This is a genomic window from Pseudomonas palmensis (assembly GCF_049942755.1).
GTDB classification, from domain to species: Bacteria; Pseudomonadota; Gammaproteobacteria; order Pseudomonadales; family Pseudomonadaceae; genus Aquipseudomonas; species Aquipseudomonas palmensis.
Window position 1 is genome coordinate 284,693 of record NZ_CP187958.1, and the last position, 115,343, is coordinate 400,035.

At 65.8% G+C, this 115,343-nt stretch carries 77 protein-coding genes and 1 other RNA gene (2 of these 78 running past the window's edge); 51 read left to right on the forward strand and 27 right to left on the reverse strand.

Annotated features, from left to right (window positions below):
* The 3 genes in view from ACPRTJ_RS01345 to ACPRTJ_RS01355 are tightly spaced (at most 14 nt apart) and all read right to left on the reverse strand, a layout consistent with a single transcriptional unit that may run on beyond the window.
* A protein-coding gene (locus ACPRTJ_RS01345) for a non-ribosomal peptide synthetase (RefSeq protein WP_426427854.1) crosses the window boundary here: on the reverse strand, positions 1-87 show its beginning. It extends 3,069 nt beyond the left edge of the window; 87 of the gene's 3,156 nt are visible here — the first part of the coding sequence; its start codon is at positions 85-87; its stop codon lies beyond the left edge, outside the window.
* Positions 84-10,385: an amino acid adenylation domain-containing protein gene (locus ACPRTJ_RS01350; protein WP_426427856.1), complete on the reverse strand. Its 10,302-nt coding sequence runs from the start codon at positions 10,383-10,385 to the stop codon at positions 84-86. The genes ACPRTJ_RS01345 and ACPRTJ_RS01350 overlap by 4 nt, the downstream gene beginning before the upstream one ends.
* Positions 10,386-10,399: 14 nt before the next feature.
* On the reverse strand, positions 10,400-20,206 hold the full coding sequence (locus ACPRTJ_RS01355; protein WP_426427858.1) for an amino acid adenylation domain-containing protein: 9,807 nt from the start codon (positions 20,204-20,206) through the stop codon (positions 10,400-10,402).
* A gap of 172 nt (positions 20,207-20,378) precedes the next feature.
* On the opposite strand from ACPRTJ_RS01355, the gene ACPRTJ_RS01360 reads away from it, so the two are divergent.
* From ACPRTJ_RS01360 to ACPRTJ_RS01400, 9 genes are all read left to right on the forward strand, one after another.
* Entirely contained in the window at positions 20,379-21,341 is a 963-nt protein-coding gene (locus ACPRTJ_RS01360; protein WP_104572903.1) for a siderophore-interacting protein, read from the forward strand.
* 198 nt (positions 21,342-21,539) lie between these two features.
* Positions 21,540-22,739, forward strand: coding sequence for a PepSY-associated TM helix domain-containing protein (locus ACPRTJ_RS01365; protein ID WP_078480228.1), 1,200 nt, complete (start codon positions 21,540-21,542; stop codon positions 22,737-22,739).
* On the forward strand, positions 22,736-23,275 hold the full coding sequence (locus ACPRTJ_RS01370; RefSeq protein WP_078480229.1) for a thiamine pyrophosphate-binding protein: 540 nt from the start codon (positions 22,736-22,738) through the stop codon (positions 23,273-23,275). Before ACPRTJ_RS01365 ends, ACPRTJ_RS01370 begins: the two co-directional genes overlap by 4 nt.
* Entirely contained in the window at positions 23,275-23,613 is a 339-nt protein-coding gene (locus ACPRTJ_RS01375) for a hypothetical protein (protein ID WP_043862411.1), read from the forward strand. The genes ACPRTJ_RS01370 and ACPRTJ_RS01375 overlap by 1 nt, the downstream gene beginning before the upstream one ends.
* Positions 23,610-24,188 (forward strand): DUF6162 family protein, encoded by a 579-nt coding sequence (locus ACPRTJ_RS01380; RefSeq protein WP_054915566.1) that lies wholly within the window; start codon positions 23,610-23,612, stop codon positions 24,186-24,188. Before ACPRTJ_RS01375 ends, ACPRTJ_RS01380 begins: the two co-directional genes overlap by 4 nt.
* A 35-nt stretch (positions 24,189-24,223) precedes the next feature.
* The gene (locus ACPRTJ_RS01385) at positions 24,224-25,150 is read left to right on the forward strand and encodes a metal ABC transporter substrate-binding protein (protein ID WP_078480231.1); all 927 of its coding nucleotides are present in this window, start codon (positions 24,224-24,226) and stop codon (positions 25,148-25,150) included.
* Entirely contained in the window at positions 25,147-25,908 is a 762-nt protein-coding gene (locus ACPRTJ_RS01390) for a metal ABC transporter ATP-binding protein (RefSeq protein ID WP_426427861.1), read from the forward strand. Before ACPRTJ_RS01385 ends, ACPRTJ_RS01390 begins: the two co-directional genes overlap by 4 nt.
* A complete protein-coding gene (locus tag ACPRTJ_RS01395) occupies positions 25,908-26,807 on the forward strand; it encodes a metal ABC transporter permease (protein WP_043862407.1) in 900 nt (299 codons plus the stop codon). Before ACPRTJ_RS01390 ends, ACPRTJ_RS01395 begins: the two co-directional genes overlap by 1 nt.
* The gene (locus tag ACPRTJ_RS01400) at positions 26,804-27,712 is read left to right on the forward strand and encodes a metal ABC transporter substrate-binding protein (protein ID WP_426427863.1); all 909 of its coding nucleotides are present in this window, start codon (positions 26,804-26,806) and stop codon (positions 27,710-27,712) included. Before ACPRTJ_RS01395 ends, ACPRTJ_RS01400 begins: the two co-directional genes overlap by 4 nt.
* A gap of 75 nt (positions 27,713-27,787) precedes the next feature.
* On the opposite strand, the gene ACPRTJ_RS01405 is transcribed toward ACPRTJ_RS01400, so the two are convergent.
* The gene (locus ACPRTJ_RS01405) at positions 27,788-29,314 is read right to left on the reverse strand and encodes an MFS transporter (protein ID WP_054915568.1); all 1,527 of its coding nucleotides are present in this window, start codon (positions 29,312-29,314) and stop codon (positions 27,788-27,790) included.
* 214 nt (positions 29,315-29,528) lie between these two features.
* Here ACPRTJ_RS01405 and ACPRTJ_RS01410 point away from each other — a divergent pair, with 214 nt between their 5' ends.
* Positions 29,529-30,401 carry a LysR family transcriptional regulator gene (locus ACPRTJ_RS01410; RefSeq protein WP_043862404.1) on the forward strand — a complete coding sequence of 291 codons (873 nt, stop codon included), beginning with the start codon at positions 29,529-29,531 and terminating at the stop codon, positions 30,399-30,401.
* 15 nt (positions 30,402-30,416) lie between these two features.
* On the opposite strand, the gene ACPRTJ_RS01415 is transcribed toward ACPRTJ_RS01410, so the two are convergent.
* The 4 genes from ACPRTJ_RS01415 to ACPRTJ_RS01430 all read right to left on the reverse strand — a co-directional run bounded on the left by ACPRTJ_RS01415 (position 30,417) and on the right by ACPRTJ_RS01430 (position 34,508).
* Positions 30,417-31,829 (reverse strand): aspartate aminotransferase family protein, encoded by a 1,413-nt coding sequence (locus tag ACPRTJ_RS01415; RefSeq protein ID WP_100634396.1) that lies wholly within the window; start codon positions 31,827-31,829, stop codon positions 30,417-30,419.
* A 125-nt stretch (positions 31,830-31,954) separates the two neighbouring features.
* Entirely contained in the window at positions 31,955-32,428 is a 474-nt protein-coding gene (locus tag ACPRTJ_RS01420) for a GNAT family N-acetyltransferase (RefSeq protein WP_043862402.1), read from the reverse strand.
* 68 nt (positions 32,429-32,496) lie between these two features.
* Positions 32,497-33,828 carry an ATP-binding protein gene (locus tag ACPRTJ_RS01425; RefSeq protein WP_104572908.1) on the reverse strand — a complete coding sequence of 444 codons (1,332 nt, stop codon included), beginning with the start codon at positions 33,826-33,828 and terminating at the stop codon, positions 32,497-32,499.
* Positions 33,825-34,508, reverse strand: a complete 684-nt coding sequence (locus ACPRTJ_RS01430) for a response regulator (protein ID WP_043862400.1) — start codon at positions 34,506-34,508, stop codon at positions 33,825-33,827. The genes ACPRTJ_RS01425 and ACPRTJ_RS01430 overlap by 4 nt, the downstream gene beginning before the upstream one ends.
* 175 nt (positions 34,509-34,683) lie before the next feature.
* Between ACPRTJ_RS01430 and dsbD the strand changes: the two genes are divergently transcribed.
* From dsbD to dsbG, 3 genes are read left to right on the forward strand one after another with little or no spacing between them, the layout of a single operon-like run.
* The gene (dsbD, locus tag ACPRTJ_RS01435) at positions 34,684-36,402 is read left to right on the forward strand and encodes a protein-disulfide reductase DsbD (protein ID WP_043862399.1); all 1,719 of its coding nucleotides are present in this window, start codon (positions 34,684-34,686) and stop codon (positions 36,400-36,402) included.
* A complete protein-coding gene (locus ACPRTJ_RS01440; RefSeq protein WP_043862398.1) occupies positions 36,402-37,247 on the forward strand; it encodes a TlpA family protein disulfide reductase in 846 nt (281 codons plus the stop codon). The genes dsbD and ACPRTJ_RS01440 overlap by 1 nt, the downstream gene beginning before the upstream one ends.
* Positions 37,244-37,999: a thiol:disulfide interchange protein DsbG gene (gene dsbG, locus ACPRTJ_RS01445; protein WP_043862397.1), complete on the forward strand. Its 756-nt coding sequence runs from the start codon at positions 37,244-37,246 to the stop codon at positions 37,997-37,999. The genes ACPRTJ_RS01440 and dsbG overlap by 4 nt, the downstream gene beginning before the upstream one ends.
* Before the next feature lie 152 nt (positions 38,000-38,151).
* Here dsbG and ACPRTJ_RS01450 read toward each other — a convergent pair whose 3' ends face one another.
* The gene (locus ACPRTJ_RS01450) at positions 38,152-39,525 is read right to left on the reverse strand and encodes a sodium:proton antiporter (RefSeq protein WP_229590412.1); all 1,374 of its coding nucleotides are present in this window, start codon (positions 39,523-39,525) and stop codon (positions 38,152-38,154) included.
* 160 nt (positions 39,526-39,685) lie between these two features.
* On the reverse strand, positions 39,686-52,633 hold the full coding sequence (locus ACPRTJ_RS01455) for a non-ribosomal peptide synthetase (protein WP_426427868.1): 12,948 nt from the start codon (positions 52,631-52,633) through the stop codon (positions 39,686-39,688).
* Between the two features lie 329 nt (positions 52,634-52,962).
* On the opposite strand from ACPRTJ_RS01455, the gene ACPRTJ_RS01460 reads away from it, so the two are divergent.
* Complete coding sequence (locus ACPRTJ_RS01460) at positions 52,963-53,502, forward strand: RNA polymerase factor sigma-70 (protein WP_043862395.1); 540 nt, start codon at positions 52,963-52,965, stop codon at positions 53,500-53,502.
* 145 nt (positions 53,503-53,647) lie between these two features.
* On the opposite strand, the gene ACPRTJ_RS01465 is transcribed toward ACPRTJ_RS01460, so the two are convergent.
* Positions 53,648-54,661: a GNAT family N-acetyltransferase gene (locus ACPRTJ_RS01465; protein ID WP_274097162.1), complete on the reverse strand. Its 1,014-nt coding sequence runs from the start codon at positions 54,659-54,661 to the stop codon at positions 53,648-53,650.
* A 122-nt stretch (positions 54,662-54,783) separates the two neighbouring features.
* Positions 54,784-55,482 carry a substrate-binding periplasmic protein gene (locus tag ACPRTJ_RS01470; protein ID WP_426429051.1) on the reverse strand — a complete coding sequence of 233 codons (699 nt, stop codon included), beginning with the start codon at positions 55,480-55,482 and terminating at the stop codon, positions 54,784-54,786.
* A 189-nt stretch (positions 55,483-55,671) separates the two neighbouring features.
* Here ACPRTJ_RS01470 and ACPRTJ_RS01475 point away from each other — a divergent pair, with 189 nt between their 5' ends.
* Together ACPRTJ_RS01475 and ACPRTJ_RS01480 are read left to right on the forward strand one after the other, a co-directional pair.
* A complete protein-coding gene (locus tag ACPRTJ_RS01475) occupies positions 55,672-56,223 on the forward strand; it encodes an exonuclease domain-containing protein (protein ID WP_258662436.1) in 552 nt (183 codons plus the stop codon).
* 70 nt (positions 56,224-56,293) lie between these two features.
* Positions 56,294-56,578 carry a pyrimidine/purine nucleoside phosphorylase gene (locus ACPRTJ_RS01480; protein WP_043862392.1) on the forward strand — a complete coding sequence of 95 codons (285 nt, stop codon included), beginning with the start codon at positions 56,294-56,296 and terminating at the stop codon, positions 56,576-56,578.
* An 81-nt stretch (positions 56,579-56,659) separates the two neighbouring features.
* Here the strand turns inward: ACPRTJ_RS01480 and ACPRTJ_RS01485 are convergent, their stop codons facing one another.
* Positions 56,660-57,349 carry an alpha/beta fold hydrolase gene (locus tag ACPRTJ_RS01485; protein ID WP_043862391.1) on the reverse strand — a complete coding sequence of 230 codons (690 nt, stop codon included), beginning with the start codon at positions 57,347-57,349 and terminating at the stop codon, positions 56,660-56,662.
* Between the two features lie 49 nt (positions 57,350-57,398).
* Here ACPRTJ_RS01485 and ccoN (ACPRTJ_RS01490) point away from each other — a divergent pair, with 49 nt between their 5' ends.
* From ccoN (ACPRTJ_RS01490) to hemN, 14 genes are all read left to right on the forward strand, one after another.
* Positions 57,399-58,823 (forward strand): cytochrome-c oxidase, cbb3-type subunit I, encoded by a 1,425-nt coding sequence (gene ccoN / locus ACPRTJ_RS01490; protein ID WP_043862390.1) that lies wholly within the window; start codon positions 57,399-57,401, stop codon positions 58,821-58,823.
* A gap of 10 nt (positions 58,824-58,833) precedes the next feature.
* Positions 58,834-59,442: a cytochrome-c oxidase, cbb3-type subunit II gene (gene ccoO, locus ACPRTJ_RS01495; protein WP_043862389.1), complete on the forward strand. Its 609-nt coding sequence runs from the start codon at positions 58,834-58,836 to the stop codon at positions 59,440-59,442.
* 5 nt (positions 59,443-59,447) lie between these two features.
* Positions 59,448-59,645, forward strand: coding sequence for a cbb3-type cytochrome oxidase subunit 3 (locus tag ACPRTJ_RS01500; RefSeq protein ID WP_043862388.1), 198 nt, complete (start codon positions 59,448-59,450; stop codon positions 59,643-59,645).
* Complete coding sequence (gene ccoP / locus ACPRTJ_RS01505; RefSeq protein ID WP_229590415.1) at positions 59,642-60,577, forward strand: cytochrome-c oxidase, cbb3-type subunit III; 936 nt, start codon at positions 59,642-59,644, stop codon at positions 60,575-60,577. The genes ACPRTJ_RS01500 and ccoP (ACPRTJ_RS01505) overlap by 4 nt, the downstream gene beginning before the upstream one ends.
* Before the next feature lie 489 nt (positions 60,578-61,066).
* The gene (ccoN, locus tag ACPRTJ_RS01510; protein WP_043862386.1) at positions 61,067-62,509 is read left to right on the forward strand and encodes a cytochrome-c oxidase, cbb3-type subunit I; all 1,443 of its coding nucleotides are present in this window, start codon (positions 61,067-61,069) and stop codon (positions 62,507-62,509) included.
* The gene (ccoO, locus tag ACPRTJ_RS01515; protein ID WP_043862385.1) at positions 62,509-63,117 is read left to right on the forward strand and encodes a cytochrome-c oxidase, cbb3-type subunit II; all 609 of its coding nucleotides are present in this window, start codon (positions 62,509-62,511) and stop codon (positions 63,115-63,117) included. The genes ccoN (ACPRTJ_RS01510) and ccoO (ACPRTJ_RS01515) overlap by 1 nt, the downstream gene beginning before the upstream one ends.
* A 5-nt stretch (positions 63,118-63,122) precedes the next feature.
* Positions 63,123-63,320 carry a CcoQ/FixQ family Cbb3-type cytochrome c oxidase assembly chaperone gene (locus ACPRTJ_RS01520; protein WP_043862418.1) on the forward strand — a complete coding sequence of 66 codons (198 nt, stop codon included), beginning with the start codon at positions 63,123-63,125 and terminating at the stop codon, positions 63,318-63,320.
* Positions 63,317-64,297, forward strand: coding sequence for a cytochrome-c oxidase, cbb3-type subunit III (ccoP, locus tag ACPRTJ_RS01525; protein WP_043862384.1), 981 nt, complete (start codon positions 63,317-63,319; stop codon positions 64,295-64,297). The genes ACPRTJ_RS01520 and ccoP (ACPRTJ_RS01525) overlap by 4 nt, the downstream gene beginning before the upstream one ends.
* A gap of 293 nt (positions 64,298-64,590) precedes the next feature.
* Positions 64,591-66,006 (forward strand): cytochrome c oxidase accessory protein CcoG, encoded by a 1,416-nt coding sequence (ccoG, locus tag ACPRTJ_RS01530; RefSeq protein WP_058542067.1) that lies wholly within the window; start codon positions 64,591-64,593, stop codon positions 66,004-66,006.
* A 12-nt stretch (positions 66,007-66,018) separates the two neighbouring features.
* Positions 66,019-66,555 (forward strand): FixH family protein, encoded by a 537-nt coding sequence (locus ACPRTJ_RS01535; RefSeq protein WP_043862382.1) that lies wholly within the window; start codon positions 66,019-66,021, stop codon positions 66,553-66,555.
* A 112-nt stretch (positions 66,556-66,667) separates the two neighbouring features.
* Complete coding sequence (locus tag ACPRTJ_RS01540) at positions 66,668-69,121, forward strand: heavy metal translocating P-type ATPase (protein ID WP_054915578.1); 2,454 nt, start codon at positions 66,668-66,670, stop codon at positions 69,119-69,121.
* Positions 69,122-69,133: 12 nt separating this feature from the next.
* Positions 69,134-69,349: a cbb3-type cytochrome oxidase assembly protein CcoS gene (gene ccoS, locus ACPRTJ_RS01545; RefSeq protein ID WP_054915579.1), complete on the forward strand. Its 216-nt coding sequence runs from the start codon at positions 69,134-69,136 to the stop codon at positions 69,347-69,349.
* Positions 69,342-70,025 carry a sulfite exporter TauE/SafE family protein gene (locus ACPRTJ_RS01550; RefSeq protein ID WP_043862379.1) on the forward strand — a complete coding sequence of 228 codons (684 nt, stop codon included), beginning with the start codon at positions 69,342-69,344 and terminating at the stop codon, positions 70,023-70,025. The genes ccoS and ACPRTJ_RS01550 overlap by 8 nt, the downstream gene beginning before the upstream one ends.
* Positions 70,026-70,107: 82 nt before the next feature.
* Positions 70,108-71,490 carry an oxygen-independent coproporphyrinogen III oxidase gene (gene hemN / locus ACPRTJ_RS01555; protein ID WP_058542025.1) on the forward strand — a complete coding sequence of 461 codons (1,383 nt, stop codon included), beginning with the start codon at positions 70,108-70,110 and terminating at the stop codon, positions 71,488-71,490.
* Position 71,491: 1 nt separating this feature from the next.
* Here hemN and ACPRTJ_RS01560 read toward each other — a convergent pair whose 3' ends face one another.
* Positions 71,492-71,956, reverse strand: a complete 465-nt coding sequence (locus ACPRTJ_RS01560) for a hypothetical protein (RefSeq protein WP_426427876.1) — start codon at positions 71,954-71,956, stop codon at positions 71,492-71,494.
* A gap of 159 nt (positions 71,957-72,115) precedes the next feature.
* On the opposite strand from ACPRTJ_RS01560, the gene fnrA reads away from it, so the two are divergent.
* Together fnrA and ACPRTJ_RS01570 are read left to right on the forward strand one after the other, a co-directional pair.
* On the forward strand, positions 72,116-72,850 hold the full coding sequence (fnrA, locus tag ACPRTJ_RS01565; RefSeq protein ID WP_426427878.1) for a Crp/Fnr family transcriptional regulator FnrA: 735 nt from the start codon (positions 72,116-72,118) through the stop codon (positions 72,848-72,850).
* A 54-nt stretch (positions 72,851-72,904) separates the two neighbouring features.
* Positions 72,905-73,453, forward strand: coding sequence for an adenine phosphoribosyltransferase (locus tag ACPRTJ_RS01570; protein WP_054915581.1), 549 nt, complete (start codon positions 72,905-72,907; stop codon positions 73,451-73,453).
* A gap of 94 nt (positions 73,454-73,547) precedes the next feature.
* Here the strand turns inward: ACPRTJ_RS01570 and recR are convergent, their stop codons facing one another.
* The 3 genes from recR to dnaX all read right to left on the reverse strand — a co-directional run bounded on the left by recR (position 73,548) and on the right by dnaX (position 76,704).
* On the reverse strand, positions 73,548-74,150 hold the full coding sequence (gene recR, locus ACPRTJ_RS01575; protein ID WP_078480240.1) for a recombination mediator RecR: 603 nt from the start codon (positions 74,148-74,150) through the stop codon (positions 73,548-73,550).
* 98 nt (positions 74,151-74,248) lie between these two features.
* Positions 74,249-74,575 carry a YbaB/EbfC family nucleoid-associated protein gene (locus ACPRTJ_RS01580; protein WP_010226011.1) on the reverse strand — a complete coding sequence of 109 codons (327 nt, stop codon included), beginning with the start codon at positions 74,573-74,575 and terminating at the stop codon, positions 74,249-74,251.
* A gap of 65 nt (positions 74,576-74,640) precedes the next feature.
* Positions 74,641-76,704, reverse strand: coding sequence for a DNA polymerase III subunit gamma/tau (dnaX, locus tag ACPRTJ_RS01585; protein ID WP_327781577.1), 2,064 nt, complete (start codon positions 76,702-76,704; stop codon positions 74,641-74,643).
* A 493-nt stretch (positions 76,705-77,197) separates the two neighbouring features.
* Here dnaX and bcsQ point away from each other — a divergent pair, with 493 nt between their 5' ends.
* Genes bcsQ through ACPRTJ_RS01630 form a run of 9 tightly spaced genes read left to right on the forward strand, consistent with a single transcriptional unit; the run spans position 77,198 to position 92,106 of the window.
* The gene (gene bcsQ, locus ACPRTJ_RS01590; protein WP_104572237.1) at positions 77,198-78,412 is read left to right on the forward strand and encodes a cellulose biosynthesis protein BcsQ; all 1,215 of its coding nucleotides are present in this window, start codon (positions 77,198-77,200) and stop codon (positions 78,410-78,412) included.
* The gene (gene bcsA, locus ACPRTJ_RS01595; RefSeq protein WP_043862371.1) at positions 78,409-80,637 is read left to right on the forward strand and encodes a UDP-forming cellulose synthase catalytic subunit; all 2,229 of its coding nucleotides are present in this window, start codon (positions 78,409-78,411) and stop codon (positions 80,635-80,637) included. Before bcsQ ends, bcsA begins: the two co-directional genes overlap by 4 nt.
* Complete coding sequence (gene bcsB / locus ACPRTJ_RS01600; protein ID WP_426427882.1) at positions 80,634-82,967, forward strand: cellulose biosynthesis cyclic di-GMP-binding regulatory protein BcsB; 2,334 nt, start codon at positions 80,634-80,636, stop codon at positions 82,965-82,967. Before bcsA ends, bcsB begins: the two co-directional genes overlap by 4 nt.
* Before the next feature lie 4 nt (positions 82,968-82,971).
* Positions 82,972-84,210, forward strand: a complete 1,239-nt coding sequence (gene bcsZ, locus ACPRTJ_RS01605; RefSeq protein ID WP_210014529.1) for a cellulose synthase complex periplasmic endoglucanase BcsZ — start codon at positions 82,972-82,974, stop codon at positions 84,208-84,210.
* A complete protein-coding gene (locus ACPRTJ_RS01610) occupies positions 84,186-88,163 on the forward strand; it encodes a cellulose synthase subunit BcsC-related outer membrane protein (RefSeq protein ID WP_426427884.1) in 3,978 nt (1,325 codons plus the stop codon). Before bcsZ ends, ACPRTJ_RS01610 begins: the two co-directional genes overlap by 25 nt.
* A gap of 18 nt (positions 88,164-88,181) precedes the next feature.
* Positions 88,182-88,841 carry an SGNH/GDSL hydrolase family protein gene (locus ACPRTJ_RS01615; RefSeq protein ID WP_426427886.1) on the forward strand — a complete coding sequence of 220 codons (660 nt, stop codon included), beginning with the start codon at positions 88,182-88,184 and terminating at the stop codon, positions 88,839-88,841.
* The gene (locus tag ACPRTJ_RS01620) at positions 88,838-89,509 is read left to right on the forward strand and encodes an alginate O-acetyltransferase AlgF (protein ID WP_278929569.1); all 672 of its coding nucleotides are present in this window, start codon (positions 88,838-88,840) and stop codon (positions 89,507-89,509) included. Before ACPRTJ_RS01615 ends, ACPRTJ_RS01620 begins: the two co-directional genes overlap by 4 nt.
* Before the next feature lie 18 nt (positions 89,510-89,527).
* A complete protein-coding gene (locus ACPRTJ_RS01625; RefSeq protein WP_426427888.1) occupies positions 89,528-90,943 on the forward strand; it encodes an MBOAT family O-acyltransferase in 1,416 nt (471 codons plus the stop codon).
* Complete coding sequence (locus ACPRTJ_RS01630) at positions 90,943-92,106, forward strand: alginate O-acetyltransferase AlgX-related protein (RefSeq protein WP_426427890.1); 1,164 nt, start codon at positions 90,943-90,945, stop codon at positions 92,104-92,106. The genes ACPRTJ_RS01625 and ACPRTJ_RS01630 overlap by 1 nt, the downstream gene beginning before the upstream one ends.
* 53 nt (positions 92,107-92,159) lie before the next feature.
* Here ACPRTJ_RS01630 and ACPRTJ_RS01635 read toward each other — a convergent pair whose 3' ends face one another.
* Positions 92,160-92,492: a hypothetical protein gene (locus tag ACPRTJ_RS01635; RefSeq protein WP_043862365.1), complete on the reverse strand. Its 333-nt coding sequence runs from the start codon at positions 92,490-92,492 to the stop codon at positions 92,160-92,162.
* Positions 92,493-92,854: 362 nt separating this feature from the next.
* Here ACPRTJ_RS01635 and ACPRTJ_RS01640 point away from each other — a divergent pair, with 362 nt between their 5' ends.
* On the forward strand, positions 92,855-93,181 hold the full coding sequence (locus ACPRTJ_RS01640; protein ID WP_043862364.1) for a hypothetical protein: 327 nt from the start codon (positions 92,855-92,857) through the stop codon (positions 93,179-93,181).
* A 156-nt stretch (positions 93,182-93,337) separates the two neighbouring features.
* Here the strand turns inward: ACPRTJ_RS01640 and ffs are convergent.
* The 6 genes from ffs to ACPRTJ_RS01670 all read right to left on the reverse strand — a co-directional run bounded on the left by ffs (position 93,338) and on the right by ACPRTJ_RS01670 (position 102,565).
* Positions 93,338-93,434: signal recognition particle sRNA small type (gene ffs / locus ACPRTJ_RS01645), an RNA gene on the reverse strand.
* Between the two features lie 97 nt (positions 93,435-93,531).
* Positions 93,532-94,689 carry a zinc-binding metallopeptidase family protein gene (locus ACPRTJ_RS01650; RefSeq protein ID WP_213607228.1) on the reverse strand — a complete coding sequence of 386 codons (1,158 nt, stop codon included), beginning with the start codon at positions 94,687-94,689 and terminating at the stop codon, positions 93,532-93,534.
* Between the two features lie 159 nt (positions 94,690-94,848).
* Complete coding sequence (gene ligA, locus ACPRTJ_RS01655; protein ID WP_426427893.1) at positions 94,849-97,203, reverse strand: NAD-dependent DNA ligase LigA; 2,355 nt, start codon at positions 97,201-97,203, stop codon at positions 94,849-94,851.
* Between the two features lie 138 nt (positions 97,204-97,341).
* Positions 97,342-98,211: a cell division protein ZipA gene (gene zipA / locus ACPRTJ_RS01660; protein WP_274097172.1), complete on the reverse strand. Its 870-nt coding sequence runs from the start codon at positions 98,209-98,211 to the stop codon at positions 97,342-97,344.
* 203 nt (positions 98,212-98,414) lie between these two features.
* On the reverse strand, positions 98,415-101,903 hold the full coding sequence (gene smc / locus ACPRTJ_RS01665) for a chromosome segregation protein SMC (RefSeq protein ID WP_426427895.1): 3,489 nt from the start codon (positions 101,901-101,903) through the stop codon (positions 98,415-98,417).
* 2 nt (positions 101,904-101,905) lie between these two features.
* The gene (locus ACPRTJ_RS01670; RefSeq protein ID WP_043862359.1) at positions 101,906-102,565 is read right to left on the reverse strand and encodes a GntR family transcriptional regulator; all 660 of its coding nucleotides are present in this window, start codon (positions 102,563-102,565) and stop codon (positions 101,906-101,908) included.
* Positions 102,566-102,844: 279 nt separating this feature from the next.
* Between ACPRTJ_RS01670 and xdhA the strand changes: the two genes are divergently transcribed.
* From xdhA to guaD, 4 genes are all read left to right on the forward strand, one after another.
* Complete coding sequence (xdhA, locus tag ACPRTJ_RS01675) at positions 102,845-104,299, forward strand: xanthine dehydrogenase small subunit (RefSeq protein WP_286900839.1); 1,455 nt, start codon at positions 102,845-102,847, stop codon at positions 104,297-104,299.
* The gene (gene xdhB / locus ACPRTJ_RS01680; protein ID WP_043862357.1) at positions 104,292-106,691 is read left to right on the forward strand and encodes a xanthine dehydrogenase molybdopterin binding subunit; all 2,400 of its coding nucleotides are present in this window, start codon (positions 104,292-104,294) and stop codon (positions 106,689-106,691) included. Before xdhA ends, xdhB begins: the two co-directional genes overlap by 8 nt.
* A gap of 103 nt (positions 106,692-106,794) precedes the next feature.
* Complete coding sequence (gene xdhC / locus ACPRTJ_RS01685; RefSeq protein ID WP_043862356.1) at positions 106,795-107,640, forward strand: xanthine dehydrogenase accessory protein XdhC; 846 nt, start codon at positions 106,795-106,797, stop codon at positions 107,638-107,640.
* Between the two features lie 10 nt (positions 107,641-107,650).
* Positions 107,651-108,955 carry a guanine deaminase gene (guaD, locus tag ACPRTJ_RS01690; protein ID WP_058542039.1) on the forward strand — a complete coding sequence of 435 codons (1,305 nt, stop codon included), beginning with the start codon at positions 107,651-107,653 and terminating at the stop codon, positions 108,953-108,955.
* Here the strand turns inward: guaD and aqpZ are convergent.
* Both aqpZ and ACPRTJ_RS01700 read right to left on the reverse strand, forming a co-directional pair.
* On the reverse strand, positions 108,952-109,650 hold the full coding sequence (aqpZ, locus tag ACPRTJ_RS01695; protein ID WP_043862354.1) for an aquaporin Z: 699 nt from the start codon (positions 109,648-109,650) through the stop codon (positions 108,952-108,954). The two genes, guaD and aqpZ, sit on opposite strands and share 4 nt — an antisense overlap.
* A 204-nt stretch (positions 109,651-109,854) precedes the next feature.
* On the reverse strand, positions 109,855-110,622 hold the full coding sequence (locus tag ACPRTJ_RS01700; RefSeq protein ID WP_054915597.1) for a GntR family transcriptional regulator: 768 nt from the start codon (positions 110,620-110,622) through the stop codon (positions 109,855-109,857).
* A 353-nt stretch (positions 110,623-110,975) separates the two neighbouring features.
* Here ACPRTJ_RS01700 and ACPRTJ_RS01705 point away from each other — a divergent pair, with 353 nt between their 5' ends.
* On the forward strand, positions 110,976-112,325 hold the full coding sequence (locus ACPRTJ_RS01705; protein WP_054915598.1) for an NCS2 family permease: 1,350 nt from the start codon (positions 110,976-110,978) through the stop codon (positions 112,323-112,325).
* Between the two features lie 161 nt (positions 112,326-112,486).
* Here the strand turns inward: ACPRTJ_RS01705 and uraH are convergent, their stop codons facing one another.
* Complete coding sequence (uraH, locus tag ACPRTJ_RS01710) at positions 112,487-112,840, reverse strand: hydroxyisourate hydrolase (RefSeq protein WP_043862351.1); 354 nt, start codon at positions 112,838-112,840, stop codon at positions 112,487-112,489.
* Between the two features lie 383 nt (positions 112,841-113,223).
* Between uraH and puuE the strand changes: the two genes are divergently transcribed.
* From puuE to ACPRTJ_RS01730, 4 genes are all read left to right on the forward strand, one after another.
* A complete protein-coding gene (gene puuE, locus ACPRTJ_RS01715) occupies positions 113,224-114,153 on the forward strand; it encodes an allantoinase PuuE (protein ID WP_043862350.1) in 930 nt (309 codons plus the stop codon).
* On the forward strand, positions 114,150-114,665 hold the full coding sequence (gene uraD, locus ACPRTJ_RS01720) for a 2-oxo-4-hydroxy-4-carboxy-5-ureidoimidazoline decarboxylase (protein WP_043862349.1): 516 nt from the start codon (positions 114,150-114,152) through the stop codon (positions 114,663-114,665). Before puuE ends, uraD begins: the two co-directional genes overlap by 4 nt.
* Positions 114,666-114,740: 75 nt before the next feature.
* The gene (locus tag ACPRTJ_RS01725; RefSeq protein WP_043862348.1) at positions 114,741-115,244 is read left to right on the forward strand and encodes an ureidoglycolate lyase; all 504 of its coding nucleotides are present in this window, start codon (positions 114,741-114,743) and stop codon (positions 115,242-115,244) included.
* Positions 115,245-115,291: 47 nt separating this feature from the next.
* Positions 115,292-115,343 carry the 5' portion of a urate hydroxylase PuuD gene (locus tag ACPRTJ_RS01730; RefSeq protein ID WP_426427900.1) on the forward strand. Its footprint extends 1,274 nt past the window's final position, so the window shows 52 of its 1,326 coding nt (coding positions 1-52); its start codon is at positions 115,292-115,294; its stop codon lies beyond the right edge, outside the window.

The following is a 115,343-nucleotide window of genomic DNA, read 5'->3' on the forward strand; positions in this document are numbered from 1 at the left end:
ACCGGCATTCAATGCCGCGACCCAGGTTTCCTGCTCGGGAAGCAGGGCCAGGCCTGTGTCCTGTGTTTCCAGCTGTGCCGTGCTCATGCGCCCGCCTCGTCCTTTGCCATCGTCCGCTGTTGTGTGTCAGGCAGCGCCTCCAGGGCACTGCGTTCGATCATCTCGCCCATCGCCACGACAATCTTGCGCGGCCCCTCGAAGGGGTCGCGAGCATGGGCGGCAAGCATGTTGTCGAGCAGAATCACATCACCCTTGCGCCACTCGAAACGCACCGCGCATTCCTCGTACAGGTCGCCGATCTGCTGCATGACCTCGTCCTCGATCGGCGAACCGTCGCCGTAGTAAACGTGACGGGGCATGCGCTGCTCGCCGAACAGTGCCAGCAGGTCTTCGCGCACATCCGGGTCCAGGCAGTAGATGTGGTGCAACTGCACCTGGTTGAAGAAGCTCTTCTCGCCCGTGACCGGGTGGCTGATGATCGCCGGGCACGGCGTGCGGATCTGCAGTTCGTCGTTGTCCAGCCAGGTCCACTGGATGCCCGCCGCACTGCAGCGCGCCTCGACCTCGGCACGCACCTCGGTCTTGAAGAAGTGCTGCCACGACACATCGAGCTTGTCGGCAAAGGTGCGCACGTATAGCAGGCCCTTGCCCTCGAAGCGCTCACGCAGCTCGGTCGGCAGCTTCTGGTACATCAGACGGCAGTCCACCACCGGGGTGGCGCCCCCCACGGGTGAAGGCTGCTCACAGAAGAACAGCTGCTTGCGCGGCCAGCGATCCTGATGCGCGCTTTCGTTGTGGAAAAGAATCATCTTCTTCTCCGGATACGGCGTCGAACGGTAGGTGTTCTTGCCGCCTTCCTTCTTCGGCAGGTCACCGTACTGGCCATACAGGCCAGGCTGCACCGCTTCGGCAAAGGCTTCGAAGGCGTGGATATCGCGCAGGGCGAAACCACGGAACAGGATGCCGGCATGCTGGGCAAGCTTGTGCTCCACCAGTGGGCGGTTGTGCTCGATCCACTGGATCAGGTCCAGCCCCGGGTCGGTCGGTTCCCACAGCAGCGGGAACGCCTGGCCCGGCACCATCAGGCTCTCGCGCATGGCGGCTACCGCAGGGCGCGCTGCCGGCCCCTGGGCCTTCTTCAGAAACTTGCCCAGTTTGTCGGCCTTGCTCGGTGCAGCGGGTGTTGCAGGCGCAGCCACAGGGGCCGCGGTATGGGTAGGCATGTTGATTTCCCCTAGACGTTTATCTGGATCACGCACCATCTGTTCGAGAATGGTCATCCAGCCTTTCACGCAGAGCTCGATACGTTCTTGTTGGAATAAGTCGCTGGCGTACTGCCAGGTGCCATGCAACTGGTCGGCCTCCTGGTCGATGAACAGGGCCATGTCGAACTTGGAGTAGCCACCGCCCATCGGCAGTGCCTCGACCCGCACCGCGTCCATCGCCGCCTGGCGCACCGGCAGGTTGTTCATCACGAACAGCACCTGCACCAGCGGGTTGGCGCCCTTGTGCCGAGGCGTCGCGGCAGCCTCGACGATCTGGTCGAATGGCAACTCCTGGTGTTCGAACGCACTCAGTGCGGTGTCCTGGACCTGGGCCAGGTACTCGCGCACCGACAGCTGCTCCTGCCAGCGTGAACGCAGCGGCAGCACGTTGATGAAAAAGCCGATCAGGCCTTCCAGTTCAGGCTGCGAGCGCCCCGCCACGTCCGCCCCGACCAGCACGTCGTGGCTGCCACTGAGCCGGTGCAACATCACCTGGAATGCCGCCAGCAAGGTGCTGTAAAGGGTGACCCCGGCGGTACGTGACAGGCCCTTGAGCTGCTCGTGCAGGGCCGTCGGCAGGCTGAAGTGCAGGTCGCGACCGGCATGGCTGGCCTGGGGCTTGCGCGGGTGGTCGGCCGGCAACACCAGCAGCCCGTCGTGACCGGCCAGGGTGCGCTGCCAGAAGGCAGCCTGTTCGCGCATCACTCCCGCCTGCTCCAGGGCCTGCTGCCACTGGGCATAATCGGAATACTGCAAGGGCAAGGGCGGCAACGGCGTCTGGATCCCGGCCTTGAGGCGGGCGTAAGCCTCGACCACTTCGTTGCTCAGCAGCGCCAGCGACCAGCCATCGGAGATGATGTGGTGCATGCAGAACAGCAGCACGTGGCGCTCCTGACCCAGGCGTATCACCTGGCCACGCAACAGCGGTGCCTGCACCAGGCTGATGGGCTGGCGGGCATTGTGCTCGATCGCCTCGGCCACCCTCGCCTCCTGCTCCCCTGCTGGCAGCATCGACAGATCCAGCAGCGGCAGAGGCAGCGGCACGTCTGTGCTGACCACCGCCAGTGGATCACCGTCGTCATCGGCCACATACGCGGTACGCAGTACTTCATGGCGCCTGATCAACTGCGCCAGGCTGGCTTCGAGCAGCGGCACCGACAGTTCGCCTTCCAGGCGCAGCGCCAGGGGCATGCCATAAGCGCCGCTGGGCGCGGCGAACTGCTCGACCACCCACAGCCGACGCTGGGCCAGCGACAGCGGCGCCGTGGCACGCTCGCCGTAAGCCTGCAGGCTCGGCAGCGCCGCGCGCGACCGGCCATCGCGCTGAGCCAGCAAGGCGGCGAAGGCACCGAGGGTCGGCGTGCCGAACAGGTCACGCAAACCCACCTCGACACTCAGCACCTGACGCAGCCGCGCCACCACCTGGGTAGCCAGCAACGAGTGGCCACCCAGCTCGAAGAAGTTGTCGTCGCGACCAATCCGCGACAGCTCCAGCACCTGCTGCCAGACCTGGGCAATCCTCTGCTCCAGATCACCTTGCGGCGCCACGTACTCGACCTGCAGCAAGCTCGCATCCGGCGCCGGCAAGGCGCGGCGGTCGAGCTTGCCGTTGGCCGTCAGTGGCCATTGCTCCAGGAACAGCAGGTGCGTGGGCACCATGTAGTCCGGCAGTTCGGCCTTGAGCCCGGCCTTGAGTTGATCACGCAATTGGGTGTGCTCGGCACTGGCGTCCTGCGGCACGACGTAGCCCACCAACTGCTGGCCGCTCGGCCCGTCCACCGCCAGCACCAGCGCCTCGCGCACCACAGCCTGTTGCGCCAGACGTGCCTCGATTTCACCCAGCTCGATGCGGAAACCGCGAATCTTGACCTGATGGTCGATGCGGCCGACGTATTCGACGATGCCATCCTGGCGATAACGCGCCAGGTCGCCCGTGCGGTACAGGCGCTCGCCGCGGGACGAGAACGGGTCGGGCACGAAGCGCGTGGCGGTGAGATCGGCACGCTTGAGATAACCACGCGCCAGGCCGGCCTGGCCCACATACAGCTCCCCGATGGCGCCTTTTGGCACCGGGTTCAGGTCGGCATCGAGCAGGTACCACGACAGGTCCGGGATCGGCTCGCCGATGGGGCTTGCCGCATCGCCGGCCAGATCGGCCAGCGACACAGGACGGTAAGTGACGTGCACCGTGGTCTCGGTGATGCCGTACATGTTGATCAGTTGCGGCTGCTGATCGCCAAAGCGCTCGAACCAAGGGCGCAGGCTGTGCACGTCGAGAGCTTCGCCACCGAACACCACGTAACGCAGGGCGGGTTTGGCTGCTGCATTGACGGGGGCACAGGCCACCTGCATCAGCTGTTTGAACGCCGATGGCGTCTGGTTGAGCACGGTGACCCCCTGCTCGCACAGCAACTGGAAGAACTCTTCCGGTGCCCGGCTGGTGGCCTGCGGCACGATGACCAGCCTGCCGCCATACAGCAGCGCACCAAAGATCTCCCACACCGAGAAGTCGAAGGCATAGGAGTGGAACAGGCTCCACACGTCACTCGGCCCGAAGTTGAACCAGTGTTCGGTGGCGGCAAACAGGCGTAGCACGTTGTGGTGCGCGAGCAATGCGCCCTTGGGCTTGCCGGTGGAGCCGGAGGTGTAGATCACGTAGGCCAGGTTGGCAGGGTCAAGAGAGAGTGCCGGGTTGTGCGTGGCGAAGGCGCCGAAGTCATCGTCCAGAAGCAACGTGCGCACGCCTTGCGGAACTGGCAGTTGCAGGTGCGACTGGGCCAGCACCACGCTCAGGCCGCTGTCTTCCATCATGTAGGCCAGGCGGTCCTCGGGGTACGCCGGGTCCAGTGGCACATAGGCGCCGCCAGCCTTGAGGATCGCCAGCAGACCGACCACCATCTCCAGGCTGCGCTCGCAGGCCAGGCCCACCAGCACCTCAGGCCCGATGCCCTGGGCAATCAACGCATGGGCCATCTGGTTGGCGCGTTCGTTGAGTTCGCGGTAGCTGAGCTGGGTGTCACCCAGGGTCAGCGCGATGGAGCCCGGCGCACGCGCAGCCTGGGCTTCGATCAGTTCATGGAGGCAGCGCTGGCTGGCGAACTGCGCAGGCGCCGGGTTCCATTCGGCCAGCACCTCGCGCTGCTCGGCCTGCTCCATCAGCGCCAATGTGCCCAGGGGCCGATCAGCCGCCGAGGGCATGGCCAGCAGCAGGTGGCCCAGCTGCGCGGCGATCTGCTCGATCGTGGCCGGTGCGAAGTGCGCCAGGTCGTAGCTCATGTGCAACGACAGTTCGTCGCCAAGCCCCACGGCCAGGGTCAACGGGTAGTTGGTCTGTTCGTGCTGCTCCATCGCGCCGAAGCGCAGGCCCTCTGGCGCCGCCTGCTCCAGCACCTCGGCCACCGGGTAGTTCTCGAACACCAGGATATTGTCGAACAGCGCCTCACCGCCCTTGCCTGCCCAGCGCTGCACTTCGAACAGCGGTGTGTGCTCATGCTCGCGCAGGCTCAGGTTCTGTGCCTGGACCTGCTGCAGCCACTGGCCGACCGTCAGCTCCGGGCGCGGGCTGGCGACCACCGGCAAGGTGTTGATGAACAGCCCGATATGCTGCTCGACCCCCTTGAGCTCGGCTGGGCGCCCCGCCACCGTGGCGCCGAAGGCCACGCATGCTTGCCCGGTATAGCGTTGCAACAGCAACAGCCAGGCCGCCTGCAGCAGGGTATTGACGGTGACTTTCTGTTCACGGGCAAAGCGTTGCAGGCGCCCGGTGTCGACGGCCTGCAGGGTCAGGTAGTGATTGGCATAGCCATCGCCGGCAGGCGTCGATACCCGGGCCAGGCGTGTCGGCTCCTGCAAGTCGCGCAACTGCTCGCCCCAGAAGGCTTCGCTGCGCTGACGGTCCTGGCGCTGCAACCAGGCGATGTAGTCGCTGTAGTTGCCAACGGCGACCTGCGGTGCCTGCCCGCAATAGCGTTGCAGCACCTCGCCCAGCAACTGCGAATTGCTCCAGCCATCCATCAGGATGTGGTGGTGGGTATAGATCAGGTGGTAGCGCTGCGCCCCGCTCTGCACCAGGTGCAGGCGCAACAGCGGCGCGTGGCCCAGCTCGAAGCCGCGGCGACGCTCGTTGCCAGCCAGCGCGGCCACCGCCTGTGCCAGGTCGTCGCGCTCACGCCAGTCGTGCACCTCGAAACTCAGCGTGGCCTGGCGCAGCACCGCCTGCAACGGCTGCAGCAGCGGCGGCTGCCAGAGAAATGCGGTACGCAGGATGTCGTGCGCGTCCACCGCATCCTGCCAGGCGCGGGCAAAGCGCACGGGGTCGAGCCCGTCGATCTCCAGGCTCATCTGCGTGATGTAGTCGGCACTGTCCTGCTGGTACAGGCTGTGGAACAGCATGCCTTGCTGCATCGGCGACAACGGGTAGAGGTCCTTGAGGGTAGGCGCGGCAATCGGCAAGGCATCCAGCTGGGCCTGCTCGAGTCCCGCCAGCGGGAAGTCCGACGGCGTCACGCCACCGGCCTCGGGGCTGCAGCAATGCGCGATCAGCAGGCCCAGTTCGTGGCCATAAGCATCGGCCAGGCGCTGCACGCTGGCGGTATCGAACATGGCGCGGCTGAAGGTCCAGTTCAGTTCCAGCTCGCCCTTGTAGACCTGGCCATTGATGCTCAGCCAGTTGTCCAGCGGCGCCTCGGCGCTTTGCGGGTTGCCGGCCGCATCGCCGCAGGGCGTGAACAACGCGGTGGCGTCGGCGAAGCTGGCATCGAACTGGCCCAGGTAGTTGAAGGTGATGCGCGGCGTCGGCAGCTCGCCCAGCGCACGGCGCGCCGCCTCGTCGCCCAGGTAGCGCAGGGCGCCGAAGCCGATGCCCTTGTCGGGGATGGCGCGCAGCTGCTGCTTGATTGCCTTGATCGAGTCACTCAGGCCTGCGGCCGGGGTCAGCTTGAGCGGGAACACGCTGGTGAACCAGCCGACGGTGCGGGTCAGGTCCTGGTCCTCGAACAGCTCCTCGCGGCCATGCCCTTCCAGTTGCAGCGCCACTGCCGGGGCCTGCGTCCAGCGGGTCAGCACCCGGGCCAGCGCGGTCAGCAGCAGGTCGTTGACCTGGGTGCGGTAGGCGGCGGGCGCTTGCTGCAGCAACTGACGGGTCTGCGCCAGGTCCAGGCGCGTACTGACACTGGCAGCCTGGCGGTTGCTCAGGTCGCCTTGCGGGTGCTCGCACGGTAACGCCAGCGCCACCCCCTGCAACTGGTGCTGCCAGTAATCCAGCTGGGCCTGCACCGCTTCACTGCGCGCATGCTGCTGGAGCCACTGCGCCCAGCGTCTGATCGATGTGGTCCTGGGCGGCAGCTGCACGGCCTGCCCGTCACGCAAGGCGGCGTAGGCCTGTTGCAGGTCCTCGAACAGCATGCGCCACGATACGCCGTCCACCGCCAGGTGATGGATCACCAGCAGCAGGCGCTGCTCGCCCTGCGCCAGGTCGACCAGCAGGCCGCGCAACAGCGGGCCATGCTGCAGGTCCAGGCTGGCCTGCGCGGCCTCGCCCAAACTGTCGAGCTCGTGCAGCGACGCCGCCTCGCGATGCCACAGCAGCGCCATGCCCGGCTCGGCGACGGCGTGGGCGTGCCAGCCGTCGGCCCGCTGCTCGAAGCGCAGGCGCAGCGCATCGTGATGCGCGACCACCGCCTGCAAGGCACGCTCGAGCAGCGACGCGTCGAGTGCCTGCGACGGCTTGAGCAGCACCGATTGGTTCCAGTGGTGACGATGCACCTGCACACTGTCGAAGAACAGCTGCTGCATCGGCAGCAGCGGTGTCGGGCCGACCAGTGCTACCTGTTCCGGCGCGGTGCCGGCGGTGCCGACCTGCGCCACCGTGGCCAGGCTTTGCACGGTCTGGTGCTGGAACAGATCCTTGGGGCTGATACGGATGCCCGCCTGACGTGCACGGCTGACCACCTGGATCGAGATGATCGAATCCCCACCAAGCTCGAAGAAGTTATCGGTCAGGCCTACCTGCTCGAGCTTGAGCACGTCCTGCCAGATGCTCGCCAGGCGCTGTTCCAGATCGCTCTGCGGGGCCACGTAGACGCTCTGCAGCAAGCTGGCATCGGGTTGCGGCAGGGCCTTGCGATCGAGTTTGCCGTTGCTGGTCAACGGCAACTGCTCGAGGAACAGCAGGTGCGCCGGCACCATGTGCTCGGGCAGGTCCTCGCGCAGCTGCGCCTTCAGCGCCTCGCGCAGTTCGCCCGGGTCGATGCCCGGCGTGCGCGGCACCACGTAGCCGACCAGTTGCGCGCCACTGGCCCCCGCCTGGGCCAGCACCACGGCCTGGCGCACCTGCGACAGTGCCTGCAGCCTGGCCTCGATCTCGCCCAGCTCGATACGGAAGCCACGGATCTTGACCTGATGGTCGATGCGCCCGATGTACTCGATCACCCCGTCGGCGCGATAGCGGGCCAGGTCGCCGGTGCGATACAGGCGCTCGCCCGCAGCGCCGAACGGGTCGGGGACAAAGCGCGTGGCCGTCAGGTCGCCGCGATTGAGGTAACCACGCGCCAGACCCGCCTGGCCGATGTACAACTCACCGATGCAGCCCCTGGCCACCGGGTTGAGCGCGCGGTCGAGCAGGTACCAGGACAGGTCCGGGATCGCCTCGCCGATCGGGCTGCCGGCCTCCCCCGCCAGGTCTGCCAGGCGCAGCGGACGGTAGCTCACATGTACCGTGGTTTCGGTGATGCCGTACATGTTGGTCAATTGCGGCTGCCGATCGCCAAAGCGCTCGAACCACGGGCGCAGGCTCTTCACCTCCAGCGCCTCGCCACCGAACAATACGTGGCGCAAGGCGTTGCGTGCGCCGGCATGCTCGGGCGCACAGGCCACCTGCATCAACTGACTGAAGGCCGAAGGGGTCTGGTTGAGTACCGTGACACCCTCCTTGAGCAGCAAGGCATTAAAGTCCTCCGGCGAGCGGCTGACATCATGTGGCACCACCACCAGGCGCCCGCCATACAGCAACGCGCCGAAGATCTCCCACACCGAGAAGTCGAAGGCGTAGGAATGGAACAGGCTCCACACATCGTCCGGGCCGAACGCGAACCAGTGCTCGGTGGCGGCGAACAGGCGCAGCACGTTGTGATGGGCAAGCAAGGTGCCCTTGGGCTTGCCGGTGGAGCCCGAGGTATAGATCACGTAGGCCAGGTTGGCCGGGGTCAGCACCACCTGTGGATTGTGCGGGCTGTAGCCGCTTGTATCGTCGCTCAGCAACAGGCACTGCACACCGCCGTCAAGCGGCAACTGCGCCAGCAGCGATGGCTGGGTCAGCAGCAGACCGATGCCGCTGTCCTCGATCATGTAGGCCAGGCGCTCGCTCGGGTAGGCCGGGTCCAGCGGCACATAGGCACCGCCGGCCTTGAGGATGGCCAGCAGCCCCACCAGCATCTCCAGGCTGCGCTCGACCGCCAGGCCGACCCGCACATCGGCGCCCACGCCCTGTTCGATCAGGCGGTGGGCCAGACGGTTGGCACGCTCGTTGAGTTCGCCATAGCTGAGCCGGGCCTCGCCGCAGCACAGCGCAATCGCCTGCGGCGTCCGCTCGACCTGGGCCTCGATCATCTGGTGCAGGCACTGTGTGACCGGGAACGCACGGGGCTGGCCATTCCACTGGCGCAGGGTTGCCTGCTGCTCGGCCGGGCCCAGCAGGGGCAACTCGTCGATGCGCCCGGCCGGGTTGGCGAGGATCGCCTGCAACAGGTTCAGCCAGTGCCGGCCCATGCGCGCGGCGGTGCTTGCCTCGAACAGGTCGGTGGCGTAGGTCAGCGCTGCCGCCAGGCCTTCAGGGTTGTCGTAGGTGTTGAGGGTCAGGTCGAACTGCGCGGTGGGGTTGTCCCAGTGCAGCGGCGCCAGGGTCAGGCCCGGCAGTTGCGCCGCCGGGTTGCCCTGGGCCTCGCCCTGGTGGTTGTGCATCACCTGGAACAGCGCGTTATGGCTCAGGTTGCGCTGCGGCTGCAACGCGTCCACCAGCTGCTCGAAGGGCAGGTCCTGGTGGTCCTGCGCAGCCAGCACGCACTGGCGTACCTGCTGCAACAGCGCACGAAACGTCAGGGGCGCATCGAACTGCGCCTTGAGGATCTGCGTATTGACGAAGAACCCGATCAGGCCTTCGGTCTCGACCCGGTTGCGGTTGGCCACCGGCACGCCCACGCGAATGTCGGGCTGGCCGCTGTAGCGGTGCAGCAGGGTCTGGAACGAAGCCAGCAGCAGCATGAACAGGGTCACGCCCTCGGCCTGGGCCAGGCGCTTGAGCCCTGCACCCAGTTCGACGGGCACCTCGATACCCAGTTGCGCGCCCCTGAAGCTCTGCTCGGCCGGGCGTGTGCGGTCCAGGGGAAGCTCCAGCACCGGCTGCTCCCCCCCCAGTTGCGCGGTCCAGTAGGCCAGTTGGCGGTCACGTTCGCCGGCCTCCATCCATTGGCGCTGCCACAGGGCGTAGTCGGCATACTGGATCTTCAGGGCGGGCAGCTCCAGGGTCCGGCCCTGGCTATGGGCGGCATACAGGCGCATCAGTTCGTCGACCATGATCTGCATCGACCAGCCGTCGGAAACGATATGGTGCTGCACGATCACCAGCACATGCTGCGTCGCACTCACCTGCAGCAGCGTGGCACGCACCAGCGGGCCCTGCTGCAGGTCGAACAGGCTGCGCGTCTGCGCCTCGACGAAGGCCTTGATCGCCGCCGCGTCGGCATTGGCCAGGGTCGCCCGGCCAAGGCTGAACGGCACGTGCTCGGCAATCTGCTGCAGGGTCTGCTCGGCGTGCTGGACAAAGGTGGTGCGCAGCGCTTCATGACGCTCCAGCAGCGCTGCAAAGCTGCGCTCCAGGGCCTCGACGTTCAAATCGCCGTCCAGCGACAGCGCGCTGGACAGGTGATAGGCCGCGCTACCGGGGTCCAGCTGCCAGAGGAACCACTGGCGTTCCTGGGCGTACGACAGCAACAGCGGCTCTTCGGGTTTTCGCTTGAATACCGGGGCAATGCCAAAAAGGTTGATGCCCTTCTGTTTGAGCATTATCGCCAAGGCCTTGCGCTCCCTTGGTGACAGCTCGCCCACCGCCCCGATCAATTCTTGCACGCCACTACTCCTGGTTATGAAATCAGCTTCTCGAGCTCTTCAGCTGATAAACGTTTGAGGGCAGCCAAAGATTTAGCCAATTCGTCCTCCACCGGCTGGGTGTCGACCTGCAAGGCTTGCACGCTGGCGCTGAACGCCAGCAGATCCTCGGCAATGAACAGGTCCTTGAGCGGCACCTCCAGTCCCAGCTGCTCGCGCAGGCGCACGATCACCTGGGTGGCCAGCAGCGAGTGCCCCCCGAGCTCGAAGAAGCTGTCGGCCAGGCCGACCTGCGCGCAGCCCAGCACCTGCTGCCAGATGGCAGCGATGCGCTGCTGCAGCTCGGTCTGCGGCGCCAGATACTCACGCTGCAACAGGCTCGCATCCGGGGCCGGCAGGGCGCGGCGGTCGAGCTTGCCGTTGGCCGTCAGTGGCCATTGCTCCAGGAACAACAAGTGCGTGGGCACCATGTAGTCCGGCAGTTCGGCCTTGAGTCGGGTTTTCAGCTCTTCCCGCAGGGCCGTGGGGTCGGCGGCGTTATCGTGGGGCAGTACATAACCCACCAGTTGCTGGCCGCTCGGCCCGTCCACCGCCAGCACCAGCGCCTCGCGCACCGCAGCCTGTTGCGCCAGACGTGCCTCGATCTCACCCAGTTCGATGCGGAAGCCGCGGATCTTGACCTGATGGTCGATGCGGCCGACGTACTCGACGATGCCATCCTGGCGATAACGCGCCAGGTCGCCCGTGCGGTACAGGCGCTCGCCGCGGGACGAGAACGGGTCGGGCACGAAACGTGTGGCGGTGAGATCGGCACGCTTGAGATAACCACGCGCCAGGCCGGCCTGGCCCACATACAGCTCGCCGATGGCGCCTTTGGGCACCGGGTTCAGGTCGGCATCGAGCAGGTACCACGACAGGTCCGGGATCGGCTCGCCGATGGGGCTTGCCGCATCGCCGGCCAGATCGGCCAGCGACACAGGACGGTAAGTGACGTGCACCGTGGTCTCGGTGATGCCGTACATGTTGATCAGTTGCGGCTGCTGATCGCCGAAGCGCTCGAACCAAGGGCGCAGGCTATGCACGTCGAGGGCTTCGCCACCGAACACCACGTAGCGCAGGGCGGGCTTCATCTCGGCTTGCGCCGGAGCACAGGCCACCTGCATCAGCTGTTTGAACGCCGATGGCGTCTGGTTGAGCACGGTGACCCCCTGCTCGCACAGCAACTGGAAGAACTCTTCCGGCGCGCGGCTGGTGGCCTGCGGCACGATGACCAGCCTGCCGCCATACAACAGCGCACCAAAGATCTCCCACACCGAGAAGTCGAAGGCATAGGAGTGGAACAGGCTCCACACGTCACTCGGCCCGAAGTTGAACCAGTGTTCGGTGGCGGCAAACAGGCGTAGCACGTTGTGGTGCGCGAGCAACGCGCCCTTGGGTTTGCCGGTGGAGCCGGAGGTGTAGATCACGTAGGCCAGGTTGGCAGGGTCCAGCGAGAGTGCCGGGTTGTGCGTGGCGAAGGCGCCGAATTCATCGTCCAGAAGCAACGTGCGCACGCCTTGCGGAACTGGCAGTTGCAGGTGCGACTGGGCCAGCACCACGCTCAGCCCGCTGTCTTCCATCATGTAGGCCAGGCGGTCCTCGGGGTACGCCGGGTCCAGTGGCACATAGGCGCCGCCGGCCTTGAGGATCGCCAGCAGACCGACCACCATCTCCAGGCTGCGCTCGCAGGCCAGCCCCACCAGCACCTCCGGCCCGATGCCCTGGGCAATCAACGCATGGGACATCTGGTTGGCGCGTTCGTTGAGTTCGCGGTAGCTGAGCTGGGTGTCACCCAGGGTCAGCGCGATGGAGCCCGGCGCACGCGCAGCCTGGGCTTCGATCAGTTCATGGAGGCAGCGCTGGCTGGCGAACTGCGCAGGCGCCGGGTTCCATTGCTGGAGGTTGGCCTGTTGCTCGCGGGCGTCGAGCAACGGCAGTTCGCCGACGCGCTGTTGCGGACACTCGACGATGGCGCGCAGCAGGTTCTGCCAGTGCCCCAGCATCTGTTCGATGGTGTGGGCCTCGAACACGTCGGTGGCAAAGGTTAGCGAAGCCGCTATGCCCTCCTCACGCTCGAACACCTCCAGCGACAGGTCGAACTGTGCGGTATGGGTATCCCACTGCAACGCCTCCACCTGCAGGTGCGGCAACGGCTGCAGCCCCTGCCCGTTCCGGGTTTGCGCCTGGTAGTTGAACAGCACCTGGAACAACGGGCTGCGCCCCAGGTTGCGGCCCGGCTGCAGCGCCTCCACCAATTGCTCGAACGGCAGGTCCTGGTGCGCATGAGCCTGCAGGGTAGCCTGGCGCACCTGCTCCAGCAGCGCAGTGAACGCCTGTCGCCCGCTCACCTGAGCCTTGAGTACCAGGGTGTTGACGAAGAAGCCGATCAGGCCCTCGGTTTCCAGGCGGTTGCGGTTGGCCACCGGCACTCCGACACGAATATCGTCCTGGCCGCTATAGCGGTGCAGCAGCGCCTGGAACGAGGCCAGCAACAGCATGAACGGGGTAACCCCGCACTCGCGGGCCAGTTGCAGCAGCCCGCGTGTCAGACCGGCGTCCAACGCCACATCGCGCCTGGCGCCGTGGAAACTGCGCTGGGCGGGGTGGGCACGGTCGGTGGGCAACTGCAGCGTCGGCTGCTCGCCCCCCAGTTGCTCCAGCCAGTAGCGCAACTGACGTTCGCGCTCGCCTGCCTCCAGCCACTGACGCTGCCACTGGGCGAAATCGGCGTACTGGATCGGCAGTTCCGGCAGCACCAGTTCCTGAGCGCTGATGCCAGCGCCGTAGCGACGGATCAGTTCGTCGATCATCACCTGCATCGACCAGCCGTCCGAGACGATATGGTGCTGGGTGAGCACCAGTACATGGTCGTCCTCGGCCAGGCGCAGCAGCTTGACCCGCAGCAGCGGCCCCTGGTCCAGGGCAAACAGGCGGCTGCTTTCAGCCGCGACACTAGCCTGGATCTGCGCCGTGCGATCAGCCACATGCGCCAGCACCTCGAAGTCGATAGGCAGCGGCGCCGCTGGGTCTATGACCTGCCTGACATGGGCGTCCACCTGGACGAACCGGGTGCGCAACGGCTCATGCCGCGCAACCAGCGCATCGAAGCTGCGCTGCAACGCCGGCACATCCAGCGGCCCGCGCAGGCGCAGGGCCGCCGGCAGGTGATAGGCACTGCTCTGCGGGTCCAGCTGCCAGAGGAACCACTGGCGCTCCTGGGCGTAGGACAGCGGCAGCGGCACGCCGCGTTCGACCGCAACCAGCGCAGGCTCGTCAATGCGCTTCAATGCATCCAGCGTGGCGACGAAATCCGCCAGGCGACTGTGTTCGAACAGCGTGCGCAAGGCCACGTCGAAGCCCAGCACCTGACGCACCCGCGAGATCACCTGGGTGGCCAGCAGCGAATGCCCGCCCAGCTCGAAGAAATCGTCGGTACGGCCGATACGCTCGCAGCCGAGCATCTGTTGCCAGAGGGCGGCGATCTGTTGTTCAAGTTCGCCCTGCGGCGCCACGTACTCGGCCTGCAACAGGCTCGCATCCGGCGCCGGCAGGGCGCGGCGCTCGAGCTTGCCGTTGGCCGTCAGTGGCCATTGCTCCAGGAACAGCAGGTGCGTGGGCACCATGTAGTCCGGCAGTTCGGCCTTGAGCCCGGCCTTGAGTTGATCACGCAACTGGGTGTGCTCGGCATTGGCGTCCTGCGGCACGACGTAGCCCACCAACTGCTGGCCGCTCGGCCCGTCCACCGCCAGTACCAGCGCTTCGCGCACCGCAGCCTGTTGCGCCAGACGTGCCTCGATCTCACCCAGTTCGATGCGGAAGCCGCGGATCTTGACCTGATGGTCGATGCGGCCGACGTACTCGACGATGCCATCCTGGCGATAACGCGCCAGGTCGCCCGTGCGGTACAGGCGCTCGCCGCGGGACGAGAACGGATCGGGCACGAAACGCGTGGCGGTGAGATCGGCACGCTTGAGATAACCACGCGCCAGACCGGCCTGGCCCACATACAGCTCGCCGATGGCGCCTTTGGGCACCGGGTTCAGGTCGGCATCGAGCAGGTACCACGAAAGGTCCGGGATCGGCTCGCCAATGGGGCTTGCCGCATCGCCGGCCAGATCGGCCAGCGACACCGGACGGTAAGTGACGTGCACCGTGGTCTCGGTGATGCCGTACATGTTGATCAGTTGCGGCTGCTGATCGCCGAAGCGCTCGAACCAAGGGCGCAGGCTGTGCACGTCGAGAGCTTCGCCACCGAACACCACGTAACGCAGGGCGGGTTTGGCTGCTGCATTGACGGGGGCACAGGCCACCTGCATCAGCTGTTTGAACGCCGATGGCGTCTGGTTGAGCACGGTGACCCCCTGCTCGCACAGCAACTGGAAGAACTCTTCCGGTGCCCGGCTGGTGGCCTGCGGCACGATGACCAGCCTGCCGCCATACAGCAGCGCACCAAAGATCTCCCACACCGAGAAGTCGAAGGCATAGGAGTGGAACAGGCTCCACACGTCACTCGGCCCGAAGTTGAACCAGTGTTCGGTGGCGGCAAACAGGCGTAGCACGTTGTGGTGCGCGAGCAATGCGCCCTTGGGCTTGCCGGTGGAGCCGGAGGTGTAGATCACGTAGGCCAGGTTGGCAGGGTCAAGAGAGAGTGCCGGGTTGTGCGTGGCGAAGGCGCCGAAGTCATCGTCCAGCAGCAACGTGCGCACGCCTTGCGGAACTGGCAGTTGCAGGTGCGACTGGGCCAGCACCACGCTCAGGCCGCTGTCTTCCATCATGTAGGCCAGGCGGTCCTCGGGGTACGCCGGGTCCAGTGGCACATACGCACCGCCGGCCTTGAGGATCGCCAGCAGGCCGACCACCATCTCCAGGCTACGCTCGCAGGCCAGGCCCACCAGCACCTCAGGCCCGATGCCCTGGGCAATCAACGCATGGGCCATCTGGTTGGCGCGCTCGTTGAGTTCGCGGTAGCTGAGCTGGGCGTCACCCAGGGTCAGCGCGATGGAGCCCGGCGCACGCGCAGCCTGGGCTTCGATCAGTTCATGGAGGCAGCGCTGGCTGGCGAACTGCGCAGGCGCCGGGTTCCATTGCTGGAGGTTGGCCTGTTGCTCGCGGGCATCGAGCAACGGCAGTTCGCCGACGCGCTGTTGCGGGTCAGCGACAATCGCCTGCAGCAGGTTCTGCCAGTGCCGGGCCAGACGCTCGATGGTCGCGGCGTCGAACAGGTCGGTGGCGTAGACCAGAATCGCCGAAAGGCCATCGGCCGTTTCCGTGGTGTCCAGCGTCAGGTCGAACTGTGCAGTGTGGTTGTCCCAGTCCAGACGCTCCACCTCCAGGCCCGGCAGTCGCTCGATGGCGCGCAGTTCACCGGCATCTTCGCTGTGGTGGTTGAACAGCACCTGGAACAGCGGGCTGTGTGACAGGCTGCGGCCCGGTTCCAGGGCTTCCACCAGTTGCTCGAACGGCAGGTCCTGGTGGGCCTGGGCCTGCAGGGTGGTCTGGCGCACCTGCTGCAGCAGTTCGGCGAACGACAGATCGGCACCAATCCTCGCCTCCAGCACCAGCGTATTGACGAAGAAGCCGATCAGGCGCTCGGTTTCAAGACGGTTGCGGCTGGCCACCGGCACCCCGACCCGCACCTGCGCCTGGCCGCTGTAGCGGTGCAGCAGGGTCTGGAACGAAGCGAGCAACAGCATGAATGGGGTCACTCCTTCGCGCTGGGAAAGCGCGCGCAGGCTACGGGCCAGTGCGGCATCGAGCACGATGTTCAGCTTCGCGCCCTTGAAGCTGCGCGTGGCCGGCCGCGGTCGATCGCTCGGCAGCTCCAGCACCGGCTGCTCGCCGCCCAGTTGCCGGCACCAGTAACCGAGCTGGCGCTCGCGCTCGCCGGCCTCCATCCACTGGCGCTGCCACTGGGCAAAGTCGGCGTACTGGATCGGCAGGGCCGGCAACTGAACTTCGCGCCCCTGGCTGTAGCCCGCATACAAGGCGATCAGCTCGTCGACCATCACCTGCATCGACCAGCCATCGGAAACGATATGGTGCTGAACCAGTACCAACACATGGTCTTGCGCCGCCAGCCGCAGCAGCCTGACCCGCAGCAGCGGCCCCTGGTCCAGGGCAAACAGGCGGCCGTTCTGGGCCTCGATACAAGCCTGGATCTGCGCCGCCGGATCGTCCCCTGCATACAGCACCTGGAGGTCGATATCGACACGGGCCTGCTCGGCAATCAGCTGACGCGGCTCGCCCTGCACCTCGACGAATGTGGTGCGCAGGCTTTCGTGCCGCGCCAGCAGGCTGTCGAAACTGCGCTGCAGCGCCGCAACGTCCAGCGCCCCGCGCAGGCGCAGGGCGGCCGGCAGGTGATAGGCACTGCTCTGCGGGTCCAGCTGCCAGAGGAACCACTGGCGCTCCTGGGCATACGACAGCGGCAATGGCCGGCCGCGCTCGACACAGGTGAACGGGGGCTCGCCGGCGGTCTGCCGCCCCCCCAGCGCTGCCACGAAGTCGCCCAGCCGGCTGCGCTCGAACAGGGTACGCAAGGCAACCTCCAGCCCCAGCACCTGACGCACCCGCGACACCACCTGGGTGGCCAGCAACGAGTGCCCGCCGATCTCGAAGAACGCATCGTCCAGCCCTACCCGCTCCAGCTTGAGCACGTCCTGCCAGATCGCCGCCACCTGTTGTTCCAACGCGCTTTGCGGCGCCACGTAGGTGTGCTGGGCCTGGCTGGCATCGACCGGTGGCAAGGCCTTGCGGTCCAGCTTGCCGTTGGGGCTCAGCGGCAAACGTTCAAGAAACAGCAGGTACGCCGGCACCATGTAGGCGGGCAGCACCGCGCGCAAGTGTGCGCCGATCGCTTCGCGCAACGCCGCCTGGGCCTGCGCCTCCAGTGCCTGGCGGCTGTCGCCGGGCACCACATAGGCAACCAGCTGCAGGCCGTCGGCAGCGGGCTGGGCCAGCACCACCGCCTCGCGAATGCCCGGTTGTTCGAGCAGGCGCGCCTCGACTTCGCCCAACTCGATGCGAAACCCGCGAATCTTGACCTGATGATCGATACGCCCGGCGTACTCGAGCACCCCTTCGGCATTGAAGCGGGCCAGGTCGCCACTGCGGTACAGGCGCCCACCCGGCTGCGCGGCGAACGGGTCGGGGATGAAACGCTCGGCCGTCAGGCCCGGGCGGTTGAAGTAGCCACGGGCGAGCAACTCGCCGCCGATCACCAGCTCCCCCACCACCCCTACCGGCGTCGGTGCGCCGCTTGCATCCAGCACATGGAGGCTGCGCCCGCCGAGCACCCGACCGATCGGCATGCTCAACGGGGTGCTGCGCACACCGCTGACATAATCATCGCATTCGAGGGTGGTGACACAGACCGTGGCCTCGGTGGGGCCATAGGTGTTGAGCAGCGCCACCTGCGACAATCCGGCCTGGCGCCAGGCTGCCACCCCTTCAGGTGGCATTGCCTCGCCGCCGATGTGCACGCGCCTGAGCTTGCCGTAATCGCGTGGGCCAGCGGCGGCAAAGTCCTTGGCCAGCAGGTTCCAGTAGGCGGTGGACAGGTCGGAAACGCTGACCTGCTTGTCGATGACCTCGTGGTAGTAGCGTTCGCTGTCCCAGAGTTCCTGGCCGCGCAGCACCACGGCAGCGCCGCAGATCAGCGCAGGGTAGAACTGCTCGACGAAGGCATCGAAGTTGAAGGTGGCAAACTGCAGGATCCGGTCGTCCGGCCCGAGCCTGGAGAACTCACGCGCGACCTGCGCATGCCCGGCCAGCGCCAGGTGGCTGATGCCCACACCCTTGGGGCGCCCGGTGGAGCCGGAGGTGAACATCACATACGCCAGGTTGTGCGCATGGGCGGTATTGGCCAGGTCGCTGGCGTCGAGCTGGCGCCAGGCCGCATCCTGGTCCAGGCACAGGCTGCGCACCCCGCACGGCAGGCCCAGGCGCGCCAGCAACGGGGTCTGGGTCAGCACCAGCGGCGTGGCGCTGTCCTCGATCATGCACAGCAGGCGGTCCTGCGGGTACTGCGGGTCCAGCGGCACATAGGCGCCACCGGCCTTGAGCACCGCCAGCAACCCGACGATCATGTCGATGCCGCGCTCCACCGCGATGCCGACCGGCACCTCCGGCCCTACCCCGCACGCCACCAGGTGGCGCGCCAGGCGGTTGGCACGCTGGTTGAGCTCGGCATAGCTCAGTTGCGTCGACTCGAAGATCAGCGCCAGGGCCTGCGGGCGCTGCGCCACCTGCGCCTCGAAACGCTGGTGCACGCGCAGGTCGGGACAGGTCAGCGGTGCACGCCCCCATTGCTCGAGCAGACACTCGCGCTCCTCGCTCGAGAGTAACGCCAGTTCGTCGAGGCGACACGTCGGGGTGGCGACCACGGCCTGCAGCAGGGCCACCCAGTGGCGTGCCATGCGCTCGATGGTCGCGGCCTTGAACAGGTCGCTGGCATAGGTCCAGGCCACCTGCAACTGGCCGCCCTGCTCGTAGGTGTCCAGGCTCAGGTCGAACTCGGTGGTACGGCTGCGCCAGTCGAGCATCGACAGTTGCAGGCCCCCGGCCAGCTTGAGCGCGGACACATCGGCCACGTGTGGCTGGTGGTTGAACATCACCTGGAACAACGGCGAATGGCTCAGGCTGCGCTCCAGTTGCAACCCTTCGACCAGGCGCTCGAATGGCAGGTCCTGGTGCGACTGCGCGCCGCTCACCGTGTCGCGGGTAGCCTGCAGCAACTCGAGAAAACTCATGTGCCCTGCCAGCGGGGTGCGCAACACCTGGGTGTTGACGAAGAAGCCGACCAGGCCTTCCAGCTCGCTGCGATTGCGGTTGGCCACGGGGCTGCCGAAGCGCACGTCGGTCTGCCCGGTGTAGCGATAGAGCAGCACGTTGAAGACCGCCAGCAGCACCATGAACAACGACACGTTGTGTTGCCGGGCAAAGCCACGCACCTGCTCGGCCAGCCCTGCGTCCAGCGTCAGGCAATGGCGCTCGCCGTCGAAGCTGGGCGACGAGGGGCGCGGGCAATCGAGCGGCAGTTCCAGCACCGGATGCTCGTCGCCGAGTTTTTCACGCCAGTACGCCAGTTGCCGCGCCTGCTCGCCGGCCTCCAGCCAGCGACGCTGCCACAGGCCGTAGTCGGCGTACTGGATCGGCAGCGCCTCGAACTGCGGCGCAAGGCCTTGGGCACAGGCGTCATAGCTGCGCGCGAACTCGTCGATCAGGATATTCATCGACCAGCCATCGGCGACGATGTGATGCAAGGTCAGCAACAGCACGTGCGCCTGTTCATCCAGCTTGAGCAGGCGCAGGCGCAGCAGCGGGCCCTGTGCCAGATCGAATGCACGCAGCGACTCCTGCTGCGCCTCGTGCTGCACCCGCGCTTCACGCGCAGCGGCCGGCACCGCGCTCAGGTCCAGTTGCTCCAGGCGCACCGCATGCTCCAACGGCACCTGCTGCACGCTGCCATCGGGCCGCGAGCGGAACACCGTGCGCAGCACCTCGTGGCGCGCCACCAGCAGGCTGAACGCACGCTCCAGGGCCGCCACATCCAGCACGCCGTTCAGGCGTACCGCACCCGGCAGGTTGTAGGCGCCGCTGTGCGGGTCCAGCTGCCACAGAAACCACATGCGCTGCTGCGCATAGGACAACGCCTGGCGGTCCGGCACCTGGACCCCGGCAGGAATCGGGAACTGCGAAAAGTCCAGGCCTTCCTTGCTCAGGGCCTGCAGAAACAGGCTGCGCTTTTCCGGCGCCAGCTCGATGAATCGACAGGCCAGTTGGAGGGACTTCTCAGCATTCATCGAATGGTTTCCGTGCAGGGTGGATAGCGGGCAGCGCCCCGGTTATCCCTACGAAACGGATACACCCCAGGAAAAATTAAACACCGCCACGGCCCCCGTTCATTGCTCGCGGCTAAATCAGCCGTGCCGCTAGCCGTCTATCTAGGGAACCCGTAGCAAGAAGGTGCATGCCATGACTTCCGCCTCCTCCCTGACCCGCGCCGTCGGGCGCGGCCTGCGCAAGCTGGCCGGCGCACAGCCCGAGCGCGCCTACCGCCTGTTCGATGTCACCCTCAAGCAACGCATCCAACTGAGCCCGTCGCTGAGCCGCCTGGTGTTCACCGGCCCGGACGTGGCCCGGATGCACACCCTGGCTGCCGATCAACGGGTCAAGCTGTTCTTCCCCGCCGCCGACGGCAGCCCGCCCGAACTGCCCAACGACCTGCACTGGAACGAAGCCCGCCGCGCCCTGGCCGAGGCCAGCCGCCCGCCCATGCGCACCTACACCATCCGTGCCCTGCGCCGCGAACAGGCCGAGGTGGATATCGATTTCGTACTGCACGGGGTCAACGGCCCCGCCTCGGCCTGGGCCACCCACGCCCGCACAGGCGACCGTCTGCAGATCCTGGCACCCAACCTGGCCTTCGCCGGCGACCCCGGGGGCTACGAATGGAACCCGCCCGCCGGGGTACGCAACATTCTGCTGGTGGGCGATGAAACCGCCTTGCCAGCCATTGCCGGCATTCTCGAAACCCTCGCCGGGCAAGATGACCCGCCCCAGGTCGAAGCCTATGTCGAGGTGCCGCTGCAACAGGACTGCCTGGCCCTACGCTGCAATGCCAGCACCACCCTGCACTGGCTGCCACGCGACCAGCAACAGCGTATCCAGGGCCAGGCCATGGTGCATGCCGTGACCCAGCTGGCCACCCTGCCCGCCAGACGCCCGCCCGCCGACACGCGCCTCGAGGAGGTGGACATCGACCAGCAGATCCTCTGGGAACGTGCCAGCGCCAGCCACCAGAGCTTCTACGCCTGGGTGGCCGGGGAATCGGCTGCGGTGATGCAGATCCGGCGCTTTCTGATCAACGAACAGGGCCTGGACCGCAACGCCCTGACCCTGATGGGCTACTGGCGCGCCGGGCGTACGTTCGAGTAGCGCCAGCGGGGTTCAACAGGGCTCCCGGCGGCAGGTCGGGAGCCTTGGAAACATTTGCTTGCATTTTTTAGTGCAGGATTTCTGCTTCTCATTCGTCCTAACAATTACCACTGCACCCTTTCGAGCGAGCCTGAGCCCAGACACCCCGTGCTCCGGAACCTCATGCTCACCACACTCCGAATCGAAGTTGCCTGCCCAATGTCGAAAAAGTCACGTTCAAAACTCTGGTTTCTGGTCCACAGCTGGCTAGCCCTGCCGATCTGGTTCTTCGTGCTGATCGTCTGCTTCACCGGGACGCTGGCCGTGGTCAGCCAGGAAATCGTCTGGCTGGCGCAGCCCGAGGTCCGCGCCTCCAAACCCGACGGCGACCCGCCGATGCTGGGCTTCGACCAGGTGCGCGCCGCCGTCGAGGCCGCGCAGCCGGGGGTGTATGTCAGCACCATCGTGCGCCCGGACGAATCGCATTTCGCCCTGACCGTCAGCGTCACCTACCCCGACTCGCGCTCCACCACGCTCTACGTCAACCCGTACACCGGGGTGGTCCAGGGCGAGGCGGCGCAGTTCAACTTCCAGGCCTTTACCCGCGCCCTGCACGGCTGGTGGCTGGTGCCGTTCACCAATGGCTACAGCTGGGGCTGGTACCTGGTGTCGCTGCTGGGGCTGCCGATGCTGGCCTCGCTGGTCACCGGGCTGGTGGTGTACAAGCGCTTCTGGAAGGGCTTTCTCAAGCCGACCCTGCGCCTGAAGCACGGTGCGCGGATTTTCTGGGGCGACTTCCACCGCCTGAGCGGGATCTGGTCGATCTGGTTCATCGCAGTCATCTCGATCACCGGTACCTGGTTCCTGATCCAGGCGATTCTGTTCGACAACCAGATCTCGATTTCCAGCAACCAGGTGCTGCCGGTGATCGCCCGCGAGAACGTGCCCACCGCGCCCGCCGGCCAGCCGGCCCCGGTGCTGAGCCTGGATGCCATCGAAAAGATCGCCATCGACAAGATTCCGGGGCTGGACGTGAGCTTCATCAGCCTGCCGAGCAACGCCTACAGCCACACCTCGGTGGGGGGGCGCAGCTGGTACCCGCTGATGTTCCAGACCGCATCGGTCAACCCCTACAGTGGCGTGGTCGAGGCCCATGAGCTGCTGTCCGACCGCAGCAAGCTCGAATTCGTCACCGAGTCGATGCGCCCGCTGCATACCGGCGATTTCGGCGGTATCTGGATCAAGCTGATCTGGTTCGTGTTCGGCCTGCTGCTGAGCATGATGGTGCTCAGCGGCCTGCTGATCTGGACCAAGCGCACCGCCATCGCCACGGCCACCGCCCTCAAGCGCAGCGAAAAACCGGCACGCGCCAAGCGCGCCGCCGCTGCCACCCCTACCCCTTCGGAGAGCCAGGCATGAGCAAGGCAATCGCTGCACAACCGCCTTCGCGCCTGCGCCAGTTCTGGCTGAAATGGCGTTTTCACATCAACATACTGCTGTTGTTGGTACCGCTGGGTTTCATGCCCAAGTACTTTGCTGATGCGGCCTTGTTTCGCGGTGACGTGGGCCTGGGCGAACGCGAGATCGGCGAGGTCCAGGTCGGCCCCTGGAGCCTGAAGCTGGCCGAGCTGCGCAACGAGGCGCCGCGCCAGGACGGGCCGGCCGGCTACATGAAGAGCTTCAACGCCAGCCTGTGCGAAGCCTGTATCCCACAGGTCAAGGCCACCTACCTGCGTATCGGCAAGCCGCGCAGCCTGCGCGCCGCCGGCGGAATCTTCTTCGGTTCCCCTTACCGCATGGGCGCCACGGTGCCGGTGCCGCTCAAGACCAGCCCCGACGCCGAACTGTGGGTGACCATGGAAGGCTGGGACGGCAGCATGCACCAGGGTTCGGTCCCGCTCAGCAAGGCCTCGCCAAGCACTGTCGCCTGGCTTCAAAAACAAGGAGGCAAATGATGCCTGTTTCTGACCTGCTGCGTCGCCTGGGTGGCGCGGCACTGCTCACTTCGCTCGCCACCTTCAGCAACCTGGCGCTGGCCCACAACCCGATCTGCGAATGCAAGCAGATCGAAGGCGGCCAGATCCAGTGCACCGGCGGCTTTTCCGACGGAAGCGGCGCCCCCGGCGTAACCCTCGACGTGATCGGCTACGACGAAAGCATCCTGGTGCCCGGCAAGCTGGGCGAAGACTCCAAGCTCACCTTCAAGCGCCCCGATGCCGAGTTCTACGTGCTGTTCGACGCAGGCCCCGGTCATGTGGTGGAAATCGACCAGGCCGACATCGAGGCACCATGAGCACCCCGACCACGACCCAGACCATCCGCCCGGCCGGTGCCGGCCATGAAACGCTGTACGTGCTGCTGTTCTGCGCCCTGGTGCTGCTGGTGGCCGGCGCGGTGGTCAGCTGGCGCGGCGAAACCACCGAAACCAGCGAAGTGGCGGCCCATCAGTTCGATGCGCGCCGCGACCTCACGGCCGGCGAGCAAGGGGTATACGCCGACCTGCGGGTTACCCTGGAGGAGATCCAGCTGCGTCAGCAGGAAGAACAGCGCCTGCCCACCCCGGCCGAGCTGGATGCCGAGGGCTACGCCCCGTTCGCCCGCGACGCCAGCGCCGTGAGCCGTGGCGGCCACACCTGGCAGTTGCTCGAAGGCGGCGCCTACCTGGGGCTCAGCCAGGCCAGCGAAGTGGCCGGCTCGTTCCTGATGCGCCTGGGCGCACAGCCCGACAGCCCGGCCGATATCTGGCTCAACCGCAGCACCGACCTCACCGCCCCCCACGATCTCAGCGACGCCGCCTTGAGCGCTGCGGGCTGGCAACAGGTCGTCGCGCAATTCGATGCCGGGGTCACTCGCCAGCATCGGCACTGAACCCACGGATACACCTGAGAGAAGACCGCCTGCCCATGTCTATTTCATCGTTTCTGGTCAACCGCCGACGCATCCTGGCCGGCATGCTCGCCCTGTGCCTGGCGCCCCTGGCGCACGCCGAAGAGGCCAAGCGCCTGCGTATCGGCATCACCCTGCACCCCTACTACAGCTACGTGGCCAACATCGTCGGCGACAAGGCCGAGGTGGTGCCGCTGATTCCGGCAGGCTTCAACCCGCACGCCTACGAGCCACGCGCCGAGGACATCAAGCGCATCGGCACGCTGGACGTGGTGGTGCTCAACGGCGTGGGGCATGACGATTTTGCCGACCGCATGATCGAGGCCAGCGAAAAGCCTGGCGTGGCCACCATCGAGGCCAACGCCAACGTGCCGCTGCTGGCGGCCACCGGCATCGCCGCACGCGGCGCGGGCAAGGTGGTCAACCCGCACACCTTCCTGTCGATCAGCGCCTCGATCGCCCAGGTCAACAACATCGCCCGCGAGCTGGGCAAGCTCGACCCGGCCAACGCCAAGGCCTACACCGCCAATGCCCGCGCCTATGGCAAGCGCCTGCGCCAGCTGCGTGCCGAGGCCCTGGCCAAGCTCACCAGCGCGCCCAATGCCGACCTGCGCGTGGCCACCGTGCACGCGGCCTACGACTACCTGCTGCGTGAATTCGGCCTGGAAGTCACCGCCGTGGTCGAGCCCGCCCATGGCATCGAACCGAGCCCCAGCCAGTTGAAGAAGACCATCAACCAGCTGCGCGACCTGGACGTGAAGGTGATCTTCTCGGAGCTCGACTTCCCGTCCACCTATGTGGACACCATCCAGCGTGAGTCCGGCGTGCGCCTGTACCCGCTGTCGCACATCTCCTACGGCGACTACAGCGCCGAAAAGTACGAAAAGGAGATGACCAGCAACCTCGATACCGTGGTGCGCGCGATCCAGGAGGCCGGGGCATGAGCGCCATCGAGCCGATCACCCTTGCCAGCCAGGGCCCCGGCGTGGAGTTCGACGCCGTTGGCCTGACCCTGGGCCGCACCACCATCCTCGACCAGGTGAGCTTCAGTGTGCGCCCTGGCAGCGTGCATGCGCTGGTGGGGCCCAACGGCGGCGGCAAGAGTTCGCTGATCAAGACCCTGCTCGGCCAGATGCCCCACCACGGCCGCCTGAACCTGCACTGGGCCGGCGCCCCCGGTTGCATCGGCTACGTGCCGCAGGCCCTGGAATTCGACCGTGGCCTGCCGATGACCGTGGACGACTTCATGGCCGCCATGTGCCAGCGCCGCCCGGCGTTCCTGGGGCTGTCGCGCCACTACGCGGCGAGCATCGGCCAGGCGCTGGAGCGCGTGGGCATGCAGGACAAGCGCAAGCGGCGCATGGGCGCCCTCTCCGGCGGCGAGCGCCAGCGCGTGCTGCTGGCCCAGGGGCTGATTCCGGCGCCGCAACTGCTGGTGCTGGACGAACCGATGTCGGCGCTGGATGAAGCCGGCATCCGCATCTTCGAACAATTGCTGCTGGACTGGCGCGCCAGCGGCACCACCGTGCTGTGGATCGAACACGACCTGGAGGCGGTGAAACGCCTGGCCGATCACGTCACCGGCCTCAACCGGCGCATCCTGTTCGACGCGCCGCCCGAGCAGGCCCTGCGCCCGGAGGCGCTGCTGCAACTGTTTTCCACCCACCCGCGCAGCGCTGCGGTGACCGGGAGCCACGCCTGATGAACTATGAAGAATTTCGCCTGATGATCCAGGGCCTGGCGTCCTCGGGCTACCTGCCCGAAGCCCTGGCCTATGGCTTCGTGGTCAACGCGCTGCTCGCCGGCCTGCTGATCGGGCCGGTGCTGGGCGGGCTGGGCACGCTGGTGGTGGTCAAGCGCTTTGCGTTCTTCTCCGAGGCGGTGGGCCACGCGGCCCTGACCGGGGTGGCCATCGGCATCCTGCTCGGCGAACCCTATACCGGCCCCTACGGCAGCCTGTTCGGCTACTGCCTGCTGTTCGGCGTGCTGCTCAACTACCTGCGCAACCGCACCGGGCTGGCCCCGGACACCCTGATCGGGGTGTTCCTGTCGGTGTCGCTGGCGCTGGGCGCAAGCCTGCTGCTGATACTGGCGGGCAAGATCAACGTGCACATCCTGGAAAACGTGCTGTTCGGCTCGGTGCTGACGGTCAACGGCAACGACCTGCTGGTGCTGGCCATCGTCGGCGCGCTGGTGCTGGGCCTGAGCCTGCCGCTGTACAACCGCATCATGCTGGCCAGCTTCAACCCGCAGCTGGCGGCAGTGCGCGGGGTGGCAGTGAAGACCCTGGACTACCTGTTCGTGGTGCTGGTGACGCTGATCACCGTGGCCGCGGTGAAGGTCATCGGCGCGATCCTGGTGGGCGCACTGCTGGTGATCCCGGCCGCTGCCGCCCGCCTGCTGAGCCAGTCGCTCAAGGGGTTTTTCTGGACCTCGGTGGTGATCGCCACCCTCAGCACCCTGAGCGGCATCCTGCTGCCGATCGTGTTCGACCTGCCGTTGCCTTCGGGCGCCGCGATCATCCTGGTCGCCGGCATGGCCTTCGCCCTGGCCGCCATCGCCCGTGGCACCCTGCCCAGCCTGAAAGGAAACATCGGATGAAGCCGACATTTCGCCAACTGACCCTGGTACTGGCCCTGAGCGGCGCCTTCAGTGTTGCCGCACAGGCCGCCGAAGCCGCGCGCCCGGTGCAGGTACTGGCGTCCCTGCCCATCACCTACGGCCTTGGCCAATTGCTGCTCGACGGCAGCGAGGTGAAGCTGCAACGCGCCGCCGCGGCCAACCTGCCCGGCTCGCGCCAGACCGCCTACTTCAGCGGGCGTGGGGCGCCGGCCCTGCAGAAGCTGGCCGTGAACGCCGATGCGGTGATCGGTCTGCGCTCGGTATGGGCGGACGACCCGCTGTACCCGATGGCGCGGCGCAGCAATATCCGCATCGTCGAAGTGGATGCCGCACGCCCGGTGGATGGCAGCCTGCCCGGCATTGCGGTGCAGCCGGGGGCGCCAAAGGACGGCCTGAACAGCCAGCCGTGGCTGTCGAGCAACAACCTGGGGCGCATGGCCGACGTGACCGCCGCCGACCTGGTGCGCCTGGCGCCGGCCGCCAAGCCGAAAATCGAGGCCAACCTGGCCACGCTCAAGCAGCAGTTGCTCAAGCTCAGTGCCGACAGCGAAGCGCGCCTGGGCGAAGTCGACAACCTCAGCGTGGTAAGCCTGTCGGAGCGCTTCGGTTACCTGATCGGCGGGCTGAACCTGGAGCAGGTGGCCTACAGCGTACCCGCCGAAGACCAGTGGACCCCCGAGGCACTGCAACAGCTGACCGCCCTGCTCAAGGACAACGACGTGGCGCTGGTGCTCGACCACCGCCAGCCGAGCGAGGCGGTAACTGCGGCAATCGCCAAGGCCGGCAGCCACTTGCTGGTGCTGGAGGGCGGCGGCGAAAACCCGGTGAGCGAACTGCAGGGCAGTATCGATGAAGTGATCAAAGCACTCGCCGCGAAGGCCTGAAGACCGGCAAAAACAAAGCCCCAGTGCGCAACGCCTGGGGCTTTTCAGTTGCGCCGAACGCCCGCGTGCGCGCGATCAGCGCGCCGGCAGCGGTTGCGGCACCGGCAGCGGCCTGCCAAGCAGCACACCGACCACCACGGCGAACACCAGCGCCGCCACCCCGGCGCTTTGCAGCACCGTCTCGAAGCCGCCGATGAAGGCGTGCTGCGCCAGCGGCGCGAGGGTTTCGCGCAGTGCCGGGTCGACCATAGCCAGCGCTGCCGGCAGGTCACCGGCGGCAACCCGGGTGGCCATGTCGCCGACCTTGTCCAGTTGCCCAGGCGCCACCCCTGCCACCGCCTCACGCAGCAATTGCCCGCTGCGCGCCGCCAGGATGCCGCCCAGAATGCCGATGGCCAGCACGATGGCACCAAAACGCGTGGTAGTGCTCAGGCCCGAGGCCATGCCGGTGCGCTCGCGTGGCACGCAGGCCATGATGTTCTTCTGCGTGTCACCGTTGAGCAGACCGGCCCCGGCGCCCAGCACGATGCTGGCCAGGGCGAAGCTCAGGTAGCCGCCATAGCTGGCCGCCGCGCCGCACAGCAGGTTGCCCGCGCCCACCAGCAGCAGGCCCAGGGCGAACACCTGGGCGCTGCTCAGCCGCGCCGACAGGCGCATGCCCAGGCGCGGGGTCAGCAGCATCGCCAGGGCAAACGGCAGCATGCCCGCGCCGGCAGCCAAGGCCGACAGTTGCAGGCCGTTCTGCAGGTACAGCGGCAGCAGGGTCATCATCACCTGGGCACAGGCGGCGTAGGCGAACATGCCCAGCAATGCACCGATGAAGCGTGCGCTGCGCATCAGTTGCAGGTCGATCATCGGCCGCGCCTGGTTGCGCTCCACCAGAATGAACAGGCCGAACAGGAACGCTGCGATCACCAGGCGCCCAAGGGTCTGGGCACTGCCCCAGCCGACCTGGTTGGCATCGATCAGCGCCCAGATCAGGTAGCCCAGGCTGCCGGCGAAGGTCAGGCTGCCAAACGGGTCCAGCCGCGCAGCGGCGCTGTCGCGGGACTCCTCGACACTGCGCCGCACCATCACCGCCAGCACCGCCACCAGCGGCAGGTTGATGTAGAAGATCCAGCGCCAGCCCAGGGTGCTGGCGATCAGCCCGCCCAGCAGCGGCGCGAAGGTAATGGTCGCGCCCATGCAGGCGCCCCAGAACGCCCAGGCCCGCATGCGCGCCTCGGGCTCGTGGAAGCGGTGGCCGATGGCAGCCAGTGCCGAGGTCAGCAGCAACGCCGCGCCCACGCCCTTGGCGGCCCGTGCGATGTCGAGGAACACCAGGGTGGGCGCCGCGCCGCAGGCCAGCGAGGCGAGGCCGAACAGGCCCAGGCCCAGTTGCAGCATGCGCCGGCGCCCGAAGCGGTCGGCCAGGCTGCCGGCGGGCAGCAGCAGTGCGGCGAAGGCCAGCAGGTAGGCGCTGACCACCCATTCGATGTCGGCGAACGAGCCGGACAGGTCGCGGGCGATGCTCGGCAGGCTGACGGCGACGATATTGGTGTCGAGAATGATCAGGGCGCACACGGCCGAAGCCGTGAACAGGGTGAAACGGGCGGAGGACATTGCAAGGCTCCCGTGCAAGGCGATCTGGGGCCGGTGTCGCGGTGTCCGAGCAGGCTGCCGCGACAGGGCCGGTGTAGCCACCGGATGCTCATCGGCGCAGCGGCTTTGCCGCCACGTCACGCATCTTGTAGTGTTACTACACATTACCGCCGCAACGGCCTGGCCTTGTTAGCCAGGATCGCCTGCGTCATTAGCCTGCAGCTAACGAGACCCCATGGAAATCCGCCATTTCCGCTATTTTCTCAGCGTCGCCCGCCTCGGCCACTTCACCCGCGCCGCCGAGCAACTGGGCATCGCCCCGCCGACCCTGAGCCGGCAGATCCAGGACATGGAAAGGCAGCTGGGTGTGCGCCTGTTCGAGCGCAGCCAGCGCGAGGTGTGCCTGACCGCCGCCGGCGAGGCGCTGCTGCCCGAGGCCGAACAGGCGGTGCGCCAGTTCGATGCCGCGCAGCTGGGCGCACAACGGGCCGGGCGCGGTGACGTGGGGCGTATCGAGTTGGGGTATGTGGCCTCGGCGGCCTTTTCGGGGCTGCTCCAGCAGCAGGTGACGCGCTTCAGCCAGTCGCACCCGGGGGTGGTGCTGAACATCCGCGAGCAACCCATGGCCGAGTCCCCCGCGCTGGTGCGTGACGGTGTGCTGGATATCGCCTACGTGCGCACGCCGATGGACCTGCCCGACGAACTGGTCGCGATGGACCTGCACGAAGAAGGCTTTGTCCTGGCCCTGCCGGCCAGCTCGCGGTTGAACGAGCTGCCGCAGATCATGGCCGCACGCCTGGCCACCGAAACCTTCATCTTGCCCGAGCAGATCTCCGGCACCCTGGCCGTCGCCGCCCAGGGTGGCTTCGTGCCGCGCCTGGGGCCGCAGCCGGGTAGCCTGGTGGCGGTCATCACCCTGGTTTCGCTGGGCCAGGGCGTGGCGCTGGTGCCCGAGTCGGTGCTGCAACACATCACCCTGCCGCAGGTCAGCTACCGGCGCATCGCCGACAGCCAACCCACCTCGTGCCTCACCGTGCTGCATCGGCGTTTCGAGAAGGCGCCCGCGGTGATGCGCTACATCGAGGCCCTGCGCAGCGGCCAGGGCTGATCGCACCCGCGCGCCTTACAGACGCTGCAGGGCCGCCGGCAAGGCGCGGGCGAAGCGCTCGGCCACGTCGTCCACCTGCGCGGCGGTAATGATCAGCGGCGGCAGAAAGCGCACCACGCAACCGTTGCGCCCACCCAGTTCGATGATCAGCCCGCGCTTGAGGCATTCGTTCTGGATCAGCGAGGCCAGCTTGCCGAACCCCGGCGCATGCCCCAGCGCATCGGCGGCCCCTTGCGGGTCCACCACCTCGACGCCGAGCATCAGCCCGCGACCGCGAATGTCGCCCAGTTGCGGGAAGTCGCGCTGCAGCACCGCCAGGTGCTCGCACAGCCGTGCGCCCATGGCCTCGGCGTGGGCAGCCACGTCGTGTTCCTTGAGATAACGCATCACCGCCGAGCCTGCAGCCATGGCCATCTGGTTGCCACGGAAGGTGCCGGCGTGGGCACCCGGCAGCCAGGTGTCGAGCCAGTCGCGGTACACCACCACTGCCAGCGGCAGGCTGCCGCCGATGGCCTTGGACAGCACCACCACGTCCGGCACGATGCCGGCGTGCTCGAAGGCGAACATCCTGCCGGTACGGGCAAAGCCGCTCTGGATCTCGTCGACGATCAGCGCCACGCCCGCCTGCTCGGTGATGCGCCGCACGCCGCGCAGCCAGTCGAGGTCGGCCGGGATCATGCCGCCCTCGCCCTGCACCACCTCGACGATCACCGCCGCCGGCAACTGCACGCCGCCTTCGGGGTCGCTCAGCAGGTTTTCCAGGTAGCGCAGGTTGACCTGCACGCCCTGCTCGCCGCCCAGCCCGAACGGGCAGCGGTAGTCGTAGGGGTATGGCAGGAACTGAACGCCGTTGCCCAGCAGCGCGCCCATCGGTTTCTTCGGCCCCAGGCTGCCCATCAGGCTCAGCGCGCCCAGGCTCATGCCGTGGTAGCCGCCCTGGAACGACAGCACCGTGCTGCGCCCGGTGGCAGTGCGTACCAGCTTGAGCGCGGCCTCCACCGCATCGGTGCCGGTCGGCCCGCAGAACTGGATCCGGGCCTGGGCGCTGAAGGCCGGTGGCAGCAGGCCGAACAGGTCCTGCACGAACTGGTCCTTGACCGGCGTGGTCAGGTCCAGGGTATGCAGCGGCAGGCCGTCGGCCAGCACCTGCTGGATCGCCTCGATCACCACCGGGTGGTTGTGGCCCAGGGCCAGGGTGCCGGCGCCGGCCAGGCAGTCGATGAACTGGCGGCCCTCGACGTCTTCGACGTAAAGCCCCTGGGCACGCTTGAGCGCCAGCGGAATGCGCCGCGGGTAACTGCGTGCATTGGACTCCTGCTGCTTCTGTCGCGTCAGCAGCGGCGAATCTTCGAAGTGATAAAGCGTTTCGCCAGGCTCGTCGGCTGAAGAAGCCGGCTGTGCCTGGGCAAGGCAGGTAGCGACTGACATCGGAAGTAACCCTCGCAAGCAAGCGGATGGTCCCGCCACGCGCCGATGGCCAGCGTTGTGTCGGGATGTGTACTCGCTTGAAAGACGCACCAACGCCCTGCGGATTTAGCGCGCGGGGCGGTCTTCTAGAAGGTTTTGTGCATCAGTTGCAGGTGCAGGCCATGAAATCCCAGCGCCTCACCGCTGGGCGAATAACCCAGACGTGCGAAAAAATCCTGGGCCGAGGCGGTGCTGTACAGCGATGCATGGGTACAGCCCCAGCGGCGCAAGGCGTGTTCCAGGTCCAGCACCAGTGCCCGACCGATGCCATGCCCTGTGTAGTCGCGCTGCACGAAGCACTGGCAGATCTCGCCGCTGCGCAAGGCCAGCGCGGTAGCCACCGGGCGACCCTGCCAGCGCCCCAGGTTCAGGTACAGGGCCGGGTCGCCCAGCCAGTCGGTGATCTGCGCACGCTGCTTGCTGCGCGACCAGGCGTCGATCACCTGCAGGTCGCCGTGATGGTCCTGGTCGGCTGCGGTGGCGATGCTCTGCTGCATCAGCCGCTCGATCAGGGCGGCCTCGGCCGGCCGGGCCCTGGCAATGCGAATCCGTTCGTCCATGAGTGTTCCCTGGTGCTGTGCGGTCCACACCTTACGGGGGCGACCGGCGCCTGACGAGGCCGGCGGGGTTACATTTGATGTGCACGCAACGGCATCTGCAGCAACACGCGCAAGCCGTCGGCGTGGCTGTCGAACGTCAGCGAGCAGGCGCAGCGCTGCACGATCGCCTGCACGATCGCCAGGCCCAGGCCACAGCCTTCGCTATGGCCATTGCGCCAGAAACGCTGGGTCACATGCTGCAGGTTCTGTGCATCGATGCCCGGCCCATGGTCGCGCACCAGAAAGCCCACGGTGTTCGCCTCGACCTGAACATGCAGCTCCACCGGCGCATCGGCGGCGCTGTGGCGCAGGGCGTTGTCCAGCAGGTTGCGCAAGGCCGCCACCGCCAGCGCCGCGGGCATGTCGGGAAACACCTGGCCCGCCGGCGCCGCAGCCTGCAGCACGATGCGCCGATTGTCGCCCAGGCCCGCATCCTGGATGGCCTGGCGGGCGATCTGCTCGGCGCTGTACTGCACGCCATCATCGAACGACAGACTGCCTTCCACCCGCGCCAGCAACAGCAGTTGCTCCAGGGTACGGTGCAGGCGATCGGCGCCCTGCTCGGCATGCTCCAGGGCCTGCTCGCGCACCTTGCCATCGGTCATGCGGGCCACTTGCAGGTGGGTCTTGATCGCCGTCAGCGGGCTGCGCAGCTCATGCGCGGCATCGCCGGTCAGGCGCCGTTCGCGCTCGATGGTCTGGCCGATGCGCTGGAACAGCTGGTTCTGGGTTTCGAGCAACGGCTGCAATTCGCTGGGCAGGGCACGCACCTGCAACGGCTCCAGCGAATCGGGGCTGCGCCTGCGCAGTGCGTCGCGCATGCGGTTGAGCGGCGCCAGGCCCTTGCCCACCCCCAGCCACAGCAGCCCGAGGCTACCCAGCAACGCCACCAGCACAGGGGCCGAGGCCGCCAGCAGGATCGAGCGGTTCAGCGCCTCGCGCTCCAGGTGCCGGTCGGCAGTGGTGATGCGCACATCGCCGCGTGCATAGGTGAAGCTGCGCCACAGTGCGCCATCGATCATCTGGTCGTGAAAGCCGCTGCGCTGGTCGTCGAGGGTCTGGTCGGCATGGTTGTGGCTGCGCGCCAGGATCTCGCCGCGCAGCGAGCTGACCTGGCAGGCCATGCCATCGGGGATGCTGAACTGGTCGGTGCTCAGGCGCGTGCCCTCGCCCTTGCTGGTCAGCGGCTGCGGCAACTGGTCGATCAGGCCGGCGACCATGCGCGCCGAAGCCACCAGGCGCTGGTCGAGGGAGAACATCATCTGCTGGCGCAGGTCGCACAGCATCCACGTCGCGGCCAGGGCCCAGATCAGGATGAAGGCAGTGCCCAGAATCAGGCTCAGGCGCAGGCGCAGGCTCATCGTTGCAACGCCTGCGGCACCTGGGCCGGCCCCAGGCGATAACCCAGGCCGCGCACGGTCTCGACGATGCCGTTGCCCAGCTTGCGGCGCAGGTGATGGATGTGCACGTTCAGGGCATTGCTTTCGACCTCGTCGCCAAAGCCGTAGACGCTGTCCTTGAGCTGCTCGCTGGACAACACCCGGCCGCGGTTCTGCAGCAGGGCCTGGAGCAGCGCCTGTTCGCGGCGCGACAGGTCCACCGGCTGACCGGCCAGGTGCGCTTCGCAGCTGGAGGGGTCGAAGCTCAGCGGGCCGTGTTCGATGACGTTGACACAGCGCCCGGCCACGCGGCGCAGCAGGGTGTGCAGGCGCGCGGCCAGCTCGCGCAGATCGAAGGGTTTGAGCAGGTAGTCGTCGGCGCCGGCCTGCAGCCCGTCGACCCGGTCGGTGACCGCATCGCGCGCGGTCAGGATCAGCACCGGCAGGCTGTGGCCCTGCTGGCGCAGGCGTTGCAGCAGCTTGAGGCCGTCTTCGTCGGGCAGCCCCAGGTCCAGCACCATCACGTCGAAATGCGCGGCCTGCAGCATCGCCCGCGCCGCACTGGCGCTGGCCACGCGGTCGACGGTCAGGCCCTGGGCACTCAGGCCGGCAATGATGCCGCTGGCGATCAGGTCATCGTCTTCACAGAGCAGTACGTGCATGGGGCGGGCTCGGTCGTTGGCAGAAAGGCCCAGTGGGCCACAGGCGGATTAACCGGGGATTATGCCGCGCCCAGGCGCTCACGTCGCCTGCGAGGCGACGGCTGCCCATCGGTTAACCCTGGGTTAATCCATGCCGGTCAGTCTTGCGGGCTTATCGCACTGCCAAGGCGTCGACATGCGCGTATTTCTGCTAGCCCTGCTGTGGCTGTTCAGTTCGCTGAGCCAGGCCCAGCCCTTCAACAACCCTTTTGCCCAGAGCGAATTCCTGCCCGTGGAAAAGGCCTTCGTGTTCAGCAGCGAGCGCCTGCCCTCGGGGCAGATGCGCCTACACTGGCAGATCAGCGACGGCTACTACCTGTACCAGAAGCGTCTGAAGTTCGATGGCCTGGCCCCCGAGGCGGTACCACCACTGCCGCCGGCCCTGCCCCACAGCGACGAGTACTTCGGCGAAACCCAGGTGTACCGCGGCGAACTCGAGCTGCTGATACCGGCCAACGCCACCGGCCAGTTGCGCATGGGCTGGCAGGGCTGTGCCGACGCGGGGCTGTGCTACCCGCCCCAAACCAGCCCGGTCGACCTGGGCGGGCAGGCCGCAGGCGCCGAGCAGGCCAGCGACCAGGCCCTGGCCGGCAGCCTCGGCGAACACCCGCTGGCCTGGAGCCTGCTGGCCTTCTTCGGCCTGGGACTGCTGCTGGCCTTTACCCCCTGTTCGTTGCCGATGCTGCCGATCCTGGCCGGGCTGGTGATGGGCAACGGCGCCAGCACCCGCCGCGGGCTGGTGCTGGCAGGCGCCTACGTGCTGAGCATGGCGCTGGTGTATGCCGCCCTGGGCGTGGTTGCCGCACTGCTTGGCGCCAGCCTGCAGGCATGGCTGCAGCAGCCTTGGCTGCTGGGCAGCCTGGCCGCGCTGTTCGTGCTGCTGGCCCTGCCGATGTTCGGCGCCTTCGAGCTGCAACTGCCCACCTTCGTGCGCGACCGCCTGGAGCGCGCAGGCCGCAACACCCGTGGCGGCAATCTGTATGGCGCGGTACTGCTGGGGGCCTTGTCGGGCCTGCTGATGGGGCCGTGCATGACCGCCCCGCTGGCCGGCGCGCTGCTGTACATCGCGCAGAGCGGCAATGCCGTGCATGGCGCGCTGGTGCTGTTCAGCCTGGGGCTGGGCATGGGCCTGCCGCTGTTGCTGCTGGTGACCGTGGGCAACCGCTACCTGCCACGTCCGGGGGCCTGGATGAACCGGGTCAAGGCGGTGTTCGGCTTCGTGTTCCTGGGCATGGCGCTGTACACCCTGCGCGCGGTGCTCGACCCTGCGCTGTGGCTGGGCCTGTGCGGGGCCTGGCTGATCGCGCTGGCCTGGGGCGCCTGGCCCGCGGTCCACACCCTGCGCGCCCTGCAACCGGCCGTGCTGCTGGCGGGCCTGTGGGGCGCCTTGCTGGTGGTGGGCGCGGCCGGTGGCGCGAGCAACCTGCTGCAGCCCCTGCAACCCTATGCCGGTGGCACCGGCAATGCCGTGGCTGCGCCCCACGCCGACGCCTTCACCACGGTGCGCACCCCGGCCGAGCTGCAGGCGCAGCTGGACGCCGCCAAGGCCCAGGGGCAGTGGGTGTTCCTGGATTACTACGCCGACTGGTGCGTGTCGTGCAAGGTCATGGAAAAACAGGTGTTCGCCCGCCCCGAAGTGCTCGCCGCGCTGGAAGGCGTGCGCCTGGTACGCCTGGACGTGACCGCCGATGCCCCGGCCAGCCAGCAGTTGCTGCAGCGCTACCAGGTGCCCGGCCCGCCGAGCATGCTGTGGATCGGCCCCGAGGGTGACGAGCGCCGGGCCAGGCGCATCACCGGTGAAGTCAACGCCGCCACCTTCCTGCAACACTGGACCGCCACCCGGAGCCAAGGCTGATGCTGACCGTTAACCTGGGCCCCCTGACCATCGCCCTCGACCACCTGCTGCTGCTCTGCGCCCTGGGCCTGGCCACGCTGGTGGGCTGGCGGGTGGCCAGGCGCGGCGGCGACAACCCCGAGGCCGCACTGTTTCGCCTGTTCCTGCTCGGCCTGCTGTGCGCCCGGCTGGGGTTCGTGGCGCGCTACTGGTCGATGTATGCCGAAGACCCGGTGCAGATCATCGACATCCGCGATGGCGGCTTTTTGCCCTGGGCCGGCCTGGTGGCGGTGCTGCTGGGGGCGGCCTGGTACGCCTGGCGCCAGGCGAGCCTGCGCCGGCCACTGGGCTGGGGCCTGTTCAGCGGCGCGCTGTTCTGGTTGCTGGCCAGCTGGGCCAGCCACCTCTACGAACAGGGCACGCAACTGCCGGACCTGGCCCTGCGCGATGCCCAGGGCCATTCGGTGGCGCTGCACAGCCACCGCGGCCGGCCGTTGGTGATCAACCTGTGGGCCACCTGGTGCCCGCCGTGCCGGCGCGAGATGCCGGTGCTGCAACAGGCCCAGCATGATTATCCGGACGTGACCTTCCTGTTCGTCAACCAGGGCGAAACCCCGCAGATCGTCACCAACTTCCTGGCCACCACCGGCCTGAACCTGTCCCATGTACTGTTCGATACCGGTGGCCAGCTGGCCCAGCAGGTCGGCTCCATGGCGCTGCCCACCACCCTGTTCTACGACGCCGAGGGGCGCCTGGTGGGCAGCCACCTGGGGGAGCTGTCCCGTGCCAGCCTGCGCCATGCCCTCGAATCCTTCGACCGCGATACCGCGCTCGCTCCCACCGTTCCAGCAAGGACGACACCATGAAAGTTTCCGCCATTACCCTCGCCCTGGGCATGTTCGCCACCCAACTGGCCGTCGCCGAAGAATTGCCCAAGGCCGTGCAGCAGATCGAGGCCAAGGGCGCCAAGGTCACCGGCAGCTTCGATGCGCCCAATGGCCTGAAAGGCTATGCCGCGCAGTTCCAGAACCGTGGCGTGGCCCTGTACCTGACCCCGGACGGCAAGCACGTGCTGGTTGGCAGCCTGTTCGACGAACAGGGCCAGGACCTGAGCGAGGCGCCGCTGGAGAAGCTGGTGTATGCACCCATGGCCAAGCAGGTGTGGGCCAAGCTCGACAAGACCGCGTGGATTGCCGATGGCAAGGCCGATGCACCGCGGGTGGTGTACCTGTTCAGCGACCCCAACTGCCCGTACTGCAACATGTTCTGGCAGCAGGCACGGCCGTGGGTGGACTCGGGCAAGGTGCAATTGCGCCACATCATGGTCGGCATCATCCGCGCCGACAGCCCGGCCAAGTCGGCCGCGTTGCTGGCCAGCGCCGACCCGCAGAAGGCCTTGCAGGCCCATGAAAGCGCGGGCAAGGCCAGCACCCTCAAGCCGCTGGCGAAGATTCCGGCGCAGGTGCAGGCCAAGCTGGATGCGAACCTGGCGCTGATGGAGGAGCTGGGATTGTCGGCTACGCCGGCGATCTTCTACCTGGATGACAAGGGGCAGCTGCAGACCCAGCAGGGTGCGCCGCGGCCAGAGATGTTGGGGAAGATACTGGGCAAGCGTTGAGGTTGTTGGGACGACAAAAATCTGAAGCCGGGCACCAGGGCTGGCGATGCAAATCCCACAGGCCATGGCCTGCAGGATCGGTGTTGTCAGCCTTGTTTGTTCGGCCGAAGATCGCAGTAGGGCCATCATGGCCTTTGGGGGTTGGGGTGGCGCTACAGCATCACCAGCGTCAACACCACCAGCAACGGCAACAGCACCGCACACGACCACGCCATGTACCCGAAGAAGCTCGGCATCTTCACCCCGCGCTGCTCGGCTATCGCCTTGACCATGAAGTTCGGCGCGTTGCCAATGTAGGTCATCGCCCCCATGAACACCGAACCCATGGAGATCGCCAGCAAGGTCTGCGGCATGCGCTCCATCAACACCTGCGCATCCCCAGCCGCCATGTTGAAGAACAACAAATAGGTCGGCGCATTGTCCAGGAAGCTCGACAAGGTCCCGCTCAACCAGAAGTACATGCTGTCGATCGGCTCGCCCTGCGCACCACTCACGCTCGCCACCAACCACGCCAACTGGCCGTCACTGCCGGCCCGCAATATCGCAATCACCGGGGCAATGGTGAGAAAGATGCCCGCGAACAACTTGGCCACCTCGACGATCGGCCCCCAGTCGAACTCGTTGGCAACCCGCAGGCCGCGCGGGGTGAACCACAACGACAGCAAGGCCAGTACCACCAGCAGGCCGTCACGCAACAGGTTCTGCACCTCGACCCGAGTGCCCATCAGCTCGACGCCAATCCCCGGTTTCCAGAGGCCCGACATCAATACCGCCAGCACCACGCCCGCCAACAGCAGGAAGTTGCGCTTGCCCAGCAGGCGCAACGGCGCATCCGGCGTCGGGTCTTCGGCCAGCATTTCGTTTTCGCGGCGATAGTAGTAGCGGTCGATCAGGTAGAACACGCCCAGCAACGGCACCGCCAGCAACACCACCGGCAAGGCCATGTGCTGCAGGGTCCAGGCAAAGCTCACACCCTTGAGAAAACCCAGGAACAACGGCGGGTCGCCCAACGGGGTCAGGCCGCCGCCGACGTTGGCCACCAGAAAGATGAAGAACACCACCACGTGCGCGGTGTGCTTGCGGTTGTCGTTGGCACGCAGCAGCGGGCGGATCAGCAGCATCGCCGCCCCCGTGGTGCCCATCACCGAGGCCAGCACCGCCCCCAGCGCCAGCAACCGCGTGTTGAGCCACGGCGAGCCATGCAGGTTGCCCTCCACCACGATCCCGCCCGAAATGGTGAACAGCGCAAACAGCAGGATGATGAACGGCAGGTACTCGGCCAGCAGTACGTGCACGCCCAGCCCCAGGCTGGCGTGCCAGCCGAAGGCAAAGCAGAACGGCAGCGCGAACAGCAGCGTCCAGCCCAGGGTGATCTTGCCGAAATGGTGATGCCACAGCGGTGCGGCCACGATGGGCAGCAAGGCGATGCTCAGCAGGATGCCGGCAAACGGCACGCCCCACAGCAGGCCCATGCGCGCGCCATCGACCTCGGCGGCGCTGGCGATGCCCGGCAGGCACAGCAACAAGAGGGCCGCCAGCAGCGACAGACAGGAACAACCACGAAACAAAGCAGGGAAAAGGCGCATCGATACCGACCGTGTGCAGATGAACAGCAGCGCGCCAGCCCGAAGGCTGGCGCGCATGAGCGAAGCATGGATGCTAAACCAAAATGCCCCGCTCGGCTGCCTACAACGCCTCCAGCGAAGCCATCAGGTTACTCAGCCGGTCGACCTTGTCGTCGCTCAGCACGGTGGCCTCGAGGCCCTCCACATAGATCGCCAGTTCCTCCACGCTGCTGCATTCGAACATGGCCCGCAGCGGCACGTTCAGTTGCAGCACCTTCTGCACCCGCGAAGCAATCTGGGTGGCCAGCAGCGAATGCCCGCCCAACTCGAAGAAGTTGTCGCGCACCCCCACCCGCTCGACCTTGAGCACATCGGCCCAGATGTCAGCCAGTTGCTGCTCCAGTTCACTGCGCGGCGCCAGATAGGCCTGGCAGTGCTGCTGGCCGAACTCGATGGCCGGCAGCGCCTTGCGGTCGAGCTTGCCGTTGGCGTTGCGCGGCAACTCGGCCAGCCACGCCCAGTGCAGCGGCACCATGTACTCCGGCAGTTCGGCGCGCAGGCGCTGGCGAACCTGTTCCAGCAATGGCGCCGTGTCGGCACGGCTGTCGGCCGCCACCAGGTAGCCGACCAGGTGCTTGCCGTTTGCACCCTCCTGCACGCCCACCGCCGCGTCACGCACCTGGACCTGTTCATGCAGGCGTGCCTCGATTTCGCCCAGTTCGATGCGGTAGCCGCGAATCTTCACCTGGTGATCGATGCGCCCCACGTACTCCAGCACCCCGTCGGCACGCCGGCGTGCCAGGTCGCCGGTGCGGTACAGGCGCTCGCCCGGGGCGCCGAACGGGTGCGGGATGAACGCCTGGGCCGTGCGCAGCGGGTCGCCCACGTAGCCGCGCCCTACCCCGGTGCCGGCCACGCACAGCTCGCCCACCGCGCCCAGCGGCACCAGCTCGTGATCTTCACCGAACAGGTACAGGCGGTTGTTGTCGGTCGGCGTGCCGATCGGCAGGTAGCTGCCCTGGGTGGAGGCCGCATCGACGCGGAAGAACGCCACGTCATCGGAGCACTCGGCCGGGCCGTAGGCATTCACCAGGCCGACCTGCGGGTAGCGCTCCAGCCACTGCCAGGCCAGTTCCGGCGGCATCGCCTCGCCGGTGGGCAGCATCCAGCGCAGGCCGCTCAGGTGCTGGCGCTCGTTGCCCAGCATGCCCTGGATCAGCGACGGCACGCTTTCGAGCACCGTGATGCCGGCGGCCTGCACATGCTCCAGCAGCCCTTGCGGATCGTGCGCGATGGCATTGGGCACGATCGCCACCTGCGCGCCGAACAGCGGCGCGGCAAGGAACTGCCACACCGAGATATCGAAACTTTGCGAGGCGGTCTGCGCGATCACGTCCGCCTCGCCCAGTTGCAGGTACGGCACCTTGCTCAGCTGGTTGTTGAGCATGCCGCGCTGCTCGACCATCACGCCCTTGGGCAGGCCGGTGGAGCCGGAGGTGTAGATCACGTAGGCGAGGTTGTCCGGCGCGCTGTAGATGCCCGGGTTGGCTTCGCTGCCGTCGCCGGCCTGAATGTCCTCCCACACCAGCAGGCGCGGCCGCCCGGCACACCCCAGTTCGTCGAGCAGGGCCTGTGCCTGGGCCAGGCAGGCCCGGGTGCAGACGATCACCGGGGTGCGGCTGAGCTCGACGATGCGTTGCAGACGCGCGCCGGGCAGGCCCGGGTCCAGCGGCAGGTAGCCGGCGCCGGCCTTGAAGCTGCCGACGATCATGCCCAGCAGCGCCAGCCCGCGCTCGGCCAGCAGTGCCACCGGCTGGTCGACCTGCACCCCGGCCGCCACCAGGGCATGCCCGAGGCGGTTGGCCTGGCAGTTCAGCTCGGCGTAGCTGCACTGCTGTTCGAGGCAGCGTGCGACCACCCGCTCGGGATGCGCCGCCACCCTCGCCTCGAACAACGCCGCGTAGCTCTGCTGCAGCGGATAGGCATGCTCGCTGCGGTTGCAGTCCTGCAGCAGGAAGCGCTGTTCCTGCTCGCCCAGCATTGCCAGCTGCGCCACATCGCCGTGCAAGCCCTCCATCAGCGCCAGCAGCAGGCGCTTGAATTCGCCCAGCAGGCGTTCGACTGTGGCGCGGTCGAAGTAGCGCTGGTCGAACGACAGGTGCAGGCCCAGGTCGTCGCCGGGGTAGCACACCGCCGTGAGCGGGAAGTTGGTGTGGGTGCGGCCCGAGTCGGAGGTTGCATTCAGGCTCTGGGCGCGGTCCAGCACCGCCACTTCGACCGGGGCGTTCTCGAACACGAACAGGCTGTCGAACAGCGGCTGGCCCTTGGGCAGTTCGCTGCATTCCTGGATGTTGACCAGCGGCAGGTACTCGTACTCGCGCACCTCCATGTTGCGTTCCAGCAGGCCCTGCAGCCACTGGCGCACCGAACACCGCTCGCCGGGGGCCGGCAGGGTGACACGCAGTGCGATGCTGTTGATGAACAGGCCCACGGTGTGCTGCATCTGCGGCAGGCTGACCGGGCGCCCGGCCACGGTCACGCCGAACACCACGTCACGCTCGCCGCTGAAGCGGCTGAGCACCAGCGCCCAGGCCGCCTGGGCGAAGGTGTTGACGGTCAGCTGATGGGCCTGGGCCAGCTCGCGCAGGCGTACCCCGTCCTCCACCGCCAGGCGCGTGTAGCAGTCGCCCACCTGCATGCCGCCGTGATCGCCCGCGTGCTCGCGCAGCAGCGGGCGGTCGCTTGGAAGGTAGGTGGTGCGCTCGAAGCCCTGCAGGTTCTGCCGCCACCACTGGCGCGCCTCGTCCAGGCTCTGGTGCTGCAGCCAGCCGATGTAGTCGCGGTAGCGCGGCGGCGTCGCCAGCTGCGCCTCACGGCCCTCGCCCAGGGCCAGGTAGAGCTCGAAGAAGTCGTTCATCAGCAGCGAGCGGCACCAGGCATCGATGAGGATGTGGTGGTTGCTCATCATGAACCAGTACTGCGCCTGGCCCACGCGGATCAGGCGCAGGTGGAACGGCGCCTGCTGCAACAGCTCGAAACCGGCCTCGCGCTCCTGCTTGTGCAGGGCCTGCAGGCGTGCTTCGTGATCGGCCTGCGGGTCGGCGCTCCAGTCCTGATAGTCGATAGGCGTGGTGCCGGGCTTGTGAATGATCTGCAGCATGCCTTCGCCGGCATTCCAGCAGAACGAGGCGCGCAGGGCTTCGTGCCGCGCCACCACCGCCTGCCAGGCCTGGGCGAAGCGCTGCGGGTCGATCTCGCTGTTGATGCGGTAGCGGTCCTGCATGTAGTAGATGCCGGTGCCCGGTTCGAGCAGGGTGTGCAGCAGCATGCCCTCCTGCATCGGGGTCAGCGGGTACACGTCCTCGATCTGCGCGGCGGGCACCGGCAGGCTGTCGATCTGTGCCTGGGTCAGGCGCGCCAGCGGGAAGTCCGACGGCGTGAAGCTGCCGTTGGCGTCATCCAGGCAATGGACGATCAGGCTCGCCAGCTCGCCGAGGTAGGCGCGGGCCAGCTCTTCGATGGTCTGGGTGTCGAAGCGCTCGCGGCTGAAGGTCCAGCGCAGCTGCAACTGGCCGCCGTACACCTGGCCGTCGACGCTCAGCCAGTTGGGCAGCGGTGCGTCGAGGTCGTGGGCCAGGCCCGCGGGTTCGTCCACCGGCTGATACAGCGCCGCACTGCCGAACTGCTGGTCGAACTGGCCCAGGTAGTTGAAGGTGATGCGCGCCTGGGGCAGCGCGGCCATGGCTTCGCGGGTGGCGTCATCGGCCAGGTAGCGCAGTACCCCATACCCCAGGCCCTTGTGCGGCACGCTGCGCAGTTGCTCCTTGATCGCCTTGATCGAGGCCGCCTGCCCGGCGGCCTCCTCGATGTTCAGCGGGCTCAGGCGCAGCGGGTAGGCGCTGGTGAACCAGCCGACGCTGCGGCTCAGGTCGATCTCGTCGAACAGGGTTTCGCGGCCATGCCCTTCGAGCTGCACCAGCACCGAGGTATCGCCGCTCCAGCGGCACAGCACCCGGGCCAGCGCGGTCAGCAACAGGTCGTTGACCTGGGTGCGGTAGGCCGCGGGGGCCTGCTGCAGCAACTGGCGCGTCTGCCCCTGGCTCAGTTGCACGCTGACGGTGTGCGCCTGGCGGTGCAGGTTGGCACCCTGGGGGTGGTCGCACGGCAGCTCGCGGGTGGCGGCACTGAGCTGCGCCTGCCACCAGTGCTGCTCGTCACGCAGCGAGTCGCTGCCGGCATAGGTGGCCAGGCGTGCGGCCCAGTGGCTCATCGCGCAGGTCTTGGCCGCCAGCGGCTGGCCACGGTACAGCGCCTGCAGGTCTTCGAGCAGCATGCGCCACGACACGCCATCCACCACCAGGTGATGGATCGCCAGCAGCAGGCGCTGGGCGCCCTGCCCGTCCTCCACCAGCAGCGCACGCAGCAGCGGGCCGTCGGCGAGGTCGAGGCTGCGCTGCACATCGCTGTACAGGGCCTGGCAATCCTGCAGATCGGCCACCGAGGCCTGCCACAGCAGTGCGCGCGTATCGGCCGGGGCGTAGCTGGCGCGGCCCTCGCAAAAGCGCAGGCGCAGTGCATCGTGATGCGCCACCAGCGCCTGCAGGGCCTGTTCCAGCGCGGCGCCGGCCAGGCGTTCGGCAGGCGCCAGCAGCACGGCCTGGTTCCAGTGCTGCGGTTGCACCACGTCGCTGTCGAAGAACCAGTGCTGGATCGGCGTGAGTGCTGCGGCGCCGCTGAGCGGGCCCTGTTCGATCAACGTGGCCTGGCTGCGGCTGACCACCGTGGCCAGGGTCTGCACGGTCTGCTGCTGGAACAGGTCGCGGGCGCTGAAGTGCAGGCCCAGCTGGCGGGCGCGGCTGACCACCTGGATCGACAGGATCGAGTCGCCGCCCAGTTCGAAGAAGTTGTCCTGCAGGCCCACGCGCTCGACGTTGAGCACATCGCGCCAGATCGCGGCCAGTTGCTGCTCCACCTCGCTGCGTGGCGCCTCGTAGTGCTCGCCCTGCTCCCTGTCCGGCAGCGGCAACGCGTGACGGTCGAGCTTGCCGTTGCCGGTCAGCGGCATCTGATCCAGCAGCACCAGGTGGGCGGGCACCATGTAGTCGGGCAGGTTCACCCGCAGTTGCGCCTTGAGGCTGTCGCGCAGCGCCGCCTGCTGTTCGGCGCCGGCCTGTGCCTGCTCGCACACCAGGTAGGCAGCCAGTTGCTTGCCGCCGGGCATGTCCAGCGCCAGCACCACGGCCTCGCGCACGTCGGCATGTTCCAGCAGGCGGCTTTCGATTTCACCCAGCTCGATACGGAAGCCGCGGATCTTCACCTGATGGTCGATACGCCCCATGTACTCCACCAGCCCGTCGGCGCGCTGGCGCACCAGGTCGCCGGTGCGGTACAGGCGCCCGCCCCGCTGGCTGAACGGGTCGGCGACGAAGCGTTCGGCGCTCAGCCCAGGTCGATCATGGTAGCCCTGGGCCAGGCCTGCGCCACCGATGTACAGCTCGCCAATGGCGCCCTGCGGCAGCAGCGCCAGGTCGGCATCGAGGATGTACGCCACGCGGGCGCCGATCACCCGGCCGATCGGCACGCTGCCGACGCCCGCTTCAAGGGCCGGTGGTGCCAGGCAGGCCAGCGGCATCACCACGGTTTCGGTGGGGCCGTAGGCATTGAAGAACTGCGCCGGCTTGAACGCCTCGCGAATGCGTTGCAGGTGCTCGCCGGTCAGGGCTTCGCCGCCGGTGATGCACAGGCGCACCGGCAGCTGTTCGTCGCGGCTGGCCAGCCATTGCGCCAGCTGGCTGCCGTAGCTCGGCGTGAAGCCCAGCACGCTGACCTGCTGCTGGCGGATCAGCGTGCAGATTTCCTCGGCGCCCCACTGCCCCTGGGCGCGCAGCACCACCCGTGCGCCGCTGAGCAATGGCACCAGCAGGCGCTCGGTGGCCGCGTCGAAGTTGATCGAATAGAAGTGCAGCTCGCAGTCGTCGCTGCGCATGCCGAACGCCTCGATCACCGCCAGGCAGTGCATGGCGATCTCGCCATGGCTGACCACCACGCCCTTGGGCTTGCCGGTGGAGCCGGAGGTGTAGATCAGGTAGGCCTGATGGCCCGGCAGGCTGAGTGACGGCAAGGCCTCGGCGCTGTAGCCGTGCAGCGCCGCCGCGTCGTCGTCCAGGCACCAGCGGGCCACGCCGGGCGGCAGCTCGCCCAGCCTGTCGAACAGCGCGCGCTGGCCCAGCAGCAGGCCGATGCCGCTGTCCTGGATCATGTACTGCAGGCGTTCGAGGGGGTATTCCGGGTCCAGCGGCACGTAGGCGCCGCCGGCCTTGAGGATCGCCAGCAGGCCGATCACCAGCTGCGCCGAACGCTCCAGCGCCAGGCCCACCCGCACCTGCGGGCCCACGCCACGTTCGCGCAGCATCCGCGCCAGGCGGTTGGCCCGGGCATCGAGCTGGGCGTAGCTCAGGTGTTCGCCGGCAAAGGTCAGTGCCAGTGCATCCGGGGTGCGCTGGGCCTGTGCACTGAACAGGTCATGCACGGTGCGGTTCAGGCCCGGCGCTGCGGGGTCGCCGGCCAGGTTGTCGAACAGGGCCTGGCGCTCGCCCTGGCCCAGCAGCGGCAGTTCGCACAGGCGTTGCTGCGGGTCGGCCAGCAAGGCGTCGAGCAACCGCTGCCAGTGCGCCGCCATGCGCGCGATGCGCGGCGCGTCGAACAGGTCGCAACTGTAGGTCAGGCAGCAGCCCAGGCGACGGTCGAGGTCGGTGACTTCCAGGTTGAGGTCGAACTTGGTCGCCCGGGCGTCGTTGACCAGGTACTCCACCTGCATGCCGGCCAGTTGGCGGCTCTGCTGGAATTCCCAGCGCTGCACGTTGCACATCACCTGGAACAGCGGGTTGTAGGCGGCGCTGCGCGGTGGCTGCAAGGCTTCGACCAGGTGGTCGAACGGCAGGTCCTGGTGCGACTGGCCGTCGATCACGGTCTGGCGCACCTGCTCGATCAGGTCGGCCACGCGCATCTGTCCGTCCAGCTGGCAACGCAGCACCTGGGTGTTGAGGAAGGCGCCGATCAGCCCCTCGCTTTCCGGGCGGATGCGGTTGGCCACCGGTGCGCCGATGCGCAGGTCGGTCTGCCCGCTGTAGCGGTACAGCAGCAGCGCCAGGGTGGCGGTCATGGTCATGAACAGGGTCAGGCCATGCTCGGCATTGAAGGCGCGCACCCTGGCGGCCAGCTCATCGCTCAGGTCGAAGCGGTACAGCTCGCCGCGGTGGCTCTGCACCGCCGGGCGCGGACGATCGGCGGGCAATTCCAGCACCGGGTGTTCATCGCCCAGCTGTGCGCGCCAGTAGTCCAGCTGGCGCTGGCGCTCGCCGGCCTCCAGCCACTGGCGCTGCCACACGCTGTAGTCCAGGTACTGCACCGGCAGCGGTTCGAGCGGCGAATCGCGGTCGTCCAGAAACGCTTCGTACAGCTCGCCCAGCTCGCGGGCAAAGATGTCCATGGCCCAGCCTTCGGTGACGATGTGGTGCAGGGTGAGCACGAAGTAGTGCTCCTGCTCGCCGGCCTTGACCAGGCAGGCACGCAGCAGCGGGCCGGTCTCCAGGTCGAACGGCTGGTGCGCCTGCTCGTCGGCCAGGGCCTGCAGGCGCTGCTGGCGCTGCACCTGGTCGTGGGCCGAAAAATCCAGCCAGTTCATCACCAGCCCGGTGTCGGGCGAAACGGCCTGGTACGGTACGCCATCGATGCTCGGGAAGGTGGTGCGCAAGGTCTCGTGGCGCACGATCAGCGCCTGCAGGGCCTGTTCGAAGCGGCTGACGTCCAGCACCCCGCGCAGGCGTGCCATGCCGCCGACGTTGTAGGCCGGGCTGTCCGGCTCCATCTGCCAGAGGAACCACATGCGCTGCTGCGAGTACGACAGCGGCACCGGCTGGCTGCGGTCGATGCGCGTTATTTCGCCTTGCAGGTTGTGCTGCCCGGCCAGTTGCAGGGCCTCGATGCGCGCGGCGAAGGCGCCCAGCGCGCTGGCTTCGAACAGGGTGCGCAGTGGCAGTTCGACGTCGCAGGCCTGGCGCGTGCGGGCGATGATCTGGGTGGCCAGCAGCGAGTGCCCGCCGAGGGCGAAGAAGTCATCGTCCAGGCCGACCCGCGCCAGGCCCAGCACATCACACCAGATGGCGGCGATCTGCTGTTGCAGCGGCGTGACCGGGGCAACATGCACGCGCTGCTGCCAGCTCGGCTCGGGCAGCGCCTTGCGGTCGAGCTTGCCGCTGGGGCCCAGCGGCATCTGCGCCAGGTGCACCAGTTGCGCGGGCACCATGTAGGGCGGCAATTGCGCCGCCAGTGCGCTCAGCAATGCTTCGCCGCAGTCGTGCGCGTGGGTGTAGTAGCCGACCAGTTGCGGGCCGGCCGCCGTGTCGCGTACCAGCACCACGGCCTGCTCCACGCCCGGCTGGGCCAGCAGGCAGGCCTGCACCTCTTCGGGCTCTACACGAAAACCGCGCAGTTTGACCTGCTGGTCGATGCGGCCCAGGTATTCCAGTGCCCCCAGGTCGGCCAGCCAGCGCGCACGGTCGCCGCTGCGGTACAGGCGCTGGCCGTCGGCGCCGGGCACGAAGCGTTCGGCGGTGAGGCCCGGCCGGCCCAGGTAGCCACGGGCCAGGCCCGCACCGCCCAGGCACAGCTCACCGGGCACCCCCACAGGCGAAAGCGCCAGCTCCTCATCGAGCACCTGGCACTGCACGTTGGCCAGGGGCCGGCCGATGGGCGAGCGCAGGCCGTCTTCACGGCGGCAGTGCCAGTGGGTGACATTGATCGCGGTTTCGGTCGGCCCATAGCGGTTGTGCAGTGCCACGTGCGGCAGTACCTGCAGCACACGGTCGCGCAGCGCCGCCGGCAACGCCTCGCCGCCGGAGAACACCAGGCGCAGGCTGATACAGGCGGCCGCCAGGGGCTCCTGCACGAACACCTGCAACAGCGGCGGCACGAAGTGCAGCGTGGTCACGCCATGCTGCTGCACCAGTTCGGCGATGCGCTGCGGGTCACGGTGCTCGCCGGGGCCGGCCAGCACCAGCGTGCAGCCCTGGGCCAGCGGCCAGAAGCATTCCCACACCGACACGTCGAAGCTGATCGGGGCTTTTTGCAGCAGCACGTCGTGGTCGTCCAGCGCATAGGTGGCCTGCATCCAGTGCAGGCGCTCAGCCAGGGCCGCATGGGTGTTGCCCACGCCCTTGGGCTGGCCGGTGGAGCCGGAGGTGTAGATCACGTAGGCCAGGTTGTCACCGTGCAGGTGCAGGCCCGGCGCCTGGCTGGGCCAGTTGTCCAGGTGCAGGGTGTCCATGGCGATGGTACTCACGCCCTCGACCTGGGGCAGGCATTCGAGCACCTCGCTGTGGCTGAGCAGCAGGCTTGCGCCGCAGTCGGCGAGCATGTAGGCCAGGCGCTCGGCCGGGTAGTCGACGTCCAGCGGCACGTAGGCACCACCGGCCTTGAGAATCGCCAGCAGGCCCACCAGCAGCTGCGGCGAACGCTCGGCGGCAATCGCCACGCACACGTCCGGGCCCACGCCCTTGTCGCGCAGGTAATGGGCCAGGCGGTTGGCCTGGGTGTGCAGGCTCGCGTAGTCCAGGCTGCCGCCGGCCCATACCAGCGCGGTGCGCTGCGGGGTGCTGCGCGCCTGTTCGTTGAGTTGCTCCACCAGCCACTGGCCGGGGGCCGCTGCCGGGGCCTGGCCCCAGTCGAGCAGTTGGGCGCGGCCCGGGGCGTCGAGCAGGTTCAGCTCGGCCAGCGGCAGCTGCGGCGCGCTGCTCACCTGCTGCAGCAGGCTGACCAGTTGCGCGGCCAGGCGCTCGATGCTGGCAGCGTCGAACAGCTCGTCGGCATAGTCGAAGGAAAGGCTGATGCGGCCCTGGTGGTCTTCTTCGCTGTGCAGTTGCAGGTCGAACTTGGCCTCGCGGCTGTGCCACGCCAGTTCGTCGGCCAACAGCCCCGGCAGGCGGCGCAAGGCGCCGAGGTCGCGCTGCTGGTGGTTGAACATGACCTGGAACAGGCCCTGCTCGCGGGCCTCGGGGAAGGCTTCGACCAACTGCTCGAACGGCAGGTCCTGGTTGGCCTGGGCTTCAAGGGTGCGCTGGCGCACCTGGGCCAGCAAGGCACTGAAGGGCTGGCGCGGGTCAAGCTCGGCACGCAGCACCTGGGGGTTGATGAAGAAGCCGACCAGGCCCTGGGTTTCCAGGCGCGGGCGGTTGGCATTGGGCACGCCGACACGGATGTCGCGCTGGCCGCTGTAGCGGTGCAGAAGGGTTTGCCAGGCCGCCAGCAACAGCATGAACAGGCTGGCATCGTGGGCCTGGGCCACCTGGCGCAGTGCAGTGCCCAGCGCCGGCTCAAGACGCAGGCTCAGGCGCGTGGCGCTGTTGCGCTGCTGCACCGAGCGCGGGTGATCGGTGGGCAGGTCGAGCACCGGCTGCGCATCGCCGAGCAAGGCCTTCCAGTAGGCGAGCTGGCGGGTACTTTCCCCCTGGGCCAGCCACTGGCGCTGCCAGCTGGCATAGTCGGCGTAATGCACCGGCAATGCATTCAGTCGCGCCTGCTGGCCCTGGCAGGCGGCGGCATACAGGCGCGCGAATTCGTCCAGCAGAATGTTCATCGACCAACCGTCGGCGATGATGTGGTGCAGGGTCACCCACAGCTGATGGGTTTCGTTGTCCTGGCGTACCAGGGTGACCCGCAGCAGCGGCCCGCGCTCCAGGTCGAAGGGTTGGCGCGCCTCGTCTTCGCGCAACTGCTGAACGCGGGCCGGGGTTTCGTGCCCCAGGTCCAGGCTGTGCACCTGCAACGCCAGGTTCGCCAGCACGCGCTGCACCGGTTGCCCGTGGTGGTCGGCAAACACCGTGCGCAGCGCTTCATGGCGGGCCACCAGCGCCTGGAAGCTGCTGCGCAGCGCGGCCTCGTCCAGTTCGCCGCGCAGGCGCAGGCCACCCGGGATGTTGTAGGCCGCACTGCCAGGCTCCAGTTGCCACAGCAGCCACAGCCGGGCCTGAGCCAGCGATTGCGGCAGCGCCTGTTCGCGGGGCAATTGCGCGATGACGCCCTGGGCCACCCCGCCGTCGATGTGCAGGCGGGCCACCTGGGCAGTGAAGCCTGCCAGGGTCGGCGCTTCGAACAGCAGGCTCAGGCTCAGTTCCAGCCCCAGCTCGTCACGCAGGCGCGCCGTGAGCTGGGTGGCGGCGATGGAGTTGCCGCCGAGCAGGAAGAAGTGATCGTCTTCGCCCACCTCGGCCACGTTCAGTTGCTCGCACCACAGCCGCGCGATCAGCGCCTGCAACCCGTCGCCGCTCGGCGCGGCGTGGCATGCGGCAGGCGCCTGGGCATCCGGGAAGCGGGCGTAGCAGTCCAGGCTGCCATCGTGCAGGCGCAGGCGGCAGGCCGAACGCTGCAACTTGCCGCTGGAGGTCTTGGGCAACGCACCGGGGTTGAGCAGCAGCACCACCGCCGGTGCCTGCTGGCAGGCATCGGCGATGACCTGGCGCAGGGTGCGGATCAGGTTCGCCGGCTCGATGACCTTCTGCACGTTGCGGCTGATCTCCACCGCGATGCCGATACCCTCCTTGCCCTGGTCGTCGACGGCGAACACCGCCACGCGGCCCTTGCGCAGCACGTCGACCTCGCGCTCCAGGGTCTTTTCCAGGTCCTGCGGGTAGAGGTTGTGCCCGCGCACGATGAGCATGTCCTTCAGGCGCCCGGTGACGAACAGTTCGCCGTCACGCATGAAGCCCAGGTCGCCGGTGCGCAGCCAGGTGCGCCCGCCGTGCTCGACGAAGGTCTTTGCGCTGGCCTCGGGGTTGCGCCAGTAACCGTGGGCGATGCTCGGGCCGGCGGCCCAGATCTCGCCCACCTGGTTGTCGCCCAGCACAGCCAGGGTGTGCGGTTCGACGACCTGCACCGCGTGCAGCGGCTGGCTGAAGCCGCAGCTCATCTGCACGCTGCCCTCGCCTGCTTCGGCGCGGTTGTGCGCCAGTGCCGCGCTGTCCAGCGCCAGCGCGGGGATACCGCCGCCGCGCACGCTGCCACTGACGAACAGGGTGGCTTCGGCCAGGCCGTAGCTGGCGAAGAAACTCGAGGGCACGAAACCGCACGCGGCGAATTTGTCGGCAAAGCTGTCGAGGCTGTCCTGGCGGATCGGCTCGGAGCCCGAATAGGCCACGCGCCAGCAACTCAGGTCGAGGCTGGCCAGCGCCGCACTGCTGACGCGCTCGTTGCACAGGCGGTAGGCGAAGTCCGGCCCGCCGCTGATGGTGCCGCGGTAATCGCTGATCGCCTGCAGCCAGCGCTGCGGCCGCGCCAGGAAGTAGGCCGGGGCCATCAGCACGCAGGGCACGCCGCTGAAGATCGGTTGCAGCAGGCCGCCGATCAGGCCCATGTCGTGGTACAGCGGCAGCCAGCTGACGATCACGTCGTCGGGGTTCACGTCGATGCCGAAGCCGTGGCGGATCAGCACTTCGTTGGCCACCAGGTTGCCGTGGCTGACCTGCACGCCCTTGGGCAGCGCGGTGGAGCCGGAGGTGTACTGCAGAAAGGCGATGTCGTCCGGCTTGAGCGACGGGGCCTGCCACTGCTCGCCCAGGCCGGCGTCAAGGTGATCGACGCTGAGCAGCTGCGGCGCATCCTCGCCCTTGAGTGCATCCAGGGCCAGCAGGCTGTTGTGCAGGTTGTCGACGGTCAGCAGCAGGCGCGGCTGGGCGTCCTCGATGATCGACAGCAGGCGGGCCTGGTGGTGGGTGCGCGAGGATTCCGGCGGATAGGCCGGCACGGCGATCACCCCGGCATACAGGCAGCCGAAGAACGCGGCGACGTAGTCCGGGCCACTGGGGAACAGCAGGATCGCGCGGTCGCCCGGCACCGCACGCGCCTGCAATGCGGCGGCGATGCTGCATGCACGCAGGTGCAGGTCACGGTAGCTGAGCACGGCCTGGTCGCGGGCGTCTTCGGCGAGAAAGCGCAAGGCCACCCGCTCAGGGGTCAGCGCAGCACGCTGGGTGAGGGCCTGGACCAGCGTAACCGGGAGTTCGAAGGCGTCCGTCATGGAAAGTTCCTGCCAGTGTCTGTACGTGAAAATCGGCATCGCGGGGCGCAGGGAGCCGGGTGTTCGGGCACCGGCACACGCCCTTCAGGGGCCGAGGATGTACACAGGGGAACGGATGAACGGGTGAAATAATTAGGCGCCACTGTGGCGCGGCGACCGGTGATTTTCGAAGCGGATCACGGGGTGGTGCTTAGAACCAAAAAACAGTTTGAAGTATTACTTTTCGCATTTGACAATAATTATCATTAAGAATAGCTTGTCGCACGTCGTAGGAAGCATCTCCTCGCGGAGTGCTTCGCTTCCCTCTTCGAGAACAAGGTGAAATTTCCATGGCGGAACAACTGTCCACAAGTAAGTGCGATTCACCGTTACTCCAAGCGTTCGTCGACAATCGCAGCATTCTGGTGAAAATTGCCGCCCGGATCACCGGGTGTCGCTCACGCGCCGAGGATGTCGTGCAGGACGCTTTCTTCCGGCTCAGTGCAGCCCCGCAGATCACCTCGTCGTTCAAGGCGCAGTTGAGCTACCTGTTCCAGATCGTGCGCAACCTGGCCATCGACCATTACCGCAAGCAGGCGATGGAGCTGAAGTATTCCGGCAGCGAAGAGGAAGGTCTGAATGTGGTCATCCATGGTGCCTCGCCCGAAGCCACGCACATCAATTTCGCGACGCTTGAGCACATTGCCGATGCGCTGAGCGAGCTGCCGCAGCGCACCCGCTATGCGTTCGAGATGTACCGCCTGCATGGCGTGCCGCAGAAGGACATCGCCAAGGAGCTGGGCGTGTCGCCGACCCTGGTGAACTTCATGATTCGCGATGCGCTGGTGCATTGCCGCAAGGTGTCGCTGGCGCGGGGTGAGGTGGCCTGAAGGGGCCACCCTGCGCCGCTGCTGCCCTGTAGGAGCCGGCGTTGCCGGCGATCCTCCCTCCAGGCCAGATGCCGGGTGTCCGGCAGCACGAGCGCCTTGTGCTGGTTCGCCGGCAACGCCGGCGCCTACAGGATCGGTTGCCGGCCTATACCAGCCTGCAGCGCTCGAAGAAGCGCTCGCGTCCCAGGATCATCAGCGCCGCGCGCTTGTGCGGGAAGTCGAATTCCTTCTCGCAGTGAAAGCACTGGTCGTGCATGTACCCGATCATCTTGGCATTGTCGGCCCGAGGCTCGGCCACCACGCGCTGGGTGCGCGGGTCGTCCAGGAACAGGTAGTGCACCAGCGCCGACAGCCAGCTGGCCACCTTGTGCGGCCCGCGGTGCGTCTGCTCCCCTACCAGCATGTGAATGCCGCGGTCGTAGTCGTCGGCCGCATAGAACGGTGCAATCCGGTCCTCCTTGGCCCAGTAGGCTTCGAAGTAGGCAAACGGCTGGTCGTCGAAGCAGCCGATCAGGGTCAGTGTGTGCGGGTCGGCCTCAAGCTTGCTCAGGTAGTCGCGGTGCTGTTCGAGGCTGCCGCCCTCCTGCCAGAAGCTCAGCACCCGCGGGTTGTTCTGCCAACGGTTGAAGCGCTCCAGGTCGTGGTCGATTTCCAGGGTCCGCAACGAGATCCAGGCCCCCAGCCGCGCATCGAAGCGCCGATACACTTCCCCCCGCGGCTTGGGCGCACGGCGCGGATGACGCTTGCCGGCACTGATCTGCATCTGCTGCGGGTACACGCCCGACAGCGATTCGCCCAACCACGGTTGCGGCAACTGCCAGAACAGCGTGCGTTCGCAGCGGTAGCGCCCCGCCTGTTCGTCGGCCACCAGCAGGCCGCTGGCCAGTGCCGCCTCGGGCACCTGCGCCAGATGCCAGCACAGGCGCTGACACCCCGGATCGCGGGAAAACAGCCAGTAGCACGCGGCCCACAACGCCTGCTGTGGGCGCTCGGGGCAGGTGTATTCAAGGTGCACGTTGAGGTCGTCACCGCGCTCCAGACGCAGGCGCACCAATGGCGTGTCTTCGAGCACCAGGCTCAGGTGGCAGTCGGTTTCATCGGCGCTGAGGCTGCGCCAGCGCGGCAGGGACAACGCGCAGGTTGCGGTATCGGAAGGCATGGTCTTGGGCTCACGAAGTGGAAGAGACAATCTCACTGCTGTTGACGTGAAAACCGTGGGCGAATTTAGGGCGAATGGGCCGCGCTGACACCGATCTGGTAAGGCCCGAAGATGTCCTGCAACTAACCGTTCTCGTGCAGTTGCTGCAACAGACGGGCAAAGGCCTCGCCACTGATCGGTGCCTGGGGACGCAGCAGTGCGTAATGGTGATAGGTCTGGTCGGTACGCTCGGAGGCCAGGAACTGGCCTCGGTAATCCTCGTGGCGCGCCAGAAAGTCGTACAGGTACGAACGGGTCACCAAGGCCACGTCGGCGCGGTCGCGCTGCACCATCATCAGGTTGCTGTCGTGGGAATAGGTCAGGGTGGCGCCGAATGTTTGCTGCAGGTACCTGGCGTCGGCATTGAAACCGGCGAAGGCGTAGTGATAGCCGCTGTACAACGCCAGGCGCTTGCCCTGCAGGCTGTCGAAGTAGCCCTGGCCACGGCCTTCGATATTGTGCGTGACAAAGACTTCGGCATCTTCGAGGCCGAGATCGACCTTGACGAAGTCGATGCCTTTCCAGCCCCAGTCAGGGTTTTCGAAGATCGCCATGTCGATGCGACCCTCGTTGAAGTCGCGAAAGCGTCGCGGTATGGAGGTGGGCACCAGCGTGAAATGGTAGGTGTCCTGAAGCGCGTTCAAGGCCTGGATCAACTGCGCCAGCAGGCCGCTGCCGGTATCGCGTTCGGGATTGACGGTGTACGGCGGAAAGTGCGCTGCGCCGATCCTGATCTGCTCCTGGGCACACGCCGGTGTGGTCAGCCACGCCACCGCGAGCATCGACAGGGAGAGCACGACCTGTGGCAGTGACGCTGAACTCAAGGCAACACACTCTTTACGGGTTCGCGCCTAAACTAGGCGTTTTCCTACGCTTGCACAACTGGCAGAACCATCAGGCAAATGGCCACGGGATACCGCACAGGCCACAGATTGGCTACGCTCAGGCGAGTATCTGTCAAGGAGCCTGCCATGGGCCACTGGTTGGTGATCGACCTGGAAGCTACCACCGACGAGGGTGGCTGGCCGATCGAAGACATGGAAATCATCGAGATCGGCGCCAGCCTGGTCAACCGCGAAGGCCGCGAGGTGGACCACTTCCAGCGTTTCGTCAAACCCGTGCGGCGCCCGCTGCTGACGCCCTTTTGCCGGGAGCTGACGCATATCAGCCAGGCCGATATCGACTCGGCCGCGGTGTTTGCAGAGGTGTGGAAAGCCTTCGAGCGCTGGCTGCAGCATCAGCAGGCGCACCTGCAGGGCTGGGTCAGCTGGGGCGACTACGATCGCCGCCAGCTGCTGCAGGAATGGCAGGTGCACCAGGTGCACAGCCTGCTGGCCGACGCCTGCCACCTCAACCTCAAGCAGCGCTTCGCCAAGGCCCGCCACCTGAAACGCCCGCCCGGGCTCAAGGGCGCGCTGGCCCTGGCCGGGCTGCAGTTTGTCGGGCAGCAGCACCGCGCCCTGGAAGATGCGCGCAATACCGCACGCCTGCTGCCGCTGAGCCTGCCGGCCCAGGGCGCCTGAAAGCGGATGACGCCACCGGGAGGCTTGGGCATACTGGCCAGCCCTTTTTTGCCCCTTTCAGGAGTCGCCCATGTTTAAGGTCAACGAGTACTTTGATGGCACGGTCAAGTCGATCGCCTTCACCAGCGCCGAAGGCCCGGCCACTGTCGGCGTGATGGCCCCGGGCGAGTACGAGTTCGGTACGGCCAAGCGCGAGATCATGCACGTGGTGTCCGGCGCCCTGATCGTCAAGCTGCCGGGCAGCGACAACTGGGAAACCTTTACCGCCGGCAGCCAGTTCAATGTGCCGGCCGACAGCAAGTTCCAGCTGCAGGTGAAGGTCGATACCGCCTACCTGTGCGAATACCGCGACTGATTCAAAGGCTTCGCCGGCAAGGCCGGCTCCTGCAGGGGACTGCGGTCGTTGCAGGAGCCGGCCTTGCCGGCGAAGCGGCCATCAGCGTAAAAACGCCACGATGCTGTCCGCCGCCGCCCCCAGGTGGTGCGCATGGCTGAACCCCGAGGCCTTCAGCGGCTTCAAGTCATGATCCCCTGCCACCAGCCAGCACAGCTCGATGGCTGACGACAGTGCATACCCCTCCACCGTCTCGCGATTGCCCAGCGCATCACGCTCGCCCTGCACGATCAGGGTTGGCGTCTTCAGTTCGGCCAGGTGCGCCACCCGCGGCTTCTCGGGCTTGCCCGCGGCATAGAACGGGTACCCCAGGCACACCAGCGCATCCACCCCCAGTTCGTCCGCCACCAGGCTGGCCATGCGCCCGCCCATGGACTTGCCGCCGATCACCAGTGGCCCAGCGACCAATGGTCGCACCTGGGCCACCACTTCGCGCCAGCAGTCGAGCAGGCGGGCCTGGGGGTTTGGCGGCCTTCTGCCACCATCGAGCCGGCGCTGGGCCATGTAGGGAAACTCGAAGCGCAGTACCGCCAGCCCTTGCGCGGCAAGCCTCTGCGCCATGTCGGTCATGAACGCGCTGTCCATGGGTGCGCCCGCGCCGTGGGCCAGGATCAGGCACCCCAGGGGCGACGCATCTGCCTGATTTTGCGGGGCATCGTACAACCAGCCGCGTTGTTCGACCCACTGCGCCCATTGATCCCCGTCAATACCGGCCACTTGCCCATTACTCATGCTTGCCTCGCTGTTTAGCCTGCCTATAACCGTGGATGGGAACCCATACATGAACACAACCAGCAGTACCGCCTACAACTACCAGGTGGTCCGCCAATTCGCCATTATGACGGTGGTGTGGGGAATCGTCGGGATGGGGCTCGGCGTTTTTCTCGCCGCGCAGCTCGTCTGGCCTTCACTCAACTTCGACCTCCCGTGGACCAGCTTCGGGCGCCTGCGCCCCTTGCACACCAACGCGGTGATCTTCGCCTTCGGGGGCTGTGCACTGTTCGCCGCCTCCTACTACTCGGTACAGCGTACCTGCCAGACCGTGCTGTTCTCGCCACGCCTTGCCGCCTTTACCTTCTGGGGCTGGCAACTGGTGATCGTGCTCGCGGCCGTCAGCCTGCCGCTGGGTTATACCAGCTCCAAGGAATACGCCGAACTGGAATGGCCGATCGACATCCTGATCACCATCGTCTGGGTGGCCTACGCCGTGGTGTTCTTCGGCACCCTGATGAAGCGCACCACCAAGCACATCTACGTGGGTAACTGGTTCTTCGGTGCGTTCATCATCACCGTGGCGATCCTGCATATCGTCAACAACCTGGAAATCCCGGTCAGCCTGACCAAGTCGTACTCGCTGTACGGCGGCGCCACCGACGCGATGGTGCAATGGTGGTACGGCCACAACGCCGTAGGCTTCTTCCTGACCGCAGGCTTCCTGGGCATGATGTACTACTTCGTGCCCAAGCAGGCCGAGCGCCCGGTGTACTCGTATCGCCTGTCGATCGTGCACTTCTGGGCCCTGATCACCCTGTACATCTGGGCCGGCCCGCACCACCTGCACTACACCGCCCTGCCCGACTGGGCGCAGTCGCTGGGCATGGTGATGTCGCTGATCCTGCTGGCGCCCAGCTGGGGCGGCATGATCAACGGCATGATGACCCTCTCGGGCGCCTGGCATAAGCTGCGCAGCGACCCGATCCTGCGCTTTCTGGTGGTGTCGCTGGCGTTCTACGGCATGTCGACCTTCGAAGGCCCGATGATGGCGATCAAGACCGTCAACGCCCTGTCGCACTACACCGACTGGACCATCGGCCACGTACACGCCGGCGCTCTGGGCTGGGTAGCGATGATCTCGATCGGCGCGCTGTACCACATGATCCCGAAAGTGTTCGGCCGCGAGCAGATGTACAGCCTGGGCCTGATCAACGCGCACTTCTGGCTGGCGACCATCGGCACCGTGCTGTACATCGCCTCGATGTGGGTCAACGGCATCGCCCAGGGCCTGATGTGGCGTGCAGTCAACGCCGACGGCACCCTGACCTACTCCTTCGTCGAAACCCTGGTGGCCAGCCACCCTGGCTTCATCGTGCGGTTCGTGGGCGGTGCGATCTTCCTCACCGGCATGTTCCTGATGGCCTGGAACACCTGGCGCACCGTGCGTGCCCCAGCGGGCGAGACCGCCAACGCCACTGCGCAGCTGGCCTGAGGAGAACCTGATGAAACACGAAGTAATCGAGAAGAACGTCTTCCTGCTGGTGCTGTTGATGGTGTTTGCCGTCAGCATCGGCGGCCTGACCCAGATCGTCCCGCTGTTCTTCCAGGACGTCACCAACAAGCCGGTCGAAGGCATGAAGCCCTACACCGCGCTGCAGCTGGAAGGCCGCGACATCTACATCCGTGAAGGCTGCGTACAGTGCCACTCGCAGATGATCCGTCCGTTCCGCGCCGAAACCGAACGCTACGGCCACTACTCGGTAGCCGGTGAAAGCGTGTGGGACCACCCGTTCCTGTGGGGCTCCAAGCGTACCGGGCCTGACCTGGCCCGCGTCGGCGGCCGCTACTCCGACGACTGGCACCGTGCGCACCTGTACAACCCGCGCAACGTGGTCCCCGAGTCGAAGATGCCGGCCTACCCGTGGCTGGTGGCCAACCCGGTCGACAGCAGCCATACCGAGACCAAGCTGCGCGTGATGCGCACCCTGGGCGTGCCCTACAGCGACGACGATATCACCGGCGCCGTGGCCTCGCTCAAGGGCAAGTCCGAGATGGACGCGCTGGTCGCCTACCTGCAGGTGCTCGGCACCGCGATCAAGAACAAGAGGTAAGCGCCATGGACTTCACACTGGATATCGGCCAGTTGCGCGGCCTGGGCACCCTGCTGGTAGCCATCGCCTTCATCGGCCTGGCGCTGTGGGTGTTCAGCGGCCGGCGTGACCGCGAGTTCGCCGAAGCGAGCCTGCTGCCGTTCGCCGACGACCGCCTTGTACCTGCCGCCAAAGAATCCGAATCGAGGAGTAACGGGCAATGACCACCTTCTGGAGTACGTACATCTGCGTACTGACCATCGGTAGCCTGATCGGCCTGACCTGGCTGCTGCTCAGCACCCGCAAGGGCCAGAGCAAGGGCACCACCGACCAGACCATGGGCCACAGCTTCGACGGCATCGAGGAGTACGACAACCCGCTGCCCAAGTGGTGGTTCTGGCTGTTCGTCGGCACCCTGGTGTTCTCGGTGGGCTACCTGATCCTGTACCCGGGCCTGGGCAACTGGAAAGGCATCCTGCCCGGCTACGAGAACGGCTGGACCGGCGCCAACGAGTGGCAAAAGGAAATGGACCGCGCCGACGCCAAGTTCGGGCCGATCTTCGCCAAGTTCGCCGCCATGCCGGTGGAAGAAGTGGCCAAGGACCCGCAGGCGCTGAAAATGGGCGGTCGCCTGTTCGCCTCCAACTGCTCGGTGTGCCACGGCTCGGACGCCAAGGGTGCCTACGGCTTCCCCAACCTCACCGACAATGACTGGCGCTGGGGCGGTGACCCGGAAACCATCAAGGCTTCGATCATGGGCGGTCGTCACGGCGTGATGCCGGCCTGGGCCGAAGTGATCGGCGAGCAGGGCGTGGCCGATGTGGCCGGGTTCGTGCTGACCAACCTCGATGGCCGCACCCTGCCCAAGGACGCCAAGGCCGACGTGGAAAACGGCAAGCAGCTGTTCGCCACCAACTGCGTGGCCTGCCACGGACCGGAAGGCAAAGGCACCCCGGCGATGGGCGCACCTGACCTGACCCACCCGCAGGCATTCATCTACGGTTCGAGCTATGCCCAGCTGCAGCAGACCATCCGTTACGGCCGTCAGGGCCAGATGCCGGCGCAGCAGGACATTCAGGGCAACGACAAGGTCCACCTGCTGGCGGCCTATGTCTACAGCCTGTCGCAACCGGCAGAGAACGTAACTGCCAAGTGAAACGATGATGTAACTGAGCCTTGACTCAAACCGCCGCATCGACAACGGTGCGGCGGTTCCCACCGCCCCTTGCGACCAAGTGTCGCACCCCGCCGCACACCCGCCTTGCACCCCCCCTGATCGAGACTAAGCTTGTTGCCACAGTGGCTTGAAGTCTTGCACCTGAATGCACCTTTTTGGCGCACTTTCTGTTCGCGAGCCACCACCAAAGGCTGATGGATCCCGGCCCAAGTGCGAATTGCCTGCCCTGACCACGCAGGACGATAGTGCCAAGGCAGCTTAATGCGTGCACAACGAAAGCGGAATAATGGTGCACATTATCGCCTTGCGATTGTGTACACTTCCCACCGCCAATCGGCTGGAAACGCCGTAAAATCGGCCTTCGCAAGGTGCGGCGCGATTTCCATCGCGTTGCAATAACCACACGGTTTATACATACTTGCGCCGATTTTTTAACCAACAAAAACACCCAAACCGTGGAACCTTAGAATGAGCACAGCAATCAGTCCGACTGCTTATAACTATAAGGTCGTCCGCCAGTTCGCCATCATGACGGTGGTCTGGGGGATCCTTGGCATGGGCCTCGGTGTCTTCATCGCCTCGCAACTGGTCTGGCCTCAGCTGAACCTGGACCTGCCGTGGACGAGCTTTGGACGCCTGCGCCCCCTGCACACCAACCTGGTGATCTTCGCCTTCGGTGGGTGCGCACTGTTTGCCACTTCCTACTATGTCGTGCAGCGAACCTGCCAGACGCGACTGATTTCCGACAGCCTCGCGGCCTTCACCTTCTGGGGCTGGCAAGCGGTGATCGTCGGCGCGCTGGTCACCCTGCCGCTGGGCTACACCACGACCAAGGAATACGCAGAACTGGAATGGCCTATCGCCATTTTGCTGGCCATCGTGTGGGTTACCTACGGTGCGGTGTTCTTCGGCACCATCGTCAAGCGCAAGACCAAGCACATCTATGTGGGCAACTGGTTCTACGGTGCCTTCATCGTGGTGACCGCGATGCTGCACATCGTCAACCACGCCTCGCTGCCGGTCAGCCTGTTCAAGTCGTACTCGGCCTACTCGGGCGCGACCGACGCGATGATCCAGTGGTGGTACGGCCACAACGCCGTAGGCTTCTTCCTGACCACCGGCTTCCTGGGCATGATGTACTACTTCGTACCCAAGCAGGCCGAACGCCCGATCTACTCGTATCGCCTGTCGATCGTGCACTTCTGGGCGCTGATCACCCTGTACATCTGGGCCGGCCCCCACCACCTGCACTACACCGCGCTGCCCGACTGGGCGCAGTCGCTGGGCATGGCGATGTCGATCATCCTGCTGGCCCCGAGCTGGGGCGGCATGATCAACGGCATGATGACCCTGTCGGGCGCCTGGCATAAGCTGCGCACCGACCCGATCCTGCGCTTTCTGGTGGTATCGCTGGCGTTCTACGGCATGTCGACCTTCGAAGGCCCGATGATGGCGATCAAGACCGTCAACTCGCTGTCGCACTACACCGACTGGACCATCGGCCACGTACACGCCGGCGCTCTGGGCTGGGTAGCGATGATCTCGATCGGCGCGCTGTACCACATGATTCCGAAAATCTATGGCCGCGTGCAGATGCACAGCGTGGGCCTGATCAACGCGCACTTCTGGCTGGCGACCATCGGCACCGTGCTGTACATCGCCTCGATGTGGGTCAACGGCATCACCCAGGGCCTGATGTGGCGCGCCATCAACGACGACGGCACCCTCACCTACTCCTTCGTCGAAGCGCTGCAGGCCAGCCACCCGGGCTTTATCGTGCGTGCACTGGGCGGTGCGTTCTTCGCCTCCGGCATGCTGCTGATGGCCTACAACGTTTGGCGCACCGTCCGCGCCTCGCAGCCGGCCGAAGCTGAAGCCGCCGCTCAGATCGCTGTCGTTGGAGCTCACTGATGAAGCACGAAGTAGTCGAGAAGAATATCGGCCTGCTGGCCTTCTTCATGGTCATCGCCGTGAGCATCGGCGGCCTGACCCAGATCGTCCCGCTGTTCTTCCAGGACGTCACCAACAAGCCGGTCGAGGGCATGAAGCCCCGCGTCGCGCTGGAGCTGGAAGGCCGCGACATCTACATCCGTGAAGGCTGCGTGCAGTGTCACTCGCAGATGATCCGTCCGTTCCGCGCCGAAACCGAGCGCTACGGCCACTACTCGGTAGCCGGTGAAAGCGTGTGGGACCACCCGTTCCTGTGGGGTTCCAAGCGTACCGGGCCTGACCTGGCCCGCGTCGGCGGCCGCTACTCCGACGACTGGCACCGCGCGCACCTGTACAACCCGCGCAACGTGGTGCCGGAGTCGAAGATGCCGGCCTACCCGTGGCTGGTGGAGAACACCCTCGACGGCAAGCTGACCGCCAGGAAAATGGAAGTGTTGCGTACCCTCGGCACGCCCTACACCGACGAGGACATCGCCGGTGCCCGCGACGCGGTCAAGGGCAAGACTGAAATGGACGCTCTGGTTGCCTACCTGCAAGGGCTGGGCACCATCATCAAAAGCAAACGGTGACCTTGATGGATATCGGGATGATTCGTGGCCTGGGCACCGTCGTGGTGATGGTGGCCTTCATCGGCCTGGCGTTGTGGGTATTCAGTTCTCGGCGCAAGTCCGAGTTCGACGAAGCGACCATGCTGCCCTTCGCGGATGATCCCGAAGCCAGCAAGCACGTCGAGCAAGCGCAAGCGAGCGCTTCTAGGAGTAACAAAGAATGACTACCTTCTGGAGTCTGTACGTCACCGTTCTGAGTCTGGGTACCATCTTTGCCCTGACCTGGCTGCTGCTGTCCACCCGCAAGGGCCAGCGCAGCGAAACCACCGAAGAAACCGTGGGCCACGCCTACGACGGCATCGAGGAATACGACAACCCGCTGCCCAAGTGGTGGTTCATGCTGTTCGTGGGCACCATCGTGTTCGCCCTGGGCTACCTGGTGCTGTACCCGGGCCTGGGCAACTGGAAAGGCCTGCTGCCGGGCTACCAGTACCTGGACAACGAAAACAAGGTGGCCTTTGCCAACGGCGAGTCGGGCTGGACCGGCGTGCACGAGTGGGAAAAGGAAATGGCGCGTTCCGATGCCAAGTTCGGGCCGATCTTCGCCAAATTTGCAGCGATGCCAATTGAAGAAGTGGCCAAGGACCCGCAAGCCCTGAAGATGGGTGGCCGCCTGTTCGCCTCCAACTGCTCGGTATGCCACGGCTCCGACGCCAAGGGCTCCTACGGCTTCCCCAACCTGACCGACGACGACTGGCGCTGGGGCGGCGAGCCCGAGACCATCAAGGCCACCATCATGGGCGGTCGTCACGGCGTGATGCCGGCGTGGGCCGAAGTGATCGGCGAGCAGGGCGTGGCCGATGTGGCCGGGTTCGTGCTGACCAACCTCGATGGCCGCACCCTGCCCAAGGACGCCAAGGCCGACGTGGAAAACGGCAAGAAGCTGTTCGCCGCCAACTGCGTGGCCTGCCACGGGCCGGAAGGCAAAGGCACCCCGGCGATGGGCGCGCCCAACCTGACCCATCCGCAGGCGTTCATCTACGGCTCGAGCTACGCCCAGCTGCAGCAGACCATCCGTTACGGCCGCCAGGGCCAGATGCCGGCGCAGCAGGACATTCAGGGCAACGACAAGGTCCACCTGCTGGCGGCCTATGTCTACAGCCTGTCGCACCAGCCAGAGAAAACCGCCGAAGCGCAGTGAACATGCCCCGGCTGTGAAAAGGCCCCGCCAGTGTTGCTGGCGGGGCCTTTTTATTGGCGCAGGCCCCTTCTGCCGGCTAGCCGGTCAAGGGGCCGGATCTGCCACCCACGTGACTCAGGTCAATTGACAAGCTCCACTACACTATCGCCCGCCACTAACCAACGCGACCAAAGGTCGCACTGCACCCTGTACCGCAATGACAGGCGTATCATGCGCCCTAGAGCAGCAACAACTTCTGACTGCGGTCGGCATGTACTGGCCGCGGCACTTTTCCACTGCCGTGGGACTCAATGATGAGCAAACAGATTCCAGTACATGACGTCACCCCACCTGCCAAGAAAGATGCCGGCGGCGTCGACCTCTATGCCGCACGGGAAAAGATCTACACCCGCGCCTTCACCGGCCTGTTCCGCAACCTGCGCATGGCCGGCGGGGCCCTCCTGTTCCTGCTGTACTTCGGTACCGTCTGGCTGAACTGGGGCGGGCACCAGGCCGTGTGGTGGAACCTGCCCGAGCGCAAGTTCTACATCTTCGGCACCACCATCTGGCCCCAGGACTTCATCCTGCTCTCGGGCATCCTGATCGTCGCGGCCTTCGGCCTGTTCTTCATCACCGTGTTCGCCGGGCGCGTGTGGTGCGGCTATACCTGCCCGCAAAGCGTGTGGACATGGATCTTCATGTGGTGCGAGAAGGTCACCGAAGGCGACCGCAACCAGCGCATCAAGCTCGACAAGGCGCCCATGAGTGCCAACAAGCTGGTGCGCAAGCTGGCCAAGCACAGCCTGTGGCTGAGCATCGGCTTCGTCACCGGCATGACCTTCGTCGGCTACTTCAGCCCCATTCGCGAACTGAGCATCGAATTCTTCACCGGCCAGGCCGACGGCTGGGCCTACTTCTGGGTCGGCTTCTTCACCCTGGCCACCTACGGCAACGCCGGCTGGCTGCGTGAGCAGGTGTGCATCTACATGTGCCCGTATGCGCGCTTCCAGAGCGTGATGTTCGACAAGGACACGCTGATCGTGTCGTACGACCCGCGTCGCGGCGAAACCCGCGGCCCGCGCAAGAAGGACATGGACTACAAGGCCAAGGGCCTGGGCGACTGCATCGACTGCACCATGTGCGTGCAGGTGTGCCCGACCGGCATCGACATCCGCGACGGCCTGCAGATCGAGTGCATCGGCTGCGCCGCCTGCATCGATGCCTGCGACACCATCATGGACAAGATGGAGTACCCGCGCGGGCTGATCAGCTACACCACCGAGCACAACCTGTCGGGGCAGAAGACGCACATGCTGCGCCCACGCCTGATCGGCTACTTCGTGGTGCTGCTGGTGATGATCGGCCTGCTGGCCACCGCCTTCCTCATGCGCCCGCTGGTGGGCTTCGACGTGAGCAAGGACCGCGTGCTGTACCGCGAGAACGCCCAGGGCCGCATCGAGAACGTGTACAGCCTCAAGGTGATGAACAAGGACCAGCGCGACCACGTGTACGTGCTCGATGCCTCCGGCCTGCCGGACCTCAAGCTCGAAGGCGCGCGGGAGATCCGCGTGGCGGCCGGCGATATCGTCAGCCTGCCGGTACAACTGTCGATGGCACCGGAAGATCTGCCTTCGACTGCCAACGAAGTCACCTTCACCCTCAAGGACGCCGACGACAACGGCACCCAGGTCGAAGCCAAGAGCCGTTTCATCGGCCCCAACATTCGCTAAGAGAGTAGAGACATGCCTGCAAACGCCTCCAGCCCCTGGCACCACCACCTCTGGCCGTGGATCATCATCGGCGTGCTGGCCACGTCGGTGACTTTGAGCCTGACCATGGTGACCATCGCGGTGAACAACCCGGACAACCTGGTCAACGACAACTACTACGAGGCTGGCAAGGGCATCAACCGCTCGCTGGACCGCGAGCTGCTGGGGCAGAGCCTGAAGCTCAAGGCCAGCGTGCACCTGGACGAGCTGACCGGCGAAGTGGACCTGCGCCTGAGCGGTGACAGCCAGCCGCAGACCCTGGAGCTGAACCTGATCTCGCCGACCCAGCCGGAGAAGGACCGCAAGATCATGCTGACCCGCAGCGAAAGCGAGCCCGGGCGTTACCTGGGGCAGTTGAGCGACAAGGTGGAGGGCCGGCGTTTCGTCGAGCTGCTGGGTACCGAAAAGGGCCAGGTATGGCGCCTGTTCGAAGAAGAGCAAGTGGCGCACGACACCACGCTGATGCTGGGTGACGAGGCGCTGCAAGGGGCTGAGCACCTCGAGAAATGAGTCGACTGCAATCGCGGGTCAAGCCCGCTCCCACAGGTTTTCGGTGCTCAGACACCCTGTGGGAGCGGGCTTGACCCGCGACAAGGTCACCACCCATCTGCGATAGATAACAATGACCAGCCCCACGCCTTGCTACCACTGCGCCCTGCCCGTCCCGGCCGGCAGCCACTTCACCGCCGTGGTACTCGGCGAACCCCGTGCATTCTGCTGCCCCGGCTGCCAGGCCGTGGCCGAAGCCATCGTCGCCGGCAACCTGGAAAGCTACTACCAGCACCGCAGCGAAGCCAGCGCCAACCCCGACGCGCTGCCCGTGCAACTGGTCGACGAACTGGCCCTGTACGATCGCAGCGACGTGCAGAAGCCTTTTGTGCGCCACACCGGCGAACTCGCTGAAACCACCCTGATGATCGAAGGCATCAGTTGCGCCGCCTGCGGCTGGCTGATCGAAAAGCACCTGCGCAACCTGCCGGCGGTGGCAGAGGCGCGACTGAACCTGTCCAACCATCGCCTGCAGGTGCAATGGGCCGACAGCCAGCTGCCGCTCTCGCAACTGTTGGGTGAACTGCGCCATATCGGCTACGCCGCCCACCCCTACCAGGCCGACCGCGCCGCCGAGCAGCTGGCCAGCGAGAACCGCACCGCCCTGCGCCAGCTCGGCGTGGCCGGCCTGCTGTGGTTCCAGGCCATGATGGCAACCATGGCCACCTGGCCCGAGTTCAACATCGACCTGAGCCCGGAGCTGCACACCATCCTGCGCTGGGTGGCACTGTTTCTCACCACGCCCATCGTGTTCTACAGCTGCGCGCCGTTCTTCAAGGGCGCCGCCCGCGACCTGCGCACCCGCCACCTGACCATGGACGTCTCGGTGTCGCTGGCCATCGGCCTGGCCTACTTCGCCGGGATCTGGACCGCCATCACCGGCAGCGGCGAGCTGTATTTCGATGCAGTGGGCATGTTCGCGCTGTTCCTGCTGGCCGGGCGCTACCTGGAACGCCGTGCCCGCGAGCGCACCGCCGCAGCCACCGCGCAACTGGTCAACCTGCTGCCGGCCTCGTGCCTGCGCCTGGATGCCGACGGCAACAGCCAGCGCATCCTGCTGCGCGAGCTGCAGACCGGCGACCGGGTCCTGGTACACCCGGGCGCGGTGCTGCCCGCCGACGGGCGCATCATCGACGGCCAGTCGAGCGTCGACGAATCGCTGCTGACCGGCGAGTACCTGCCGCAACCGCGCCAGCGCGGCGATGCGGTGACGGCCGGCACGCTGAACATCGAGAGCGTACTGACCGTGCAGGTGCAGGCCCTGGGCCAGGACACCCGACTGTCGGCCATCGTGCGCCTGCTCGAACGCGCCCAGTCGGAAAAACCTCGCCTGGCCGAGATCGCCGACCGTGCCTCGCAGTGGTTCCTGCTGTTCTCGCTGGTGGCCGCCGCGGCCATCGGCCTGCTGTGGTGGGAACTGGACCCCTCGCGGGCGTTCTGGATCGTGCTGGCCATGCTGGTCGCCACCTGCCCCTGCGCACTCTCGCTGGCCACCCCCACCGCGCTCACCGCGGCCACCGGCACGCTGCACAAGCTCGGCCTGCTGCTCACCCGCGGCCATGTGCTGGAGGGCCTGAACCAGATCGACACGGTGATTTTCGACAAGACCGGCACCCTCACCGAGGGGCGCCTGACATTGCGCGCCATCCGCCCGCTGGGGACGCTGGACGCCGACCAGTGCCTGACCCTCGCCGCCGCCCTCGAAAGCCGCTCCGAGCACCCGATCGCCCGCGCCTTCGGGCGCACCATCACGGTCGCCGACGACGTGCAGAGCACGCCGGGGCTGGGTCTTGAGGGGCAGGTGGAGAACCGCCGCCTGCGCATCGGCCAGGCCGACTTCGTGTGCGCCCTGAGCCACAGCGCAGTGCCGGCGATGCCCGACGAACCCGGGCAGTGGCTGCTGCTGGGCGACAGCCACGGGCCGCTGGCCTGGTTCGTGCTCGACGACCGCCTGCGCCATGACGCCGCCGACCTGCTGGCAGCCTGCCGTGCCCGCGGCTGGCAGACCCTGCTGCTGTCGGGCGACAGCTCGCCGATGGTGGCCAGCGTCGCCGCCGAGCTGCGCATCGACCAGGCCGTCGGCGGCCTGCGCCCGGACGACAAGCTGCAACGGCTCAAGGCCCTGCAGGCCAAGGGACACAAGGTGCTGATGCTGGGTGACGGGGTCAACGACGTGCCGGTGCTGGCCGCGGCGGACATCAGCATTGCCATGGGCTCGGCCACCGACCTGGCCAAGACCAGCGCCGATGCGGTGCTGTTGTCCAACCGCCTGGAGGCGCTGGTGCAGGCTTTCGGCCTGGCGCGCCGCACCCGCCGGATAATCATCGAGAACCTGCTGTGGGCTGGCCTGTACAATGGCCTCATGCTGCCGTTCGCCGCACTGGGCTGGATCACTCCGATCTGGGCGGCGGTCGGCATGTCGGTCAGTTCGCTGATCGTGGTGCTCAACGCCCTGCGCCTTACGCGCATCCGCGAGCTGCCTGCCACCGCCCCTATCGTCGACGCCGCACACCCCGCGACGGCCTGACCCGGAGACCCCATGCCCGCGCTCTACGTCATGATTCCCGCCGCGCTGCTGATCGTCGCGATCGCCGTGTACATCTTCTTCTGGGCCGTGGACAGCGGCCAGTACGACGACCTCGAAGGCCCGGCCCACAGCATCCTGTTCGACGACCAGGACCCCAAGCACCAGGCCGCCCTGGACCAGGCCGAGCCGCGCAAGCCCGACGACAGCGGCGCCCCGCCCCATGCTTGACCTGTTGCCGCTGCTGAGTTCGGCGCTGATCCTCGGCCTGCTGGGGGGCGGCCACTGCCTGGGCATGTGCGGCGGCCTGATGGGCGCACTCACCCTGGCCATTCCCAAGGCGCAGCGCAGCCGGCGCTTTCAGCTGCTGCTGGCGTACAACCTGGGGCGCATCCTCAGCTATGCCGCTGCCGGCCTGCTGCTGGGCCTGGCCGGCTGGGCGGTGGCGGGCGGCCCGCTGGCCACCGGCATGCGCGTGCTCGCGGCGCTGCTGCTGATCAGCATGGGCCTGTACCTGGCCGGCTGGTGGAGCGGCCTGACCCGCATCGAAAGCCTGGGGCGCGGCCTGTGGCGGCACATACAGCCGGTGGCCAATCGCCTGCTGCCGGTGTCGAGCCTGCCGCGCGCGCTGCTGCTGGGCGCGCTGTGGGGCTGGTTGCCGTGCGGGCTTGTCTACAGCACCCTGCTGTGGGCCGCCAGCCAGGGCAACGCCACCCACAGCGCCCTGCTGATGCTGGCCTTCGGCCTGGGCACCTGGCCGGTGCTGCTGGCCACGGGGCTGGCTGCCGAGCGCACCAGTGCCCTGCTGCGCAAGCGCGGGGTACGCGTGACGGGAGGCCTGCTGGTGATCCTGTTCGGCCTGTGGACCCTGCCGGGGCCGCACCAGCACTGGCTCATGGGGCACTGAACACCCGTTGATACAAATCAACACGCCCTGACACAACGCTCCCTAGACTCCGGACACTGCCGCCATTCCAGGGACTGCCACCATGCTCGACGCCCTCCACTGGGACCCCGACCTTATTCGCCGTTACGATCTGGCGGGCCCGCGCTACACCTCCTACCCGACCGCCGTGCAACTGCACAGCCAGGTCGGCTCGTTCGACCTGTTGCACGCCCTGCGTGACAGCCGCCGCGCCGCGCGCCCGCTGTCGCTGTACGTGCACGTGCCGTTCTGCGCCAACATCTGCTACTACTGCGCCTGCAACAAGGTGATCACCAAGGACCGCGGCCGCGCCCAGCCCTACCTGCAGCGCCTGGAGCAGGAAATCCAGCTGATCGCCTGCCACCTGGACCCGCGCCAGACCGTGGAGCAGTTGCACCTGGGCGGCGGTACACCGACGTTCCTCAGCCACGCCGAACTGCGCCAGCTGATGACGCACCTGCGTCAGCACTTCAACCTGCTGGATGATGATTCAGGCGACTACGGCATCGAGATCGACCCGCGCGAGGCCGACTGGTCGACCATGGGGCTGCTGCGCGAACTGGGCTTCAACCGTGTCAGCCTGGGCGTGCAAGACCTCGACCCGGTGGTGCAACGGGCCATCAACCGCCCGCAAAGCCTGGAGCAGACCCGCGCGATCATCGAGGCCGCGCGCACCCTGCAGTTTCGCTCGATCAACCTCGACCTGATCTACGGCCTGCCCAAGCAGAGTACCGAAGGCTTTGCACGCACCGTCGAGGAAGTGATCAAGCTGCAGCCCGACCGCCTCTCGGTGTTCAACTATGCGCACCTGCCCGAGCGTTTCATGCCCCAGCGGCGCATCGACAGCAGCGACCTGCCGGCGCCTGCGCTGAAACTGGAAATGCTGCACAACACCATCGAGCAGCTGACCGAGGCAGGCTATCGCTACATCGGCATGGACCATTTCGCCCTGCCCGACGACGAACTGGCCATTGCCCAGGAAGAGTCGACCCTGCAGCGCAACTTCCAGGGCTACACCACCCACGGCCACTGCGACCTGATCGGCCTCGGCGTGTCGGCCATCAGCCAGATCGGCGACCTGTACTGCCAGAACAGCAGTGATCTGAACGAATACCAGAACACCCTCGGCGCCTCGCAGTTGCCCACCAGTCGAGGCCTGATCTGCAACGAGGACGACCGCATCCGCCGCGCGGTGATCCAGCAGCTGATCTGCCATTTCGAACTGGAGTTCGAGACCATCGAGCGCGCCTTCACCCTCGATTTTCGCGGTTACTTCAACGCGCAGTGGCCTGCCCTGCTGGGCATGGCCAAGGACGGCCTCATCAGCCTGGATGCCAACGGGATCAAGGTGTTGCCGGCGGGGCGCCTGCTGGTACGCTCGGTATGCATGGTGTTCGATGCCTACCTGGACCTGCACAACCGCCAGCGGTTTTCGCGGGTGATTTGAATCAGCCCATCAACTCGAACACCTTCGCGACCTGATCAAGGCTCAGGTTCTCCTGCTTCATGGCCTTGTTCAGGTTGGCGGTGGCGGTGGTGATTGCCCCCGTCAGCGTGGCGATCTCACCCTGCAGCGATGAGACCTTTTGCCGCATCTGCTCGGGGGTCAGGGAGTTGTCTCGCATGACGGCCTGCATCTGCTGCATCTTTTCAGCCAGTTGCTGCTGCAGCTTGCGGATGGTCTTGAGGGTCTGCTGGATGGTCTGGGGCAGACCGCTTTCCTCGATGTCCTTGTTGCCGCCGCTGCTTTTGGACGCCTGCAGGCCCGCCAGGGACAGGTTGACCCTGACCCCCTCCTTGGCAGGAGCCTTGGCCGGTTGGGCGCTCTGGGCACCGTCGACATTGGTCTTGGCGACAGGGGGTTTGAGCTGGGTTGCAGCGCTATTCAGAGGATTTGAATCGATAGAGAGCATGGACAGTCTTTCCTGTTAAGGACACTATTCCAGGTCATCGGCCAAACATCGCCGATCTTGAGCCCAGCACGCACCAAAAGCGCGCACGCTGGCCTGAACCCGGCCGTCTGAGTTACCCTTACGGCTTATGTGTGCTTTCCCCAGAAGGATCGAATGAAAATGTCCGAGCCAGTTAAACTGCGCCCTCACAACCAGGCCCATTGCAAGGATTGCAGCCTGGCGCCCTTGTGCCTGCCTCTTTCGCTGAATCTGGAAGACATGGACGCACTGGACGAAATCGTCAAGCGCGGGCGTCCGTTGAAAAAAGGCGAGTTTCTGTTCCGCCAGGGCGACGACTTCGGCTCGGTTTACGCCGTGCGCTCCGGCGCCCTGAAGACCTTCAGCCTGAGCGACGCGGGCGAGGAGCAGATCACCGGCTTCCACCTGCCCAGCGAACTGGTCGGGCTGTCGGGCATGGACACCGAGGCCTACCCGGTATCGGCGCAGGCCCAGGAAACCACTTCGGTGTGCGAGATCCCCTTCGAGCGCCTGGACGAGCTGTCGGTGCAACTGCCGCAGCTGCGTCGCCAACTGATGCGGGTGATGAGCCGCGAGATTCGCGACGACCAGCAGATGATGCTGCTGCTGTCCAAGAAGACTGCGGACGAGCGCATCGCCACCTTCCTGGTCAACCTGTCGGCGCGCTTTCGCGCACGCGGCTACTCGGCCAACCAGTTCCGCCTGAGCATGTCGCGCAACGAAATCGGCAACTACCTGGGCCTGGCGGTGGAAACCGTGTCACGGGTGTTCACGCGCTTCCAGCAGAACGGCCTGATCGAAGCCGAAGGCAAGGAAGTACGCATCATCGACCCGATTCAGCTGTGCGCCCTGGCGGGCGGCTCGCTGGACAGCTGACACCTGGCGCAGCAGGTATACTGGCTGGCGTTTGCCCTTCAGGATACCTGCCCCATGCCGACCGATGCGTTCGACCTCAAATCCCTGATCCGCCCGGTAACGGACTTTCCCAAGCCGGGGGTGATCTTTCGCGACATTACCCCGCTGTTCCAGTCCCCTCGGGGCCTGCGCCACGTTGCCGACCAATTCATCGAACGCTATGTCGAGGCTGACTTCAGCCATGTCGGGGCGCTGGATGCGCGCGGCTTCCTGATCGGCTCGATCATTGCCCACCAGCTCAACAAGCCGCTGATCCTGTTTCGCAAGCAGGGCAAGCTGCCGGCCGATGTGCTGGCCGAGGGTTACCAGACCGAATATGGCGAGGCGTTTCTGGAAGTGCATGCCGACAGCCTGTGCGAGGGCGATGCGGTGCTGATCATGGATGACCTGATCGCCACCGGCGGCACCCTGCTGGCAGCGGCCAGCCTGATACGGCGCATGGGGGCGGCCGTGTTCGAGGCGGCGGCGATCATCGACCTGCCGGAGCTGGGCGGCTCGCAGAAGCTGCAGGCGGCAGGGGTGCAGACGTTCTGCCTGACCGAGTTTTCGCTCAGCGAATATTGAGCGCGCACTGACCCCTTCGCCAGCAAGGCTGGCTCCTACAAAGGCCGCATGCTCTTGTAGGAGCCAGCCTTGCTGGCGAAGGGGCCCCGCACGCTCACAGCGCGATTGGTTTACGCCCCGCGAACGAATGCGCCAGCGTTCCGCCATCCACCAGTTCCAGCTCCCCGCCCAGCGGCACACCATGGGCGATGCGTGAAGCCACCAGCCCCTTGTCCGCCAGCAGCTGCGCGATGTAATGCGCCGTGGCCTCCCCTTCCACCGTGGGGTTGGTGGCCAGGATCACCTCGGTGAAGCTGCCCTGCTCGGCAATGCGCGCCAGCAACTGCGGAATCCCGATGGCCTCCGGCCCCAGGCCGTCCAGTGGCGACAGATGCCCCTTGAGCACGAAGTAGCGGCCGCGATAACCGGTCTGCTCCACCGCGTACACGTCCATCGGCCCCTCCACCACGCACAGCAGGGTGTCGTCACGCCGTGGGTCGGCGCACTGCGGGCACAGCTCCTGCTCGGTCAGGGTGCGGCACTGACGGCAATGCCCCACCCCCTCCATGGCCTGGCTCAACGCCTGGGCCAGGCGCACGCCGCCGCTGCGGTCACGCTCCAGCAGTTGCAGGGCCATACGCTGGGCGGTTTTCTGACCCACACCCGGCAGCGTGCGCAAGGCGTCGATCAGTTGGCGAATCAAGGGGCTGAAGCTCATGGTAAAAGGCCTGGCAGATCATCGGTTGAACGGAAAAACGACGATGGGAGCGACAACCGACTGGCTGTGCTCCCACCGAGGGTCACGCAGGCAATGCCTCAGAACGGCATCTTGAAGCCCGGCGGCAGTTGCATGCCGGCGGTCATGCCACCCATCTTTTCCTGGCTGTTGGCCTCGACCTTGCGCACCGCATCGTTCACGGCCGCAGCGATCAGGTCTTCCAGCACTTCCTTGTCTTCCTGCATCAGGCTGTCGTCCAGGCTGATGCGCTTGACGTCATGGCGACCGGTCATCACCACGCTGACCAGGCCGGCGCCCGATTGGCCGGTCACTTCGGCGTTGGCCAGCTCTTCCTGCATCTTGGCCATCTTTTCCTGCATCTGCTGTGCCTGCTTCATCAGGCCGGCCATGCCACCTTTCATCATGGGAATCACCTCGGTATCAAGTTACTTGGCACACCGCGGCAGACCGCGGTGCTGGGGTAAACGGGTTATTCGCCCTGGGCCACCAGGGCGTCGACAGGTTCAATAGTATCGTGACGCACGGTGGCGCCGAACTGCTGGATCATCTGCTGGATGAACGGATCGTTCTCGATCGACGCCTCGGCCTCGCGCTGACGGTCGGCACGCTTGCGCGACGCGGCCTGGGCCGGGGTTTCCTGCTCGGGGCGGATCAGCTCGATGCTCAGGTTCAGGGTACGCCCAAGGTGCTGGTTGAGCGCATCGTTCAGGCGCCGCTGCTGGGTGGCGTTGAACAGGGCGCTGTGCGCCGGGTCCAGGTGCAGCAGCCAGTTGTCGCCGTCCATCGCGATCAGCGTGCAGTTGGCGGCGATGCTGCCGGTCATGCCCGAAATCGGCAGCAGCGGGAACATCTCCAGCCATTGCAACGCCAGGCCGGTGGCCGGTTGCGCAGCAGGCTCTGGCTCGGGCTCCGGTGCAGGCTCCGGCGCGGTCTCGCTGGCCAGCTCGTCCAGGTAGCTGTAGCCCACCGGGTCGATCTCGGCGTCGTAGTAATCTTCGTCCAGCGGTGGCTCGTCGTCGCGCTCCATGCCCGCCGGGCTATAGCTGGCGTGGTCGGCGATCGGTGGCTCATCGTGATGCGCGATGGCCGGCGCGGGCGCGGCTGGCACGGGCGCAGCAATCGCCTCGGGTTCAGGTTCGGGTTGCGGCTCGGGTTCCGGTTCGGGTTCAGGCGCCGCAGCAAGCTCGGGCGCAGGCGCGGCCGGCTCGTTCCAGGGCAGGTCGACCTCGGGCGCGGGCGGCTCGGCAACCTGCGCTTGCAGTACTGGCGCAGCCTGCACCGGCGGCTCGGGTTCGGGCTGCGGGCGGGCAACAGGTTCGGCAACGGGCGTGGGCACGACCGGTGCAGCCACCACCGGCGCGGCGACCGCTGCCACCGCGGGTGGGGAGTCAGCTGTGGCCTGGCTGATCCCCGTCGACTTTAGCGTCGGTGTCGGCGCATCGACGGTGTCGGCCGGGCGGAACGCCAACATGCGCAACAGCACCATCTCGAAGCCGCCACGCGGGTCGGGGGCCAGCGGCAGATCGCGCCGGCCGATCAGGCCCATCTGGTAATAGAACTGCACATCTTCGGCCGGCAGAGCGCCGGCCAGCGCCAGCACGCGGTCACGATCACCCTGGCCGTTGTCCACCGCCTCGGGCAGCGCCTGGGCCACCGCCACGCGGTGAAGCACATTGAGCATTTCAGACAGCACGCCGTTCCAGTCCGGCCCCTGCTCGGCCAGGTGCCGCACGGCCTCGAGCAGGGCTCGTGCGTCCCCTTCGAGCAGGGCCTGGAGCACGCCATAGACCTGGCCGTGATCGAGGGTGCCGAGCATGGCGCGCACATCCGCCGCCAGCACCTTGCCTTCGCCAAAGGCGATGGCCTGGTCGGTGAGGCTCATGGCATCGCGCATCGAACCGTCGGCGGCGCGGCCCAGCAACCACAGGGCGTCGTCTTCGAACGGCACGTTCTCGACCCCGAGCACATGGCTCAGGTGCTCGACCACCCGCTCGGGGGTCATGTTCTTGAGCGAGAACTGCAGGCAGCGCGACAGGATGGTGGCGGGCAGCTTCTGCGGGTCGGTGGTGGCAAGAATGAACTTGACGTAGGGCGGCGGCTCTTCAAGCGTCTTGAGCAAGGCGTTGAACGAGTGGCTGGAGAGCATGTGCACTTCGTCGATCAGGTAGACCTTGAAGCGCCCGCGGCTTGGCGCGTACTGCACGTTGTCGAGCAGCTCGCGGGTATCCTCGACCTTGGTGCGGCTGGCGGCGTCGATCTCGATCAGGTCGACGAAGCGCCCCTCGTCGATCTCGCGGCACACCGAACAGGTGCCGCACGGTGTCGAGGTAATGCCGGTTTCACAGTTGACGCATTTGGCGATGATGCGCGCGATGGTGGTCTTGCCCACCCCGCGGGTGCCGGTGAACAGGTAGGCGTGGTGCAGCCGCTGGTTGTCCAGCGCGTTGATCAGGGCCTTGAGCACATGGGTCTGGCCGACCATTTCGCGGAACGAGCGCGGACGCCATTTACGTGCAAGAACCTGATAACTCATCGAAAACCGTCGGATAGATAGACCAAAGACCGCTAATCCTAGCGGAGCAGGGGCAAAAATGCATCCGCCGTGCATGGGCACGCCGGCCAGTCACCGTTGATCGGACAACGGCCCGGGCTGGCCGGTTGCCTGTCCTCTGACTGAACACGCGCCAGGCAAAGCTTGGTAACCTATGTGCCAATCGTGAAACAAACTGATATATGTCAGCACGACTTATCAGTCATTTCCTACAAGCTAGGCTAAGCTTTATGCCGTTCGTGCCGACCTTGTTCAAGAACGGCATCCATCGTGCAGATGCGCTGCACAGGCAGCGACAAAACAGTCAAACTTATGGCGGTATTTTTTTAACTCGGCGAAAATGCGAAAAACCAGCCCAGAAACAAACAAAATATTGACACTATCAGTTTGATATCACACATTAGCATCCTAGCAGTGTGACAGACCTTATCTGCCCCAGCAGTTGATCAGATAGCCGTAGGCCGGGATTACACATATGAGTCATGCAGACGACATTGGAAATCTGTTCACCAGGTTTGGGGCAAGTGCGGACAGCTATAAAGAAATCGACACCGAGTTCGAATACCTCGAACCCGCGCTGACGGTGGCTGAACCGATCACACCTGCTGCCGCGCCCGAGCCGGTTGCCCCGGTGGCCGCGACCCTGGCGGCCCTGAAGCTGCCGCCGACCCTGGCATCGGTGCCTGCGCCGGTACAGGCACCAGCTCCTGCGCCGGCAGTCGTTGCGGTGCCCGCGCCCGTGAAGCGTATACCGCCCGCTCCCGAACCGGCTGCACAGCCCGCCGGCGCCCCCCTGTCGCTGCGTGAACAACTCGAAGCGGCGGCTCGCCTGCGCCATGCCACGGCCCAGGGGCTGAATCAGGGTGCACTGGAGCATGCCATGCACAAACCGGCACCGACACGCCCCCAGGCCAGCATCATCGCTGTGGTTTCGGCCAAGGGGGGTGTGGGCAAGACCACCTTTGCCGCCGCGCTGGCCAAGCTGCTGGAGCGCCCGCACGGTCGCGTGGTGGCACTGGACCTGGACCCGCAAAACAGCCTCGCCAGCCAACTGATGCTGCCGCGTACCGCCCCCGGTCTGAGCCAGGCTACCGACAGCGACGAACCCTGGAGCATCCACTGCCACCCAGTGCCCGACTCGACCGCCGAATGCCTGCCATTCGGGCACGCCGACGCCACCCAGTTGCGCAGCCTGGAGCAGCGCCTGGCCAACCAGCCTGGCTGGCTGCTGCAGCAATTGGCAACGCTGGCACTGACACCCGCTGACGTACTGATCATCGACATGCCCACCGGCGCCACCCCATGGCTTGCGCCAGTGCTGGAGATGGCCGACCAGGTGGTGGCCCTGACCCTGCCGACTCCAGCCGCCTACCGCGTGCTGGATGAACTGCAGGCCTGGCTTGCGCCCCTGCACCAGCGCAGCCCCGCGCCGCGCTGCAGCTACCTGATCAACAAGGTCGACCCCACCCGCGCGCTGGACCTGGACATGTGCCAGGTACTGCGCCAGCGCATCGGTCGCGAGCTGCTGGGCATGGTCCGTCTCGACCACAGCCTGGACGAAGCCCAGGCCTTCGAATTCGATCCGTTCGTCAAGGTGCCCGACAGCCCTGCCTGCCAGGACCTGCGCGACGTGGCGCATGCCCTTGGCGCCCACCTCGCCCATCACCACCAACAGTCCGGTACCCCATGACCGCCCCCTTAGACCAGGCGTCTGCAGTGCAGGCGCCCAACACGGTTGCGCGCTTGAATGTCTGGCTCGAACGCTTCGGGCAATGGCCCGCCCCGGTGCTGCGCGCGCTGAAGATCGGTGCCGGCCTGATCGGCGCCCTGCTGCTGGTGGCCGTGGTCACCGCACCTCTGGAGCTGGAGCGCCAGTTCGCCTTTGCCGCCCTGTGCTTCGCCGGCCTGCTGATACTGCGCAAGCTGCCCGGGCGCCTGCCGGTGCTGGCCATGGTGGTGTTGTCGCTGGTGGCCACCCTGCGTTATGTGTACTGGCGCGTCACCGACACGCTGGGCTTCGACAGCTGGCTGGACATCGTGTTCGGCTACGGCCTGGTGGCAGCAGAGTTCTATGCCCTGGTGGTGCTGGCGTTCGGCTACATGCAGACCGCCTGGCCCTTGCAGCGCAAGCCCAAGATTCTTACCCAGGACCCCAAGGACTGGCCCACGGTGGATGTGTTCATCCCCACCTACAACGAAGCGCTGAGCATCGTGAAGCTGACGATCTTCGCCGCCCAGGCCATCGACTGGCCGCGCGACAAGCTGCGCGTGCACGTGCTGGATGATGGCCGCCGCGACGATTTTCGCGAGTTCTGCCGGCAGATCGGGGTCAACTACATCGTGCGCGCCGACAACGTCCACGCCAAGGCCGGCAACCTCAACGAGGCCCTGAAGGTCACCGACGGCGAGTACATCGCCATTTTCGACGCCGACCACGTGCCCACGCGCTCCTTCCTGCAGGTGGCGATGGGCTGGTTCCTCAAGGACCCGAAACTGGCCCTGCTGCAGACCCCGCACTTCTTCTTTTCGCCCGACCCGTTCGAGAAGAACCTCGACACGTTCCGCTCGGTGCCCAACGAGGGCGAGCTGTTCTACGGCCTGGTGCAGGACGGCAACGACCTGTGGAACGCCACCTTCTTCTGCGGCTCGTGTGCAGTGATCCGCCGCAGCCACCTGCTGGAAGTGGGCGGCGTGGCCATCGAGACGGTGACCGAAGATGCGCACACCGCGCTCAAGCTCAACCGCAAGGGCTACAACACCGCGTACCTGGCGATCCCCCAGGCTGCGGGCCTGGCCACCGAGAGCCTGTCGCGGCACATCAGCCAGCGCATCCGCTGGGCACGCGGCATGGCGCAGATCTTCCGTACCGACAACCCGTTCATCGGCAAGGGCCTGAGCTTCGGCCAACGCGTGTGCTACGTGAACGCCATGCTGCACTTCTTCTACGGCCTGCCGCGCCTGGTCTTCCTGACCGCGCCGCTGGCGTACCTGATCTTCGGCGCGCAGATCTTCCACGCCTCGGCGCTGATGATCACCGCCTACGTACTGCCGCACATCTTCCACGCCAGCCTGACCAACTCGCGTATCCAGGGGCGCTTTCGCCATTCGTTCTGGAACGAGGTCTACGAGTCGGTGCTGGCCTGGTACATCATGCGCCCGGTACTGGTGGCGCTGATCAACCCCAAGCTTGGCGGCTTCAACGTGACCGACAAGGGCGGCATCATCGACAAGGAATACTTCGACTGGGAGCTGGCGCGCCCCTACATCATCCTGCTGACCCTGAACCTGATCGGCATGGTGTTCGGTGTGGTGCAACTGATCTGGGGCGACCCGGCCGCAGCCATCACCATCATCATCAACCTGGCCTGGACGATCTACAACGTGATCATCACCAGCGCTGCCGTTGCGGTTGCCAGTGAAACCCGCCAGGTGCGTTCCGAGCCGCGCGTGCGCGCCGAGCTGCCGATTCAGGTGCAGACCGCCGACGGCACCACCATCGACTGCACCACCGTGGACTTCTCGCAAAAGGGCGTGGGCTTCAAGCTTCCCGAGGGCCAGAGCCTGCACAAGGGCCAGGACATCCAGGTGATCCTGATGCGCAAGCAGCAGGCCTGCGTACTGCCGGCCACCGTGGTGTTCAGCCGTGGCGCCATGGTCGGGGTGCAGTTCAAGCCGCTGACCTTGCGCCAGCAGAGCGACTTCGTGCGCCTGACCTTCTCGCGGGCCGACACCTGGGCCGCAACCTGGGGTGGCAGCAAGCCCGACACCCCGTTGAGCGCCCTGCACGATGTGAGCCGCATCGGCGTGCGCGGCATCATGGACCTGGCCCAGGCGACCCTCAGCGCCTTGCGCCATCGTCGCTACAAGCGCAAGCAAGCCCCCACCCACCTCGAACCTTCGTTGGACTCGCAATGACCGTCATGCTTCATACCGACCAACAAGTGAACCTGTCGCGCCGTTCTCGCCGTCTGCTCGCCGGCTCGCTGCTGTGCCTGGGCAGCCTGCTGCAACCTGCCCAGGCCGATGAGGTCGCGGCCAGCGCAGCGGCGCCCGCCACGGAGCCCGCCGCCAGCGAAACGGCGCCGGCGGCACCGGATGCGGCCGGCGAAAAGTACCAGCTCAGCCTCAAGCAGCTGGGCAAGAACTACACCATGAGCCTGCGTGGCGTGGAGTCGACCGACACGGTCAACTTCGACGTGCGGGCCGACGAGGTGGTGACTGGCGCGCAACTGACCCTGCAATACACCTATTCGCCAGCGCTGCTCAGCGACCTCTCGCAGATCAACATCCTGGTCAACGACGAAGTGGCCGCCAGCCTGCCGTTGCCCAAGGAAAACGCCGGCGTCCTGCAAAAGCAGGTGATCGACATTCCGCCGTACCTGATCACCGAGTTCAACCGGCTCGGCGTGCAGTTGATCGGCCACTACACCATGCAGTGCGAAGACCCGCTGCATTCGAGCCTGTGGGCCAAGATCAGCAACGAAAGCCAGCTGAGCCTGCAGGTCAAGCCGGTGGTGCTGCCCAACGACCTGGCCCTGCTGCCGCTGCCGCTGTTCGACCGTCGCGACCCACGCGCCCTGAGCCTGCCGTTCGTGTTTGCCGTGGCCCCCGACAACACCACCCTCGAAGCGGCGGGCGCGGTGTCGTCGTGGATCGGTGCACTGGCCAGCTACCGTGGCGCAAACTTCCCCACCAACCTGCACAGCCTGCCCGCCAGCGGCAACGCGGTGGTGCTGGTCAACACCGCCGAGGCCAACCAGGTCGAGGGCCTGACGCTGCCCGACCTCAAGGGCCCGACCCTGTCGCTGGTGAGCAACCCCAACGACCCGCACGGCAAGCTGCTGGTCATCGCCGGACGCGACAGCGCCGAACTCAAGCGCGCCGCCACCGCCCTGGTGATCGGCTACCGCAGCTTCTCCGGCCCCAGCGTGCAGATCGACACCGTCAATGCGCTGCAGCCACGCCAGCCGTATGACGCGCCCAACTGGCTGCCGACCGAACGCCCGGTGCGCCTTGGCGAGCTGATCGACCCGCGTCAGCTCAATGTGTCGGGCTACAACCCCGGCATGATCACCGTGCCGGTGCGCCTGCCACCCGACCTGTTCAACTGGCGCGAACAGGGCGCCCGGCTGGACCTCAAGTACCGCTACACCCCACAGCAGACCTCGTCCAACTCTTCGCTGCTGGTGAGCTTCAACGACACTTTCATCAAGTCGATGAACCTGCCCTCGATCGAGCGCCTGGGCGGCAGCGACAGCCTGCTGGCAGCCCTGAAGAAAGACGACAGCATCGCCCGCGAGGCGAGCATGCTGCTGCCGCTGGACTCGGTCGCCCTGCAGTCGCGCCTGCAGTTCCGCTTCATGTACGACTACATCAAGCAGGGTGAATGCCGCGACATCATCATCGACAACATGCGCGGCGCCATCGACCCGGACTCCACCCTGGACCTGAGCGGCTACGACCACTTCATCGCCATGCCCAACCTGGGCGTGTTCAAGGACAGCGGCTTCCCGTTCACGCGCCTGGCCGACCTGTCCGACTCGGCGGTGATCCTGCCGGACAACGCCGGCAGCGCCGACTGGAGCGCCTACCTCACCGTGCTCGGACGCTTTGGCGACTCCACCGGCTACCCGGCCACCGCCGTCACCGTGGCCCAGGCCGGCCAGGTCGATGCCCTGGCCGACAAGGACCTGCTGGTGCTGGCTTCCGGCGACAACCAGCCACTGCTCAAGACCTGGGCCGACTACCTGCCCAGCAGGACCCAGGACGCCAGGCATTACGTGGAGTTCTCCGACCTGCCGATGCGCCTGCGCGAATGGATCAGCCCCGATCCCAAGGCCAACCTGCGCGCCGCGCGCGGTGCGCTCACCTTCACCGGCGAGAACCGCAGCTCGTACGTCACCGGGTTCGAGTCGCCGCTCAAGAGCGGGCGCAGCGTGGTGGTGCTGTCCAGCCCGCAGCCGCAGAACCTGGTGGAGGTCACCGACGCCCTGATCGGCGGCGAACAGTACACCCAGGCACTGCAAGGCAGCCTTGTGGTGATCAACGGCAGGAATGTCGAATCGCTGGTGGCCGAGCAGGCCTACTACGTGGGGCACCTGGGGCCGTTCCGTTACATCCAGTGGCTGCTGTCCCAGCATGTACCGGCGCTGCTGCTGTTGACCCTGCTGGGGGTTGCCCTGGTCAGCCTGGTGGCGTTCTTCTCGCTGCGCGCCCAGGCCAAACGTCGCCTCAACATCGAGTAATCGCATGCCTCTGCCAACCGGACACACCGCACCGTTGCCCGCCAGGCGTTCGCGCTCGCTGCTGCGCCGCCTGCTGGGCGCCAGCGCCCTTACCCTGCTGCTGCCCGGCGTGAGCCAGGCCAACAGCTGCCAGGCCGACCCCTGGCCGTTGTGGCAGGTGTTTCGCCAGCACTTCGTGCAGCCCGACGGGCGCGTGCTCGATGCCAGCACGCCGCAGCAGCACAGCTCGTCCGAAGGCCAGTCCTACGCGATGTTCTTTGCCCTGGTGGCCAACGACCAGGCCAGCTTCGACAAGCTCTGGCTGTGGGCCAGCAACAACCTTGCCGGTGGCGACATCAAGCAGAACCTGCCGGGGTGGATCTGGGGCCTGGACGACAAGGGCCAGTGGCGCCTGCTGGACCACAACTCGGCCTCGGACGCCGACCTGTGGTTCGCCTACGCGCTGAGCGAGGCCGCGCGGCTGTGGAACACCCCGGCCTACAACGCCCAGGCTGCCCAGCTGCTGGCCAATATCAAGGCCCGCGAAGTGGCCGAGCTGCCGGGCCTGGGCATGATGCTGCTGCCCGGCGTGGAGGGCTTTGCCAAGCCCGATCACTTCTGGCAGCTCAACCCCAGCTACCTGCCGGTGCCGGTGCTGCGACGCCTGGCGGTGGTCGACCCCAAGGGGCCGTGGAGCCAGATCGCCCGCAGCACCGCCAGCCTGATCAAGGGCGTGAGCCACAACGGCTATGTGGCCGACTGGGTGGGCTACCGTGCCACCGGCCCGGACAAGGGCCTGTTCGTGATCGACCCGGTCAAGGGCGAAACCGGCAGCTACGACGCCATCCGCACCTACCTGTGGGCCGGCATGACCCCGGCCAAGGACCCACTGGCCAAGCCGATCCTCGACAGCCTCGACGGCATGGCGCGCAGTGTCGCGACCCACGGCGTACCGCCAGAGAAAGTGCAGGTGCAGGCCAACACCAGCAGCGGCGATGGCCCGTTCGGCTTTTCTGCCGCCCTGCTGCCGTATTTCAAGGCGCGCCAGCAACCCTGGCTGCAGGAACAGCAGCGTGCCCGTGTCGACCAGCTGATGAGCAAAAGCCTGAGCCCCGAAGCGCTGCAGGCCAGACAACCCCCTTACTACGACTTCGTGCTGAGCCTGTTCGCCCTCGGCTTCATGGATGATCGTTACCACTTCCTCGACGACGGGAAGCTGCAACCACTCTGGGAGACTTCATGCCCTCGCGCCGCCAAACCCTAGCCATTGGGGTGCTTGCCGCCCTGATCCACAACAGCAGCTTTGCCGAGCTCAGCGAGAACGGCAAGGTCCTGCTGGAACAGGGTCAATACTGGCAGGCCCGCAAAGACATCACCCGCGCCACCGAGGCATGGCGCAAGCTGCTGCTGATCGATCCGCAGCAGGCCGACGCGTTGTACGGCCTTGGCCTGCTGGAGCTTGATGGCAATCGCCCGCAGGGCGCCAAGCGCTACCTCGACCAGCTCAGGCAGGCGCACCCCGGCGAGCGTCAGACCCTGTTGCTGCAACAGGAGATCGCCCTGCACAGCGCCGATAACACCGCGCAACTGGAGCAGGCCCGCCAACTCGCCGAATCGGGCGAGCTGGATCAGGCTGTGGCGGCATACCGCACGCTGTTCAGTGGCAGTGCACCCCAGGGCGAACTGGGCCTGGAGTTCTACAGCTACCTGGGCTACACCGCCACCGGCTGGCAGGAAGCGCGCCAGGGCCTGGAGCGCCTGCAGGGCCAGTCGCCGGACAACCCCAAGATCAAGCTCAACCTGGCCAAGCTGCTGCTGCGCAACGAAAGCACCCGGGTGGAGGGCATTCGCCGGCTGGCGTCCTATGCCAACGACCCGGTGATCGGCAGTGAATCGATCGAGGGCTGGCGCCAGGGCCTGTCCTGGCTGGGTGCGCCGCGCCCCGCCGAGGTGCCGTTGTTCGATGCCTACCTCAAGGCCTACCCGGACGACGAAGAGATCCGCAACCAGCTCAAGAGCGGTGCCCGTGCCAGCCAGGCCAGCGCCGTCCAACGCCAGAACAGCCACCTGGTGCGTGGCTTCAAGGCGCTGGACGCCAACGACCTGCCCCAGGCCGAGCAGTCGTTCCAGGCCCGTTTGCGCGAGCAGGCGCAGGATGCCGACGCCCTCGGCGGGCTGGGCATCGTGCGCCAGCGCCAGGGCCGCCTGGGCGACGCCGATGCACTGTTCAAGCAGGCCATCAGCCGTGGCAACAGCAGCCGCTGGCAGAGCGCCCTGCAAGGCAACCGCTACTGGGTGCTGCTGGACCAGGCCAATGCCGCCCGCGACGCCGGCAATCCGCAAGACGCCCGCGAGCTGCTGCAACGCGCCATCGCGATGAACCCGCGCCAGGTGCAGGGGCCTGTCAGCCTGGCCGACCTGCAGGCCGCCCAGGGTCAGTTCGACAGCGCCGAAACCACCTATCGCCAGGCCCTGAGCCTGGATGCCGGCAACCCCGATGCGCTGCGCGGGCTGGTCAGCGTGCTGGCGCAGAACGGCAAGCTGGGCGAAAGCCAGCGCCTGATCGACGGGCTCAGCGATGCCCAGCGCGAACGCCTGGGCGACCTGCGCGTGCTGCGCGCGGCCATCGCCGTAGGCCAGGCCCGCGACGCCGAGCGCAGTGGCGACCTGGCCGGCGCTCGCAAGGCGCTGGAAGAGGCCGTGCGCAACGACCCGCAGAACGTGTGGGCGCGTTACGACCTGGCGCAGGTCTACCTCAAGAGCGATGCCTCCGGCAAGGCGCGCCAGACCATCGACGAGATGCTCAAGGCCAACCCGCAGCGGGCCGAGGCGCTGTATGCCAGCGCGCTGTTCTCCAGCCGCCTGGGCGAGTGGCAGTCGGCCCAGCGCAGCCTGGCGCAGGTGCCCGCGGCCCAGCGCAGCGCCGCCATGCACACCCTGGCCGAAGAGATCGAACTGCACCTGCTGACCCGCCAGGCGGCAGACCTGGCCAAACAGGGCCAGCGCCAACAGGCCATGAAGCTGCTGCAACGCGCCGAACCGGCAGCGGCCAACAACCCCGGCATGCTCTCGGCGCTGGCCGCGACCTATATCGATATCGGCCAGACCGAACATGCGCTGGGCATGCTGCGCACCGCCATTGCCCAGAGCAGCACGCCCTCCCCGTCCCTGCGCCTGGCCTATGCCGGCGCACTGCTCAAGGCCGGCGACGACGTGCAGGTGAACCAGATTCTGCGCGAGCTGCGCAGCCAGCCACTGCAGGCCGGCGACCAGCGCAGCTACGACGACCTGGTGTTCCAGTACACCGTGCGCCAGGCCGACCTGCTGCGTGAAAAGGGCGACCTGGTGGCCGCCTACGACACCCTCGCCCCGGCCCTGGCGCAACGCCCGCAAGACCCGCAGGCAGTGTCGTCGCTGGCGCGCATGTACCTGGACAACCGCAACCCGGCCAAGGCGGTGGAGCTGTTCACCCCGCTGCTGCGCCAGTACCCGGACAATGCCGACGTGCAGATGGGCGCCGCCCAGGCCTTCGTACAGGCCGGCGATGCCGACAAGGCCGAGCGCGCCGTTGAAAAGGCCCTGCAACTGGCCCCGCAGAACCCGCAGATTCTCACCAGTGCTGCCGGCTATTACCGTGGCCGCGGCAAGCTGGCCAAGGCCGAGCAGCTGTATGCCCAGGCCCTGGCCTTGCAGGCGCCGCCGGAGCAGAACGTGCTCAACCCCTTCGGCCAGGCGATTGCCGTCAACCCCTTCGTCGGCCAGCCGGGCCAGCGCAAGCAGTCGCGCCTGAGCGAAACGGTGCTGGCCGAGATTCCCGAGCCGGCACAGACCCAGGTCAGCAGCCGCGCCAACGAGGCGTTCGACGCACCGGTGCTGCTGGCCAGTCGCGACAGCGAACCTGGCCTGCGCACGGCCAGCCAGGCCACGCCGCAGCTCGCCACGCCGGCACCGGTCGACCCGCGCGCCGCGCTGCAGACCGAGCTGGATACGATTCGCGAGGCGCGCAGCCCGCAAATCAAGCAGGGTGTCACTTTCCGCGGTAACGACAGCGAATCGGGGCTGGGCAAGATTACCGATGTGGAGGCGCCGCTGGAGATCAGCGTGCCGTGGAACGACGATCGACTGGCCCTGCGCATCACGCCAGTGTCGCTGAACGCAGGGGGGGTGAAAAACGAGCTGAGCGCCAATTCGCGCTTTGGCGGGATCACCAGCGAAATGGCCAGGAACATACTCGCCATGCCGCTACCCGACCTGCTTGCAGAAGCAGAGGACTTCTACATCGACAGCCCCGGCTCGCAGAAGGACAGCGGCGTAGGCGTGGCCGTAGCCTACGAGAACCCGTCGCAGGGCCTCAAGGCAGACCTGGGCGTGAGCCCGGTAGGCTTCCTGTACAACACCGCCGTGGGCGGCATCAGCCTGGATCGCCCCTTTGCAGAAGGCAGCAACTGGCGCTACAACCTCAACCTGTCCCGGCGCTCGGTCACCGACAGCCTGACCTCCTTCGCCGGAGCCCGCGACAAGCGCACCGACCTGCAATGGGGTGGCGTAACCTCCAACGGTGGTCGTCTGCAGCTGGGTTATGACAATCAGACCTACGGCATGTACGGCTATGGTTCCTGGCACAAGCTGCTGGGTCACGACGTGGAGTCCAACACCCGCAGTGAACTGGGCAGCGGCATCTACTGGTACCTGCTCAACAATCAGGATGAACGCCTTACCGCTGGCCTGAGCGTGTCCGGGGCGCATTACGCGAACAACCAGAGCTTCTTCACCTACGGCCACGGCGGCTACTTCAGCCCGCAGAACTTCTTCTCCATCGGTGTGCCGGTCAGTTGGGCGCAGCGGGGACCGAACTTCAGCTACCAGGTGCAGGGTTCGGTGGGCATGCAGCACATCGAGCAGGACAGCGCACCGTACTTCCGCGACAGGCAGTCACAAGCGGCGCTGGAACGAATTTCCCAGGCCTTTGCCACGGACGGTACGACCCTGCGCACCACCTATGCCTCGCAGAGCAAGACCGGCATCGGCTACTCGCTGGGCGCCAGTGGCGAATACCGGCTGGGCGATGGGTTCTTCTTCGGCGGCACCCTGGGTGTGGACAACGCCCGCGACTACCAGCAATGGACCGGTGGCCTGTACCTGCGCTACCTGTTCGACGACGGCCGCGGCGCCATGCCGTTGCCCGTCAACCCGTACCGTTCCCCTTATTCGAATTGATTTGCAGGAGTATCAACCATGGCTAGTTCACTTCTCGCAGGCCTGACCATTCTGATGATCGGCGACAGCCACCTGGCGACCCCCGATTACCTGATCAAGAGCCTGCACGACAACCTCGTGCAGCAAGGTGCCCAGGTGCACTCGCTGGGTATCTGCGGCGCCAATGCCGGCGACTGGCTCAAAGCCACCCCTGGCACCTGCGGCGGTTCCGAGCGCCGTGGCACCGAGAAGCCCGTGGTACTGGGCAGCAAGGCGGCCACCCGGCCGATCGGCGACCTGATCAAGGCCGACAAGCCGGACCTGGTGGTCGTGGTGATGGGCGACACCATGGCCAGCTACACCAAACCGGCCTTCCCCAAGGCCTGGCTGTGGCAGCAGACCACCAGCTTTGCCAAGGAAATCGCCAACACCGGGGCCAAGTGCGTATGGGTCGGCCCCAACTGGGGAACCGAAGGCGGCAAGTACGGCAAGACCTACGCCCGCGTCGAACTGACCTCCAAGTTCCTCGCCGCCAACGTGGCACCGTGCGACTACGTCGACTCGCTCAAATTCTCCAAGCAAGGCGAGTGGGCCACGGTCGACGGTCAGCATTTGACCGCCCCGGGCTACCTGGCCTGGAGCAAGAAGATCAGCGAAGAGATCGTCAAGGCGCCGGTCGTGACGAGCATCAAGAAATGAAGCGCGCCCTGCACGCTGTACTGCTGGCCCTGCCCGCCGCCCTCGGCGCGGGCCTGGCCCAGGCCGAGATCGCGCTGTACCCCACCGGCCCCAGCGAAGACTCGGCGTTCTTGCGCTTCGTCAATGCGGCCCCCGGCACCCTGCAACTGGTGGCGGACGGCTCCAAGGCCAGCCTGCAGCTGGACGCGGCCAAACCGGTGTCGGCGTACCTGCCGGTACCGGCCAACAAGGCCATCAAGGGCACCCTCAGCCGTGACGGCCAGCGCTCGGCCCTGCAGCTGAGCGTTGCTCCTGGCGAATTCGCCACGGTAGTCGCCCTGCAGGACGCCAGCGGCATCCGGCAACGCGTGGTACGCGAGCAACCCGACGACTTCAATGCGCTGAAGGCTTCGCTGGCCTTCGTCAACCTCGACCCTTCCTGCCAGGGCGCAAGCCTGCGCCCTGCCGGGCGCACGGCGGACCTGTTCAAGGACGCGCCAGAGGCCAGCGTGCAGCGTAGATCGATCAACCCGGTGAAGCTGTCGGTGCAACTGGTGTGCGCCAATGCCAACGTCGGCGGCCCGGTGGACCTGGGCGAACTCAAGGCCGGCGAGCGCTACAGCGTATTGCTGCTGCCCACGGCGAGCGGCCCGCAGCTTGTGCCCGTCACGGACACGCTCTCCAACTGATCGGACGTCTTCACCACCATGGTATTCGCCTCACTCGAGTTCCTGACGCTGTTTTTGCCGATCTTCATGCTGGTGTACGCGCTGAGCCGTCCGGCCTGGCGCAACGGCGTACTGCTGGTCGGCAGCTGGCTGTTCTATGGCTGGCTGAGCCCGCTGTTCCTGCTGCTGCACATGGCGCTGACCGTGGTCGCGTGGGTTGGCGGGCTGCTGGTGAACCGCAGCCATGAGGACTCGCGCGGGCGCATACGCCTGCTGGCCTCGCTGATCGTGTTCAATACGCTGGTGCTGTGCTGGTACAAGTACGCCAACATCCTGGCCGCCAACTACAACGAGCTGATCACCTATTACGGTGCATTGCCGATGGAGTGGCAGCGGGTGGCGTTGCCAGCGGGACTGTCGTTCATCGTGCTGCAGGCGATTTCCTACCTGGTGGATGTGCACCGCCATACCGTGCCGGTAGAGCGCAGTTTCGTGAACTTCGCCACCTACATCTCGATGTTCGGCCACTCGATCGCCGGCCCGATCATCCGCTACGACTGGGTACGCCGCGAGCTCAACCAGCGCTACTTCAACTGGCAGAACTTCTCGCTGGGCGCGCGCCGCTTCATGATCGGCATGTGCATGAAGGTGCTGGTGGCCGATACCCTGTCGCCGCTGGTGGACGTGGCCTTCCACCTGGACAACCCGTCGTTCCTGGACGCGTGGCTGGGCTGCCTGGCGTATTCGCTGCAACTGTTCTTCGACTTTGCCGGCTACAGCTGCATGGCCATCGGCCTGGGCCTGATGCTGGGCTTCCACTTTCCCGAGAACTTCAACCGGCCGTACCTGGCCAGCAGCATCCAGGACTTCTGGCGGCGCTGGCACCTGTCGCTGTCGAGCTGGCTGCGCGACTACCTGTACATCGCCCTGGGCGGCAACCGTCACGGCACCTGGAACACCTACCGCAACCTGTTCCTGACCATGGCCATTGCCGGCCTGTGGCATGGCGGGGACAGCTGGAACTACCTGCTGTGGGGCTCGGCCCACGGTATCGCGCTGTGCGTCGACCGGGCCTGGAGCCGTTCCAGCCTGCCGGCGATCCCCAAGGTGCTGTCGCACACCCTGACGCTGCTGTTCGTGTGCCTGGCCTGGACGCTGTTCCGCGCCCCGGACTTTCATACGGCGCTGTCGATGTACGCCGGCCAGTTCGGCCTGCACGGCTTTGCCCTGGGCGAGGCACTGGCAGCCACCGTACGCCCGGTGCACGGTCTGGCGGCGTTGCTGGGCGTGGCGTGCATCATCCTGCCGATCTGGCAGACACGCGCCGAGCACCGCTTCGCCAGCCGCGCGTGGTTCGTGCATGCCGCTGCCCTGTGGCCCGTGGCCGGCTTCGTGCTGTCGTTCGCGTTGATCGCCAGCCGTGATTCGGTCCCCTTCCTGTACTTCCAGTTCTGATGACGATGAAGACACCTCCTCCCAGTACAGCGCCCACGCCCCCCAGTGCACTGGCCCTGCGCACCAGCCCGATCGCCGGCGTCACCCTGGCGCTGTTCCTGGGTGCCGGCCTGCTGTCGTGTGGCTGGCTGGTGGCCAGCGGCAAGCTCGAGCTGATGCCCGACAAGCACCTGTCCAATGGCCAGGTGCTGCACGGCGAAATCACCCACCGCATTGCCAAGGAGCTGGCCAAGGCGCCGCTGCCGAGCGAGGCCGCCGACCTGGAACGGGCCGGCAGTTGGCTGCTGCTGGGCGACACCGGGCCGCGGGTGCGGCCGGGCTGCACGCAGTGGCTGTTTCTGAGCGATGAACTCAAGCTCGACCGGCACGCGGCCGACAACGCCCAGGCCAAGGCCGATGCGGTGATCGCCCTGCAACGCAGCTTGCAGCAACGGGGTATCCGCCTGCTGGTGAGCGTGGTGCCGGACAAGAGCCGTATCGCCGCCAGCGAGCTGTGCGGGTTGACTCGCCCCACGGCCTCGCAGGCGCGCATCCAGCAGTGGGCGCAGAAACTCCAGGCGGCCGGCGTGACCACCCTGGACCTGACTGCCAACCTGCAGCCGCTGGGCGCCAGTGCGTTCCTGCGTACCGATACCCACTGGAGCGAAGCCGGCGCCCAGGCCGCTGCCCAGGCCATTGCCGAGCAGGTCAAGGGCATGGGCTTGAGCGCCACCCCCAGCAAGACCTTCGACACCCGCCAGGAGCCTCTGGCACCGCGCCCCGGGGACCTGGTGCGGCTGGCCGGCATCGATTGGCTGCCAGTGGCCTTGCAGCCGCCGCAGGAACAGGTGGCGCCAACGGTCATCACCGAGCGGGCCGAGGCCGTCAGCGATGCGGGCGACAACCTCGATGACCTGTTCGGCGACGACAACCTGCCGAATGTCGCGCTGATCGGCACCTCGTTTTCGCGCAACTCGAGCTTTGTCGGCTTTCTGCAACGTGCGCTGTCGGCGCCTGTGGGCAACTTCGCCAAGGACGGCGGCGAATTCTCCGGAGCCGCCAAGGCCTACTTCGACAGCCCGGCGTTCAGGCAGACGCCGCCACAGCTGGTGATCTGGGAGATACCCGAGCGCGACCTGCAGACGCCCTATGCGGGTGACGTGCAGCTGCCCCTCAAGCCATGACGCACCACGCCCGCTGCGCGCGTTGACACGGCGCAGCGGGCGCTGGCGACTGCTCAGGCAAGCTTTTTCAGATCTGCCGCTGAATCGAACGTGGTGAAGTGGTAGATGCCGTGGATCTTCTCCAGCTGGCAACACCAGCCCTCCTGCTCGCCGGCTTGCACCACGAACCTCAGTTCTTCGATACCCGCCATATTGGCGGCAGCTTCGAGCAGGGTCTTGACGCGCTTTTCGACAAGAGCGTCGTAGGCCAGTTCGTATGACTTCTCCCAGGTGGCGTCGGCATTGCGAAATCGCTTCCAGTTATCGTCCTTGAGCACCTTGCAAAAGGCCACGCGCTGAACTTCGCCGGTATTGGACAGGTCGAGGGACAACAGGCAGAGGGTCATGGTGGGCTCCCATAAGCAGTGAAATTCCCTTGCAACCTAGTCACTCGCTTTTCATCCATCAATGCTAAATGGCCATCACCTGAGAGTTAAAATAATTCAAGAATTTACCAAAAAACATCAACTAAACAACTTAGCCAAGGCCATGTAGGAAAGTTACTACGCAAAGAAACACGAGCTATAAAGTCTTTTTATGGAACAAAGGGCTTTCAGGCACTTTAAAATAAACAGAAACATTCAAAGGCGTGCCGTTTCGGCGCAATTACAGCGTCTTGAAGCGAGCGCTGCGCTTCTGCAATCATGCCCGCCGGGCGCTGCCAGCGGGCAGCGTCGTCCCTTAGCGCACCGCACAAAGGAATGACTCAATGATCAGGGTATTGCTTTCGCTGGACCTCACCAACAAGGAATCGGAACGAGACAACTTCAACAACTTCCTGGCAGAACAACAATGGAAGAAGTTGGCTGGTGTGAATACCGTCTGGGCCATCGAGTATGATGATTTCAGCCAGACCAACGAGCAACATGTGACAAACGTCAAAAGAGACCTGTCCAAAGTTCTGCTCACCGCGGCACGGGAATTCAAACCGGACCGTATTACCTACGTTGCACAGATAGCCAACATTGAATGTATCGGGCGCTATATCTACCGGGAGGGTGGCGATTACAAGGCGTTCATTTACGAGCCCTGCTGATAGCGCTGAAGAGAGTGAAGTGTCTGCGACAGTGATCCGGTCGCAGGCATTTTTCGTGCGCGCGAAGGGAAAGCAGTGCACTGCATGCGTATTCGGGGGAAAGGGAACTGGATAGAGGCGGCCCCTGGCAGACAAGGGCTTGCGTTATGGAGGCAACCCCACCAGCCACACCCCGGCACACGATGTTCCCGCTGTGGCTGCTCCCTTCCGGGCCTGACCAGGTTTACGGGTAATCGTTGCGGGGGGACCGATGGGGTCACCATAACGATGCTCGCCTGGCAGCGAGCGGGGCCATTGTACCGGTCTGACGCGAAGTTACAACCTCTGTACCGTGAAAAAACCACTCTGGCTCAAGGACTTGTGACTGCCGCCGGGGCATCGCCCTGGATCACGCAGTGAATGAAGTGCAGCTTGGCCACCACCGGCGCACTCAGCACGAACGGGTAGAAGTCGGTCTGGCCCATGCTGCGTGACAGCTCGTTGAGCATCGCCGACAGCTCCACCCAGGCATTGATGAACGCCAGGAACGCAGGCGCCCCAGGGTGCTCGGGCTGGTACAAGCTGCGGGCATCGAACGGCGGATAGTCCAGGTCCATCACCGAGGCGTCCATGCCCAGCGCAAGGGCGGTGTCCACCGCATCGGTCATGTGCAGGTAGTGCGCCCAGGTTTCGGCCCAGTCCTCCCAGGGGTGCATGGTGGCATAGGCGCTGACGTGGGCGACGGCCCAGTCCAGCGGAGCACCTTGCTGGTAGTGGCGCTCCATGGCCTGGGCGTAGCTGGCGCGCTCGTCGCCGAACAGGCGGCGGAAGTCCTGCAGCCAGGCGCTGCTGGCCACCAGACGGTCCCAGTAGTAATGCCCGATCTCGTGGCGCAGGTGGCCCAGCACGGTCCGGTAGGGCTCCTGAAGCTGCACGCGCACCTGCTCGCGCCAGTCGTCGTCGGCTTCGCGGATATCCAGGGTGATCAGGCCGCCAGCGTGGCCGGTGGTGGGGGGATTGCCGGCAATGTCGATGCCGATGAAGTCGAAGGCGATGCCCTCGCCGGCTGCGCCTTGCTTGGGCGTGACCGGCAACCCCAGGTGCAGCAGTTGCGCAATCAGGCGGCGCTTGGCGGTTTCCAGCTTGCGCCAGCGCAGGTGGTTTTCGGTGAACGACAGGTCGGGGATGGTGCGGTTGAGGCGACAGGCCAGGCAGAACGCTTCGGGGTCGTCGGCAGCCAGCAGCCAGTTGCAGCAAGCCGGGGTGTCGAGGTTGGCGCAACGCTTGAGCGGGCCGAGTTCTGGCTGGCCGTCCAGGTACCACTGGCCGTCCACAGCCGCCGGCAGCAAGGTGCCGACATGGTGGGTATCGGGCCAGTAGCCCAGGGACGCCTGGCAGGCCAGGCATTGGCTGTTGCGAAAGAACACGGACTGTCCGCACTCGCATTGCCACACGCGCGTGCTGCGGCGTGCCTGGCTGACGAAGGGTGCGGCGATACGGGCGACGAGCTGTTCGAAGAATGGGTACATGGGGCCACCTCCTGGCTGGAGCCTAGCCTACACCATGTGCGTGACAGCGCTTGCGGTGTGCCTGACGCACCGTGCGCTCAGGTGTTGCGAGCGCTTCGCGCTCGATCGCGGGTCAAGCCCGCTCCCACGCCCTTCGGGCAGAAGCGGGCCGCGTGACCGCTACACCGCTATGCCCTGCTCCGACAGAAACGCCACGAACGCATCCTCATCCAACACCCTGAGCCCCAGCTCAATGGCCTTGGCCAACTTGGAGCCTGCCCCCGGGCCCGCCACCACGCAGTGGGTCTTGGCCGAAACAGACCCCGCCACCTTGGCCCCCAGGCTCTCCAGCTTGTCCTTGGCGACATCCCGGCTCATGCGCTCCAGCGAACCGGTCAGCACCCAGGTCTGCCCCGCCAGCGGCAAGCCCTGGGCAACCTTCTTCTCGCTCTCCCAGTGCATGCCGAACTCGCGCAGTTGCGCCTCGACGCTGCGCGCCAGTGCCTGGTTGGCCTCGACCAGGAAGAACTCGCGCACCGCATCAGCCTGCTTGGCTGCCAGCGCCTGGCGCAGGTCGATGCCGTCGGCGGCAATGATGCGCTCAAGGCTTTGCAGCTTGGCCACCAGCTTCTCGGCACCCGTCGGGCCGACAGAAGGGATGTCGAGCTTGGCGATCAACCCGGCCAGGGTCGTACTGGCCGCGAACTCGGCGGCCAGCTCGCCCTCCTCCTGCAACTGCAGGCCGTTCTCGAGCAGTTGCGCGATGACGCTGCGGTTATGCTCGTCCTCGAAGAAGTTGTGGATCTCGTGAGCCACTTCCAGGCCGATATCCGGCAGGTAGGTCAGCACCTGCGGCAACGCCACCATCACGCGCTGCAACGAGCCCAGCGAGCGCGCCAGCACCTTGGCGGTCTCCTCGCCCACATCGGGGATGCCAAGGGCGTAGATGAAGCGTGCCAGGCTCGGGCGCTTGCTGTCGGCAATGGCAGCCAGCAGCTTGTTGCTGGACACCTCGGCAAAGCCTTCGAGGTCGACGATGTCTTCGAATTTCAAGCGGTACAGGTCTGCCGGCGAGGCAATCAGCCCTTCATCCACCAATTGCTCGACGCTCTTCTCACCCAGGCCCTCGATGTCCATGGCGCGTCTGGATACAAAATGAACAATGGCTTGCTTAAGCTGAGCAGCACACGCCAATCGTCCCGTGCAGCGATAAACCGCTCCGTCAGTCATGCTGACACGTCCCTTTGCTCTCTTTTTGAGCTGTGTCGGCTCTACGAGCGACCCGCAAATGGGGCAAGCTTTCGGTACGGGTATTTCCTCAGCGTCTGCTGGGCGTTTCTCGGTTATGACCTTTACAACTTGGGGAATAACATCTCCGGCGCGCCGTATCGATACCGTATCGCCGACCATTAGACCCAAACGAAAAATTTCTCCCATGTTGTGGAGCGTCGCATTAGACACAACAACCCCTGCAACCTGCACTGGCTTCAACCTAGCAACAGGTGTCACAGCACCCGTTCGACCAACCTGAAAATCGACCCCGACAACTACTGTCTCGCGCTCCATCGGTGGATACTTGTGCGCGAGTGCCCAACGCGGCTCGCGCGAACGAAACCCAAGCTGCTGCTGATCGGCGATACTGTTTACTTTGTAGACAACACCGTCGATATCGTATGCAAGGTCATCACGACGCTCCCCAATACTCTTGTGGTACGCCAAACAGGCATCAATGCCTTGTACAACCTCGAGCTCTTCGCTAATGGGAAAGCCCCATTGGCGCAATTGCTCCAAAATTGCTGCGTGCGTATCCGGCATCTCATTGTGCCCACCTGGTACTCCATAGGAACAAAACTCCAGCGGACGTCTCTTTGTAATCCTCGAGTCAAGCTGCCTCAGACTACCCGCGGCAGCATTTCTTGGATTCGCAAAGGTTTTTTTCCCTATTTCCTCCTGCGCAGAGTTGAGACGTTCGAGACCGAGCTTGGTCATATAAACCTCCCCCCGCACCTCAAGAGGGCTAGGCCAACCTGTTCCTGTTAGCCTGTGGGGAATTGAATTTATAGTGCGCACATTTGCCAGCACGTCCTCCCCAGTAGTGCCATCACCTCTAGTTCCGGCACTAGCCAACACGCCATCTATGTACACTAAGCTCACCGCCAAACCGTCCAATTTAGGCTCGCAGGCGTACTCAACTACGGCTGCGCTTGCGAAAAGGTCGGTTGGGAGTTGGCTAATCCCGCCTCGTACACGGCGATCAAAATCACGCACCTGTGACTCATCAAAAACGCTTTGAATGCTTAGCATCGGTACGCTGTGCGTGACCTGCTTGAATCCTGGTAGCACCGCGGCACCGACTGTTTGCGTCGGCGAGCTCTCACTGAAAAACTCCGGATGTTTCGCCTCCAGAGTCTTGAGTTCGATAAAAAGCTGATCGTACTCAGCATCCGAGATGCTCGGTTCATCATCTTGATAATAACGACGGTTGTGCTCGAGCAATTCGGCGCGCAATTCGAGGATGCGGGTTTCGGCGGTCATGTGTGTCGTCTCTAGCAAAGCAAAAGAGCAGCTCGGGGCTGCTCTTGGCGTTTTATTCCTGGGGCTGCGGCGCAGCCTTAGCTGGCAAGCCAGCTCCCACAGAGTCGGTGACAACCTCTGTGGGCGCATTCATCGCAATCAGCGTTTCTGGGTCAGGGCGCGGCGCTCGAACTCGACGATGCGCTGGCGGTAGTGTTCGATGGTCTGCGCGGTCATCACGCTGCGCTGGTCATCCTTGAGCTCGCCATTCAGTTCATGGGCCAGCTTGCGCGCCGCCGCCACCATCACGTCGAACGCCTGCTTGGGATGGCGCGGGCCCGGCAGGCCAAGGAAGAAGCTGACCGCACGGGTGCTGAAATGGTCGATGTCGTCCAGGTCGAAGACCCCAGGCTTGACCGCGTTGGCCATGGAGAACAGCACTTCGCCATTGCCGGCCATGCTTTCGTGACGGTGGAAGATGTCCATCTCGCCAAAGCGCAGGCCGCTTTCCAGGATGTTCTGCAGCAGTGCAGGGCCCTTGAAGCCGCTCTCGTCGCGGGCAATCACGCTGATCACCAGCACTTCCTCGACCGGCGGCAGGTCCTTGCCTTCGCTGGCACCGAAGCCGGTGCTCTTGGGGCTTTCGTCCGGGAAGTCGTCGTCGGCATTGCCGAACAGGTCAGACTCGCGTGGCTCGGCCGCCAGGTTCAGGTCGCCCTGCTGCGGCTCGCTGGTACGTTTGGCGCGCTTGGACCCCTTGCCCACCTTCGGCTCGCGCTGCTCGCGCGCAGCCGTCATCGACGGCAGGTCGTGCTCGTCGAGCTGGGGCTCCTTGTGGTCGTCAAGCACCCGCGGCGGGCCCAGCACTTCGGCGCTGGTCTCTTCGTCCGGCAGGTTGGAGAAGCTGCGGTCCAGACGGAATTTCAACTTGCCCTTGCCGCCGCGCATGCGACGCCAGCCGTCAAAAAGAATACCGGCAATGACTATGATGCCGATGACGATCAGCCACTCGCGCAGACCGATTTCCATGTAATCCCGTGCCTCTGTGAAAAATGCTGAAAAATAAAGGGTTTAAACCCCTTTAAAACGTGGCGCCAACTCTATGTTCTGACAGGCGTTTTACCCACGCATAGAAAAATTTACATTAAGCTAGCACGACCAAAGATAACTTTACACCGTCTGTCGCAACTGACAGGGGCATTTGCTGCAAGTTCGTGCGTTATATCCGTTTTTCAGGCGTCGACCATGGCCATCGCCTCCTCCACGTCCACCGCCACCAGCCGTGAGCAACCGGGCTCGTGCATGGTCACCCCCATCAGTTGATCGGCCATTTCCATGGCGATCTTGTTGTGGGTGATATAGATGAACTGCACGGTCTGGCTCATCTCCTTGACCAGGCGCGCATAGCGTCCGACGTTGGCATCGTCCAGCGGCGCATCGACTTCGTCGAGCATGCAGAACGGTGCCGGGTTCAACTTGAAGATGGCAAACACCAGGGCCAGGGCCGTCAGCGCCTTCTCGCCGCCCGAGAGCAGATGGATGGTGCTGTTCTTCTTGCCCGGCGGGCGCGCCATGATCGTTACCCCTGTATCGAGTAGATCTTCGCCCGTCAGTTCCAGATAAGCGCTGCCACCACCGAAAACTTTTGGGAAAAGTGCCTGTAATCCGGCATTTATCTGATCAAAGGTATCCTTGAAGCGGTTGCGCGTTTCCTTGTCGATCTTGCGAATCACGTTTTCCAGGGTATCGAGGGCCTCGACCAGGTCGGCATCCTGGGCGTCGAGGTAGCGCTTGCGCTCGGACTGCTGCTGGTACTCGTCGATGGCCGCCAGGTTGATCGCGCCCAGGCGCTGGATGCGCGCATCGATGCGCTCCAGCTCAAGTTCAGCCTCCTGCTCGCTGGCCTCGGCCAGCAAGGTCGCCAACACGCCTTCCAGATCATAGCCGTCAGCCTGCAACTGTTCCTGCAGGGCCTTGCGCCGCACACTCAGCCCCTGCCATTCCATACGGTGCTGTTCGAGCTGACCGCGCAGCAGCTGGGATTGCTGTTCGGCCTGGGTACGACGCTTTTCGGCCTCGCGCAGTTCGCGGTCGGCCTCGTCCATGTGCAGGCGCGCCTGACGCATTTCCTCGTCGACACTCATGCGCTTTTCCAGCAGCGCCTCAAGCATCATGCGCAGCTCTTCGAGGGGCGCCTCGCCCTCCTCCAGGTTCAGGCTCAGTTGTTCACGTTTTTCGTTCAGGCGCTCCGACTGCAGCTCCAGGCGCTCGAGGGCCTGGCGCGTGGAGTCGTGCTGGGCACGCAGCGAACCCAGGCGTACCGCCAACTGATGGGCGTGGTCCTTGTGCTGGCGGGCTTCCTGGCGCACGCGGTCGAGGCGTTCGCGCAGGTTGTCGCGCTGGGCCAGCAAGGCCTCGCGCTGTTCGGTGTCGTGGGCCATCAGGTCGAGGGCTTCCTGCAGGTGCAGGCGCGACTCGCCCAGGCTTTCGTGTTCGATGGCGCGCTGTTCCAGCAGCTCGGCCAGCTCTTCTTCAAGGCGCCGGCGGCGCAATGTCAGCTGCTCGGCGCGGGCCTTGCCGGCCGACAGATGGGCCTTGAGCTCACCTTGCTGGCGGGCTTCTTCCTGGGTGCGACGACGCAGTTGTTCACGGCTGTCTTCCTGCACGCGCTGCTGTTCACGCAGGGCCAGCAACTGCGCTTCGAGCTGCTCCAGGGCAGCTTCCTGCTCCAGACGCTCCAGGCCCAGCAGCTCAAGCTCCTGCCCGCGGGCCAGCACGCCGCCCTGGGCATCGTTGCCACGGCTGACCCGCAGAAAGTGGCGCCCCACCCAGTAGCCGTCGCGGCTGATCAGGCTTTGGCCGTCGGCCAGCTGGCCGCGCAGGCTCAATGCCTGCTCGAGGCTCTCGACCGGCTTGACCTGGCCCAGCCAGGGGGCCAGGTCAACGCCGCCCTGTACTTTGTCCAGCAGGCTGCCGGCAAGGCGCTTGCCGGTGCCGGCGGCCTCCAGCAGACGCAACTCGCCCTGCTCGAAGCCCGTCAGGTCGAGCCCGGCCAGGTCGTCCACCAGTACCGCGTGCAGGTCGGCGCCCAGCACGGTTTCCACCGCCAGCTCCCAACCCGGCTCCACGCGCAGGCCTTCAGCCAGGCGTGGGCGTTGCTCCAGGCCCTGCGCGCGCAACCAGTCGAGGGTACCGCTGCCTGGGTCCAGCGCGGCCTGCTGCAAGGCTTCGAGCGATGCCAGCCGGCCACCCAGGCGCTGCAGTTCACCCTGGGCCTGCTGCTGCGCCTGGGCGGCCTGCTGCAACTGCTCGCGCAGCGCGTCGAGGCGCTCGATCACCTGCTGTTCTTCCAGGTGCAGGTCTTCGAGCAGCAATTCGCTGCTGGCCAGTTGTTCGTTGAGTTCCAGGATGGCCGCATCTTCAGGGTCGGCGCTCAACTGGTCGCGTTCTTCGCCCAGCTTGCGCTGGCGCTCCGAGACGCGCTCCAGGCTCTGCTCCAGCTGCTGGATGCGCGACTGCTGCACCTCGGCCTGGCGGCGCGGCTCGGCGGAGCGGGTGTTGAAGCTGTCCCACTGCTCCTGCCAGCCATGCATGGTGGTCTCGGCTTCCTCAAGGGTCGCGGCGGCCTCCTCGGCTGCCGCCAGCGACAGTTCCTGCTCGGGCTCGATCATCTCCAGCTCTTCGCCCAGGGTCGCCAGCAAGGTACGGTCGTGGCCCAGGTGCGATTCGGTTTCCAGACGCGCGCGTTCGGCTTCCTTGAAGTCATCCTGCAACTGGCGCAGGCGCTGCTGGCCGTGCTGGATGTTCTGCTCGACCCGGGCGATGTCGCCGCCTACCGAATAGAAGCGCCCCTGGACCAGATTGAAACGCTCCGACAGGTCGTGGTGACCGTCGCGCAGGCGCTCGATGCTCGCATCGGCATTGCGCTGCTCGGCCACCAGGGCCTCGAAGGCCACTTCCTGGTCGCCGATGATCGCCTCGCGCTGGCCCACCTGATCGTTCAGCGCACGCCAACGCAGGGCCGCCAGCTGGGCCTTGAGCTGACGCTCCTCGGCCTTGTATTCCTTGTACTTCTCCGCTGCCTGGGCCTGGCGGTGCAGGCGTTCGAGCTGACGTTCCAGCTCTTCGCGCAGGTCGGTCAGGCGCTCCAGGTTCTCGTGGGTGCGGCGGATGCGGTTTTCGGTTTCGCGGCGGCGCTCCTTGTACTTGGAGATGCCGGCGGCCTCTTCGATGAAGTTGCGCAACTCTTCGGGCTTGGCCTCGATCAGCTTGGAGATCATGCCCTGCTCGATGATCGAATAGCTGCGCGGGCCCAGGCCGGTACCCAGGAAGATATCGGTGATGTCGCGCCGACGGCACTTGGTGCCGTTGAGGTAATAGGTGTTCTGCGCGTCGCGGGTCACCTTGCGCCGGATCGAGATCTCGGCATAGGCGGCATACTCGCCCACCAGGGTGTTGTCACTGTTGTCGAACACCAGTTCGATACTGGCCTGGCTGACCGGCTTGCGGCTGGTGGAGCCGTTGAAGATGACGTCGGTCATCGACTCGCCACGCAGGTTTTTCGCCGAGCTTTCGCCCATCACCCAGCGCACCGCATCGATGATGTTGGACTTGCCGCAGCCATTGGGGCCGACCACGGCCGCCATGTTGCTGGGGAAGTTGACGGTAGTCGGGTCGACGAACGACTTGAACCCCGCCAGGCGAATGCACTTGAGGCGCATGCTCAGCCAGCAACCAGCGAGGACAGCACCAGCGTGCAACTGCGCTCGCAGTACTGCGTCAGCACCTCGCGGATACGCGGCAGGTCGCCACCCACCACCGCTTCGAGCAATTGGGCGAACAGCACCAGGAAGTCGTTCATGTTGGCCTTGCGCTGGTCCAGCGCCAGGTAATAGGTGCGGCTCATGGCCGGCTGCAGGTTCTCGACGGTTTCCTGCAGGTAGGGGTTGTTGGCGAACGGGTACGCGGCGCGCATCACCGCGAAGCTCTCTTCGACGAAGGCCTTGATGTCCTGGCGCGCACTGGCGGCGTGCAGACGCTGCTGGATGACCAGAAACGGTGCAAGTTCGGCTTCGCTGCGCGGCGCGCTGGCCACGGCATTGCCCAGCAGGATGTACAGCTCGCTCATCAGGGTGCAGAGGCTGCGCACGTTGTGCTCGTTGAGCGCCGTAACCTGCGCGCCACGGCGCGGCAGGATGGTCACCAGGTGCCGGCGCTCGAGTATCAGCAGTGCCTCGCGCACCGAGCCACGGCTGACATTGAGCGCCTGGGTGACCTTCTGTTCCTGGATGCGCTCGGCAGGTTTGAGCTCACCGCGGATGATCCGCTCGGCCAGGTAATGGGCAATTTGCTCGGAGAGGCTGTCCGGCGCCTTGAACGTCATGGTTTTCCTTCAAAATCATTGAACTGTGCACAAGCGCCGATTGTAGCGCACTTGCCTGCACCTCGCGCAGCGGCACAGGCACGCAGTTGGCACGATTGAAGCAAAACAATCGTCAACCCGGCCCCGGTTCTATGCTGAATACAGAGGCTATCGAGGATGACAGGATCAGCACGCACAAAAAGCTGACCTTGAAGTCAGAAAGCAGTTGACCGGCAAGTCAAGTCTGCCTACAGTCGACCCCGTCCACTCAACAACAATAATTCGCTTGTGAGGCCTTCCGTGATCCAGTTTCTACTCAACCAGGAGCTGCGCAGTGAGCATGCCCTGGACCCCAACCTGACGGTGCTCGAGTACCTGCGCGAGCACCTGGGCAAACCCGGTACCAAGGAAGGCTGCGCGAGCGGCGATTGCGGCGCCTGCACCGTCGTGGTCGGTGAACTGGCTGCAGATGAACACGGCCGGCAGCACCTGCGTTATCGCAGCCTCAATTCATGCCTGACGTTCGTCTCGTCGCTGCATGGCAAGCAGCTGATCAGCGTCGAAGGGCTCAAGCACCAGGGCAAGCTGCACAGCGTGCAGCAGGCCATGGTCGACTGCCATGGCTCGCAATGCGGCTTCTGTACCCCGGGCTTCGTGATGTCGCTGTTCGCCCTGCAGAAGAACAGCGACGCCCCCGACCTGCACCGCGCCCAGGAGGCCCTGGCCGGCAACCTGTGCCGCTGCACCGGCTACCGGCCGATCCTGGCAGCCGCCGAGCAGGCCTGCTGCCAGGCCGCCCCCGACCAGTTCGACAGCGCCCAGGCACAGACCATCGCCCGGCTCCAGGCGATTGCGCCCAAGGAAACCGGCGAACTCAACAGCGGCGACAAGCGCTGCCTGGTGCCGCTGACCGTGGCCGACCTGGCCGAGCTGTACGGCTCGCACCCCGAAGCCCGCCTGCTGGCCGGCGGCACCGACCTGGCGCTGGAGGTCACGCAGTTCCACAAGACCCTGCCGGTGATGATCTACGTGGGCAACGTCGCCGAGATGAAGCGGGTCGAGGCCTTTGACGATCGCCTGGAAATCGGCGCCGCCACGCCACTCACCGACTGCTATGACGCGCTGAGCCGTGAATACCCCGACTTCGGCGAACTGCTGCACCGCTTCGCCTCGCTGCAGATCCGCAATCAGGGCACCCTGGGCGGCAACATCGGCAACGCCTCGCCGATCGGCGATTCGCCGCCCCTGCTGATCGCCCTGGGTGCGCAGATCGTGCTGCGCCGGGGTCAGGAGACACGCACCCTGGCGCTGGAAGACTATTTCATCGACTACCGCATCACCGCACGCCAGGAAAGCGAGTTCATCGAGAAGATCATCGTGCCGCGGGCCAACCTGGCCTGGGCATTCCGGGCCTACAAGGTGTCCAAGCGACTGGACGACGACATTTCGGCGGTGTGCGCCGCCTTCAACCTGCGCATCGACAACGGCGTGGTGGCCGAGGCCCGTATCGCCTTCGGCGGCATGGCCGCCATCCCCAAGCGCGCCCGCGCCTGTGAAGCCGCCCTGCTCGGCAAGCCGTTCAACCAGGCCGGCATCGAGCGCGCCTGCCAGGCGCTGGGCGAAGACTTCACCCCGCTGTCGGACTTCAGGGCCAGCAAGGAATACCGCCTGCTCGGCGCGCAGAACCTGCTGCGCAAGTACTTCATCGAACTGCACACGCCGCACATCGAAACTCGGGTGACCGCCTATGTCTAACCATCCTCACGTGGCCAGGAGCCAGGCCGAACTGGCCGAGCTGTTCGCCCAGGGCCTGACCAGTGGCGTCGGGCGCAGCATCAAGCACGACAGCGCCGACAAGCATGTGTCCGGCGAGGCGGTGTATATCGATGACCGCCTCGAATTCCCCAACCAGTTGCATGTGTACGCTCGCTTGTCGGACCGCGCCCATGCACGGGTGCTGAGCATCGACACCCGCCCGTGCTACGCCATCGAAGGCGTGCGCATCGCCATCACCCACGAAGACATCCCGGGCCTGAAGGACATCGGCCCGCTGCTGCCGGGCGACCCGCTGCTGGCCATCGACACCGTCGAGTTCGTCGGCCAGCCGGTGCTGGCCGTGGCCGCCTGCGACCTGGACACCGCCCGCCGCGCAGCGATGGCCGCAATCATCGAATACGAAGACCTGGAGCCGGTGCTGGATGTGGTTCAGGCCCTGCGAAAGAAGCATTTCGTGCTCGACAGCCACACCCACCAGCGCGGCGATTCGGTCACCGCGCTGGCCAGCGCCCCGCATCGGGTGCAGGGCACCCTGCATATCGGCGGCCAGGAGCACTTCTACCTCGAAACCCAGATCTCCTCGGTGATGCCCACCGAGGATGGCGGCATGATCGTGTACTGCTCCACGCAGAACCCCACTGAGGTGCAGAAGCTGGTGGCCGAAGTGCTGGACGTGCCGATGAACAAGGTCGTGGTGGACATGCGTCGCATGGGCGGCGGCTTCGGCGGCAAGGAAACCCAGGCCGCCAGCCCCGCCTGCCTGTGCGCGGTGATCGCACGCCTGACCGGGCAGCCGACCAAGATGCGCCTGCCAAGGGTCGAGGACATGCTGATGACCGGCAAGCGCCACCCCTTCTATATCGAATACGACGTGGGGTTCGATGACAGCGGCCGCCTGCATGGCATCAACCTGGAACTGGCCGGCAACTGCGGCTGCTCGCCGGACCTGTCGGCCTCGATCGTCGACCGTGCGATGTTCCACTCCGACAACGCCTACTACCTGGGTGACGCCACCATCAACGGCCACCGCTGCAAGACCAACACCGCCTCCAATACCGCCTACCGCGGCTTTGGCGGCCCGCAGGGCATGGTTGCCATCGAAGAGGTGATGGACCGCATCGCCCGCCACCTGGCACTGGACCCGCTGGCGGTACGCAAGGCCAACTACTACGGCAAGACCGAGCGCAACGTCACCCACTACTACCAGACGGTCGAGCACAACATGCTCGAGGAGATCACCGCCGAGCTCGAAGCCAGCAGCGACTACCAGCAGCGCCGCGAGTCGATCCGCCGCTTCAACGCCAACAGCCCGGTGCTGAAAAAGGGCCTGGCGCTGACCCCGGTGAAGTTCGGCATCTCGTTCACCGCCAGCTTTCTCAACCAGGCCGGTGCGCTGGTGCACATCTACACCGATGGCAGCATCCACCTCAACCACGGCGGCACCGAGATGGGCCAGGGCCTGAACACCAAGGTGGCCCAGGTGGTGGCCGAAGTGTTCCAGGTGGACTTCAGCCGCATACAGATCACCGCCACCAACACCGACAAGGTGCCCAACACCTCGCCCACGGCGGCCTCCAGCGGCGCCGACCTGAACGGCAAGGCGGCGCAGAACGCAGCCGAAATCCTCAAGCAGCGCCTGGTGGCATTTGCCGCGCGCCAGTACAAGGTCAGTGAAGAAGACGTCGAGTTTCGCAACGGGCACGTGCGCGTGCGCGATGAAATCCTCACCTTCGAGAGCCTGGTGCAGCAGGCCTACTTTGCCCAGGTCTCGCTGTCGAGCACCGGCTTCTACAAGACCCCGAAGATCTACTACGACCGCAGCCAGGCGCGCGGGCGCCCGTTCTACTACTTCGCCTTCGGCGCGGCGTGCGCCGAGGTGATCGTCGACACCCTGACCGGCGAGTACAAGATGCTGCGCACCGACATCCTGCATGACGTGGGCGCCTCGCTGAACCCGGCCATCGACATTGGCCAGGTGGAGGGCGGGTTCATCCAGGGCATGGGGTGGCTGACCACCGAGGAACTGGTGTGGAACGCCAAGGGCAAGCTGATGACCAGCGGCCCGGCCAGCTACAAGATCCCGGCGGTGGCGGACATGCCGGTGGACCTGCGGGTGAAGCTGGTGGAGAACCGCAAGAACCCCGAGGACACGGTGTTCCATTCCAAGGCGGTGGGCGAGCCGCCGTTCATGCTGGGGATCGCGCCGTGGTGCGCGATCAAGGATGCAGTGGCCAGCCTGGCGGATTATCGCGAGCAACCGCAGATCGATGCCCCGGCCACCCCCGAGCGGGTGCTGTGGGGCTGCGAGCAGATGCGCAAGGTGGTGGCGGGCCGGCAGGCGGCTGCCGAGGTGGAAACCGTTACACCGTAGTGCGCCTTTCGCCGGCTAGGCCGGCTCCTACAGGGCGCGATTGCTGTAGGAGCCGGCCTTGCCGGCGAAGAGGCCCGATCAGGCACTGAAGAGGCAACCGACTATGCACACCTGGATCAACGCCCTGTCCGACCTGCACACCCGGGGCGAACCCTGCGTGCTGGTGACCATCATCGAAGAGCTGGGCTCCACCCCACGCAATGCCGGCTCGAAGATGGTCGTCAGCGCGACCCAGCTGTTCGACACCATCGGCGGCGGGCACCTGGAATACAAGGCCATGCACATCGCCCGGCAGATGCTTGCCGAAGGCCGCGAAACCACCCACCTGGAGCGCTTCAGCCTCGGCGCCAGCCTTGGCCAGTGCTGCGGCGGCGCCACCGTGCTGCTGTTCGAGCCCATGGGCGGCGTGCAGGCGCAGATCGCGGTATTCGGCGCAGGCCATGTCGGCCGCGCTCTGGTACCCTTGCTCGCCGCGCTGCCCTGCCGGGTACGCTGGATCGATTCGCGCGAGCAGGAATTCCCCGACATCATCCCCACGGGGGTGAGCAAGGTCGTCAGCGAGGAACCGGTCGACGAGGTCGATGAACTGCCCGCCGGCAGCTATTGCATCGTCATGACCCACAACCATCAACTGGACCTGGAACTGACCGCCGCGATCCTCAAGCGCAACGATTTCACCTGGTTCGGCCTGATCGGCTCCAGGACCAAGCGCGTGAAGTTCGAGCACCGCCTGCGCGAGCGCGGCTTTGCCGCCGACAGCCTGGCACGCATGCGCTGCCCGATGGGCCTGGCCGAGGTCAAGGGCAAGCTGCCGATCGAGATCGCCGTGTCCATCGCCGCCGAAATCATCGCCACCTACAACGCGAACTTCGGCCAGCATACCGGCTCGGCCACCACCCAACCCATTGCCAAACTGCTGCCGCCGTCACGGCGCAGCCAAGCCATTTGACGAGAGCCACATGAGCGCAACCCGCAAAGCCTACCGTGCCGCCCTGCTGCACAGCCTCGCCGACCCTGCCGAGGTAGGCGTCGAAGCATCGTATGAATATTTCGAAGACGGCCTGCTGGTCATCGACCAGGGCAAGATCAGCGCCATCGGCCACGCCAGCGAACTGCTGCCAGGCCTGGACGCCGACATCGAAGTGGTGCACTACCAGGACGCCTTGATCACCCCGGGGTTCATCGATACCCATATCCACTTCCCGCAGACCGGCATGATCGGCTCCTACGGCGAGCAGTTGCTGGACTGGCTGAACACCTACACCTTCCCGTGCGAGCGCCAGTTCGAAGACAAGGCTCACGCCGACAAGGTGGCCAAGCTGTTCCTCAAGGAGCTGCTGCGCAACGGCACCACCTCGGCGCTGGTGTTCGGCAGCGTGCACCCTGCCTCGGTCAACGCCCTGTTCGAGGAAGCCGAGCGCCTGGACCTGCGCCTGATCGCCGGCAAGGTGATGATGGACCGCAACGCCCCCGACTACCTGACCGACACCGCCGAGTCGGGCTACGCCGACAGCAAGGCGCTGATCCAGCGCTGGCACGGCAAGGGCCGCCTGCACTACGCGGTGACCCCGCGCTTTGCGCCCACCAGCACCCCGCAACAGCTGGCCCTGGCCGGCCAGTTGCTCAAGGAGTTCCCGGACCTGTACCTGCACACCCACCTGAGCGAAAACCTCAAGGAGATCGAGTGGGTCAAGGCGCTGTTCCCCGAGCGCAGCGGCTACCTGGATGTGTACGACCATTTCGAACTGCTGGGCGAGCGCTCGGTGTTCGCCCACGCCGTTCACCTGTGCGATGCCGAGTGCCAGCGCCTGGCCGAGACCGGTTCGGCCGTGGCGTTCTGCCCGACCTCCAACCTGTTCCTGGGCAGCGGCCTGTTCAACCTGCCCCAGGCCGAGCAGCACAAGGTCAAGGTCGGCCTGGGCACCGACGTGGGCGCCGGCACCAGCTTCTCGCTGCTGTACACCCTGAACGAAGCCTACAAGGTCATGCAGTTGCAGGGCGCACGCCTGAGCCCGTTCAAGTCGCTGTACCTGGCCACCCTGGGCGGTGCGCGGGCATTGAACCTGGAGGAGCGCATCGGCACCCTGCAACCGGGCAGCGATGCCGACTTCATCGTGCTCGACTACAAGGCCACCCCGTTGCTGGACTACCGTCTCCAGCAGTCCGGCAGCATCGAGGAGACCCTGTTCGTGCTGACCACCCTGGGCGACGACCGTACCATTCGCGAAACCTTTGCCGCCGGGCGCAGCGTGCACCAGCGCTAAGGCGTTCGAAACAGGCCGCGGTACAACGCGCCGCCGATCACTGCCCCGATCAGCGGCGCCACCCAGAACAGCCACAGCTGATGCAGCGCCCAGCCACCGACGAACAGCGCCGGCCCGGTGCTGCGTGCCGGGTTCACCGAGGTGTTGGTAACCGGTATCGACACCAGGTGGATCAGCGTCAGCGCCAGCCCGATGGCGATCGGCGCAAAGCCGGCCGGCGCCCGCGAATCGGTGGCGCCCATGATGATCAGAATGAACATCGCGGTCATCACCACCTCGCTGACAAAACCTGCCCCAAGCGAGTACTGCCCCGGCGAATGCTCGCCATAGCCGTTCGAGGCAAGCCCGTTCGACAGCTCGAAGCCGACCTTGCCGCTGGCGATGAGGTAGATCACGCCGGCAGCCAGGATGGCGCCCACCACCTGGGCGATCACGTACGGCACCAGGTCCTTGAGCGGAAACCGCCCGCCCACGACCAGGCCCAGCGATACCGCAGGGTTGAGGTGACAACCGGAGATATGACCGATGGCAAATGCCATGGTCAGCACAGTCAGCCCGAAGGCCATGGAGACACCGACCAGGCCAATGCCGATCGGAAAAGACGCAGCCAGTACCGCGCTGCCACAACCCCCCAACACCAACCAGAACGTCCCTATCAATTCAGCTCCCATGCGTTTGCTCATGGGCATCGACATCAGTCAGTCCTCAAGAAGTGGTACGCCTGAAGCGCAAGCCCAACTGCTTGATGAAGGTTTGCGGGAGTGCAACAGATAGAAATCTAGCAGAGGTTGGCTCAAGTGCCAGCAGCCCTGAAAGCATCGCGGGTCAAGCCCGCTCCCACAAGGACCGAGACAATCCTGTGGGAGCGGGCTCGACCCGCGATTGCAGGCGACGCGGTATCAGCCCTTGGCCGGCACCGAGCTGCCGCGCTTCTTGGTTTGCAGCAGGTGCGAGAACACCGCGTGCAGGTCATCCGACGCACTCTCCTCGTCGAGGTTGAGCTTGCTGTCGATGTGGTCCATGTGGTGCATCATCAGGCTCACCGCCTGGGCCGCATCACGCGCCTCGATGGCGTCGATCAGTTGCATGTGCTCGTCATACGAGCAGTGCGAGCGGTTGCCGCTTTCGTACTGGGCAATGATCAGCGAGGTCTGCGATACCAGGCTGCGCTGGAAGCTGATCAGCGGTGCATTGCCCGCCGCTTCCGCCAGCTTGAGGTGAAACTCGCCAGACAGGCGAATGCCGGCACCCCGGTCGCCGCGCGAGAAGCTGTCGCGCTCCTCGCGCACCATCTGGCGCAGTTCGTTCAACTGCTCGGCGGTGGCGTGCTCCACTGCAAGTTCGGTGATGGCACGCTCGACCATGCGCCGCGAAAAGAACACCTGACGCGCCTCTTCGACGGTCGGGCTGGCCACTACCGCACCGCGATTGGGGCGCAGCAGCACCACGCTTTCGTGGGCCAGGCGCGACAGCGCACGCCGGATGATGGTGCGGCTGACGCCGAAGATCTCGCCCAGGGCTTCCTCACTCAACTTGGTACCCGGCGCCAGGCGTTGTTCGAGGATTGCCTCGAATATGTGCGCGTAAACGATATCGTCCTGGGTGCCGCTACGACCGGCCTTGCCGGTGCGCGTGGGTTTCTTGAGGGGTTGCAGCTGTTCGTTCATGGGCGCTCGAGCACGGAGATCCACCTATCGGACCCTGACTGTAATACCAGCCAGTAGGGCGATGGCAAGTCCTGGATAGAAAATTAGACGTTCATGGTATTGACGCATTGTACACAGGCTTGGCGATTTCTGCAGAGTGCCATCACGTTATAGCCGTGGCGACAATTTACCTGCACACACCGACAAAAACATTATTTGCATTATTTGTATACAAACGCATAATCCAGCCGTGCAACTTCCTGACCCGCAGGTCAACAACAGGTCCGGTCGCCATGCCCTCCCCCTCGCAGAGCCCCCAGTCAACGCGCAGGACAAGCTCTGAACAACAAGAAAAGACGTGAGGAGTACACGCTGTGGAAAGCCGCAAACCCCAAGCCCCTACGCTGGATCTTGCCCCACCGCTCGAAACGAGCTGGCTGGAGCGGATTTTCAAACTCAAACTGCACGGCACCACTGTCAGGACCGAACTGATCGCGGGTGTAACCACCTTCATCACCATGGCCTACATCATTTTCGTCAACCCCAACATCATGGCCGACGCCGGCATCGACCACGGCGCCGCGTTCGTGGCCACCTGCATCGCGGCGGCGCTCGGCTGCCTGCTGATGGGCCTGTATGCCAACTGGCCGGTGGGCCTGGCACCCGGCATGGGGCTGAATGCCTTTTTCACCTACACCGTGGTCGGCACCATGGGCTACACCTGGGAGGCCGCGCTGGGTGCGGTGTTCGTATCGGGTGTGCTGTTCATGCTGCTGACGCTGTCGCGGGTGCGCGAATGGCTGCTCAACAGCATCCCGCTGAGCCTGCGCCACGCCATGGGCGCGGGTGTGGGGCTGTTTCTCGGGGTGATCGGGCTGAAGACGGCCGGCATCATCGTCGCCAGCCCAGCCACCCTGATCAAGCTCGGTTCGCTGCACGAGCCTGGCCCGCTGCTGGCGGCGGCGTGCTTCCTGATGATTGCCGTGCTCAGCTACCGCCGGGTGTTCGGCGCGATCCTGATCAGCATCATCGCCGTGACACTGGCCGGCTGGGCCCTGGGCCTGGTGGAATATGGCGGCGTGTTCTCGCTGCCGCCGAGCCTGGCGCCCACCTGGATGGCCATGGACGTGGCGGGCGTGTTCAACGTCAGCATGATCAGCGTGGTACTGGCGTTTCTGTTCGTGCACATGTTCGACACCGCCGGCACGCTGATGGGCGTGGCCCAGCGCGCCAACCTGGTGAACGCCGAGGGGCGCATCGAAAACCTGTCGCGGGCGCTCAAGGCCGACAGTGCATCGAGCGTGTTCGGTGCAGTGGTGGGTGTGCCGCCGGTAACCAGCTACGTGGAAAGTGCTGCAGGTGTGGCGGCCGGCGGGCGCACGGGGCTCACGGCTGTGGTGGTCGGCCTGCTGTTCGTCGCGGCGATGTTCTTTGCGCCGCTGGCGGGCATGATCCCGGCGTATGCCACCGCCGGCGCACTGATCTATGTGGCGATGCTGATGATGGGCAGCATGGCGCACATCAACTGGGATGAAGCCACCGACAGCATTCCGGCGATCGTCACGGCGATCATGATGCCGCTGACATTCTCGGTGGCGGACGGCATTGCGCTGGGCTTCATCACCTATGTGGTACTCAAGGCCGGCACCGGGCGCTACAGGGAGATCTCGGCGAGCCTGTGGGTGCTGTGTGCGATCTTTGTGGCCAAGTTCGTGTTCCTGTAAGCACTGCGTCGGTTCAAGGAGCCTCGCCTTCGGGCGGGGCTTTTTGTTGCCTGTGCCGCTCTGCCAGCGAACAGCCCTGCAGGCGCGCCCTCGAAACCGAGGCAAAAAAAGCCCGCCAGTGAGAGCGGGCAAGGACCTACGAAGATTCATCTAGCGACCAACTAGCTTCCGCGATAGGTCGAGTAACTGTACGGCGAGATCAGCAACGGCACGTGGTAGTGATCCTGCTCGGCGCTGATGCCGAAACGCAGCACCACCACATCCAGGAACGCCGGCTCCGGCAACTGCACACCACGGGCACGGTAATAGTCACCGGCACTGAACTGCAGCTGGTACACACCGCTGCGGTAATCCTCACCCTGCAGCAGTGGCGCATCGCAACGGCCATCGCTGTTGGTCAGCGCCGTGTTCACCAGCTCAAGCTGCTGGCCTTCGACCCGGTACAGCTCGACCTTGATCGAGCTGCCAGGGCAGCCATGTGCGGCATCCAGTACATGCGTGGTCAAACGTCCCATTGCGTGCGCCTCGTTTCAATCTATGGGCAAAAAATACCCGCACGGCACCGGGATGAAGCAGGGCAGCGTGCGGCTGTCGGATTATTAAGACATTTTCAGCTAAAATTGTACACAATAAATTCGACGATTTTGTTAGCCTGCCGAGCGTGGCCTGTAAATACGCCATCAGTCGCAAAGCCTCGGTCCTGGCGGACGCTATCGTCATTTACTGACCAATCAGGCAGGTTTCTTGCAACCTTTTTCAAGGCCAAATGGCGGAAGAAATGCGAAAAAACAGGCTTACAAATCGTCAATAAAGTTGTATACAATCACTCCATCGTTGTGGCCGATGACCTGACTCAGACACCACACCCCCGTTTTCACGTACAAGAAGGAAGGCTGCAGTGAGCGCTGATTATCCTCGCGACCTGATCGGTTACGGCAACAACCCACCCCATCCGCGCTGGCCGGGGAATGCCCGCATCGCTTTGTCTTTCGTGCTCAACTATGAAGAAGGTGGCGAACGCAACATTCTTCACGGGGACAAGGAATCCGAAGCCTTCCTTTCCGAGATGGTCTCGGCGCAGCCCCTGCAGGGCGCCCGCAACATGAGCATGGAATCGCTTTACGAGTATGGCAGCCGCGCCGGTGTGTGGCGCCTGCTCAAGCTGTTCGAAGACACCGGCGTGCCGCTCACCGTGTTTGCCGTGGCCATGGCCGCCCAGCGCCACCCCGACGTGATCCGCGCCATGGTCGCCGCCGGCCATGAGATCTGCAGCCACGGCTACCGCTGGATCGACTACCAGTACATGGACGAGAACCAGGAGCGCGAGCACATGCTCGAGGCCATCCGCATTCTCACCGACCTCACCGGCGAGCGCCCGCTGGGCTGGTACACCGGCCGTACCGGGCCCAACACCCGCCGCCTGGTAATGGAGGAAGGCGGCTTCCTCTACGACAGCGACACCTACGACGACGACCTGCCCTACTGGGAGCCCAACAACCCCACCGGCAAGCCGCACCTGGTGATCCCCTACACCCTGGACACCAACGACATGCGCTTCACCCAGGTGCAGGGCTTCAATTGTGGCGAGCAGTTCTTCCAGTACCTCAAGGACGCCTTCGACGTGCTCTACGCCGAAGGTGCCGAGGCGCCGAAGATGCTCTCGATCGGCCTGCACTGCCGCCTGATCGGCCGCCCGGCACGCATCGCCGCGCTCAAGCGCTTCGTGGAGTACGCCAAGAGCCATGAGCAGGTGTGGTTCGCCCGGCGCGTGGACATCGCCCGCCACTGGCATGCCACCCACCCTTTCCAAGCCGAGAGCGCCAAATGACCGACTTCAAGACCCTCAAGCCTTCGACCCTGGACCGTGCCGCGTTCGTCGCCGCCTTCGCCGACATCTACGAGCACTCGCCGTGGGTCGCCGAAAAAGCCTACGACCTGGGCCAACTGCACGAGCTGGACCAGATCGAAGCCCTGCACCAGCGCATGAGCGACATCCTGCTCAGCGCCGATCACGCCAGCCAGCTGGCCCTGATCAATGCTCACCCGGACCTGGCCGGCAAAGCCGCCGTCCAGGGCGAACTGACCGAATCGAGCACCAACGAACAGGCTGGCGCCGGCATCCACCAGTGCACCGCCGAAGAGTTCGCCCGTTTCACCGAACTCAACGACGCCTACAAGGCCAGGTTCCAGTTCCCGTTCATCATGGCGGTAAAAGGCAGCAACCGGCACCAGATCCTCGCCTCGTTCGAGAAACGCATCCACAACTCGGTCGAGGCCGAGTTCAAGGAAGCCCTGGCGCAGATCAACCTGATCGCCCTGTTCCGCCTGCAGCAGCTGTAACCGGCGCGCCTTGGCAGGCACTGGCCTGCCGGCATTCGCCAAAGCCCCGACAACACATAATTAGAGAACACCCGCATGCGCACTTTAGTGATTGAGCCCCTGACCAAAGAAGCCTTCGCCCCTTTCGGTGACGTGATCGAAACCGACGGCAGCGACCACTTCATGATCAACAACGGTTCGACCATGCGCTTCCACAAGCTGGCCACGGTAGAAACCGCCCAGCCCGAGGACTCCGCCATCATCAGCATCTTCCGCGCCGACGCGCAGGACATGCCGCTGACCGTGCGCATGCTGGAGCGCCATCCGCTGGGCAGCCAGGCCTTCATCCCGCTGCTCGGCAATCCCTTTCTGATCGTGGTCGCGCCCGTTGGCGATGTACCTGTATCGGGTCTTGTCCGCGCCTTTGTCAGTAATGGCAGGCAGGGCATCAATTACCATCGCGGCGTCTGGCACCACCCGGTGCTGACGATCGAAAAGCGGGATGACTTCCTGGTGGTTGATCGCAGCGGTTCCGGCAACAACTGCGACGAACATTTCTTCAATGAGGATGAGCAACTGATCCTCGCACCCCACCAATAAGAGAAGGTCGGTCACTGGCCTGCGGTGACCGGCAAGAGGTAAAGACTGTGGAAGCACATCTGTTGGAATGGCTGAACCTGAGCGTGCGCTGGGTTCACA

Bases quoted from the DNA above. Each gene is read 5' to 3' on its own strand.
- ACPRTJ_RS01650 (WP_213607228.1), bottom strand. From the start codon at position 94,689: ATGTACCCATTCTTCGAACAGCTCGTCGCCCGTATCGCCGCACCCTTC.
- ACPRTJ_RS01580 (WP_010226011.1), bottom strand. From the start codon at position 74,575: ATGATGAAAGGTGGCATGGCCGGCCTGATGAAGCAGGCACAGCAGATG.
- recR (WP_078480240.1), bottom strand. From the start codon at position 74,150: ATGAGCTTCAGCCCCTTGATTCGCCAACTGATCGACGCCTTGCGCACG.
- xdhB (WP_043862357.1), top strand. From the start codon at position 104,292: ATGTCTAACCATCCTCACGTGGCCAGGAGCCAGGCCGAACTGGCCGAG.
- ACPRTJ_RS01470 (WP_426429051.1), bottom strand. From the start codon at position 55,482: ATGCTCGCGGTGGCGTGGCTGACCACACCGGCGTGTGCCCAGGAGCAG.
- ACPRTJ_RS01355 (WP_426427858.1), bottom strand. From the start codon at position 20,206: ATGAATGCTGAGAAGTCCCTCCAACTGGCCTGTCGATTCATCGAGCTG.
- ACPRTJ_RS01630 (WP_426427890.1), top strand. From the start codon at position 90,943: ATGACGATGAAGACACCTCCTCCCAGTACAGCGCCCACGCCCCCCAGT.
- ACPRTJ_RS01610 (WP_426427884.1), top strand. From the start codon at position 84,186: ATGCCCTCGCGCCGCCAAACCCTAGCCATTGGGGTGCTTGCCGCCCTG.
- ACPRTJ_RS01550 (WP_043862379.1), top strand. From the start codon at position 69,342: ATGCTTGACCTGTTGCCGCTGCTGAGTTCGGCGCTGATCCTCGGCCTG.
- smc (WP_426427895.1), bottom strand. From the start codon at position 101,903: ATGCGCCTCAAGTGCATTCGCCTGGCGGGGTTCAAGTCGTTCGTCGAC.
- ACPRTJ_RS01460 (WP_043862395.1), top strand. From the start codon at position 52,963: ATGGCGGAACAACTGTCCACAAGTAAGTGCGATTCACCGTTACTCCAA.
- ACPRTJ_RS01365 (WP_078480228.1), top strand. From the start codon at position 21,540: ATGTCGAAAAAGTCACGTTCAAAACTCTGGTTTCTGGTCCACAGCTGG.
- ACPRTJ_RS01360 (WP_104572903.1), top strand. From the start codon at position 20,379: ATGACTTCCGCCTCCTCCCTGACCCGCGCCGTCGGGCGCGGCCTGCGC.
- ACPRTJ_RS01420 (WP_043862402.1), bottom strand. From the start codon at position 32,428: ATGGACGAACGGATTCGCATTGCCAGGGCCCGGCCGGCCGAGGCCGCC.
- dsbD (WP_043862399.1), top strand. From the start codon at position 34,684: ATGCGCGTATTTCTGCTAGCCCTGCTGTGGCTGTTCAGTTCGCTGAGC.
- hemN (WP_058542025.1), top strand. From the start codon at position 70,108: ATGCTCGACGCCCTCCACTGGGACCCCGACCTTATTCGCCGTTACGAT.
- uraH (WP_043862351.1), bottom strand. From the start codon at position 112,840: ATGGGACGTTTGACCACGCATGTACTGGATGCCGCACATGGCTGCCCT.
- ACPRTJ_RS01380 (WP_054915566.1), top strand. From the start codon at position 23,610: ATGAGCACCCCGACCACGACCCAGACCATCCGCCCGGCCGGTGCCGGC.
- ACPRTJ_RS01700 (WP_054915597.1), bottom strand. From the start codon at position 110,622: ATGAACGAACAGCTGCAACCCCTCAAGAAACCCACGCGCACCGGCAAG.
- dnaX (WP_327781577.1), bottom strand. From the start codon at position 76,704: ATGAGTTATCAGGTTCTTGCACGTAAATGGCGTCCGCGCTCGTTCCGC.
- ACPRTJ_RS01405 (WP_054915568.1), bottom strand. From the start codon at position 29,314: ATGTCCTCCGCCCGTTTCACCCTGTTCACGGCTTCGGCCGTGTGCGCC.
- ACPRTJ_RS01560 (WP_426427876.1), bottom strand. From the start codon at position 71,956: ATGCTCTCTATCGATTCAAATCCTCTGAATAGCGCTGCAACCCAGCTC.
- ACPRTJ_RS01370 (WP_078480229.1), top strand. From the start codon at position 22,736: ATGAGCAAGGCAATCGCTGCACAACCGCCTTCGCGCCTGCGCCAGTTC.
- ccoN (WP_043862390.1), top strand. From the start codon at position 57,399: ATGAACACAACCAGCAGTACCGCCTACAACTACCAGGTGGTCCGCCAA.
- ACPRTJ_RS01640 (WP_043862364.1), top strand. From the start codon at position 92,855: ATGATCAGGGTATTGCTTTCGCTGGACCTCACCAACAAGGAATCGGAA.
- ACPRTJ_RS01570 (WP_054915581.1), top strand. From the start codon at position 72,905: ATGCCGACCGATGCGTTCGACCTCAAATCCCTGATCCGCCCGGTAACG.
- aqpZ (WP_043862354.1), bottom strand. From the start codon at position 109,650: ATGTCGATGCCCATGAGCAAACGCATGGGAGCTGAATTGATAGGGACG.
- ACPRTJ_RS01725 (WP_043862348.1), top strand. From the start codon at position 114,741: ATGCGCACTTTAGTGATTGAGCCCCTGACCAAAGAAGCCTTCGCCCCT.
- ccoP (WP_229590415.1), top strand. From the start codon at position 59,642: ATGACCACCTTCTGGAGTACGTACATCTGCGTACTGACCATCGGTAGC.
- guaD (WP_058542039.1), top strand. From the start codon at position 107,651: ATGAGCGCAACCCGCAAAGCCTACCGTGCCGCCCTGCTGCACAGCCTC.
- ACPRTJ_RS01415 (WP_100634396.1), bottom strand. From the start codon at position 31,829: ATGTCAGTCGCTACCTGCCTTGCCCAGGCACAGCCGGCTTCTTCAGCC.
- bcsZ (WP_210014529.1), top strand. From the start codon at position 82,972: ATGCCTCTGCCAACCGGACACACCGCACCGTTGCCCGCCAGGCGTTCG.
- ACPRTJ_RS01540 (WP_054915578.1), top strand. From the start codon at position 66,668: ATGACCAGCCCCACGCCTTGCTACCACTGCGCCCTGCCCGTCCCGGCC.
- ACPRTJ_RS01620 (WP_278929569.1), top strand. From the start codon at position 88,838: ATGAAGCGCGCCCTGCACGCTGTACTGCTGGCCCTGCCCGCCGCCCTC.
- dsbG (WP_043862397.1), top strand. From the start codon at position 37,244: ATGAAAGTTTCCGCCATTACCCTCGCCCTGGGCATGTTCGCCACCCAA.
- ACPRTJ_RS01400 (WP_426427863.1), top strand. From the start codon at position 26,804: ATGAAGCCGACATTTCGCCAACTGACCCTGGTACTGGCCCTGAGCGGC.
- ACPRTJ_RS01375 (WP_043862411.1), top strand. From the start codon at position 23,275: ATGCCTGTTTCTGACCTGCTGCGTCGCCTGGGTGGCGCGGCACTGCTC.
- ACPRTJ_RS01480 (WP_043862392.1), top strand. From the start codon at position 56,294: ATGTTTAAGGTCAACGAGTACTTTGATGGCACGGTCAAGTCGATCGCC.
- ACPRTJ_RS01635 (WP_043862365.1), bottom strand. From the start codon at position 92,492: ATGACCCTCTGCCTGTTGTCCCTCGACCTGTCCAATACCGGCGAAGTT.
- ACPRTJ_RS01465 (WP_274097162.1), bottom strand. From the start codon at position 54,661: ATGCCTTCCGATACCGCAACCTGCGCGTTGTCCCTGCCGCGCTGGCGC.
- ccoG (WP_058542067.1), top strand. From the start codon at position 64,591: ATGAGCAAACAGATTCCAGTACATGACGTCACCCCACCTGCCAAGAAA.
- ACPRTJ_RS01615 (WP_426427886.1), top strand. From the start codon at position 88,182: ATGGCTAGTTCACTTCTCGCAGGCCTGACCATTCTGATGATCGGCGAC.
- ccoN (WP_043862386.1), top strand. From the start codon at position 61,067: ATGAGCACAGCAATCAGTCCGACTGCTTATAACTATAAGGTCGTCCGC.
- ACPRTJ_RS01430 (WP_043862400.1), bottom strand. From the start codon at position 34,508: ATGCACGTACTGCTCTGTGAAGACGATGACCTGATCGCCAGCGGCATC.
- bcsA (WP_043862371.1), top strand. From the start codon at position 78,409: ATGACCGCCCCCTTAGACCAGGCGTCTGCAGTGCAGGCGCCCAACACG.
- ACPRTJ_RS01500 (WP_043862388.1), top strand. From the start codon at position 59,448: ATGGACTTCACACTGGATATCGGCCAGTTGCGCGGCCTGGGCACCCTG.
- ACPRTJ_RS01455 (WP_426427868.1), bottom strand. From the start codon at position 52,633: ATGACGGACGCCTTCGAACTCCCGGTTACGCTGGTCCAGGCCCTCACC.
- ACPRTJ_RS01535 (WP_043862382.1), top strand. From the start codon at position 66,019: ATGCCTGCAAACGCCTCCAGCCCCTGGCACCACCACCTCTGGCCGTGG.
- ACPRTJ_RS01485 (WP_043862391.1), bottom strand. From the start codon at position 57,349: ATGAGTAATGGGCAAGTGGCCGGTATTGACGGGGATCAATGGGCGCAG.
- ACPRTJ_RS01440 (WP_043862398.1), top strand. From the start codon at position 36,402: ATGCTGACCGTTAACCTGGGCCCCCTGACCATCGCCCTCGACCACCTG.
- ccoO (WP_043862385.1), top strand. From the start codon at position 62,509: ATGAAGCACGAAGTAGTCGAGAAGAATATCGGCCTGCTGGCCTTCTTC.
- ccoP (WP_043862384.1), top strand. From the start codon at position 63,317: ATGACTACCTTCTGGAGTCTGTACGTCACCGTTCTGAGTCTGGGTACC.
- ACPRTJ_RS01390 (WP_426427861.1), top strand. From the start codon at position 25,147: ATGAGCGCCATCGAGCCGATCACCCTTGCCAGCCAGGGCCCCGGCGTG.
- zipA (WP_274097172.1), bottom strand. From the start codon at position 98,211: ATGGAAATCGGTCTGCGCGAGTGGCTGATCGTCATCGGCATCATAGTC.
- ligA (WP_426427893.1), bottom strand. From the start codon at position 97,203: ATGACCGCCGAAACCCGCATCCTCGAATTGCGCGCCGAATTGCTCGAG.
- ACPRTJ_RS01670 (WP_043862359.1), bottom strand. From the start codon at position 102,565: ATGACGTTCAAGGCGCCGGACAGCCTCTCCGAGCAAATTGCCCATTAC.
- ACPRTJ_RS01425 (WP_104572908.1), bottom strand. From the start codon at position 33,828: ATGAGCCTGCGCCTGCGCCTGAGCCTGATTCTGGGCACTGCCTTCATC.
- ACPRTJ_RS01395 (WP_043862407.1), top strand. From the start codon at position 25,908: ATGAACTATGAAGAATTTCGCCTGATGATCCAGGGCCTGGCGTCCTCG.
- uraD (WP_043862349.1), top strand. From the start codon at position 114,150: ATGACCGACTTCAAGACCCTCAAGCCTTCGACCCTGGACCGTGCCGCG.
- xdhC (WP_043862356.1), top strand. From the start codon at position 106,795: ATGCACACCTGGATCAACGCCCTGTCCGACCTGCACACCCGGGGCGAA.
- ccoS (WP_054915579.1), top strand. From the start codon at position 69,134: ATGCCCGCGCTCTACGTCATGATTCCCGCCGCGCTGCTGATCGTCGCG.
- ACPRTJ_RS01520 (WP_043862418.1), top strand. From the start codon at position 63,123: ATGGATATCGGGATGATTCGTGGCCTGGGCACCGTCGTGGTGATGGTG.
- ACPRTJ_RS01625 (WP_426427888.1), top strand. From the start codon at position 89,528: ATGGTATTCGCCTCACTCGAGTTCCTGACGCTGTTTTTGCCGATCTTC.
- bcsQ (WP_104572237.1), top strand. From the start codon at position 77,198: ATGAGTCATGCAGACGACATTGGAAATCTGTTCACCAGGTTTGGGGCA.
- ACPRTJ_RS01475 (WP_258662436.1), top strand. From the start codon at position 55,672: ATGGGCCACTGGTTGGTGATCGACCTGGAAGCTACCACCGACGAGGGT.
- ccoO (WP_043862389.1), top strand. From the start codon at position 58,834: ATGAAACACGAAGTAATCGAGAAGAACGTCTTCCTGCTGGTGCTGTTG.
- ACPRTJ_RS01385 (WP_078480231.1), top strand. From the start codon at position 24,224: ATGTCTATTTCATCGTTTCTGGTCAACCGCCGACGCATCCTGGCCGGC.
- bcsB (WP_426427882.1), top strand. From the start codon at position 80,634: ATGACCGTCATGCTTCATACCGACCAACAAGTGAACCTGTCGCGCCGT.
- fnrA (WP_426427878.1), top strand. From the start codon at position 72,116: ATGTCCGAGCCAGTTAAACTGCGCCCTCACAACCAGGCCCATTGCAAG.
- ACPRTJ_RS01410 (WP_043862404.1), top strand. From the start codon at position 29,529: ATGGAAATCCGCCATTTCCGCTATTTTCTCAGCGTCGCCCGCCTCGGC.